Here is a 92,635-nt window from a genome sequence, read left to right as displayed (position 1 = left end):
ACAATATCTGGACTGGCTCCAGTGAAGATAGCACGCTGCCAGGTAATCTGACTCATCATACGATGGGTCTTTTTTTGTTTGGAATTTCTTTGTTGCTATAAGTATCGGGTATCAGGAATGCATAGCATACCGTAGGTATAAAATATATAGGTTTAAGGAAAGCTGTATTGTGAAATCCCAAGGAAGCAGCATTGAAAAAAATTGGGAACATTCAACTAATATAGCAATTCCATGCTATAATAGAACATATCATTTTTATTGAACATGATTTAAAAGAATAAAAACTGATGGTATTATGAAAAGACAGGTGATGAATATGAGTCAGAAAGTGTTATTAGGTTTATCAGGTGGGGTAGATTCTGCTGTTGCGGCATATCTGCTGAAGGAGCAGGGATATGATGTGACCTGTGCGTTTATGCGGAACTGGGATTCCTTTGCAAATAATGATATCATGGGAAATCCTACGATTCAGGATGATGTATGTCCGCAGGAACAGGATTATCTGGATGCCAAGGCGGTTGCGGATAAGCTGGGGCTTCCATTGCTTCGCGTGGATTTTGTAAAGGAATACTGGGATCATGTATTCACGTATTTTCTGGAGGAATATCGGAAAGGAAGAACACCAAATCCGGATATTTTGTGTAATAAGTATATAAAGTTCGATGCCTTTATGGACTATGCAAGAAGGCTTGGCTTTGATACCCTGGCAACGGGTCATTATGCTCAGGTGGATCATAGCGCTGAGGAATCCCGCATGCTTAGGGGTGCTGACAATAATAAAGATCAGACATATTTTCTCTGTCAGGTTTCGCAGGATGCACTGCGGCACTCCATGTTTCCCATCGGACATATGGAAAAGCAAGAGGTGCGCGAAATTGCAGAGCGCATGGAGTTGAACAGTGTTGCAGAGAAAAAGGATTCTACAGGTATCTGCTTTATCGGAGAACGCAATTTCAAGGAATTTTTAAAGAACTATTTGCCGAGCCGGGATGGAGATATTATGGATATTGAAACACTGGAGGTCGTTGGAAGACACAGTGGTGTGTTGTACTATACGATCGGACAGCGAAAGGGTCTTGGCATTGGAGGCAATCGCGGACCGTGGTTTGTGGTTGGCAAGGATGTACAAAAAAACATTTTGTATGTGACAAACGGGAGTGAAAGTGACTGGCTGCATTCCGATAGCTGCATTGTATCCGGTGTCAACTGGTTCTCCTCTGAAAGGCCGCAGGGGGATTATGTTTGTACGGCGAAATTTAGGTACCGGCAGCCGGATAATGATGTTATCCTGCGCTTCATAGATGAAACCACTGTGTTTTTGCGCTATCCGCAAATGGTCAGCTCTGTGACAGCAGGCCAGGAAGCGGTATTTTATCAGAAGGAAGAATGCCTGGGCGGGGGAGTGATTGAGGATGTATTCAAGGAAGGGATCAGCTTGCAGCACCGTATCGCAGGGAGAGTCAATAATGGAAACTAAACCAGCTGTTTACAGCTTATCCATTGGGCGTATGCTTGCCCTGCTTGTGCATTATTTTGCAGGCTATCTGTATGTATACCGTATCGTTGCGACAAAAATTACGCTTGCCGTTCAACCTGGGGCAACGATTCTGCTGCCATGGGTGCAGCTGCTGATTTACGTATTTACTGCCGGTGTAGCCATCTTGCTTGCGTGGCCGGTTCTACGGGATTCCTGGATGAAATTTCGCAGGAATACAGGGGCGAATCTGAAAATGAGTGCCTATCTGATTGTGGTCATTCTGGCTGTAAATATGCTGCTGTCTTTGCTGATTGGACTTTTGACGCAGACTGGAAACAGCGTCAATCAGGAAGAGATTCGCAATGCCAGTACAGTGTTACCACTGATGACAATTTTGTCAACGTGTGTATTTGCGCCGATTATTGAGGAAACGGTGTTTCGTGCAGGGGCTTTTTCCTGCCTGCGAAGCAGAATCGGATTTTGGACAGCTGCAATCATCAGCAGTATCCTGTTTGGGTCCATCCATATCGTGGATTCACTTCTTGCAGGAAATCTGGTGGATGTCAGCTATCTGCTTGTATATGCCGGAATCGGAATGGTTCTGGCCTACGGATATGAAAAAAGCTCTTCCTGTCTGGTACCCGGTATGGTACATGCAGGAAATAATATCATATCCATGCTTTTTATGCTTTTATAAGAATAACTGAGGTAAGTGAATGGATGAAGAAGAAATCATATTGAAAGCAAAGCATCTGCATACAATTTTTCGCAATGATACCAATGGATATACCGTTGCGAAATTTGTAACCTATGATGCAAATGAAGAAGATTTTACAGCAACCGGATATTTCAGTGAGCTGAATGAGGATGTGCTGTACAAGCTGCATGGGGATTATGTGGATCATCCCCGCTATGGAATGCAGTTTCAGGTTGCGGCCTATGAGAAAATGATGCCGAACGATGAAAGTACACTGATCCGTTATTTTTCCAGCTCTCTGTTTCCCGGAATAGGAGCGCAGACAGCGAAGTCCATCGTAGAAGCGCTTGGAGAGGATGCCATCGAAATCATAAAAGAAAATCCGGAGACTTTGAAACAGATTACAACGTTAAACGCAAGAAAGCGTGCCTCCATCATTCAGGGAATCATGGAGCATGAAGAGGCAGATGACTCTGTTGTTTTCTTTACGCGAATGGGAATCAGTGTCAAAACCATCATGAAGATGGAGGCTGCCTATGGCGAAGCGATGATTTCCATGGTTAAGGAAAACCCATACCGTCTGATTGAGGAAATCGACGGGATCGGCTTTAAAACTGCGGATAAGCTGGCAAAGGAGCTGGCGTTTGCGGAGGATCATCCCTACCGCATCAAGGCTGTCATATTATCCTGTGTGCTGGATTTATGTATGGCAAGCGGGGATACCTATACAACGCTGGAACAGATACAGAAACGGTTCTGTAAGGAATTTGATGCATCTGTGGAGATTGCTCCCTATCTGGAGGAGCTGGAGCTGGATCGCCTGATCATGATTGAGGATGGCCGCATATATCATCATACACAATATGATGCGCAAAACGGCATTGCTTCCTTTCTCGCAGGCTTTCCTTATCGTGAGTCAGAAGAGGAAGTTTCATTTGATGTAAAGGATATCGGGATTATGGAACAAAAATTTCATATCCGCTATGAAGATAAACAGAAGGAGGCGATTACCGCCTTTTTCAAAGAGCCCTTTCTGATACTGACAGGAGGACCGGGAACCGGAAAAACGACGATTGTAAAGGGTATCCTGGATTTATATCAGCGCTACTATCCATCCGATACAATAGCGCTGTGTGCTCCGACCGGACGGGCAGCCAAACGGCTGAGTGAGCTGAGCTCAACGGCGGCAACGACGATTCACTCCCTGCTGAAGTGGGATTTGGAAACGAACACCTTTCTGGTGAACGATAAGGACCCGATTCAGGCTGATTTACTGATTATTGACGAATTTTCCATGGTGGATCAGTGGCTGTTCTATCACCTGTTGAGAGCCTGCCGCATGGTGAAAAGAATTGTTGTGATTGGAGATGAGGATCAGCTGCCCAGTGTCGGCTGCGGGTGTGTTTTGAAGGATTTGATTGAGAGCGCCTGTTTTCCGCTGGTACGTCTGAATAAGATTTTCCGTCAGAGTGAGGGAAGTGATGTCGTGACGCTGGCACACCAGATTCGGGAGGGCTCGGCTGATATTCTGGACCATGCAAAGGATATCGCATTTTTCCCCTGTCAGAATTATGAGGTTCGGGATCTGATTCTGAGTGTGGTATCCAATGCACTGGACAAGGGCTATGATCCAAAGGAAATACAGGTGCTGGCGCCGATGTATGGCGGTGTTGCCGGTATTGATGCTTTGAACAATGCCCTACAGAAAATGATGAATCCATCCGATTCATATAAAAAAGAGCTGAAGGTAGGCTATCGTCTGTTCCGTGAGCATGACAAGATTCTGCAGCTGAAGAATCAGCCGGAGGATGAGGTGTACAACGGAGATATCGGAGAAATCATCGAAATCAGCTACCGCGATGACAACGTGCATCAGAAAAACTGCATCACGGCGGATTTTGACGGTGTTCTTGTTGAATACAGCGGGGAACAGATTTACAATATCACGCATGCCTATGCGACCTCCATCCACAAGGCACAGGGCAGTGAATATGCAATTGTCATTATGCCGATAGTAAAGGATTATCGCTATATGCTGCAGAAGCGTTTGATTTACACCGGTGTTACCAGAGCAAAGCGAAGTCTGGTGCTGCTCGGTGATAAGGAGGTGTTCCTGCATGCGCTGCACGTGGAGGACCGCCATGTGCGTAGGAGTACACTGCAGGAAAAAATAAAAGAAATGATGGGATAACAGACAGGACAGTATCCATACTATCAGTGATAGGAGTGATACTATGAACAAGTGTGTTGTCGCAGGCCTGATGGGCCTGGCTGTCGGTATGTATATCGGTTACAGTCAGGAAGAGGGCATTGAGGATCTTTGCCGTGAATCCAGAAGGAAAAAGAAAAAAGTTATGAAAAAAATGCATAAGACCTACGATCACCTGTGTGATTGTATGGATCTGGATTAACCCCGTCGCGGGTTTTTCTTTTATGAAAGTATCGCATGTTCTGGATTCACTGGCACGTGGCTGCCGGAAGCTGCTTGTTCCTCTCGCCGCTTTTCTGTTGCTGGTTTTACTGTTGAAGCAGCTGCAGCTGTATGATTGGATTGTTGATATTTATAAAAGCTGTCTGCCGGTCCTGATGGGGATTGTCATTGCCTTTCTGCTGCAGCCTCTGATAGACCGCTTGCAGCAGCATGTTTCTCAAAAGCTTGCCGTCATGCTCGTATATATTGGAATTGCGCTTGTTCTTGCTGTCTTTGTTATCGGAATGATTCCCATTATTTATAAGCAGGTTATGGATTTTGCAGAAGTGGTGCCGGTGTGGATGAGACATCTGGAGGGATTTCTGGATCGCTATCACATCGCTATCGGTAATTTGGAGACTTTGAAGGAGAAATATTTGCAGGAGGGCTATATTATCGTTATCGATTCTTTGCGTAATACGATGCATACTGCTACGAATTATGGAATTGCATACATCACCGCATTTTTCATATCCATTGATTTGGATTTCTGGAAGCGTACAGCAAAAAAGGTGATTCCCAACCTGCATCAATTTTCCACCTTTTATCTAACAATGAGTAATATTGTATACCAGTATCTGGTTGGAACCTTTCTCGATATCCTGTTTATTGTTGTCACGGTGGGTATCACGCTTTATATCTTTACCTTTCCCAATGCATTGCTGTATGCAGTCATTCTTGCATTACTGAACCTGTTTCCCTATGTGGGGGCGACGTTCGGTCTGATTCTGATTGCTATTGTCGGTGCCCTGAGCTATCCGGTTTTTCCGTTTCTGGCCTTTGCTATCGTATGGACGATACAGCAGATTGAATCCAATTTCATTCAACCGATGATTTTCAACCGTACGATGCATGTGCGTCCAATCCTAACCTTTGTTTTTATCTTTCTATCCGAAGCTCTCTTTGGGGTTGTCGGTGTTATTTTATCACCGATATTTGCGGCAATTGCACAGATTGCCTTTCGCAGCTGGCTGCATTCCAAGACCAGCGATAAGATTGGAGAATGGGAGGATATCTGGCAGGATTTTGATGAGGCGATGCAGGAGGAGAATTATGATTAAATTATGCTTAAATTATGATAAAAGATTTGCACTGTCTTTTGGATTTTGTTATAATGATAACGTTCATCAGGACGATGAAAAAGAGGAGTACATTCGGATAACCATTCAAGAGAGGAAGCGGCAGGTGTGAGCTTTCATGGTGAAGAATGGAAGCTGCTTTGGAGTTCTGCGCGTATCTGGCGTTAAAAGAGTAAGTGAGTGTGCCTGTGGAATTCTGTACATGGGTGAACTGGGATGGTACCGCGTATACTATACGTTCCTGGATTCGGGAGCGTTTTTTTATGCTTATAAGGAGGATGCAAATATGAAACAGTTGACAGGAAGTCAGATTCGTCAGATGTTTCTGGACTACTTTAAAAGTCAGGGACATATGATTGAGCCAGGAGCAAGCCTGGTTCCTCACAACGATCCAACGCTGCTTTGGATCAATGCCGGAGTTGCGGCTTTGAAAAAGTATTTTGACGGAAGTGAAAAGCCGAAGAACAATCGGATTGCGAATGCACAGAAGTCCATTCGTACCAATGATATCGAGAATGTAGGAAAGACGGCACGTCACCATACCTTCTTTGAAATGCTTGGGAATTTCTCTATCGGAGATTATTTCAAGGAGGAGGCAATTCCTTTTGCATGGGAGTTTTTAACTAGTCCGAAATGGATTGGTTTTCCAAAGGAGAAGCTATATGTTTCCGTGTATACGGATGATGCGGATGCTTACCGGATCTGGACCGAGGTGTGTAAGGTGGATCCTTCCCACATTTTGAAGACAGATGATAATTTCTGGGAGATTGGAGAAGGTCCGGGCGGACCGGACAGTGAAATCTTCTATGACCGCGGTGAGGCATATGATCCGGAGGGTCTTGGAGAACGTCTGTTCTTCGAAGAGCTGGAGAATGATCGCTACATCGAGGTATGGAATGTCGTGTTCTCACAGTTTGACTGTAAGCCGGAGCTTGACCGTAAGGATTACAAGGAGCTGCCGCAGAAAAACATTGATACCGGTATGGGACTGGAACGTCTTGTTGCGCTGGTACAGGGTGGAGAAACCAATTTTGATACAGACTTGTTTCTGCCAATCATTCATGCGACAGAAGCGTATACCGATGCGCGTTATGCAGATGCCCAACATAAAATGGCATTCCGCGTGATTGCCGATCACATCCGAACCGTAAGCTTTGCGCTGGCAGATGGGGCGCTGTTCTCCAATGAGGGCAGAGGCTATGTATTGCGCCGTGTTCTGCGCCGTGCAGTACGGTTTGCGAAGAAGCTGAACATTCAGGGAGCATTTATGTATAAGCTGGTTCCTGTCGTTTATGATATCATGAAGGATTTCTATCCGTACATGGAGGAAAAGCTGGATTATATTGCGCGTCTTGTAAAGGCTGAGGAGGAGCGCTTCCATGCAACACTGGCAGATGGGGAAAGACTGCTGTTACAGGTAATGGAAGAAAAGAAGGAAAGCCGTGTCATTGACGGCAAGACTGCGTTTAAGCTGTATGATACCTATGGGTTCCCGTTGGAGCTGACTGTGGAAATCGCGGAGGAAAGCGGCTATACAGTGGACAAGGACGGCTTTGACGCCGAGATGCAGCAGCAAAGAGAGCGTGCCCGTGCTGCCCGCGGAGATGCGGAGTCCATGGGAAGCCAGTCCATTGATCTGATGGAGTTCACGCAGGAGAGCAGCTTCATCGGCTACGATGTGCGCCATACCTCTGCGAAGGTGATTGCACTGTTTCAGGACGGTGTGAAGGTGGATGCCATCAGTGATGAAGGCGATGCGGTGTTTGATACAACGGTCTTCTATGCGGAAAGCGGCGGTCAGGTTGGTGACAGCGGTACGATATGCGCAGAAGGTGTACAGGCTGTCGTGGATACGACAATCAAGGCTCCGCATAAGCAGCATTTGTCCCATGTCATCATTAAGGAAGGCGAGCTGCGTGTAGGGGATGCAGTAAAGCTGCAGGTGGATGAGAAAAAGCGCGATATCATTACGAGCAATCACTCCTGTACGCATCTTTTACAGAGTGCTTTGAAGCAGATCGTGGGTAGTCATATCCAGCAGGCCGGCAGCTTTGTCAGTGAGGAATATCTGCGCTTTGACTTTACGCATTTTGAAAAGGTGAACGAGGAACAGCTGAAGGAAATCGAGCGCCTGGTAAACCGGTATATCAGTGGACATTATGCGGTCAGCAAGGTGGAAATGCCGATTGAGGAAGCAAAGAAAAGCGGAGCGACCGCACTGTTTGATGAAAAATACGGAGATGTTGTCCGCGTTGTCAGCATGGGAGATGTTTCCAAGGAATTCTGCGGCGGCTGTCATGTGAATAACACACAGGAAATCGGTGTCTGCAAGATCATCAGTGAGGAGAGCATCGGCTCCGGTATTCGCCGTATCACGGCCAAGACAGGGTATGATGCCTATGCGGAATTCGCGAAGGAGGATGACACGCTGCATGCGGTTGCGTCCGATCTGAAGCTGAAGGGGATTTCCAAGGTGGAAGAAAAGGTTGCATCTGTTTTGGAGGAAAATGTACAGCTGAAGAAGGAGCTTGCGGCGTTGCAGGCATCCATGTTTGCCTTGAAGGCGAATGATCTTGTCAATCATATGCAGGAGCTGAATGGACGCCAGGTGCTGATTGAGCGCATGGATGGTGCGGATGCAAAAGCGATGAAGGATATTGTTTCCAATATTCGCTCCCAGAGAGAAAACTGCGTTGTTTTCCTTGCGAGTGTCCATGGCGATAAGGTCACCTTTGTTGCCGGTGCGGATAAGGCTGCTGTAAGTGGCGGTATCAAGTGCGGTGATCTTGTCCGTGAAGCGGCTCTTGTCTGTGATGGAAAGGGCGGCGGACGTCCGGATATGGCGCAATCCGGCGGTAAAGATGCTTCCAAGGTGGAGGAAGCACTGCATTTAATCAAAAATATGCTGTCATAAGGCTTTCAATTTTGTATAAAGTAGGATAAAATAAAGGAAGAAAACAAAAGGAGGTAATACTATGAGAGATATCACGGAAACCATGTCTTTTAAATCCGACGATTTAAAAAGAGACAATATCAAGCATGTATTACGCTTAGTCAAAGAGGCATTGGACGAGAGAGGGTATAATTCGGTGAATCAGCTGGCAGGCTATCTTATCAGCAACGACCCGGCATATATTTCATCTCACAACAATGCACGTACGATCATTCAGAGTGTGGAACGCTATGAGATCATAGAAGAGCTGGTAAGAGCTTACCTGGAAGAAGATAAGTGATGCGCATACTGGGTCTGGATCTTGGCAGTAAAACACTGGGCGTCAGTGTGAGTGATGCACTGGGCATGATCGCACGCCCGGTGGAAACCATCCGTTTTGAGAGTGATGATTATGAAGCCGCATGCGAGCAGGTACAACCATACATAAAGGAGTTTCAGGTGAAAACCGCGGTGCTCGGTCTGCCGAAGCACATGAACGGTGATGTAGGCATACGGGGAGAGATTTCCCTGATGTTTAAGGAAAAGCTGGAAGCTCTCGGACTTGAAGTGGTATTGTGGGATGAGCGCCTGACAACGGTGGCGGCGGAGAAGATTTTAATCTCTGCGGATGTATCGCGCAAGAAACGTAAAAAAATCATTGATCAGATGGCGGCAGTACAAATTCTGCAAAGCTATCTTGACAGTAAAAACTAGGGGCTTGCAAGAGCCCCTTTATAGGAGGAAAAAGCGATGTTAGATTCAAGCAGTCTGTATGTGACAGATGAAAACGGAAACGAAAAGCGGATGGAAATTCTGTTTACCTTTGAGGATGACAACCACGCTAAGAAATATGTGGTATTCATGGATCCTGAGGAAGAGGAGGGAGAAGTGTTTGCTTCCGCCTATGATGATGATGGGAATCTTATTCCGGTAGAAAGCGATGCGGAATGGCAGATGATTGAAGAAGTGATAGGAGCCTTCCAGGAAGATGAAGAAGCAGTTGAAGAATAAGAAGGTGCTGATTGCCCTCGTCAGTGTGTGCATTGTACTTGCGGCAGCACTTACCGTATTTATATACTATAAGACCGGATTGAAGGCGGTGGCCTCCAGGGAAACGCCAACCTCTTTCCAGGTACAGCCGGGAGAAACCAGTGAGGTGGTATTGGATAAGCTGCAAACGCAGGAGCTGATTCGTAATAAAACCGTTGCCAAGCTGTATATGAAATTCCATGGACTCAGCGATATCAAGGCCGGTAATTTCAAGCTGGATGCAAGGTGGGACACTCCGAAAATACTGGAAACGCTGAATGACAGCAAGCAGGCGAATGCGGATGATATCAAAATCACCTTTAAGGAAGGTATGTGGGCAAAGGATGTGGCTGCTCTGATTGAAAAGCAGACAGGCGTCAAGGCCAAGGAACTGCTCACACTGTGGAACGATGACGCCTATCTGAACACGCTGCTGAAAAAATATTCATTTTTAAGCAAGGATATTTTGAATGCACAGTATAAGGTGAAGCTTGAGGGTTATCTGTATCCGGAGACCTACAGCTTCCATAAGGATGCGACAGCTAAGCAGATAACGGAAACCTTCCTGGATCAGTTCCAGAAAGCGATTGCCCCGTATGCGGCTGATATCAAAAAGAGCGGCATGAGCATGCAGGAGGTTATCACATTTGCTTCCATCGTACAATACGAGGCAAGCACGAAGGAAGATATGGAAATGATTGCCGGTGTTTTCCAGAATCGTCTGAAGCAGGGAATGACCCTGGACAGCAGCGTTACGGTTTGTTATGCACTGTATGATGATATGACATCCGGTGAGGACTGCGAGGTCAATACGCACATTGACTCTCCATACAATACATATAAAAATGCCGGGCTGCCGATTGGACCGATTCTGAATCCGGGGGCGATGGCAATCCAGGCTGTGCTTCATCCAAAAGCGAATGATTACCTGTATTTTGTAGCAGATATCTATGGGGACGGTAAGGTGTACTATGCAAGAACGCTGGATGAGCAGGAAGCGAATATTGATAAGTATAATCTGCGTAAGTAGGTGAAGACCATGAAGAAAACCATACTGATCGGTATTGCGGGAGGAAGTGCTTCCGGTAAGACCTCCATTTCCGCACAGCTGAAGGAGCATTATGAGGATACAAATTCTGTTGTGATTATCCGTCAGGACGATTATTACAAGGATCAAAGTGAGAAGACGATGGAGGAGCGTGTCAAGACGAATTACGACCATCCCTTCGCCTTTGATAATGAGCTGCTCGTGGCGCAGCTGCAACGACTTCTGCAGCGTCAGCCCATCTGTAAGCCTACGTATGATTTTGTACATCATACCAGAAGTGAGGTCATTGAGGAAATCGAACCGAGTGATGTTGTCGTTATTGAAGGACTGTTTGTACTGGAGAATGAAGATCTGCGTAATCTGTGCGATATCAAGATCTTTGTGGATACCGATGCGGATATCCGCTTTATCCGCAGACTGCTGCGGGATGTGAACGAGCGGGGAAGAACGCTGGAGTCAGTGGTGGAGCAGTATACCTCCACTGTCCGTGATATGCACAATCTGTTTATTGAGCCGAGTAAGCGCTATGCGGATGTAATTATCCCCGAGGGCGGCCACAACGTGGTTGCCATTGATTTGCTGATTACGAAAATCAGTAGTATTATTTCAGAAAACGTGGTATAATAGCGGACGAATAGGAGTTGAAACCATGGCTGATGAGAAATTTTTAGTAACCAAGGAAGGCTTGGACGAGCTGCTTAAGGAACAGGATAATCTGATTCATGTCGTACGTGATGAAGTCATCCGTGAGCTGCAGGAAGCCCGTGCACAGGGTGACCTTAGCGAGAATGCGGATTATGATGCTGCCCGTGACCGTCAGGCGCGTGTAGAAGCAAGAATCCGCGATCTGGAGGCTATGATTGCGAATGCAGAAATCATTTCCGAGGATAAGAAGGCAGCGACCAAGAAAACCGTATCACTGGGTTCTACGGTTACCATTCTGGACATGTCTACCAATGAAGAGGAAACCTACAATATCGTTGGTTCCATTGAGGCAGACCCGCTGAATGGAAAGCTTTCCAATATCACACCGCTGGCAACATCATTGATGGATCACAAAATCGGTGATGTTGTTGAGATTGAAACAGCGGAGGAGCCTTACCAGGTAAAAGTCATCGATTTGAAATAGAGGAAGAGAACAGAAAAAATTCTGTTCTTTTTTTAGGAGTTTTCGTGCTGAATTTCGTATAGATAAGTGGAGGTGTTTGTCTATATGAAAAAAGTACTGATTGTATGTTGTTTGCTTCTGCTCTTTTACGGGCGTTATGAACCGGTGAATCTCACCACGACACAGCGTAAAACAAAACAGATTGAGGTGAAGGGTGAGGTGAAGCATCCCGGTGTGTATACGGTGGATATTCATGCGGATACCGGGGAGGTTTTGAAAAAAGCAGGCGGATTGAAGAAGGGGGCGGATGTGTCCGGAATCAATCAGACACAGGATTTGAGTGATCACAGTGTTCTGGTTATTGGGAAGCAGCAGGAGCAAAAGAAGATTTCCATCAACAGCGCTACGGAAAAGGAGCTGCAGACGCTTACGGGAATCGGACCAAGCATGGCACAGCGTATTATTGCATATCGTTCGCAGCAGCCCTTTCAAACCATCGAGGATATCATGAAGGTGAAGGGCATTAAGGAAAAGCTGTTTGCGAAAATAAAGGAACAGATCACGCTATGAAAAACAGTTGGCTGCTGTGCGGATGGTGCTGTCTGCTTCTGCTGTGGGCACACTGGATTTCCATCTGGTTTTCTCTGGCGCTGATGCTGGGGTTGCTATGGTATTATCGCAGCCATTACCGCATACATCCGCTGTTTGTTTTGCTTTTGCTCCTGCTGCAGGGGCGGATGCTGCTGCTTCTGCGGGAACCGGAAACGCCGGTGGATACCGTATTGCAGATCAGGGAAATCAAGGCAGGCTATGCAATTGCTCATACACAGGGGCAGGATGTCATGGTCTATGGGCTAAAGCATGCAAATTTCAATGATATCGTACAGGTAAAGGGTACCTATGCTCCAGTTACATCTCTGCATAATTTTCATCGCTTTTATTTTCCTGACTGGCTGAAGAGGCGTGGAATACGCTATCAGATACAGGCACAATGCTATCAGCTTCTGCAGGAGGGAAGCGGAGTGCGCCATACCCTCTATGCACATGTACAGGGGATAGCGGACAGGAAGCAGCGCAGCTGGCTCAATATGCTGCTCTATGGTATTCATGAGGAGGATGTATCCTATTTTCTGACCTCCAGCGGATTACATATCGCAACACTTGCGGCATGCCTACAAAAGCTTCTGCTTATGATCTGTTCGCAAGCCAATGCATCTGTGATTACATTGCTGCTTTTGGGACTATGCGGACATGTCACCGTGTTTTCTTCCTCTTTGATTCGCATACTGCTGTTTCGCCTTGTTTCGCTATGCTGTCACAGCAGGAATCCGCAGGATCGGCTGGGTATCAGTATGGCAGCTGTTCTTTTGCTGTTTCCCTATATGGCATGGGAGCTGGCGTTTCTTATGCCATTGGGCTTTCGCATGCTCGCACTTTTCAATGTCAGAAAGCGAAGCAGGCGTCTCACCGGCTTGCTGCTGCTTATTCCGATGCAATTTCTCTTTTTTCAGTCCTGCAATCCTCTGCAGCTGCTGCTGTTTCCCGTTTTCCGCTATGTCTATGCGTTTTTGTATGCGGGTTGTCTGCTGAGTGTGCCATGTTCCTTTGGTGCATTGTTTGCGTTTACAACACGGCTTGCCGACCTGCTGGATGCACTTCAGCAGTGCGGGATAACGCTGTACTATACTCCACAGCTGCTCTGGCTCTTTCTATGGGGAAAGGGAGCTGTGTGCTATATCAGCTATGCACAGAAAAAGCCGCTGGCTGTTTTGTGTCTTCTATTTTTGTATGCGCCCTTTTCTTCGTGGTTTGATCCCTTTGGGGAGGTGCTGATGATCGATGTGGGACAGGGGGACTGTACCCTGATAACTCTGCCGTTTCATCAGGGGGCTGTTATGATTGATATCATGGGAAGCCGCTACCGCAATATTCCCAAAGAGGTGGTTGTCCCGATTGTAAAAGCAAAAGGCTATCAGAGACTGGATGCCCTGATACTCACGCATGATGACTTCGATCATAGTGGTGGTAAGGAGGAGCTGCTCAAGGAGCTGAATGTAACACGAATCATCGATCATAAGGATAAGGCAGAGCCGATCAAAGGACTGCCGCTGATGTTTTTACTCAGAGACTATAAGGGAAAGGATAGCAATGATAACAGCATTGTCACCTATATGCAGACAGATCGGCTGAAGGCGCTGTTTATGGGGGATGCCGGCACAGAGGCAGAGGCGGCCCTTTTACAACGCTATGACCTTGCGGTTGATGTATTGAAGGTCGGTCATCATGGCAGTGATACCTCCAGCTCCCTTTCCTTTCTGCATGAACTGCAGCCGCAGCTGGCGCTGGTGTCTGCCGGAAGAAACAACCGCTATCATCATCCCAGTACAACGATCATGCAGCGTCTGAGGCAGGAGAATATCCCTGCGCTGGTGAGTGCCCGGGACGGTGCAGTTTCTATTCGCTTCAGCCGCTATTTCAGTTATTATGTAAGCGCAGAGGGGGCAATCGGTATTCTGCACGGATTGTGGGAATGAGCAAAGCATGAGACAGAATAGGAAAAAACTTACATAAGGTGGACAAGGGCTGTTATGAAGGAAAATATACAGGAAGTTATGTCGAAAAGTCATGGTAATCTATGTGTGTTTCGTTTATAATATTCTCTAGGTGATGAGAATGAATTATGTGTTATACGGAGAAGAACAATATCTGCTGCAGGAATCACTGACAAGGATCGTCAGGAGTCATGTTCCGGATGCCAATGATTTGAACAAACTTGTTTATGATGCGGATACGACGGATTTGGATGTGATTCTGGAGGACGCGATGACGATTCCGTTTTTCTCAGACTGCAAGATCATTCTTGTCTATCATGCGAATTTTCTAAGTGCGGCAAATGAGCATGCAGTGGATACTGCAGCGCTGGAGCGTTATCTGGACGATCCGCTGGAGTCGACAGTACTGGTGCTGATCGGTGATTTTGAAAAGCTGGACGCCAGAAAGAAAATCGTAAAAAAGGTGCAGAAAACATGCAAGGTGCTGCAATATCGAAAGCTGGATGAGCAGGGAAAGCAAAGCTATGTGCAGGAACAGGTGAAAAAGCGTTCTCTTCAGATAGAGCCCTCTGCCATGCAGGCGCTGCTGCGTCGCTTACCGCTGGATATTCGCACCATACAGATGGAAATGGAAAAGCTGGAGCTGTATGGCGGCGTGATCAGCAGTGATGTGGTGGAAAGGCTGGTGACCCGACCGCTGGAGGAGGATGTCTTTCAGCTGGTCAATGCAGTGGTGGACCGCGACCTTCGAAAATCCTTTCATATGTGGCAGGATCTGTGTGTGTTGAACAAGGATGCCATATACCTGATCGCCCTGCTGGCCGCACAGTTTCGATTTCTGTATGAGGTGAAGGCGCTGATGCTGCATGGGAAAGGGAAGGATGCCATCAAGGATGAGCTGAAGGCGCATCCCTATCGTGTACAGCTGGCGATGAAGACGGCGCAGCGGCTGGGTATCGGTTATCTGATGCATATTCTGGAACAGCTGGCAACGCTGGATCAGAATCTGAAGGCCGGGCGTCTGGATAAAAAGCTGGGCTTTGAAATGTTTTTGCTGGGAATACAAGGAGTGCGACAATGAAATCACTAAAGGAATTATACAGGATCGGTCCGGGGCCGTCCTCATCACATACGCTGGGGCCGCAGCGCGCCGCCAGCTTGTTTAAGGAGCGTTATCCAAACGCACATCATTATGAGGTGAAGCTGTTTGGATCACTGGCGCTGACAGGAAAAGGGCATTTAACCGATTACATCATCATCGAAACGATGAAGCCGAAGGAATGCGTGGTGCTTTTTAAGAATCGCAGGGAGTTGAAGCATCCCAATACGATGCAGCTGTCAGCCTATGATGAAGCGGACCGGCTGCTTGGAGAATGGACGGTCTATTCCATAGGTGGCGGTGCTATTCAGATTGAGGGTGAAAAAAGCAAGGAAGGCGCGGATGTCTATCCACACCATCTGATGAAGGATATCGAAGCTTATTGCGAGACGCACTCCATGACGCTTTGGGAGTATGTGAATCACTTCGAACCGCTGGATGATTATATGGATACCATCCTGCAGCAGATGATGGCGACGGTTGACGGCGGTCTAGCCAGGGAAGGAGTGCTTCCGGGGGATCTGAAGCTGAAGCGTATCGCAAAGGAGTTAAAGCAGAAGGCGGATATGGCAAAAAGTGCCGCTGAGCGGGAAAAACTGCTGCTGTGTGCCTATGCCTACAGTGCAAGTGAGGAAAATGCATCGGGAAGTATGACAGTCACCGCTCCAACGCTGGGAAGCAGTGGTATTCTGCCGGCTCTGGTATGCTATTATCACCGCATTCTGGGAGTGTCCAGAGAACAGCTTCGCAACGGTTTGAAGGTAGCGGGTCTGTTTGGAAATCTGATTAAGGAAAATGCCACGATTTCCGGTGCACAGGGCGGCTGTCAGGCGGAAATCGGTGCGGCGGTGGCCATGGGTGCCGCTATGGTTTCCTATCTTCGCGGACAGACGATGCGCCAGATCGAGTATGCAGCAGAAATAGGAATTGAACACCATCTGGGTCTTACCTGTGATCCGGTAGGCGGTTATGTTATGATTCCCTGCATTGAACGGAATGCTGTCGGTGTGCTGCGGGCCATGGATGCCGCAGTGTTAGCGGAGGGCATCAGCGATTTAAGAGAGCATAAGGTCAGCTTTGACATGGTGGTCAACACCATGAATTATACCGGCAGAAAAATCCCAATCGAGCTCAGGGAAACATCACTGGGCGGACTGGCAAGGGTTGTGCCATTGAAATAAGAAAGAAGGATTGTTTTTATGAAGGGTCTGATTGTATACTCCTCGCTCAGCGGGAATACAAAAAAAATTGCAGAAGCAATCGCAGAGGTCGCCGAGGACAGCGAGCTGATTTCCATCAGGGAATTTCAGTCTTCGATGCTAGCGAATTTTGATCTGTTTTACATCGGATACTGGGTGGATAAGGGAGATTGTGATGCTGCCGCTTTACGTCTGCTTGCTCAGCTGAAGGATAAACGAATCGTTTTGTTCGGAACGCTGGGTGCTGCAGAGCAAACAGAGTATTATAACAGGGTGAAGCAGCAGGTGGAGTCACATGCCGTACACAGTCACATACTCGGGCATTTTCTGTGTCAGGGTGCTGTCGGTGAAGCGGTGATTGCACGCTATCAAAGCATGCTTGCTGAGCATCCTCAGGATGAGCATATAAAACAGCAGCTTGCCAATTATGAAAACGGAAAGTCCCATCCGGATGAACAGGATCTTGCCAATGCCAGAGCTTTTGCGAAATCCATTGGCTGAGATACCATACACAAAGGGCTTCTATGTCTACATCCTGCGCTGTCAGGATGATTCACTATACACCGGATGGACAACGCATCTTCGTCATCGCTTCCATCAGCATGCGATCGGAAAGGGGGCACGCTATACCCGTGCCCGCCGACCCCTGGAGCTGTACTACTTTGAAAGCCATGCCGACAAGCAGGCTGCCATGCGTAGAGAATATCAGATCAAGCAGCTCAGCAGATCGGAAAAACTAAAACTGAAATATCGCAGCGAGGATGTTTGACCGCATTGCTTGCTGCATTTTTCATTTGATGATCTATTATCAGTCGGGGAAAGAGTAGTAAAGCAGGCATATTCGAAAAAGTGCTGCAGCAAGGAAAACTCCTCCATGGTTGGGCATTCTCAATGGTGTGTAAGAACAGCTTTCTTAATTGATCCTGCACAAGACATAGCTTCTTTTGACTGTCGGATATGAAAAAAAAGATGCAAATACATTCTTGGATGGAATGCCCTTGCATCTTTTAAGCTTTATAAGCCGGTAAGGAGTGCCCTTGGTGTGATTTTTTGTTTAAGACCTGTGCGCACTTGGCAGATCACATCACGAATACGATGGCAATGAAATGCAGAATACTTGCCAGATTGATACAGACATGCCAGACGGAATGAAAGTATTTTTTTTGTGGCTTTCCATAAAAGAAGGCGCCAATCGTATACATAACACCTCCGCCGACAATCAATACGAGAAACAGAGGACTTGCCTTTGACAGCAGCGTCGGCAGAAAGAAGATAGCCGTCCAGCCCATAATCATATAGATGGTCATGGAAAGCTTGGGATAGCTTTTTGAGCTGATGGCCTTTAACAGCACACCGCCAAGCACTGCACTCCATTCGATTGCCAGTATCAGATAACCCTGCCATCCGCCAATCAGCGTCAGTGCAATCGGTGTATAGCTTCCTGCTATTGCAAAGTATATACAGATGTGATCCAGCTTGCGAAAAACATATTTATGTGTGGTACCAAACGGCATGCAATGATACAATGTGGATACCAGAAACATCAGAAACAGACATAGAATGAACACCGACACACCGGCCGCCAGTTCGCTCCCTGATTTGTTATAGGAATATACGGCTGCTGCCGGAAGAGAGCATATACATAAAAACGCCATGATCCCGTGAGTCACACAGTTGGCGACCTCTTCTCCAAAGCCCAGTCGGAACATATCCCGCATGGATTTTTCCTCCATGAGTATCACCTCCGTAAATCTTATGCCTGTGGTCAGTATAATACAATCCCAAACGGAATGCAATGCTTTTTCCTGAATAAGGTTCATTTTGTGATGATAACTTAATAATGTGGTAATCAATACCGCGTAGTGGAATATTGATATTTCGAACTGCAATATGCATGTGGTATGAATAAAAGTTAAAAAAGACTGAATTCTTCACAAGTTTTAATGCGAACAGTATAAACTTATGCTATAATAACCATTGGTATTTGCTGTTGCTTACGGCAAATGAATGGAGGCATCTATGTTTTTAAAACGTATTGAACTGCAGGGCTTCAAGTCCTTTGCGGATAAATCCATCATCACCTTTGATTCCGATGTGATTGGAATTGTCGGTCCGAATGGATGCGGGAAAAGCAATATCAATGACGCAATCCGCTGGGTGCTCGGTGAACAGAGTGTGAAGTCACTGCGTGGAAATAATATGAGTGATGTCATTTTCAGCGGCTCTACAGCACGCAAGGCAGTCAATATGGCGGAGGTTACGCTGGTGTTTGATAATTCCCGTCATATCATGAATGTCGAATTTGAGGAGGTAGAGGTGACCCGCCGTCTGCACAGGACGAGCGGGGAAGGGGAGTATTTCATAAACAAGGCTCCCTGCCGTTTAAAGGATATCGTCAATCTGGTAATGGATACCGGTCTAGGCAGAGATTCTCTTTCCATTATATCACAGGGAAATATTTCTGCGTTTGCCGATGCGAAGCCGGAGGATCGTCGTGCTTTGTTTGAAGAGGCGGCAGGAGTTGCGAAATATAAAAAGCGCAAGAATGAATCGCTGTCAAAGCTGAACCGGACACAGGATAATCTGAGTCGTCTGGAGGATATCATCATGGAGCTGGAGCGACAGGTGAATCCGCTGAAGCGTCAGGCGAAAAAGGCAGAGGTCTATCTGGAAAAGAAAAAGCAGCTGGAGGTTATTGAGGTCAGCGTGCTGGTGGATGAAATCGAGAAGCTGAGCGAGCAGATCGACATGCTGAAAAAAAAGGCGTTTGATCTGGACAGCCAAAAGGCCATGCATGAAACCACCATCCAGGTCGAGGATGTAAAAAACAGCGAGCTGCGTAACGAAATGTATCAGCTGGACCGCGAGGTGAACAAGCTGCAGGAGCAGTATGCCAAGCTGAGCGAGGAATCCAGAATGCTGGAAACCCGGAAAATTGAAATGGATGAAAAACGAAAGTATGCGCTGGAGTTTGCGAGCAATGCCGAAAAAGCCAAAGAGCTGAAGGCAATGATGGAAGAGGCGCATTATGAATATGAAGACCGTTCGAAGCGATTAAAAAATCTGGAAACGGATATTGCTTTGCAAAAGGAGGCAGCGGCCAAGCTGGAGCATGATGTATCCTACTGCACGCAGGAGAATGCGCAGGCAACCTCGATTCTGAACCGTCTGGAAAACCGCAGGGCGGTACTGGAAAATCTGGCAAAGCAGCCGTTTAATCATCAGCAGGCAGTAAAATCCGTATTGGATGCCGGTCTGAATGGAATTCTGGGTGTGGTATCTCAGCTGTTTAAACCGCTGATGAATTATGAAACAGCAATTTCCAACGCGCTTGGCGGTGCGCTGTATCATATCGTGACCGTGGATGAGGAAGCAGCACGGCATGCCATCACCTTTTTGAAAAAGAATCAGTCCGGACGTGCAACCTTTCTTCCGCTGCCGGTTATGAAGCCGCGCTATATGCAGAAGGAGCACCGTATGCTGGCGGAAAACAGTGTCGGTTTTCTGGGCGTTGCCAGCGAATTTGTAGAAAATGACACGCAGTTTGATACCCTGCGGGATGCATTGTTCGGCAATGTTGTTATTACGGATAATCTGATCCATGCGAATGCGATCGCCAAGCTGCTGCGTTTTCAGTATAAAATCGTTACGCTGGAAGGCGATATCGTCAACCGCGGAGGAAGCATGACCGGTGGTAAGGGAAGAAACAATTCCACACCGTTAACGATACAGAAGGAATTGAATCAGGTGCTGCAGAGTCTCGAAGGTCAGCAGATGAAGGTGGAGGGATTGAAAAATCAGCTCTATGCGCTGCAGGCTAAAAAGGAGCAAAACAGTGCAAATCTGGTACAGATGCAGATTTCCAGTGCACAGCTGGATCCGATTGTAAAAGCCAAATGGGCAAAATATGATCGCTTGAAAAGCGATTATGAGCAGATTGCACCAAAGGAGGATCTGGATAAAGCCGAGCTGATGGAGGATGATATCGTCGTTAAGCTGAGCAATGTGCATTCCCGCATTGACGAGGTCAGCTCCTCAATGAAAAGCAAGCGGGAGCGCCGTATGAAGGCCGGCAGCGAAGTGGAACGCAAGGATGCCCAGATTCGCCAGCTGCGAAGGGATCTTAATATATTGCAAAATGAACAGCGCGAGGTGGAGGTGGCACAGGCGAAGGCGGAAACAAAGCTGGAAACCACGCTGGAACGTTTAAGCTCCACCTATGAGATGACCTTTGAATATGCGCAGAGTCAGAAGGCGGAGATCGATATCGTGGAGGCACGCAAGCAGGTTGTGATTCTTCGTCAGGAAATCTCCTCCTTGGGGAATGTAAATCTGGATGCACCGCAGGAATACAAGGAGGTCAGTGAGCGTTTTGAATTCTTAAGCAGACAGCGGGATGACCTGATGGCTGCCAAGGATAAGATTTTGGAGGCCATTGATGAAATGGATGATATCATGGTCAAGCAGTTTCAGGAGATGTTTGATAAGATCAACGCACAGCTCAATGATGTCTTCCGTGCGCTGTTTGGAGGCGGTAAGGCACGCTTGTTCATGGTGGACCCGGAGGATGTGCTGAATACCGGTATTGATATCGATGTGCAGCCGCCTGGAAAAACCGTACAGAATATCCGTCTGTTCAGCGGTGGAGAAAAGAGTCTGATCGCCATCTGTGTCCTGTTCTCCATTCTGAAGGCAAGAACGATGCCGCTTTGTATTTTTGATGAGGTCGAGGCTGCGCTGGATCAGGCAAATGTGGAGCGCTTTGCGAAATACATTGCACAGTTTCGCGGGGAGAGTCAGTTTATCGTCGTGACACACCGTCCGGGAACCATGGCGCAGTGTGATGCCCTGTATGGGGTAACTATGCAGCAAAACGGTGTTTCCCAGCTGCTGAAGGTGAAGCTGCAGGATGCAATCAACATGATTGATAAGGAAGAGGTGAAGGCATAATGGGTATTTTTTCAAAATTAAAGCAGACATTTTCATCCAAAAAGGATGGAGATCGCTATCTGAGCGGTCTGGATAAATCAAAAAAGTCGTTTTCAGAACGCATTCGGAAGCTGGCACTTGGCTTTACCGGTGTCAATGAGGAGTTTCTGGAGGATTTGATGGTCGTACTGCTGGAAGCGGATATCGGCATTAAAACAGCACAGAAAATCGTGGATGAGGTCGAAAGCCGTGCGATGGATCAGAAGCTGAAGAGCTTTGATGAAATCAGTGAGTGTCTGATTGAGGTTATGCATGAGCTGTATGCCAGTGTTGAGGACGAGGATTTCCATAAAAATGAAGATGGTCCGACGGTCATTTTGATGGTCGGCGTCAACGGCAGCGGGAAAACGACAACGACGGCAAAGCTGACAAAGCTGTTTCAATCAGAGGGCAGCAGCGTTGTACTTGCGGCAGCGGATACCTTCCGTGCCGGCGCGATTGACCAGCTGGCAAAATGGGCGGACCGTCTGGGTGTGACCTGCATTAAGGGAAGAGAAGGCGGCGATCCGAGTGCTGCACTGGTGGATGCCTGCCGCTATGCGAAGGAGCATGGCATGGATTATCTGATCGGGGATACCGCAGGACGTTTGCAGAACAAAGCAAATCTGATGCAGGAGCTGAGCAAGATGCGCAGAGTTATCGAACGGGAAATTCCGGGAGCACCGCATGAGGTGTGGCTGGTGCTGGATGCCACAACCGGACAAAACGGAATTTCACAGGCACAGATTTTTCTGGAAACAACGAAGGTAAGCGGTATTATCCTGACCAAGATGGATGGTACGGCAAAGGGGGGCATCGTCATTGCGATACGCGATCTTTTGGGACTGCCGGTAAAATACATCGGACTCGGTGAGAAGGAGGACGATCTGCGCCCGTTTGATATTGATTCCTATCTGTACGGTCTGTGCGAGGATATTTTACAGCATGATTGATCAGATGGAACGGATGAATGCGCTTCTGGATGCCTATGAACAATTGCTGACAGAGAAGCAGCGGGAAATCCTGAATCTGTATTACAAGGAGGATTTGTCGTTTTCCGAGATTGCGGAGAATCTGCACATCAGCCGTGCGGCTGTCAACGATCATATCAAGCGCAGCACGCATATTCTTGCGGAATACGAAAAAAAGCTGCATCTTGTGCAAAATTATGAAACAAGAAGCAGGATTTATGATAAAATGAAAACAGTCGGAAACGATGCGATACGAAAACTGGTAGAACAGCTAGAAAATTTAGAATGACTTTAGGAGGATAACATGTCAAAAATTATTTCAGTGAACGCAGGGAGTTCATCATTAAAGTTTCAGTTATTTGAAATGCCGAGCGAGGAGGTTCTGACAAGCGGAATCGTTGAGAAAATCGGATTTGAGGATGCCATCTTTACCATCAAGGTGAACGGAGAAAAAATTAAGAAGGTACTGCCGATTCCAGATCACACAAAGGCAGTCAGTATGCTGCTGGAAGCGCTGGTGGAGTATAAGATTGTAAACAGTCTGGATGAAATCACCGGTGCGGGACACCGTGCTGTACACGGCGGGGAAATTTTTAAGGAAAGTGTACCGGTAACGGAAGACGTTGTAGAAAAATTTGCTTCCTTAAACGATTTGGCACCGCTGCATAACCCGGCAGGTCTTGTCGGATACAATGCATTTAAAAATAATCTGCCTAACTGCAAGCACGTCTTTGTGTTTGATACGGCATTCCATTCCACAATGCCGAAGGAATCCTATATCTATGCATTGCCGATGAAGTATTATGATGAATACAAGATTCGCCGCTACGGCTTTCACGGAACAAGCCATAAGTATGTGTCCCTGCGCTGCGCAGAGCTGATGAACAAAAAGGTGGAGGATACGAAAATCATTACGTGTCATCTGGGAAACGGAGCAAGCATTACAGCAGTTGACGGTGGTAAATCCATCAACACCTCCATGGGCTTCACACCGCTTGCGGGTGTTATGATGGGGACACGCTGCGGTGACATCGATCCTGCAATCGTAACATACATTATGAAAAAGACCGGTGCAACTCCGGATGAAATGGATGATATCATGAACAAGCAGTCCGGTATGCTTGGTGTCAGCGGCATCAGCTCCGATGCACGTGACATCGAGGATGGCTGTAAGGAAGGGAATCCGGCAGCACTTCTGACAGCAGAGGTATATGTAAACCGTGTCATCAATGTTGTCGGCGGCTACTACGCACAGCTTGGTGGTGCGGATGCGATCGTCTTTACCGGAGGAATCGGTGAAAACGACACCAACATGCGTAAAATGATCTGTGACCGTCTGTCAGCGGCATTCGGTATCCAGCTGGATGAAGAATTGAATGGAAAGACAAGAGGCAAGGAAGTCCTGCTGTCCACTGCGGAAAGTAAGGTAGCGGTATGGCTGATTCCGACAAATGAGGAACTCATGATTGCCCGTGATACATACCGTCTGATTGCGTAATTATGAATACCGACATTTTATTTGAGCTTGTCGAACAGTATGATATCATCACGATTTACCGCCATGTGTCTCCCGATGCGGATGCCCTTGGTGCACAGTTTGGACTGAAGCAGTGGATACAGGAAACATATCCGCAAAAGCAGGTGTATGCGCTGGGCAGGGATGCCGGCAGCAAGCAGTCCCTGTTTCCGCAGATGGACGTTGTCCCTGATGAAACCGTCGCTGCCTCTCTTGCCATCATTCTGGATACGGCAAACGGTGCCCGTGTGGATGATGATCGCTGGAGTAAGGCGGCACGTACCCTGAAAATCGATCACCACATCGTCGTAGAGAGCTTTGCGGATGTGGAGGTTGTCGAGGACTTGTTCGGGGCAACGTGTGAAATGCTGGCCTATATGTTTGAACAGAAGCAGCTGCGGCTGTCAGCAACCTGTGCACAATATCTGTACGGCGGCATTATTGCGGATACCCTTCGCTTTTCCATTGCGACCATAAAGCCGAGAACGCTGCGTACGGCAGCCTATCTGCTGGAAATGGGCGTGGATGTAAAAAAAGCCAACGAGGATAATTTCTCCACCTCCTATCGGCTCTATCGCTTTGAAAACTATATCCGCAGCAATGTTTCCCTGCTGGAGGGACATGTTGCCTATATGATCATTAACCGCGAGGACTATGAGCGTTTTCAGCTTACCTTTAACGAAGCAAAGGAAAAGGTGTTTGTGCTTGGCGGCGTGGATGAATTCGAAGCATGGGCGCTGTTCACGGAAAAAGAACGGGATGAAAACGGCAGACGTATTTACAATGGCAGTCTTCGTTCCAAGAACCGCACGATCAATGATATCGCAAACCGGTATCAGGGCGGCGGACATCGCTTTGCCTGCGGAGTAAAGGGTTTGTATGAGGAAACGATACAGGAGCTGCTGCAGGAGCTTTGTGAGCGTGTAAACGAATAGAAAACAGGCAGTGTACGAGGGTATGCTGCTTTTTCTTATTTGCTTTTGGAAAGTTGACTATAAGAGGTTGTGAAGATGGTGCAGGCTATGGTAAAATTTAAGACAAAGAAAGAGGGATTGGATGGATACGATATTTTCATATGAATTGCGAAGAGAGCAGCCGCTCAGTACAGAAGAAAAACAGAGGATTCGTGTGATTCTGGACGCATACCGCATCCCAGAGGAACAGCTCTCTTCATGGAACGGGGATTCCTGCTCTTTGCCGTTGTTTCGCTGCTTTGAAGTGCCACTGCTGTATAGCGAGCATATTCGAATAGCAGACAGTGAAACAGCATATACAGCGGCAGCCCACTGGTGCTGTATGCTGGATGCCCTGCAGGAGGCATTGTCCGGTGTTGTTATATCCGCAGTGATGCAGGAGGCGGTTGTGCACGATGCAGAGAATGGCTTTCTGATTCCCTCTATGGACAGGGAAGCGTTTCTGCGATGCAAAAGGCAGGAGCGTGTGGAAGCTGCTTTGGACAGTCCGCAGTCGGAAGAACCAGTTTTGTTCACAGAGCAGGCACCTCTATATGCAACCAGGCTGTATCTTAAGCCTCTTTTACAACAGAAAATTGAACAGCAGGTTGCTGCATTTGAAGCCAGACTGCAAATCCTTCTGCCTGCCTGCTATCGTGATTTTTTGATTCGCTACAACGGAGGTGCTGCAACGGATACATATTTCTATATGGAGAATGCAGGGGAAACCGTATATTGTCTGGATCAGTTTTACGGCTTTCATGAGGGGGATACAGGCTTTCCTGCTATGTCAAGGTGCCTATGGTTTACAGAACTGCTGGAACAGGGCTATCTTTGTATTGCAGGGGATGCCTTTGGCAACCATATCGTGCTGCGTATTCGTGAAAATGGCTATGGCGGGGTTTTCTTTTACGCGCACGACAATATTCCCCGTTTTCATGCATTGAGCAGTGATTTCTTTCATTTTATGATGCAGGTGCAATCGCATATTGATGTACTCCAGCCATCGGCTGCACTCACACAGGTATATATTTGCAGGCTGGAGGATGACAGTCAGGATGCACGTGTACAAAAGCGCCCGCTGGATGTATTTCTGGAGGGGGAGATGGCAGCGGATAAGGCAGAAAGTGTGCAACAACTCATGGAAGAGGCAGAGCCGCGTATAGAGGGCTTCCTGCATTTTGACACCTTTGCATTCCGCCTTGCTGTAATAGAGGAGCTGATGTATGTGCAGAAGCTTCTTCCTTCCTTTGAGCTTTATGACAAACTGTATGAACTGCATGTGGATCCGGAAGGGGATTTCCGTTATCACGGTCCCTTGCTGTATGCGCTTCGTTATTTCAAGGAGCTAAGGATACCCGTGGCATTGGCAGAGCATGTGGAATCTCTGACACTGGATGGAGGAAATGAGATTTATGGACAGATCATGCTGGAGTGGGACGGCGAGTATTCCCTGTTTGATATCGCGGACGTGAAGGAGCGTGAGCTGAAGCAGTTTGGAAATCTGAAGCAGGTCGCTGTAAACGGGCTCGCGGAGCCTGCCTTTGTACGCAGTCTGCGTATGCAGGGAATTCGCGTAACCGATCGCTTTGACGAGCAGGATTATGCTTGTGAAAAGCTGCAGCACCTTCTGACAAACTGGGAAACCTGCTGTGTTTATGCTGAGCGAAGTGATGCGGCAGCACAGCTGCTTGCTGCCCTTCGCTATTGCATGGGAGGTTACTATAAAGAGCTGTTTCATCCATCCCTGCAGCACTGGGAACAGCTGCACGAGCCCGGTGTGGCGAAAGATACGCTTTTAGAGCTTGCGAAACAGCTGCAGACGCTCGGACTCACCCTTATGCGGTATGAGCCATGTATAGAGGGCTGCTGTCTGCTGGTCACAAGAAATATTACGGCCTGCATTGCTCTTTTGAAAAAAGAATCTAGGTATACACTTGTTCAGCATTGCGGTGTATGGAGCATCAAGGAAACGAATCAGCCAACCTTGACACGGACGCAATCCGATACAGATACGGGGGTTTCCCAAAGACAGGAGGAAGACGGACAGATATGCAGACCGCAGCCAGAAATGAGAAAGCAGATGAGTCGTATGCAAAAGCGGGTGCTGTTTGCCGTCTGTGCTGTTGTGCTGGGAGGTATTGTCCTTTTCATCATCAATTCCATTCTTGTATCCAATCAGGAAATGATATGGGATGAAAATTTGAATTACGATTATCAGGTGGTATGCAAGGGCAATGACGGGAATTGTCAGCTGCGCAGCAGTGATGGAGCCCTGTATTTCACGCAACCTTTTCAGGAAAGCGAGCCGACCTATTCTTCACTGCTTGCCGTAAGAGAATATAATAACAGGAGCTATGACCGCATCTATGATGTTACGCAGAGGAAATTTCTCCACGGAGATTTTCTGCATGTGCGTATTGTAGAGCTGAAGGAGGACGGGGAGCCTATGGAATACAGGGGATTGCTTGCGACAAAGGATAAGAAAAATTATATGCTCTACAGTGAAAAGCATAAAAACGGCATCAGGGTGAAGCCGGATACCTATGGTTCTGTGGGCTACGGCCCCTTTGATGTTGATACAGGAGTTGAATGGAATGACTGAGAAAGGAGGACGCGCTCATGTCCATACTTGGGATTGATCTGGGCACAACCAATTCACTGGCCTGTGTATGGAAAGGGAAGGAAGCGATATTGATACCGAATGCATTTGGAAGCTATCTGACACCCTCTGTTGTCAGCTTTCTGGAAAACGGAGAGGTGCTGGTTGGGGAGGGGGCTAAGCAGCGGCTGCATACGCATCCTTCACTGACCTTTGCGGAGTTCAAACGCTGCATGGGAACGGATACGGTGTATACGGTCCATGGAAAAACGTATTATCCGCAGGATTTAAGCGCCATGGTGATTCGCAAGCTGGTGGAGGATGCCAGTGTATTCTTGAATGAGAGGATTGAGGAGGCAATCATCAGTGTTCCGGCCTATTTCAATGATGATCAGCGCTGGGCAACCAAAATTGCCGGACAGCTTGCCGGTATCCGCGTGGAGCGTATCATCAATGAACCCAGTGCGGCAGCCTTATCCCAGCACATCCAGCAAACGGAAGAGGATATGCTTGCGCTCGTTGTGGATTTCGGTGGAGGAACACTGGACATTTCCATTGTCGAGGCTTTTGATAATGTCGTGGAAATACGGGCCATCAGCGGGGATAACCATCTGGGCGGCAGTGATTTTGATGAAGCAATCATGGATTGCTTTCTTGAAGAAAACGGGTTGCAGAGAAAGGAGCTGCTCCCGCAGGAGCTGGCACTTTTGAAAACCGGGGTGGAAAGGGCCAAGATGCTGCTGAGTGTCCGTAAGGAATACAGCCTGCAGCTTTTCCTGCATCAGAAAAACTGCTGTATGGAATTAAACCGCGGAAAAATGACAGCTATCTGTATGCCTCTTTTACAGCGCATGCAAAAACCGCTGGAGCGGGTGCTGAAGGATTCTGAGATATCCCTGCAGGAGCTGCAGAAGGTCATTCTGGTTGGCGGCAGCTGTCATATGCCGGTTGTTATACAGTATCTAAAGTTTTTGCTGAAGCGGGATGTAGAACTGGTGCATGAGCCGGATCAGGCTATTGCAATCGGCTGTGGGACAGCGGGAGGCATCAAGGAGCGCTGCTCGGATATACGGGATGTATTCTTGAGTGATATCTGTCCATTCACACTCGGTTTGGCTGTTTACGATGATGGAGCGAGGGATTATGTGATGGAACCGATCATTGAACGCAACACGGCCTTACCCTGCAGTGTAAACCGCATGTTTTCCTATCGCAGCACAAGCGGAGAGCTGCAAACATCGATCCTGCAGGGGGAGCACCGCAAAGCGGCAGCCAATCTGGTCGTGCGGACAGTGCGTATAAAAGTACCTAAGACAAGCGAAGAATATCAGCCGATTTCCGTCCGGTTTACCTATGATATCAACGGACTTCTGGAGGTGGAAACAAATACCTTCCATGAAGAGAGCGCAAGTCGTGTCGTGATACAGAACCGCATGAACCGGATGAGCGAGGAGGAGGTTCATCAGCGCCTGCGGGAGCTGCAGGCATATAAGCTGCCATCACAGGAAAAAGAGGTATACCGGCACTTGCTGGAACGCGGAGAGCGCATGTATTCTGAAAGCATCGGAGAGAAACGTATGCGGATTGCCGCCCTGCTGGAGGAATTCGAAGCAGCGCTGCAGCAGGAACAGCCACAGCATATTCGTGAGGTCTTTCGAAGGGTGAAGTCTGCCCTTGATGAGTGGGAAGTGGATGCTGTGAGCTTCTTCAGTTAGGAGAGCGTATGGAACTGGAACAGATTAAAGGGTTGTTGGACCTTGCGAATCTAGAGGATATTACCGCAATAAAAAAAGCCTATGCGAAGCAGGTAAAGCTGCATCATCCGGAGGAGGAACCCCAGGTATTTCAGCAGCTGCAGACAGCCTATCGTGAAGCTGTGCAGTATGCGCAGGCACAGCACGCAGGACATGCCATCAAAATGAACGTGCTGCAGGAGAAAGCAGAAGAATCAAATGACGAATCGTTTGAGGCTGTGTCTGCGGGATCCGTGTCTTCCTGTGAGGGGCTGGTACAGGCAGCACCAAAAACGACAGATGAGCGGATCGAAGAGCTGCTGCAGGCACTGCAAAGCGGCAACACGCTCGCAGTAAAGAAACAGCTGCAAACGGCACAGCGGCTTGCGTTGTTGCAGGATACAGCATTTCTAACTGCGCTGAGTGATGGACTGCAGAATCAAGTGAATCTACTTTCCTATGCGATGCGGCAAACGCTTATCCAGGCGTTTCATCTGGATGCCGGACAGCTGCAGCCGGCACAGCAGGAGCTGTTAAGCAGTATCCGGCAGGGGATACCGGATTTTCAGTCGTATCGTTATTCCTGCAAAAGAGATACGGCATATTTGCTGGAAACATGGCGCGCGCTTTGTCATAGTAGAGTGGAAGATAGCGAAGCTTGGCTGGAATTTCTGAACCACAAACACTGGACAAAGGATACCGTGGATGAGCTGACAGCGGAAAAAATTCTGGCACTGGAAATGAAAAAATGCTATGCGCACAGCAGTGCAGTGGCGGGGAAGATCTATTCCTTTCTGCATATCCGAGATCATCTCGCACAGGACCCCGCACAAACCTATGCAAAGCTGAAGCAGCTGTTGAGTAAGGATGCCTCCTTTACACAGCAGAATTTCATTAGCTGGAGGAACCATGTACAGAAGCAGGCACTGCAATTCTTTGAGCTCTCCCATGAAGACAAGGAAGCTGAGGTATGGGAAGAATGGCTGCATAAGCAAAGCTTGGATAAAACGGATCTGTATCTGCTGGAAAGGCTATCTTATTATGCAAAACATCACCATTATAAAAAAGAGATAAGAAATCTTCTGTTTTCTTATTTTGAGCTGGAAACAGCGGAAACACCGGCAAAGCAGAGTCTGCGTAAAGCAATTCTGGAGGAACCGCCGGCATATCGCAGAAAAAAACGGATGCTTCTGCTGCTTGCACTGCTTGCTGCTTTATCTGCTGTACTCATACCGACCCTATTAGGTCGGGCACAGGAACAGCGGGAAGCGGAGGACAGAAAACGGGAGGAGCTGCGAAATATACAGCAGGAAATGCTGGAGGAATCACAGCGGAAATCGCAGGAGCAGCTGGAAGCATTACAAAAGAAAATCGAAGCTGGCAATCAGTGAGCTGAAAGTAAAGGGCCGCTGCAAACAACGCCCATGCTGCGGATAATTATAAGGAATCATCACCGTGACTGAGGTCATGGTTTTCTTTACGCAAGCTTCCAAAAGAAATTGAGAACAAGATGTGCCTGTGGCTAGCATTGGACACGAACGCCGTAAAACTTCAGAAACCATGGTCACGCCCGTATTAAGAAACATGAAAATATGATAAAATAAAGAAAGAGACGAGGTGTTGAGAATGAGTGTCCACTTACATGTGCGAAGCTGCTATACCCTGCTGCAGAGCACCCTGACGATTCCCAAAATCGTTGCGGCTGCCAAGCGCTGCGGCTATACAGCGGTCGCATTGACAGACAAGCATGTCATGCACGGTGCCATGGCATTTTACCATGCATGTAAAAAAGAAGATATCAAGCCGATTTTCGGAATGGAAGTGGACGTGCTGGAGCAGGAGGAGCTGTATGGCTTTGTCGTTCTTGCGAAAAATGATGCCGGCTATCAGAATCTGCTGAAGCTGTCCACCTGGCTGAATACCGGAGAGGAAAGACGCGTACCGGATTTGGATACGCTCGCCTATTATGCAAAGGACTGCATTGTTTTGACAAACGGCGATCAGAATCAGATGGAAACTCTTATCGTAAAGGAGGAGCTGGATCTTCTGCGCCACTGGCTGAAGCTGTGCAGGAAGCAGTTTGCCGATTTTTATGTATCCATAGCACGCAATGATTCCGGCCTGATGGAAAAGAAAAATCCGGTCTTAAAGCAGCTGTGCGAGGAGCTGGATATTCCCTGTACGGCATTGTCCCGCGTTTATTTCGAACGGGAAGAGGATGAGGAGAGCTATAAGACGCTGTGTGCCATCAATCAGGGCGTATCGCTCCATGATAAAATGCTGAATTACAGTCCGCGCCGTTATTTCCGCAGCCCGCAGGAAATGCAGGAGCTGTATGAGGAGGCGGAGCTGCAGATGAGTGATCGTATTGCAGCACAGTGTCAGGTGGAGATGCAGCTGCCAAAGGCTGTGCTTCCGAAATTTCAAAACAAGTACGGCGTAAGCAGTGAGGAATTCTTGCGCAGTCTTTGTCAGAAGGGACTGCAGAAGCGTATGCAATACCAGCCGATTTCATCCGTATACCAGCAGCGTCTGGACTATGAGCTGGATGTTATTATCCGCATGCAGTATGCCGATTATTTTTTGATTGTCTGGGACTTCATCCGGTTTGCGAAAACACAGCATATTTATATCGGTCCCGGACGAGGAAGTGCTGCCGGCTCCCTGGTAGCTTACTGTCTTGGTATCACGCATGTGGATCCGATTCGCTATCATCTGCTGTTTGAACGATTTCTGAATCCGGAACGTATTTCCATGCCGGATATCGATACGGACTTTCCGGATAACCGCCGTGATGAGGTGATTCATTATGTGGAGCAGCTGTATGGTAAGCACAGGGTATCCCATATCATCACCTTTAATACACTGGCTGCGAAGCAGGTGCTGCGGGATGTGGGAAAGGCGATGGAAATCAATCCCCGTCAGATTGACCGCCTGTGCAAGCTGGTTCCTAATGTAATCAAGGTGACACTGGACTATGCATATCAAAATGATGCGCGCTTCAAGGAGCTGATCAACAGTGGAGAAACGATGCGCCGCCTGTATGCGACTGCCCGAAAGCTGGAGGGACTGCCGCGTCATGCCTCTCTGCATGCGGCAGGTATCGTGTTTTCCGATGAAGCCATTGAGCAGGTGTGTCCGCTGATTGATGTGGATGAGGGTGTTTGCGCCACACAGTTTACAATGGAATATCTGGAGGAGCTCGGTCTGATCAAAATGGATTTTCTGGGATTGAGGAACCTCACCATCATCGATGAAATCGTACAGCATATCAATGCGACAGCGGATAAACAACTGGATATCATGCGGATACCGCTGGATGATGCCAAGACCTATGCGCTGATACGCGCGGTGGATACGGTGGGAGTCTTCCAGCTGGAGAGCGAGGGGATGAAAAATCTGATACGGAAAATGCAGCCGGACTGCTTTGAGGACATTGTCGCAACGATTGCATTGTTTCGTCCCGGTCCGATGGAAAACATTCCGGAATATCTGGATCGCAGAGAGCATCCGGAAAAGGTCGATTATATCCATCCCAGCCTGCAGCCGATCTTACAGAATACCTATGGTATCATGATCTATCAGGAACAGATCATGCAGGTTGCACAGACAATGGCCGGCTTCACCCTTGGTAAGGCGGATAATCTGCGCAAGGCCATCAGCAAGAAAAAGGGAAAGGAGCTGCGCAGAATGCAGGAGGAATTCATACAGGGGGCACTGCATAAGGGCTATGATGAGGCTCTGGCACAGAAGGTGTATGCCCTGATTATGAAATTTGCGAATTACGGCTTCAACCGTTCCCATTCCGTGGCCTATGGCATGATTGCCTATCAGCTGGCGTATCTGAAAGCGAATGCACCGCTGTATTTCTTTAACAGCCTGTTGAACAGTGTGATCGGTTCGGAGACAAAGACAAGTGAATATGTATTTGAGGCACGTAAGCGGCATATCAAGATTCTGCTGCCGGATGTCAATCGTTCGTACAATCAATATGGAATCGAGGACAATGCGCTGCGCTTTCCGTTTGTCGGCATTAAGGGGATCGGCAGTGCGGTGTCATCACTGATTGTCGAGGAACGAAATAAAAAGGGCGAATTCCGTGATTTCTTCGACTTCACCGCACGTATGAATGGGAATAAAATCGGTAGAAAAACCATTGAAATCCTGATTAATGCAGGGGCGCTGGACTGCTTTAAGGTCGGGCGTGCGAGTCTGATGGCATCACTGGAGGATGCACTTCGCTATGCGGATCTTGTGAAAATCGAGGATGTGGATCAGGTGCTGTTTGACTTTGATCTGGTATCCAAGCCTGCTATGACGATGATGAGGGATAATGCAGCGATTCGCGCGGAAAAGGAAAAGGAGGCCATCGGCTTCTATCTGTCGCGGCATCCGATTGCAGATGTACGCAGCCGCATGGGAAAGGAGCTTCCGATTTTGATTTCACTGCCCAAGTACAAGGGACGCTATGTGAAATTTGTTTGTCTGGTGGATCGCTGCCGTCAGTACCGTACAAAAAACGGCGATATGATGATGTTCGTCATCGGCAGTGATGAAACAGGGAAATTTGATCTTGTATGTATGCCGAATATATACCGCCAGCATGCGGATGATCTGGTCAAGGGGAATTATCTGTATGTGGAGGGAATCGTGGACAAGGAAACCAGCTGTCTGGTCAAGAAGCTGACAAGGATAGAAAAGGAATGAAGGAGCAGGAGTGTGCATATGGTAACCATTGATACAGTAGAGGAAGCGGATATTGCAGGACTGGCACAGCTGGAGGCGTGCTGCTTTCCAAAGGAGGAGGCGGCGGATGAAGCGGCGCTGCGCAGACGTGCCAAGGCTTTTCCGGAAAGCTTTCTGGTCATGAAAAAGGACGGCGTCATCATCGGCATGATCAATGGCTGTGTAAGCAATCAGCAGGTGATCTGTGATGCGATGTATGAGGATGAAAGCCTGCATGATCCCTATGGCGCCTATCAAACGGTCTTCGGTCTGGATGTGCATCCCGCTCATCAGCATCAGGGGTATGCAGGGGAGCTGATGCAAGCTTTGATTGAGACAGCGAAGAAGGAGCGAAGAACGGGTATGGTTTTGACCTGCAAAAAGCATTTGATAGGCTTTTACGAGCAGTTCGGCTATCGTAATATGGGAGTGAGTGCTTCTGTTCACGGCGGTGCAGAATGGTATGATATGCTGCTGTGCTTTGCGTGATACGGACCGAACAGGCATCATGGAGTTGCTTACTGCTGCAGGAAGTGCAGCTGTAATCACAACATAAAGGGGAAGGTGCGCTTTGCGTTTAAGAATTGCAGATATTGGTAGAGGTAAAGGGGAAAACAAAACTGCCGTATGACAGTGATCTCATACAGAACGGAGCGCTCTCTAGGGTATCCTTGATGAACCTGTTATTTTGAGGCGCATATAATGAATGCATGGTTACTGTTCACCGATAGAATAAAAGGTGTCAAGAGGAAAAAGCAAATAAACAAAAAAAATAATATGACATTAAAAGCAGTTTTAATGATGTTAATAAAAAGAGAGTAAAAAATGACTTGCAGCGAATATAACGATTGCTCAGAGCCTGCCAAAGCCTGATAGAAGGCTTTTAAGCAACAACGTTGATATGCAATACATATTATGATAAAAAGCTTTGAAGAAAGTTATCCACAGTAGTCGTATAAAATCATATGATATAATATCTTCAGAGAAAAGGAAGATATCAATATGATGACAAAGGATAGGATTACATTAAACAACATTTTACTGCATAAGGAACATTTTGATCATAAACTGATAGGGATCGTAGAATATCTCGAACATCAAAATGTACATTTGAACACGGAATATAAGAGAATCGTGGTCAGTAACCGGAACCTCGTAAAAAAGAATCAAGATGTGCAGGCAAAACTGAAGGATATGAAGGCGATCCAATATAATCTGAATCAAAAATTGAAAGAAAAAGATGAAGAGGCCAGTAATATCATCAAAGATTTTGAAGAAGAGATCAAAAAGCAGGAGAAGATTATAAAAGGCGAACTCCAGCATTCTTATAACGAAAACAATAAACTACATACTGAAAATGAAAAATTACGAAGAGAGATAGAAAAGCTGAGAAAAGAAAATAACCGATATAAAAGGATGAGCAAGAAAAACTCCTGTAATTCCAGTATTCCCCCATCAAAGGATGAATACAGAAAAGTCGCAAATTCAAGGACAAAGACTGGATTGAAAAAAGGTGGACAGAAAGGACATACGGTACATCGTATCAGCTTGAAAGATACTGCAGATAAGATCATATATAGAATCGTAAGACAAGCACCTGTAGGAGCAGAGGCTATTTTAAATGCGGAGAACGAGCTCCTATACTATAGAACACAGGAAATCGATGCAAGACTGAAAACGGAGATTACGGAAACAAGATATATAACAGCAGTACAAGGACAGGTGCTTCCGGAAAAAGAAATGCGCAGGTATCGAATCAGCAGTGTGTCCTATCATGATGATTTCAAAGCGATGATACTGTATCTGAACAGCAAAGGGACGATTCCGTTGAACAGACTGTGTACGATGATCAATGAAATGAGTATGGGGAAGATAAATCTCAGTGCATCAGTCATCGTGAAATGGGAAGAAGTATTTCAACAAAAAAGTATAAACTATCAAAATGAGATTCTAAAAGAATTGCGAAAAGAAAGAATCCTGCATGTAGACGAAACAGGATGGAAAATCAATGGAACGCGTGCATGGTTACATGTGATCGTAAGTGAACAAAGAGCATTTTTTATTGTCACAGAGAAGCGGAAAGATACGGAGAAAGGACCGCTGGGAATACTGAATGATTATGAAGGATGTCTGATCCATGATCATTATAAGGCATATTATGATTTGAAAAGCTGCGACCATGGAGAATGTAATGCACATATTCTGAGATATTTAAAAGAAGGAGCAGAACTGGATAAGAATGAAGCGTGTGCAAAAATGATGGAACTGATTCAGAACATGATCCATGAAAAGAAAGAACTGGTTAGACATAGAATCATGAAGATGGATGAAAAACAGATCAGCTCATACGAAGAAAGATATATGGAGATCCTGAATGATGAGTTAGAAAAGTATGCTTCAGAGCATCCAAAAAAAGTAGCAGCCAAATATGTACCGGGATATATAAAATTGATGAAACGGATGGTGGAGTATAAAGAAGAACATCTGAGATTCATCAAGGATTTTACTGTTCCTTCTGATAATAATATAGCAGAGAGACAGATGCGGCCGACAAAAGCAAAGAAGAAGATCAGCGGACAGAGTCTCAGTCTAGAAACAGCTAATTATTTTGCGGCAATACATACAGTAGTGCAAACGTGTTCCTTACAGAAGAAAAATACACTGGAAGATATCAAAGCCATCCTTCAATCATAAGAGGGATGGCTTTGATTTTTTATGAGTATCGGTGAATAGTAACCAATGCATGTTTGCATCATGTAAAAAAATGAAAAAAGTGTTGCGTTAAAAAGCTGTTTATGGTAACATAACCATGTTGTATGTCCTCCCGGATTTACAACCGCTCAGAACAGGGTTTAAGTATGGAAATCATCACCTTGCATGGCGAGTCTTAAATTATTTAGAAGGAGGTGCGATTTATGTACGCAATCATTGAAACAGGCGGAAAACAGATCCGTGTAGAAGAGGGTTCCACAATCTTCGTAGAAAAGCTGGACGTTCAGGAAGGCGAAGCTGTTGTATTTGACAAGGTAGTCGCTTACTGCAACCGTTCTCTTCGTGTTGGTACTCCATATGTAAAGGGAGTTAAGGTCAACGCAAAGGTTGAAAAGCAGGGAAAAGCAAAGAAGATCATCGTCTACAAATACAAGGCTAAAAAAGGTAGCTCACACCGCAAGCAGGGACACCGTCAGCCTTACACAAAACTGACAATCGAATCAATCGAGGCTTAATGTATGGTAAGAGTCCATGTAAAGCGGCATCAGGGTATTATACAGGAAGTGGAAATCAGAGATCATGCAGGCTATGCAGATGCCGGTCAGGATCTGGTATGTGCCGGAGTGAGTTCCATAGCTGTAGGAATGATGAATGCTTTAGATGAGATGGTGCCTGAAGCATGCGACTTCGTTTTGAAGGAAGCATACATCAAAATTGAAACGATCCTGCCAGATGCTACAGCAGGTATCCTGTTACAGGGAATGTACTATCAGCTGTCAACCATGCAGGAAAGCTATGCAGACTATATTACAATAAACGATCAGGAGGTGTGATTATGAAATTTGTATTAGATATTCAGCTGTTCGCATCCAAAAAGGGTGTTGGTTCTACAAAGAACGGCCGTGACTCCGAATCCAAACGTCTTGGAGCAAAACTGGCTGATGGACAGTTCTGCCATGCAGGAAGTATCATTTACCGCCAGCGTGGTACGAAAATTCACCCGGGAACAAACGTTGGAAAAGGTGGAGATGACACGTTATTCGCAAAAGTGAATGGTGTTGTAAAATACGAACGTTTAGGTAAAGACAAGAAAAAAGTGTCCGTTTACCCACAGGCGTAATGAAAAAATCCCCGGTATGGGGATTTTATTTTTGAGCAGGATAACAGAAGGAGACAAGGAGGTGCCTGAATGTTTATAGATCGTGTAAAAGTACATGTGAAGGCTGGAAAAGGCGGAGATGGAATCGTTGCTTTCCGGCGTGAAAAATATGTTGCCTACGGTGGTCCCAGCGGCGGAGACGGCGGGGCTGGCGGTGATGTCGTTTTTATGGTCGATGAAGGAAAGACAACACTGCTGGATCTGCGCTACAACCGCAAGATGGCTGCAGAGCCGGGCGGGAACGGAAAGACAAAGAAAATGCATGGTGCCGATGGGGCAGACTGCATTATCAAGGTGCCGCAGGGTACGCTTGTAAAGGATGAGAAAACCGGAAGAATTCTGGCGGATCTCACACGCAAGGGACAAAAGGAAATCATCGCCAAGGGCGGAAAGGGCGGCCGCGGCAATTTCCACTTTAAATCCAGTAAAAACACGGCACCTCAGTACAGTGAGCTGGGCGCACCGGGGGAAGAACGTGATATTATGGTCGAGCTGAAGGTGCTGGCGGATGTCGGACTGGTTGGCTTCCCATCTGTTGGGAAATCCACATTGCTGTCCGTTGTATCCAAGGCGAAGCCGGAAATCGCGGAATACCACTTTACAACGATGGCTCCGAATCTGGGGATGGTGCAGGTTCCGGATGGCAGAAGCTTTGTCATGGCGGATCTGCCCGGACTGATTGAAGGAGCGAGTGAAGGAAAGGGGCTTGGACACCAGTTTCTTCGTCATATCGAACGCTGCCGTGTTATCATCCACGTTGTGGATATGGGAGCGAATGACGGCCGCGATCCTGTTGCGGACTATAAAACCATCAATGATGAGCTAAAGCAGTATGAATACCGTCTGATGGAGCGTCCGCAGATCGTTCTTGCGAATAAGATGGATCTGGATGGAGCACAGGAAAACCTGAAGCGCTTCAGAAAGGCCTATCCCGAGGTTGAGGTATTTGAGACCACAACGATTATTGCAGAGGGTCTGGAGCCGGTTCTCTATCGCGCAGCCGATCTGCTGGAAACAACACCGCAGTTTCCGTTATATAACGATGATGCCAGTGATGAAGAGGCGGAAGGTGTGCTTTACAAATTTGAACCTGAGCAGCCTGCCTTTGAGGTACACAACATGGGAAATGGCAACTGGGAGCTGAGTGGGGAAGAGCTGGAACGCAGCTTTAAGATGAGCAAGATGGATAATGAAGAGGACTTCATGCGATTTGCCCGCAAAATGCGGAAAATGGGAATTGATGAAGCACTGCGCAAAGCCGGCTGTAAGGACGGCGATGTCGTAACCATCTGTGATATTCAGTTTGAATTTGTCGAGTAACGTCATACCGACATTCCCCTTCATGAAACATGGGTTGGCTTCATGGCAAAAAAGCAAAGGCGCAGAAACACACGATTAAAGCGAGGTTCCTGTGCCTTTTTCTTTGCTTTTGCTTATCCCACCCAAACATGCATCGTTTTGTACAGGCGGATGATAGCACACCTGCGGGCGGTGATGCTCAATTCCGAAATAAAAGAAGACCTGACAAGTTATCAACGCTCTGTCGGGTCTTTTTCTATAGGATAAGCCTTTTCACGCTGTGTTAAATATTTCAAAACATGAAACATGCTATGTGAAGCTAGCTGAAATCACCGAGCAGCTCATGATGGAACTCATCCAGCAATTCGTTGATCTGTATCAGAGAATACTGCTTGCTGATGCCGAAAATCAATATCGCATCCCGCTGCTGCTTGGCATACAGATGGTTATGATGTGCCACGGTCAACAGACGGTTGGTTTCCTCTAGATTCAGCTTCATAGCTATAGCAAGCTGCAGAATCTTATCTCGACCGGCCTGCTTGCTCCCCTGAAATATCTGATAGGCATAGGTTCTTGGAATCTGGGCATCCCGAATGATATCGGACTTCTCCAAATCCTTTTCCAACAGGATTTCATTGATGTAATCCACAAAGGATACATCACGGATTTCTTTTAAAATACGATCTTTCTCCAGCGCGCCGGCCTTCTTCAGGATATCTTCCAAATCCTTCGTTTTCTGTTTCTGCATACAATCACCAGATATTATGATATAATCAAATCACGATTATTGCAAGCTAAAGGAGAATTTATGCGTCTGGATTTATTAGAGGATATATGTACATTGTCCGAAACGGAAGAAAAAACAGTGCAGCTGGTGAAAAACTGTCTGGATCAGAAATTTTACATTAAGAAGATAATGCGGGACTGTGCGGAGCTGCAGATTTACCGTCAGCTGATGCAGCATCCCCATCCCGGCATTCCGATGCTGTATGAAGCGACGCGCAGAGGGGAAACGTGCATCCTTGTAGAGGAATTCATCAATGGAACGACACTGGAGTACGTGCTGAGTGAGCGATCACTTGATGATGCGGCTATTCATCATATCATGCAGCAGCTGCTGTCTGCGGTTGAGCATCTTCACAGTCTGCAGCCGCCGGTTATTCATCGGGATATCAAGCCGGGAAATATCATGGTGCTGGAGCATCTGGAGATACGGCTGATTGATTTTGAAATTGCACGGGTTTTCAAGCAGGATAAAAATCGCGATACTCGTGTGATGGGGAGTGCCGGTTATGCTTCACCGGAGCAGTACGGGTTTCATCAAAGTGACTGCCGCAGTGATATATACGCCATCGGAGCGGTCTTAAAAACGATGGTACAAAAGGATGTAACGGCAAAGGATATCCACAGTCCGTTTCAGCACATCATTGAAACCTGTATGCAGCTGGATCCAGATAAACGCTATCAAAGTGTTGGCGAGCTGCAAAAGGCGCTTGGATATTGCGAGGAGAAGTCTCTGCCGCACGCTTCCGTTTCTGTCTTACTGACGCAGCTGCCGGGTATACGAAGGGATTCCGCTGCAAAGCGGCTGCTGTTTCTTGCATATTACGGGCTTTGTATAATTCTGGGAGCATCGATGACCGTGACCCCTCCGCCATCCCCGTATTCACTGATCTGTCAGAGAATCGCCTTTGGTTTATGCCTGGCGATCATCCCGGCAATTACGGTAAATGCAGGGAATGTTCGGGAGCTGCTTCCGCTTCAGGATCATGGACGGACATCCATACGCTTCTTCAAAGGTGCGATTCTGTGGTTTCTCTGTGCGTTTATCATAATCAGTCTGCTGGTGATTCTGGCAGCCATACTGGAAAGTCTGCTGTAAGCATACCAAAGCTTTCCGGTTTTTTTATATAATTCTGTTCGTGATAAAGAGGGAAGCGTGCAAATGAGATTAGAAGTATATGATGATGTTGCTATGCTGTTTCACAGTGATGAAAAGGATATCCTGCTTGTTCAGCACATGATAGAAAACCTGTTCTTTGTGAAAAAGGTCGTTCGTGCAAAGCTGGATCTTTCTTTGTATCAGCTGCTGCAGAGCCATCCGTATGAACATCTTGCCAATGTGATTGATTTCAGCTACAGTCATGAAAAGACAATTCTGATAGAGGAGTTTGTAAATGGATGTACACTGGAATATAAGCTCAGTCAAAGAAGGCTGCCGGTTGAGAAGTGCATCGGGATCATGCTCCAGCTGTTTGCGGTTGTGGGGCATCTGCATGCACAGACACCACCGATCATTCATCGGGATATCAAGCCGGATAACATTCTGATCGATAAGGGACATGTGGTGCTGATCGATTTTGAGATTGCGAAGCTGATGACAACGCGCAAGGATGTTCTACGTACCGGAAGTGTCGGCTATGCAGCGCCGGAGCAGTATTACGGCTTATCCGATCAACAAAGTGATATTTATTCCATGGGAATTCTGCTGAAGGAATTGTGTGCACATACGGCATGGAGGAATAACGAAGCGGATATCTTTCTCACCATCATACGGAAAAGCACAGCTAAAAGACAGGAGGAACGCTACCTGACGATATCGCAGATGCAGAATGATTTTATCATAACATGCCGAAGCTGCAGCTCTACAGCAAAGTATGCTGAAAGCATACCAATGCAAACAGAACAGAAGGTATAATAAAATCATTCCAAAATACAGGATGAGAAAACTGGAGGGACCTATGAAAAAATTAAAGAAATGGCAGATTGTACTTATCGTAATTCTTGCGCTCGGTGTCATTGGAGTACTAGCAGGCGGAGGAGATGAGGAAAAGAAAAACGGCGAGCCGGCAGCAGAGAAAACCGACAACAAAAAGAAAGAAGACAAAAAGAAGGAGCCGAAAGAGAAAACCTATGGTATCAAGGATACGCTGAAGGTAGGCGATGTGGAATACACAGTGAACGGCATTGAAACTACGGATACGATTGGCGATGAGTATCTGAATCAGAAAGCACAGGAAACCTATCTAATTGTTTCGGTTACCGTGAAAAACAACGGAGATGATGCTTTGAGTGTACTGGACAGCTTCTTTAAGCTGAAAAAGGGAGACAAGACCTACAATACAGATTCTACAGCTATTATGTATCTGGGAGATGAAAGCATTTTTGCCAAGGAAATCAATCCGGATGCTTCTTTAAAGGGTAAAATCGTGTTCGATGTAACCAAGGCGACGATTGATGATAAAAATCTGCAGCTGCAGGTACAGACCGGAGCATGGGGCACGGAAAAGGGGCTGATCAATCTTCATTAGACAGATATCGGCTCAGGCAAAAAGAACTGTCGCATATGCGACGGTTTTTCTTTTCCCCGCTGGTTGTTTGGCTGGCTTTTTTTTATGGGATACGGTATGATTAAGGTATATTCGGGAGGTAGATGTTATGCGATTGGTATCATGGAATGTAAATGGAATCCGCGCCTGTATGCAAAAGGGCTTTATGGATTTCTTTAAGGAAATAGATGCAGATGTATTCTGTATTCAGGAAACGAAGATGCAGCCCGGACAGCTGGAAATCGAAACACCGGGCTACTATCAGTATATGAACAGTGCAGAGAAAAAGGGGTATAGCGGAACCATGGTGTTTTCCAAGCAGAAGCCGCTCTCCGTGACGTATGGTCTTGGAATTGAGGAGCACGATCATGAAGGGCGGGTCATTACCTGTGAGTACGAGGATTTTTATCTGGTTTGTGTATATACCCCTAATTCCAAGGACGGCTTACTGCGTTTGGATTACCGCATGGTCTGGGAGGATGCGTTTCGTGCCTATCTGCACAAGCTGAACGAAACAAAAAGTGTGCTGGTGTGCGGTGATTTGAATGTCGCACATAAGGAAATCGATTTAAAGAATCCAAAGACAAACCGCAGAAATGCAGGCTTCACGGATGAGGAACGCGGTAAGATGAGTGTTTTGCTGGAAAGCGGCTTTATCGATTCCTTTCGATATCTGTATCCGGAGCAGGAGGGGATTTATTCCTGGTGGAGCTATCGGTTCAAAGCCCGTGAAAAGAATGCAGGGTGGCGGATTGACTATTTCCTGGTTTCCGAGGATGCGAAGGAGGCTATTCGGGAAGCAAGGATTCACACGGATATCTATGGCAGTGATCACTGCCCGGTATCTCTTGAATTTGATAAGAAGGCTGTCTAGGACAGCCTTTTACATTCCCTGTTGAAAAGGAGGCTGCAAACCACAGGATACACTCTGGCGGCTGCCTCTTTTTTTCATATATACAGGCTGTACTTTTATCTGGATCTGGGTGTGCATGGATTCGCTGAACGCTTTTGTAGTTGTAAAATACGGAAGATTATGTTATGATAATTATAAGAAAAATAAGAATTATAAGAAAAGAGGGAAACTATGGATTTCTCAAATAAACTATATGTTTATGTGGATGCTGCAGCTTTGCAGGATCCGCAGGCGGAGCATTTCATGGAGGTACTGACAAAGCAGTATCGTCAGATAATTTTGTTTGTGGAGAATGTTTGGGAGGAGGAAACACTGAAGCAGCTTCCTGCCTATGGATATATCTGCCGCACCGTTTATGGGCCGGATTTGCAAAGCGTTCTGGAAAAGGACCGTGCAAGGCGTTCTCCGGATAAGACCAAGCATATTCTTTTTATCACAAGGTCAGCACAGACACTGCATGAAATCAGTGTGCTTTGTCTTGAGAAGATGGGACTGGAGCAGATCCTTTTGGAAAAGCTGCAAAATGAGAAAAAGCGCAGAACGGTGATTGCCGGTATCTGCATGGGCTGTGTTGTATATTTTGCTGTATACTTTATCATGCTGGATAAGCTGCCGCTATGGATGCGGGATGGAGGAATCGCGTTTCTGCTGTGTCTGCTTCCGGCGGAGCTGCTGATTTTGACGCTTCTATACGGTTTGTGCAAACGGGTGATTCCCTTTGATACCATCTTTGAATTTTTTGATATGTTCGGATGAAGGCGGTACATAGTGATTCTCTATTTTATAGGAATAATAGAACCGAAAATAAGAGGAAACAGATACTGTGAAGCAGAAAACGTGACATAAAAGATAACATAAATGATTGTATAAAAGATAAGATATAAGGAAGAGAAAGGCTCTGGACGACATGCTTTCTGACGGTTGTTTTCTGCTTCATAAGGGGGCTTAACACAGCAGGAGCTGTGGACAGCCGTTTGAAAGGCAGACTGTATATTGCAGCCTTGCTGCCTTGTTTTGCTAATAGAAAACGGAAATACCGGATGGTTCTGTATCAGCAGGTTAGCGCCTCTGTTACATCTGAGCGTGCAGAATTCCCGGAGTCTATGAATACACTGCTTTAAAAGGTGAAATTACACCTCTTTTCCTCCCTTATTTCCGATGATTTTTCAAAACAGGGTAAGCACACAATGGATTTCCACTGTTTTTATTTGTCCAGTCATGATAAAATAAGTGCGGTGATGAAAATGATAGCATTTATTAAGGGAATCATTCACAGCTACAGCAATGATTCTTTGATTATTGAAAACAATGGCATCGGCTACCGGGTCTATGTTGCCAATCCGATGGCAGTCCGGCTTAATGCCGAAGTGATTTTATATACCTATCAGCACGTACGCGAGGATGCGATCACGCTGTTCGGGTTTACCACGATGGAGGAGCATGATCTGTTTCTGCAGCTGATCAGTGTCAAGGGTGTCGGTCCGAAGACGGCCCTGGGAATGCTGGGCGTTTGTCCTGCCAGGAACATGATTGCGGCAATCGAAAGCAATGATGTAAAAACATTGAAGGGACTGCCGGGCATCGGTGCGAAAACCGCCAGTCAGATTGTTCTGGATCTGAAGGGGAAGCTCGTGGAAGAGGTTACGGAGCTGGAAGTTAAGGAAAATGAACAGCTGCTGGATGCGTTGGAAGCATTGAAGGCACTGGGCTATAAGAATGCGGAGCTGAACAGTATCAAGAAGGAGTTGGGTACTCTGGAAGCGATGACGAGCGACCAGTATATCCGAAAGGGGCTTGGCATTCTGGCGAAGAGAAAAGGAGTCTAGCAAATGGAGAGAATTTTATCAAATGAATCGCAGAGTTTGGATGAGGAAGCATCCCTGCGCCCCCAGAGTCTGCGTGAATATATCGGACAGCGACAGCTGAAGGAAAACCTGTCGGTGTTTATTGAGGCCGCAAAGCAGCGAAATGAAGCGCTTGATCATGTTTTGCTGTACGGCCCTCCCGGACTGGGAAAAACAACCCTGTCCTATATACTGGCGAATGAAATGGGGGGCAGTATTAAGACGACGAGCGGCCCCTCGATTGAAAAGGGCGGGGATCTGGCAGCCATACTGTCAACACTGGAGCCCGGGGATGTTTTGTTTATTGATGAAATCCATCGTCTGCCGAAGCAGGTTGAGGAAATTTTGTATCCTGCCATGGAGGATTATTGTATCGATATCGTTGTCGGCAAGGACAGCGCAACCACCAGAAGTATACGGCTGGAGCTGCCGCCCTTCACGCTTGTCGGGGCTACGACACGTGCGGGCGATCTGACAGCGCCGCTGCGTGATCGTTTCGGTATCGTTTCCCAGCTGGAATTTTATGAGCTTGCGGAGCTGCAGCAGATCATTTCCAGAACCTCCCGTGTCATGGATACGGAAATCGAGGAGGAGGCCGTGCTGGAGATTGCTTTGCGCTCCCGCGGCACACCGCGAATCGCGAACCGCTTGTTTCGCCGTGTGCGTGATTTTGCGACCGTTATGAATGACGGCATCATCAGTAAGCAGATTGCGGAAATGGCACTGGATAAATTAAAGGTCGACCATCTGGGATTAGATAATGTCGACCATAAGTATCTGAAGGGGATCATTGAGCGCTTCAAGGGAGGACCGGTTGGTCTGGAAGCGCTGGCCAGCAGCATCGGAGAAGAAACGATGACGCTGGAGGATGTGTATGAGCCGTATCTTCTGCAAATCGGCTTTATCAACCGCACACCGCGCGGACGTGTTGTAACAGAGAAGGCCTATCGCCATCTCGGCTATGATCTGCGGGAGGGGCTGTTTCTGCACACAGACTGATTTATCCCTTGTGCGTACGCGAGAATGCAATGACGGCAGCTGCGTTATAAACCAGTGCCTTACTGAGATTTTCAAGCAGTGCAGGCAGTGAGAAGCCGCTCAGCAGCAGGGACAGCAGAAAGAATACGGCAGCAACAGGAAGCGCATGAAACAGCGCTTTTTTATTTACGCCAATGCCCAGCAATGCACCGCCGGCTCCATAGGCAATGATACCGCCGATCCAGTTCAAAATGTGAAAAGTCGAAGTCGATACTGCATGAAAATAGTATAAAGCAGCAAATACAAGAGAGAATAACAATGTGAGCGCAAGCAGCACGGCTACGGAGCGCACATAGGTCTGTAGTTTGAATTTCATAAGTGGTCACCTCAGTCTACTGTATGAAATTTACGTACAAACTATGCAGGAAAGGATGGTTTAATGCAGGAATATATAAATCTGATGGTGAAGTGCTTTATCGTATATTTTGTGATAATTTTTGCCCTTCGCATCATGGGGAAACGGGAAGTCGGTGAGCTTTCTGTCTTTGATATCGTGATTTACCTTGTTATGAGTGAGCTGCTGGCAATCTCCATTACGGATACGCATGAAAGCATTCTGAAGTCACTTGTTCCAATCTTCACGCTGGCTTTTTTACAAATTGTGATTTCCTGGGTGCTTTTGAAAAGCAAAAAGACCAGAGATATCTTTGACGGTAAGAATGCGATTCTGATTCATAACGGACATATCAATCAGAGCATCATGAAAAGGGAGCGCTACAACATTGACGATCTCATGTCTCAGATTCGCAGCAAGGATTTGTGTACACCGGATGAGGTTGCCTTTGCAGTGCTGGAGAACAACGGACAGCTCTCCATTCTGCCGAAAAACAAATGCAAGGTGAAGCACCCCGATCCTCTCATCAGCGATGGAACAATCAACAAAAAGGCGCTGCAGGATTTGTCACGGGATGAGGAATGGCTGAAAAACGCCCTGAAGAGAGAGGGCGTGGAGAGTGTGGATGATGTGTTTCTGTGCATTTATCAAAACAACGGCATGTTTGTCATCAAGAAGGAAATGAATTCCAAGGATACCTTCTTTTAATTGTTCTTGAAGGCGATGAACAGGCGGACAGCGTGCATGGTGGTTGTAATGAGCATCCCGGCTGTCAGTGCAATGGGCAAAGAGGCCTCCATGCAGGTTCTGGTCAGAAACAGCACACATAAGATCCGTACCAGAGAGCCGCTCAGGGTGTCTGCGACGGTCTGCTTGCTTAAGGATAAGGCATGGAGCATGCTGGACAGGGGAGGCTGCAGGGAATACAAAGCAAACGGGATGGCCAGCTGCTTGAGCAGCAGGGCACCGTGGGTGTTGTGATAAAACAGGTAAAGCAGCTGCTCCGGAAACAGATAGCAGATCACACTGCAGCCCAGACCGACCAGAAAGCAGCAGCCGATGATCATCGAAAACAGACGGCGTGCATGATCGTAGTACCCTCTGGAATAGGAATAGGTAAAGGATGGCAGCAGAAAGTTGCTCAGTGTTACGGTGATAAAGCTTGGCATGGTAATGATGGGCAGTACATAGCCGTTGAGCTGTCCATAGGCGCCTACCATGGCGGCGGATGCTGCCGTGCCAAGCCCCAATACCATGACAATCGGCTCCATGAAATAGGTAAGGGAGCCGATGAGACGGCTGCCTGTCATAGGTATGGATACCGTCAGCACCTCATCAAACTGTCGGCGGTTTAGATCGCTGAACAAACGCGGAATCCTGGAAAGGGTTCTTTTTTGTCTGCGCAGGGAGATGAGCATAAACAGTGCGCTGCACGCCTCACCAACGCTGACAGACAGCATTGCGATACGGGCCATGGTGATTGCGTCGGTAAAGGGATGCAGATAGAAAACCACAAACAGAAACAGGATGCGGCTGCCTTCTTCAAACAGCTGGGAGGAGGTTGCCTGCACGTGATGCTGCAGACCGAACAGATATCCCTTCAGGATACCGGACAGCGATACCAGTGGAATCAGCGGTATAATGGCATACAGGACGGGCAGAATTTCCTTCTGCTTGAGGATGCGGGTAGCCAGAAAGGGAAGCACGAGCAGAAAGGTCAAAATGATAACGGCATTATTCAACAGGGAAAGAATCACACTGACCTTCAGCGGCTGATGGGGATGGTCGCTTTGCGCAATCACCTTGGATAAGGCCCCGGGGATTCCCATCTGCGCCAGGGTGATGAAAAAGACCATGGTCGGTGCTGCCAGGGTATAATAGTTCATAGCCGAGGGGCTCAGGGTTCTGGCAAGCATGATGCGCACGATGAAAGAAAGGGCCTTGGCAATCACGGATACAATTACCAGAATCACAGTAGACTGCAGTACGGTTTTCTTCAAATAAATCACTCCAATCCAGCTTGCAGATCATGAAAAAAATTGGCGATGTAATGATTTTAAAAGACAAAGTGCGGATTCGGGATAAAAAAATACATTGCTTTCATTCATAATTGAAGCTATAATAATGTTTATGATATTAAGGAGGAGCTTATGAGTGGTCAAAGTGAAATCGAAGATAAATACATAAAACTTGCTATTGCTTTGAAAACAAATCAGTTGAAACGAGAAGAGTTATCTTCCTTGACATATCAGCATGTAGAAAGCTCGTTGAAGGAGCATTGGCGCTTTCGCAAGCCCGGAAGCATCCATGAGGCGGTAGAGGATATCCAGCAGCTCAGCGCAAGCGATGTGGTGGCCTATTTGTCTACGCAGGCCGTGATTATGGGCTCCCGTATGAACCTCAACGACTTTGATGATTTATTTGGAGGAGATAAACAATGAAGAAATCACGTCTCGTGGTCTTTGTGATAACCGTGTTGACCATACTGACACTGATTGTGACCTGCACACCGTCCGTTCGCAAGAATATGAAGCTGGGGCTGGATTTACAGGGTGGCTTTGAAATCCTGTATGAAGTGAGTCCACTGGAGGGCAAAAAGCTTCCTTCCATGACGGCTGTCGCAAAATCAGTGGAAAAACGTGTCGATGTTCTGGGTGTCAATGAACCGGAAATCACAGTGGAAGGCGACAACCGTATCCGTGTGCAGCTCGCCGGTGTTAAAAATGCCGATCAGGCAAGAAGGGTCATCTCTTCAACCGCCAATCTGACATTCCGCGATGTGAATGACAACCTGCTGATGGATTCCACCGTTTTGCAGGAAGGCGGAGCCAGTGTGATGTACGACAATTACGGCAAGCCGATCGTCAGCCTGAAGCTGTCTGATCAGAAGAAATTTTATGAAGTTACACAGAAGGTTTCCCAGATGGGAAGCGGCAATAATCTGATGGTTGCCTGGCTGGATTTTGATTCGGATACCGATTCCTATGCCAAGGAAAAGAACCAGGAAAATCCAAAATTCATCTCTGCCGCCACTGTTAGTGAGGGAATCAATTCCACTAGTGCGCAGATTAGCGGAAGCTTCACCAAGGAGGAGGCAACCGAGCTGAAGGATCTGATCAACTCCGGTTCGCTGCCTGTGAAAATGAGTGAGAAATACAGCAATGCGGTGACTGCCGATTACGGTATCAACGCCTTCAGTGAAACCATGCTGGCTGGCGGTATCGGTATCGCACTGATCATGCTGTTCATGATTCTGTACTACCGTCTACCGGGTCTGATTTCCGCAGTCACACTGGCAACCTATGTCTTTATCGTGTTCCTCATCTATAATGCCATGGGCGCAGTCTTTACCCTGTCGGGTATTGCGGCCCTCGTGCTTGGTGTCGGTATGGCGGCCGATTCCAACATTCTGACATTTGAGCGTATCAAGGACGCGCTGTATTCCGGACGTAGTGTAAAGACCGCCTTTTATGAGGGAAGCTCCAAGTCCTTTATTACGATTTTCGATGCGCAGGTCACAACCTTTATCTGTGCGCTGATTCTGTATATGATGGGTACGGGAAGTGTGAAGGGCTTTGCGACCATGCTGATCGTATCTACGATTTCCACCATCATCCTGATTGTCTTCGTCACAAAATTCCTGCTTTCTCTTCTGGTTGGCAGCGGTTGGCTGAATGACAAGCTGAGCTGGTTCGGCGTGAAGAAGGCTCATGTTCCGGATGTGAGCAAGGGGCAGGAGCGCTTCTATTTCGGCTTCTTTAAGAATTTTGATTTTGTTAAAAATGCAAAATACTTTATCATCGCTTCTGTGACGGTGCTTGTCATCGGTGTGGGATGTATGGCATTTCAGGGCATGAAGGGCAATGGCATTCTGAACTGGGGCATTGATTTCACCAGCGGAACCAAGCTGACGGTACAAAGCGATACGGCGATTTCCAGGGATAAGCTGAACGATCAGCTGAAGAGTCTTGGAATCAATGCAAGCAGTATTAAAATCAACGGTGAAAAGGATAATGTGGCAAATATCTTTGTGAAGGATGCCATTGATGAACATAAGATGGATACCGTAAAGGCGGGATTGAAGAAAACCTATCAGCACGATGTCAATGACAACGTGGTAACTCCGGTGATCGGGCAGGAGCTGGTGCGCAGTGCAATTCTGATCTCCATTCTGGCATGGATCGGCGTTCTGATTTATATTTCCATCCGCTTCAAGTGGGATTATGCAATCAGCGGTATTGTCGGACTGATTCATGATGTCTTCTTCGTGCTTGCGGCCTGTGCGATTTTCCGTCTGGAGGTTAATACGGAAATCATCGCCGTGCTGCTGACGGTGATCGGATATTCCATTAACAACTCGATTGTCGTCTTTGACCGTATCCGTGATGAGATGAAGGGGCGCAAGCTTGCGACAACGACAAAAGCGGAATATCGTGAAATCGTAAATGAAGCGCTGCAGAGAACGGCGACAAGATCCATTCTCTCCACGCTGACAACGATTCTGCCGGTTGTGTGCCTGCTGTTCTTCGGAAGCAGTGCCATCCGTATCTTCTGTCTGGCGCTGTTCATCGGTATCGCCTGTGGTGCGGGGAGCTCCCTGTTTGTCGCAGCGCAGCTGTGGTATCAGATCCGTATCCATCAGAATCCGAAAAAGCATGTAAAAAAGAAACGCAAAAAGAAAAAGGATGAACTGGAGGAAATGATCATTCCGGGCATGAACGACTATTAAAACAACGGAGATATCTGTGACAGCAGATATCTCTTTTGCTTTCTTAAGGCAAAAGAGGAGAAAGTGTGGTATGATATTTCACGGTGATAAATATGCAGATACATAAATTACAGAGCGAACGCTCGCAACAGATACAGGAAATGCATCATGTGAGTGCCTTGTGCGCTAAGGTGCTGGCCTCCAGGGGGTTAAAGGATGAACAGATAGCTGAGCTTTTGCAGAAGCCGCAGCTGGCAGACCCGTTTACGGCAAACGGAATGCAGGAGGTTGCAAAGCGCATCTATCAGGCGAAGCAGAATAAGGAGCGAGTTATGGTATGCGGAGATTATGATGCGGACGGTATTTGCTCCACAGCGATTCTTGTGGATGCGTTGCGCCGCTATGGCATACAGGCCGGTTTTTATATACCGAACCGCTTTGCAGAGGGCTACGGTCTGCAGAAGCATACGGTGGAGCTGGCACATGAAAAGGGATACAGCCTGCTGATCACCGTTGATAACGGCGTGAAGGCACTGGATGCGCTCACGGAGGCAAGAAACAGAGGGGTGGATGTAATCGTTACGGATCATCATGCCATGGATGAGGAATTCCCCTGTCTGTATCTGCTGCATCCGTTTCTGATGGGGGAACGCTTTGAAACATTGTCCGGAGCCGGCGTTGCGCTGGAGATTTCCCGTGCACTGCTGGGGGAGGTAAAGGAGCATGTGGTGCTGGCCTGTGTTGCCGCCATTGCCGATGTGATGCCGCTGCGTCAGGAAACAAGGGCAATTGTGCAGCTCGGACTGCAATACCTCCGTCAGGGCATCTGTCAGCCGATTCAGCTGCTGGCCAATGACCGTTATCCGAAATGGGATGAAACGCTGATCGCCTTTCAGATCGTGCCAAAGCTGAATACGACGGGACGGCTTGCGGATATTGCAAATGCCAACAATACCGTGCGGTATCTGCTGAGTACGAATCTGGAGCAGCTGCAGCATATGGCAAAGCAGATACGGGAGCTGAATGATCGCCGGAAAACGATGAGCGATGACATGGTCAAGGTGGCACGCACGCTGGTACGCCCGGAATATCGGTTTCAGCTGCTGTTTCATGACTCCTTTCATGAAGGTATGGCCGGGCTTGTGGCAGGTAAGCTCAGTGAGGAGCTGCAGCTTCCCGTCATGGTCGCCGCTCAGCGAGAGCAGATGTTTAAGGGCAGTATCCGCTCACTGGATCTGCTGGATCTGACGACCTTTTTTGATGCCTGCCGGCCTTCGCTTTCCGCTTATGGCGGTCACAAGGCGGCTGCCGGTATCGGTTTTCCTTATGAGAATAAACAAATCGTGCAGGACTATGTCAATACCCGCATGGAGGGGATTCACTTCCAACAGGAAAAAAGCTATGATGTGATTCCCATCCGTGTTCAGGAGGCTACACTGGCAGAGGTGGAGAGCCTGTCTGTGCTGGGACCTTTTGGCTGCGGCTTTGAAGAACCGCTGTTTTATCTGGAGGAAGCAAGCGTGCAGGGCTGCCGGTTGCTGGGCAACCGGGAGCATGCGAAATGGATACTGAGTGACAGCCTTGAAGCAATGTATTTTCGCTGCGGCAACGCATATGAACGCCTGCATGAGAAAAACAATGTAAATTTTATTGGAAATCTTCGAATAAATTCCTTTATGGGAAGAAAAAAAGTGAATATTTTTGTAACAGAGGCGTATTAGCTAATGCTTTTTCAGAAAGAATTTGATATAATACATGCATAAGTGCTAGGAGGCTACACACATGAATTTTAAAGATTATATTGCCAGTATTCCTGATTTTCCTCAGGAAGGGGTTTTGTTTCGTGATATAACACCGCTGATGGCGGATGGGAAGGCGTTTCAGGAGGCCTGTGATAAGGTGATTGACTTTGCCAGATCCGTGAAAGCCGACGTCATTGTCGGTCCGGAATCCCGCGGCTTTATCTTCGGCTGTCCGGTCGCCTATGAGCTGGGAATCGGATTTGTACCGGTACGCAAGCCGGGCAAGCTGCCAAGAGAAACCGTAAGCGTATCCTATGATCTGGAATACGGAAGCAATGAGCTGCATGTTCACAGGGACGGCATCAAAAAAGGACAGCGGGTGCTGATCGTGGATGATCTTCTGGCTACCGGCGGTACCGTGGATGCGACCATTCAAATCGTACAGGAGCTGGGCGGAGAGGTTGCCGGCTGTGCGTTCCTGATTGAGCTTGCGGGCTTGAAGGGCCGGGAGCATTTAAAGGATTTTAATGTATTTTCCTTAATGTCTTACGAATAATAAAAACAAAGGGGAGCTTCCCCTTTTCTTGAATGCGGGTGATACTATGGTAAGTAAGAATGTCGTGACCTTTGATGAAATGATGGTTGAGGTCAGAAAATATATCAAAAAAGAAGAAAATATCGATCTGATCACAAGAGCATATCTGTGTGCGGAGAAAAATCATACGGGGCAGTACCGCAAAAGCGGGGAGCCGTATATTATTCATGCGATACAGGTCGGCTACATACTGACGATGCTTCGTACAGGACCAAAGACGATTGCGGCAGGCTTTCTGCATGATGTGGTGGAGGACTGTGACGTTACCATTCAGGAAATGAGTGATATGTTCGGAGAGGAAGTCGCCTCTCTGGTAGAGTCGGTCACAAAAATTGGTGCCCTGAAATTCAAGGATGAAAAAGAATATCTCGCCAGCAATCATCGTAAGATATTTATTGCTATGGCAAAGGATGTTAGAGTTATACTGATCAAGCTGGCAGACCGCCTTCACAATATGCGCACACTGCAGTATATGCGTCCGGAAAAGCAGAAGAAAATAGCTTCTGAAACTCTGGAGGTCTATGCGCCGATTGCACACCGTCTCGGTATTAGTGATATCAAGAACGAGCTGGAGGATCTGTGCTTTCAGTATTTGAACAAGGAAAAATATTATGAGATTGCAAAGCTGGTAGAAAAGCGCAAGACAGAGCGTGATGAGCAGGTGCAGCGCATGATTGCCGATATCAGCTCTCTGCTGGATGCCCATCATATCGGCTATCGCATTTTTGGAAGAAGCAAGCACTTGTACAGCATCTATAAGAAAATGATGACGAAAAACAAGCGGTTTGAGGAAATTCTCGACCTGCTGGCGATCCGTATTATCACGGATACCGATACTGCCTGCTATGAAACACTGGGCTATATCCATGCAAAGTACCGACCGATTCCGGGACGCTTCAAGGACTATATCGCCATGCCGAAGGTGAATATGTACCAGTCCTTGCATACGACGATCGTTGCGGAGGATGGCAATATCTTCGAGGTGCAGATTCGTACCGAAGCGATGGATGCCGTGGCAGAGCAGGGTATTGCGGCGCACTGGCGCTATAAGGAAAACATCAATGGCGGACGCGAGGTGCATCAGAAGGAAATCGAGGAACAGCTGCACTGGTTTAAGGATTTCAGTGTCATGAGCGATGAGGTCAATGATGATGCCATGGAATACATGAATCTCTTGCAGAAGGATATTTTTGAAGCAAATGTGTATGTCATGACACCGAAGGGCAAGGTGATTGCGCTGCCCAATGGCTCCACTCCGATCGATTTTGCCTATCGCGTGCATACTGAGGTCGGACATCATACCGTAGGAGCGACCATCAACGGTGTTCTCATGCCGTTGAATACGAAGCTGAAAACCGGGGATGTTGTCAACATCCGTACCTCCAAGCAGTCGCCGGGTCCAAGTGAAGACTGGATCAAGGTCGTGAAATCGGCGCACGCCAGAAACAAAATCCGTTCCTTTTTCCAGAAGCAGGAAAGCGAACGCCGCAGCATGGATATCAAAAAGGGTGAGGAGCTGCTTGTCGAGGAGCTGAAACGGCGGAATCTGGATGCGGATACGTATACCGAGCAGAAAAAGCTGGAAAGCATTGCCGGCTCCCTAAGCTTTAATTCCTATCAGGATTTGATGTACGCAATCGGTGTGAAGCAGGTGTCGCTGCCATCGGTCATCGACCGTCTGGTGAAGCATAAGACCAGTGTTCCGCTGGATAATGAAGAGCTGGCAAAGATGTTTAACCGTCAGGAACGCAAGAAGAAGCCGTCCGCTACCGGCATCCGCATTGCCGGTATCGAGTCGATGAAAATCAGTCTTGCGGCATGCTGTGCACCGGTTCCGGGGGATGAAATTATCGGTTATATTACCAAGGGGGCAGGTGTTAAGGTACACCGTGCCGACTGCCCGAATATTATAAACGAAAAGCAGCGGCTGATTCCGGTGGAATGGGATGAGAATATCGAGCAGAAGACCTATGAGGTCAAGCTGATCGTCAAATCCACGGATCGCAATTTCCTGCTGAGTGATATTGTGACGGTCGTGTCTCAGTGCAAGGCCGGTCTGCAGCATGTGGATTCCACAGTGGAGGAGGACCGGATATCCGCGACGACGAAAATGACGGTGGTCGTAGAAAATTCCGAGCATCTACGCAGTCTGATGGCGAATCTGCAAAAGGTGAACAGTGTGAAGTCCGTCGAACGAGTGATACAGTAAGACCTTCCTAGAAGGTCTTTTTGAAAGGGAGGATGAGGCTATGCTGCACATACGACAGGCAAGAGAAGCGGACAAGCCGGCAATCGAGGCGATGTATGAAAGAAGGGTGCGTTATAATGATGCGCACGGCATCCATCAGTGGAATCCGGATGAGGTGAGCTGGGAGGCGTTTTCCAAGCTGTATACAATTGCGGATTATTATGTAGGAACCGTAAAAGAGAAGGTGGTATGCGGTTTGTTCATCGTGGATGAGGATGCCCTGTACTGGTCGGACATGGAAAAGGGGACATCGCTGTATCTGCATAAAATCTGTGTGGACCCCGCTTACAGCGGAAATGGGTATGCGGATGCCATGATTCAATATTTTATTGAAAAGGGACGCAGGGAAGGCTATCCCGACGTGCGTCTGGATGTGCGCGAGCATAAGGATAAGCTTCGAAGGATGTATGAGCGAAACGGATTTCAGCTGTACAAAACAGGGCGATTTCATCCCGACTTTACAACAGCTTTATATATCTATCCGTTTGAAAAGGCCGTATAGCTTTCTATGCCGGTATCATAGCAACTGGTGTAATTGCTGAATTTGAATTTGAAGAGGAGACTATGATGATAGCTATAATAGGTGCAAGTACGTTTTCGGTGGTAATTATCTTATCTGTTCTTTTGATATGTGGACTGCCATTGGGCGAATTAACAATGGGAGGACGATATAAGGTTTTTCCGCAAAAGCTCAGAATCGTGTTAGTGCTTCAGTTAGCACTGCAAATGTTTTTTGTAATCATAATTTTGCAAATGGGAGGGATCGTTCCTTTATGGTTTTCCCGGAATATAACAAAAATAATTTGTGTTATTATGGCGGCATATCTTTCGTTAAATACCGTTATGAATTGTATTTCAAAAAGTAAGAAAGAAAAAGTTGTTATGACACCGCTTTCGCTGATTTCAGCAATTTGCTTTTGGGTTACTGCGCTGTAAAAAACAGTGTTATTAGAATTTGCGGAGGGAAACTCATGAAGAAAGTGATAGAGATGGTAGTTTGCTGTATGCTGATCGTAACATTAGTCGGATGCAAAAACGCTGTGACAACAAATGTAAAGATTGATTATGGAACATCTGCAATCTACACAAAAGAAGATATGGATTCTGCAATAGATACTATAAAAGAAACCTTCAAATCGTTTGAGGGATGTGAGCTGTATACTCTTTCATATTCATCCGATGATGTTTGTAGGGATGAAGAAAATATTGCATGGATGAACGATTTAGAGAGAGCTAATGATAATAAGCAGATTTTTACACAATGTATTATGTTTGATAGCAGCTTTCGCTCTCCGAAAAAAGGTGGCGGGGCTTGGGAACCTAACGAGGAATATACATGGTCTTGGTGGTTAGCTCGGAGTGAAGGTGGGGAATGGAAACTAATGACTTACGGATATTAAAGAGCGACTATTTCAGCTTATCTAGCAGAATGATAAGTTGCAGAGATGAAAAACACGAAAATTATCAAAGCATCAGATAGGAATTCAATATTGACAGAGCAGCATTTCTTCATAACAGAGGAAGAAAAGTGTGTATGAAAAAATATGTGCAACAGGCATAAAAGAGATACCTTGTCCGTTATTGAAGAAAACGAAAATCAGGTCCCGAATAAGGGAAAGGCTTGGGCAGAGAATTGCTTACATACGCAATAGATAAATATTTCAGTGAATGATCTGGAGTAAATGAACAAACCCCTCTTGCAAAAGGGTTTTATGAATATATGGGATGTAAAATATGGAAAAGGACTGGTGTGATGAACAAGGCAATTCATACCCACTTCTAAATATGAAATTGATTGATGAATTCAGTGAAGAAGTGAGAAAAACAGGAATTCATAAAGAGGTTAAGAAATGAAGTATACGATTAGAGAATTAAGCTCAAATGAGTATAAGATACTGGAAGATTTTTTATATGAAGCAATATTCCTTCCAGAGGGTGTGGATTCGCCATCGAGAGATATTATAAAGCAACCTGAATTGCAGCTGTACATCAGTGAGTTTGGCAAAGAAGATGATAATGCTTTCGTTGCAGAAATTGATGGAAAAGTTGTTGGTGCAGTCTGGACTCGCATAATGAATGATTACGGACATATTGATGATCGGACTCCTTCTTTTGCAATTTCCCTATACAAGGAATATCGAGGTCTTGGAATCGGAACAGAGATGATGAGACAAATGCTTGTAGTTTTACAGGAGAAAGGGTATAGAAAGGCTTCTCTTGCTGTTCAGCAAGCAAACTATGCAGTCAGAATGTATCAACGGGTTGGTTTTGAAATTGTGGATAAGAATGAAGAAGAATATATTATGGTTTGCAATTTGAAGTAATCAAATTTCTCAAAATTCATTTATCTTATTCAGATGGGGGAATAGAGCTACTATATAGCGAAAGAGGTGTGGCTGTGAACATATTGATTCTTTATTATTCCGGTGTAGGTAGCACAAAAATGGTTGCTACAAAAATATTCCATGAATTGCAAGGCTCGCATGAAGCTACTCTAGCTTCTATCGAAGATTTGTCAACGGATATAACCATAGCTGAGTATGATAGTCTGGTGATAGGTTTCCCCACCATTCACGCTGCTCCTGCATACCCATACTTACCTTTATCAAACAGATGGAGCAACTTGAAAACTCTATTCAGGCTTTCCTTTTTACAACCTGTGGATTATATCGGCAAACACGTTAAGGATATTCGCAAAACAGTGCGAGAAGAAAAACATGATTACGATTCTAAGTAGAAGTTATCGCTGTGCTGCTACGGATGGGGTTTTACTTGCACCCGCTATACATATATGGTCATGCCATGAAAAACGATTAGACAAAAAAGTGGAGAATGATGTCAGCGTTTTTTTCAGGCGTTGTAATGATCCGGTAGTTGCTGATATTCCGCGTTTTAAAATATATAGTATATTGAACTACCCCAATAAATTTTTCGGACAGCGGTTTTCTCCTCCAATATACACTCATAAACAGCATTGCGTTTTATGCGGGAAATAGGTGCATTCACCATTGCCCTAAAAAGGCGCTGTCATTGTCCAAAAAGCGTCCTCCATTAAAAACACTGAACGATGGATGTAATTGGACGGAATAAACTTTCGTATGTGAGTTGCATAGACCAATCCAGTGTATGTAATTGGAGTAGTGGTGATAGAAAATAAAAGGAGACTGTATGAGCAGAAAAAAAGTCACAACAAAAGAAGATATCATAACGGTTATCGATATATTGGAAAATGCAGAAATAACATATTGGATTGACGGCGGCTGGGGTGTTGATATACTGGCTGGAAAGCAAACAAGAGATCATAGAGATATTGATATTAATTTTGATTCCCGATATACAGAAAAACTGTTGCATATTCTTTTTGAATACGGATATGAAATAGATACGGATTGGAAACCTGTAAGAATGGAGCTGTACAGTGAAAAATACGAATATTTGGATATACACCCATTCGTTTTGCATGAGGACGGTACCGCAAAGCAGGCGTCATTGGAGGGGGACTGGTATCAGTTTGATAAAGACCTTTTTGGCAGCTCTGTTTTTGAAGGTAGAACAATTCCCTGTATATCTGTAAAGGGACAAAAGCTCTTTTATTCAGGCTATGAATTAAGAGATAAGGACAGGCATGATATTTTGATTCTTGAACGCATGACGGAATAGGGTATCGCACCGCAAATTGCATTTTGTATGATGAGTGAGGCTTTGAAGTCATCATACGGTAGATCCTTTTGATATTGTATATTCCGGAAACACATGATGCTTCTATTATGACACAAACAGAAGAAAAAACCTCTCTTGTCATCTGAGGGGTCTTTTCACTATGAATGAAAAGCGGGCATTGCCAGGAAGATAACACCTGTCTGTAATCCTGATAACCGAAAAAATTCAGCGCTTCCTTTTTCTATACAGCATCACCTCACAGCGAAGACTGTTCCACATGCGGAAGTATTCAGTTATATAATGCCTGCATTTTTCCTTTTCTGCGGTTTTCTGCATCACATAGTCATCAAAGAATTTCCGTACCATAAAGCTGGCTCTGCGCACATGAAAACAGCTGGTCACAACAATGACGTGCTTCCATGCATGTGCATCACATAGCGTTTTTGCATACAGTAGATTCTCATAAGTGTTTTTCGCCTGACGTTCCAGAAGAAGCGCTGCGCTTGGAATGCTGCATCTGATTGCATATGCCGCCATGATATCCGCTTCCGTGTAAGTGTTTCGCACACTGCCGCCACTGATCAGAATACAGCGGACCCGCTTTTCTTTATACAATGTAATTGCCGCATCCATCCGTGTTTTCTGCACACGGGACAAACTGCCGTCCTCCTCTGCCGGACTGCCAAGGACAATCGCCACATCGTATACTCGATCACTCTGTGGCCTTGGCGGGGCAGGGAAATAATGATACAGAATAAGATTTACTGCAACCACAAGCAGCACAAGTGTAAGCAGACCTGTCATGATGAGATGTACATGGGACTGTGCAGCTCGCTGTCCATGACTTCCTTTCGTTTGGATAACGGGAAGGCACAGGCGTATGCGGCAGTTGTCCGCAGAAAAATTTCCCGATGCTCCTTTGGAATCTGATGAAAGGCGGAAGCGATCGCGATTTCCTTTTGCTTCAGCTCACGCAAATACGCCCTTCCGGTATCATTGAATGCCAGAATCCGCAGAAAGGTACAGGGGGGAAGGCTGTCGATTTCCTGCTTATCCGTATGGGTCAGAATATGGGTAAGACTTCGCTGGATACTGCTGCGTGGATAACGCTGTGTGATGCATGCCTGTAGAAAGGAACCGTAGTCCATGTGCTTGCGGGCATTGCCTTGCAGCATATGCTCCATACCCTCATCCACCAGAAAGCGCTTCTTCAATTCCTCTGCCGGTGTGCTTAGCAGCAGCGTCTGCAAATAAGGATAATAGTCCTCCATGAAAACCCCTTCCTGCAAATCCTCTGCCATGGGTGTTGTATGGCTGATCGGCTTTTTCTCCTTAACGGCTCTGCGTATGGCAGTCGCAGAGCTGATGGCATGCTGAATGTCCTCATCATGGTAACCATTGGTTCGCTGTATGGCGATAGGCTGAATTGCGCTGTCCTTCAGTGCACGAAGATACGCCATTCCCAGAATATCATTACTGGCAACACGTCCATGCACCATTTCCAGCGTCTTTGCCATAGAAATACCGTTTTTTCTCTGCTTCTGATAGTGCTCGTAAGAGGTATCCGCCAGCCGGTGAAGCTGCTGCATGTCAGTTGTTTCACTGCCGAAGACCAGCGTATTGATGCCGGCCAGCTGTAGCAGCGCCACTGCCTGCCTTGCGAAGATGTCCGAACGCTGCACAACATAGGGGTAGGGAAGCTCAATCACCAGATCGCATCCCGCCTGGATCGCCGCCTTTGCACGTGTCCATTTATCAACGATGGCGCATTCACCCCGCTGTACGAAATTTCCGGACATGACCGCAAGCAGGGCATCACAGCCGGAAACTCTGCGTGCCTGCTCGATATGATAGCGATGTCCGTTATGAAACGGATTGTATTCCGTTACAATTCCACAGCTTCGCATGGTATCACCTCCTGCTGTCTTTCAGTATACCATAGCGATTGTTGTATGACTACTGCCAGCTTCTGCTTTTGACACATTTACGGCTTTGTCAAAATGCTGCGGGCAATGCTGTTGAAATTGACACAAGTATGATACAATGCAGGTATAAGGAAGTGAGCACAATGACGACAACATTACAGGAATACAGCTTTATCAGCGATGCGGATGCTTTAGAGATATCCGTGCTGCGCTGCACGCCTGCAGGCAGGCCCCGGGCAATCATCCAGCTGGTACACGGCATGGCGGAGCACAAGGAGCGGTATATGGATTTTATGCAGTATCTTGGAGAGCTGGGATATCTGTGTGTGCTGCATGATCATCGCGGTCATGGCAAAAGTATTCGCGGGGAAGATGATCTGGGCTATATGGGCACAACGAAAGCTGCGGCACTGATAGAAGATATCCGGCAGCTGAATGCGCAGCTGCACAGGGAGTATCCGTCCTTGAAGATTTATATGTTTGGACACAGCATGGGCTCACTGGCGGTACGAGCCTATCTGAAACGCTACGATGATACCATTGATGCACTGATTGTCTGCGGCAGTCCCAGCAAAAATCCGGCTGCCGGAGCCGGAAAGCTGCTGTGCAAGCTTATGAAGTGCATGAAGGGTGCACACTATCGCAGCCCGCTTATACAGAAGATGGCATTCGGCAATCATTGTGATGGCTTTGCAGAGGAGGGCAGCGACAATGTATGGCTGTGCTCGGACATGGAGGTTGTGCGTGCCTATGACCGGGATCCGCTTTGCGGGTATACCTTTACCCTCAACGGATTTGAAAACCTCTTTTCCCTGATGCAGGATGTCTATGAACGCAAAAACTGGACGCTGCGCAACAGGACACTGCCGATTCGCTTTATCGCAGGCAGTGAGGATCCCTGTATCATCAGTCGCGGGAAGTTTCAGGAGGCAGCCGGACTTCTGCGTGAAGTCGGCTACAGCGATGTCAGTGCCAGACTGTTTGACGGCATGCGTCATGAAATACTGAATGAACCGGATCATCTGCTTGTATATGAGGATGTTTCTGCATTTCTTTTAAAGGTGGAAGAAAAAAATACGTAAAATCCAGGAAATGAAAAGAAAAATGAAAAAAATACTTTTCATTCCTCCTGTTTTGTGGTTTAATATATAAGCTAGCCTATGGAAGAGAAGATGGTGTTGACTTTGTCGCAGATTTTCCTTATAATAGGATAGGTCAGACAACGAGGTGATTCTTTTGAAATGGTCCAGAATGGAACTGCTGCAGGCGAAGGATGCAACGATCGAATTTGACGAAATGATCCGATTTGAGCCCGAGGTATTTTCTAAGATGCATCAGATCAGAGGATTGCAGGATGTTACGGTATCAGGGAATGTTCATTACGATGCTTCCAGTGAACGCGTATTTGCGGATCTGGATATTGAAGGCGTGATGATAGTACCGTGTTCTATAACCCTTGAGGATGTAGAATATGATTTCCATACAAAATCTTTAGAAGTGTTCTCCTTCGAAAAGACAGATGACGAAGATGTACACGAAGTTAAAGGTGATGTCGTAGAGTTATTGCCGGTGATCTTTCAATTGATAGTGATGGAGGTTCCCCTGAAAATTGTGAAGGAAGGACTGACACAGTATCCTAAAGGTGACGGTTGGGAAGTTGTCAAAGAGGAAGATTACATAAAAGAAAAAAGCAAAGAAATCGATCCTCGTTTAGCAAAGTTGAAAGAATTCAAATTGGAAGATTAAGTAGGAGGTGCTAACATGGCTGTTCAACAGAGACGTAATTCAAAAACAAGAAAAGCAAAACGTAGAACTCATTATAAATTAGCTGCACCGACATTAGTAAAATGTCCGGCTTGCGGTGAGTACAAGGTGCCGCACAAAATGTGTTCTTGTGGTGAATACAACGGAAAAACCATCGTAGAAAAATAGAGTAAAGGCCGTACATGCGGCTTTTTTTCTGCCTTTTGGAAAAAAGGTTGATGTTTGACCTGTTTCGTGGTATATTATGTACAGATACTTCAACCGGAGTGGGTCAAGCCCACTCCTTCATTATGTTTGTAAAGGAGAATGTTATGGATCAAATACAAAAACTGAAAGAACTGATCACTCCGCTTGTGGCAGAAGACGGTATAGAGCTGTATGATGTTGCCTGGCATACCGAAGGCAGCATGCGCATTCTGCAGGTGTCGATTATGCATAAGGACGGCAGTATGGACATTGATACCTGTGCCGCACAGTCTGAAAAAATCAGCACAATGCTGGATGAAATGGATATGATTGCCAGTGAATATTTTCTGGAGGTCTGTTCTCCCGGTGCAGAGCGGGAATTGAAAAGTGAAGAACAGATCAGGGATGCCATCGGCGAATTTGTATATGTGAAGCTAAAGAATCCAAGGGCTGGCATGGATGAGATAAAAGGAACCCTGACAGCATTTGAAAACAATACGGTTTATCTGGATTACATGGCAAAGGCCGTGAAGAAGAAGGCGGAAATCGAGATGGATAACATCGCACTTATCCGTCTGTCTGTGAAAATTTAGAAAGGATGCGAATAAGAAATGAAATTAAAAGATTTTATGGCTGCGATGCAGGCAATCGAAACCGATAGAAAGCTTTCCAAGGAAGTCGTTGTGGATGCCCTGCAGGAAGCTCTGGCAAAGGCATTCCGTAAGCATATCGAAATACCGGATGCGCTGGTACGCGTGGATGTCAACGAAAAATCCGGTGATATCAAGGTCTATCAGCAGCGTCTGATTGTTGAAAACGTAGAGGATGACGAGCTGGAAATCTCCTTGGAGGACGCAAAGCGCGTCAATCAGGAGCTGGAGCTCGGCGGTGTTGTGGAAGAGGAAGTCAGTATAGCCGATCTGGGACGCGCAGCTGTTATTCTGGCAAAGAATGTCATGAAGCAGAAAATCCGCGAGGCAGAAAAGCTTGTGGTGTATGAGGAATACTGCGATAAGGTGGAGGAAATGGTCATGGGGACGATTGAATCTGTCGAGGAGAAATTCTGTGTTGTCAATATCGGTAAGACTCTTGCTTTGATGCCGAAAAATCAGCAGATACCCAATGAGCGCTACCGTGAGGGTGAAATGATCCGTGTGGTAATCACAGAGGTAAACAAGGAAACCAAGGGTGCACAGGTACTGGTATCCCGCGGGGATGCGACACTGGTAAAGCGTCTGTTTGAAAAAGAGGTTCCGGAAATCTTCCAGGGTATTATTGAAATCAAGGCGATCGCGCGGGAAGCGGGAGAGCGTACGAAAATGGCAGTCTATTCGCACAATGAAAACATCGATCCGATCGGTGCCTGCATCGGTCCAAGAGGACAGCGCGTACAGGTTATCATCGATGAGCTGGGCGGAGAGAAAATCGATATCTTTGAATGGAGCGAGGATGTGACGGAGCTGATTAAAAATGCACTGTCTCCGGCTGAGGTTCTGGCGGTTATCCCGAGTGAGGAGCGTAAGGGCGGACTGCTCGTTGTCGTACCGGATAATCAGTTATCCCTGGCTATCGGTAAGCGCGGAAAGAACGCACGGCTGGCTGTAAAGCTGACCGGAAACAAAATCGATATCAAGGCGGAAACCGATGTGGACGCAGCAGGTATCAACTGGAAGGAAATCGCAATGAAGCAGCGCGAGGAATTCCTGGCACGTCAGCAGGAGGCCAAGCTTGCTGCACAGATGGAGCGCTTTGAAGAAAACGCACAGCCGCAGGATGCACTCAGTCTGGATGATGCAGGCGTAAGCTTCCAGGAGGCTGTAACGGAAGAGGCTGTCAGTGAATCGGTTGTGGAAGAAAGCAGTGAACCTGTGGAAGCCACAGCGTCAACAGCTGTTGAGGAAGCAAGTGTGTCTGCCCCTGTTGAAGAGGTGGTTGAGGAAGCACAGCCGCAGGAAGAAACCGACCTGGAAAAGGCTGCCCGCATTGCCAGAGAAAAGCAGAAGCAGGAGGGTCTGAACCTGAAGGAAAAACAGGAATACCGTTCCAAATTCGAAACACTGGCAGATGCATCAGCGAAGCAGGATGATAAGGCCGCTGCAAAACCACGCTATAAGAAATACGACAAATACGAGGAAAAAGAGGAGCGCCGTAAGCCAACCTTTGACCTGAACAAGAAGGATTATGAAATGAAGCCGATCTATTCCGAGGAGGAGCTTGCGGAAATCGAACGTGAAGAGCGTGAGATTGAAGAGAGCGACTGGATACATGATGAAATCGACTTCGATGAATATGATAAATATTACGAAGAATAAGATGTAAGGAGGTAGATGCGACATGAAGAAAATACCGATGCGTAAATGTGTGGCTACCAATGAAAGTCTTCCGAAAAAAGAGCTGATCCGTATTGTCCGTACACCGGAGGGAACAATTGAAATAGATGAAACCGGAAAACGCAACGGCCGCGGAGCTTATCTGAAACGCAGTGTAGAGGCGCTGGAGGCTGCGATGAAGAGAAAATCACTGGTACGTTCTCTGGAATGTGAAATACCTGAGGAAATCTACGATAAGCTGAAGGAGATGTTTAGCAAATGAAGGATGTGACGGGCATACTGGGACTGGCGGCACGTGCAAGAAAAACGGCTACCGGAGAAATCGTCTACACGCAGCTTCGTGCCCGTCATGTCCATCTGCTGATTCTGGCAGAGGATATCGGTGACAATGCGAAAAAGAAGCTGAACGATAAATGCAGCTTTTACAAGGTTCCCTGTGTTTACATGGATGGAGCATTGATGAATATGGCGATCGGCGATCGCAACAGAAAAGCAATCGCAATTCTTGACAAGGGATTTGCAGAGAAGATTGCAGCTTGCTTGAAAGGCTAGGTGATTATATGGCAAGACAACAGCATAGAAGAGGAAATAACAATCGGAAGGGGAATAACAACAACCGATCAAGAAACACAAACACGAATTTTACACCGAAGAAGGAACGTGTAGAAGTAAAGGAAATCACATACAACGGACCACTGAGTGTAGGAGAGCTGGCAGAAAAGCTGAACCGCAATGCGAGTGAGGTTATCAAGCTGCTGTTCATGATGGGAACAATGGTTACCATCAACTCCACGCTGGACGATGAGACAATTGAGCTTGTCTGCATGGAATGGAATGTAGATGTGCACAAGGAAATTATTATAGAAGAAAGTGATTTTGAAGAACAGATGGAGGAGGCAGAGGATGAAGCCCTTCTGGAAAATCGTCCTCCGGTCGTTACCATCATGGGACATGTTGATCATGGTAAAACAACGTTACTGGATACCATCCGTAAGACACATGTTACAGAAGGCGAGTTTGGTGGTATTACCCAGCATATCGGTGCCTATCAGGTAAATGTAAAGGGAAAGCGGGTTACCTTCCTGGATACACCGGGACATGAGGCCTTTACCGCAATGCGTGCCCGGGGTGCCAAGGTTACCGATTTGGTTATTATCGTTGTCGCTGCCGATGACGGTGTAATGCCGCAGACCAAGGAGGCCGTTGACCATGCCAAGGCTGCAGGTGTACCGGTTATCGTTGCAGTCAACAAAATTGACAAGGCCGGTGCGAACCGTGAACGCATTGTTTCCGAAATGAGTGAGCTTGGTCTGATGCCGGAGGAATGGGGCGGAGATACGATTTACGCGGATATCTCTGCAAAATTCGGAACCGGTGTCAGTGATCTGCTGGAAACCATTCTGGTCGTATCCGAGGTATACAATTTCCGTGCCAATCCAAACAAGCTGGCAACCGGAACGGTTATCGAGGCGAAGCTGGATAAGGGGCGCGGTCCTGTTACCACGCTGCTCGTACAGGGTGGTACCCTGCATACCGGGGATGCAGTCGTTGTTGGTACGGCCTTTGGTAAGGTGCGAAAGATGACGGATGATCACGGTCGTGAAATCAAGAAGGCTCTGCCTTCCACACCGGTGGAAATTATCGGTTTGAACGATGTGCCGATTGCCGGAGATATCTTCAAGGCATTCGATCATGAAAAGAAAGCCCGTCAGATTGCGGAAACGCGTCTGAACAACAAGATCGCTTCCGAACGGAATGCGACAGGCGCTGCGATGTCTTTGGATGATCTGGCTCGTCAGATTGAAGAAGGAGAAGTACAGGAGGTCAACCTGATTATCAAGGCCGATGTACAGGGTAGTGCGGAAGCAGTTCGTGCAAGCATGGAAAAAATCGACGTACAGGGCGTACGTGTCAATGTCATTCGTTCTCAGGCGGGGGCAATAACAGAATCCGATATTCTGCTGGCAAGTGCATCCCATGCCGTAATTTACGGCTTCAACGTACGTCCTAACGCGCTGGTACGTAAAAAAGCAGAAGAGGAAGGAATTGAAATCCGTCTGCACAATATTATTTATAAGGCATTGGAAGAAATGGAAAATGCCATGAAAGGTATGCTGGCTCCTGTTTATGAAGAGGTTGTCATCGGACAGGCTGAGGTGCGTCAGATTTACAAGGTCTCCAAAGTGGGAACGATTGCCGGGTGTATGGTTACCGATGGCTGTCTGCGCAAGGAATGCGGTGTTCGTCTGATTCGTGAGGGCGTGGTTATCTACACCGGCAAGCTGGGATCATTGAAACGTTTCCAGAATGATGCCAAGGAAGTAACCAGCGGCTATGAATGCGGTCTGACAATCGAGAACTTCAACGATATCAAGGTGGATGATGTTATTGAGGCGTATGAAGATCAGCAGGTTGAGCCAGAATAAACATAAGGTGATAACATGACATTAAAGGCTGAAAAAATAGCGGGAATTATTCAGAAGGAAATTTCGGAGATTATCCAGTTTTCTCTCAAGGATCCCAAAATCGGATTTATTACGATTACCGATGTTACGGTGACCAATGATTTATCCATTGCGAAGATTTATGTTTCTTTCCTGGGGCAGAAGCCAAGAGAGGAAGCCGGTATGAAGGCACTGGATCGCAGCAGGGGCTACCTGCGCAGCGAGCTCGCCAAGCGGATGACGATCCGTAAGGTACCGGAGCTGATTTTCAAGCTGGATGACTCTTTGGAACGCGGAAATAAAATCGAGCGCATCATCAGTGAAATCAATAAGTAAATGAAAACGAAGCCGCAAGGATCAAAACTCCTGCAGCTTCGTTTTTTTGTGCAGCTGCCACTGACTGTATACAGGAAGCTACCTGTAGGGTGCTTTGCCCATTTTTTTATGCCGCATCACACTCCTGCATAGAGGGATGAACAGATACTTTAGGAGCGTACAACACGGTGATGAATGGATACAGCTTCGAAATGTAGCAATCGTGACAAGACATTGTGCTTAGGATCATTTCCAGTGAAACGTAATGAGGTGGGTGATTCCAGAAGAGCTTCCATTTGGAAGAGGATGCCACATCATCAGGACAAAAAATCAATTACATGCGTATAAGCCAATGCAATTGATTCTTTCTAATTTCCTGTTTTTTCTGATGACAGCCTGTTATGAACAGGTTATTCAAGACAGCAGTTAAAGGCATGTTATGTTTCTTTTGACTGCAGGTTCTGGTAATAGAAAATCGCAAGCTGGGTACGGTCACGCAGCTGCAGCTTTTCCAGCAGGCTGCTGAGATAGTTGCGGACTGTCCCTTCGCTGAGGAACAGCGTCTGTGCCAGCTCTTTGTTGTTGAGCCCCTTGGCAACCAGCTGAATGAAATGCAGCTCCCGCTCATTCAAATCATAGCTGCACAGCGTTTCCTTTGTATGCTGCTTCAGCAAATCGGGAAGCTTGGCGATGATTTCCGTATTGAAAACATTCTGTCCCATATACACTGCCTCCAAAGCCGGAATGATGGAATCGAAGTTCTGCTTAAGGATATAGCCCTTGACTCCCAGCTTTAAGGCGCGAATGATATAGTCATCATCGGAGAATGTTGTTAGAAACAGAATGCGGGCATCCGGAAAGCTGTGTAGAATTGCTTCACTGGCATCCACGCCGTTCATCCCCTCCATACGGATATCCATCAACAGGACATCAGGGTTGGTTTCCCTGTACAGCTGCAATGCTTCCCGGCCGCTGCAGCCGATACCCGCAATGGTTTGTCCCTGTGCCTCCAATATGGTTTTTAAAGAGCTGCATACAAGTTTGTCATCATCAACGATCAGTATTCTCATGGTTTATCCTCCTTCGGCAGTGTGATATAAATTTGAAAGCCGGCTGTGTGTGTGATGTTCAAATAGCCGTGCATATCCGCTACACGCTCCTGCATGTTGCTTAAGCCCATGCCTCTGGTCTGCCAGGGAACACTGCTGTGCCTGGTGCCGTTATCACGTAGAATCAATTGATAAAAGGCCGGCTGTTCGCGTACGGTAATGCTGTATTTTGTCGCATTGGAATGCTTCATTGTATTGTTCATGCTCTCCTTTACTATGGCAAGGATATGATAGATTGTCTGCTGAGACAGGGGATGCAGCACATCGTATTCCAGCGTACCATCACAAAAGCTGTAGTCCTTGAGCAGGCGCTGCAGTGTCACCTGCAAATCCAGTGCATCATCGTGCAGGTCATGTACACTGCTTCGTACGTTATCCATTCCCTGAGAAAGGGTATCTCGTAAATTCTGAAGCGGCTCCTTCAGCTTATCTTCCTTTTGAATTGCCTGTATAGCGCCAATCTGCAACAAAGCGCTGCTAAGCAGATGTCCCACATGATCATGAATTTCTCTGGCGATACGGTTTCTTTCATCCAAAATGGCGATTCGGATTTCCTGTTCCTGCTGGACAAGAAGATGCCTGTTTTTATTGGACAGAATATCTGCCAGCTCCTTTGTCGCATCGCGCTGCCGCATGAAGGAAAGCTTAATTTCCTCATTTTCCTCCCACTGCTGCCGAAGGGATATGGCGAATATAGAAAAAATGGCAATGGCACTGCATAAATACAGATTTTCCATACGCAGATGAAAGAGAATCGGAAGCAGATACAGGAGGATGGTGTAAGAAAAATGCTGTCGTCTGATACAGTATAGCAGCAGCGGCAGATAGTACAGAAAGCTTTGCTGCAGGGTGGCGAGCAATGCAAACAGAATCATTGCATACGGCGTCCATGTTCGCCTTGTGTACAGATAGGATATAGAGGCCAGTATCACTGCTGAAAGCAGAGCCAGCAGGCGGTACAGCTGATGGTCATAAAAAAAGCTGAAGCAGCAGCCGATACATAAAAATAACAGATAATTTATAAGCTGTTTCATGGCTTCTCCTCCTGTTCTGTCTCTATTTTACCATTGTTTTGGGACAGATACAATTTGTCATGCATGAATATGACATCTGTCATATCCGAATGTGAAGATATACACTACCGAAAATTTACCGGATTCCCTATAATATAGACAAGGACAAGGAGGGAGCATCATGATTATTGAAGTAAACAATCTGGTGAAACGATACAAGGAGCTGATTGCGCTGGATCATTTCCGGCTGGAGGTTGAGGAAGGTGAAATTCTGGGACTTCTGGGACCGAACGGAAGCGGAAAAACAACGGCAATCAACTGTATGCTGGCTCTGTTAACATATGACAAGGGAGACATCCGCATTTTCGGAAAGCAGATGAAAGCGGACAGCTACGATTTGAAACAGCAAATCGGTGTGGTTCCGCAAAACGTAGCAGTTTTTCATGAGCTGAGCGTCGAGGACAACATCAATTACTTTTGCGGTCTGTATGTCAGTGATAAGGCAAAGCGTAAAACACTTGTGGATGAGGCAATACGTTTTGTTTCATTGGAGGAATTTCGTAAATTCCGACCGGGTAAGCTGAGCGGCGGTTTACTGAGAAGGTTGAATATCGCCTGTGGAATTGCACATCAGCCAAAGCTCATTTTCATGGATGAGCCGACGGTCGCAGTCGATCCACAGAGCCGTAATGCGATACTGGAGGGCATACGGCGCCTGAATGCGCAGGGGGCAACCATTGTGTATACCTCTCATTATATGGAAGAGGTTGAAGAAATTTGCAGTCGCATCATCATCATCGACAAGGGAAAAACCATTGCGGCTGGCTCCAAGGAGGAGCTGAAGGCCGGCATTATGATGAAGGAAAAGATCGAAGTGGAGCAGGTGAAGCTGCAGGAACAGCAGGTACAGGATATTCAGGATATCGCAAATGTGTTCTCCGTACAGTACAATGCCAATGTTCTGCAGGTTAAGTTTACTGAAGGAAAACGCAATCTGGCCAATCTGCTGGATTACTTCACACAGGAGAATATCACCTATGGCAAGGTGTATTCCCAGCAGCCGACCTTAAATGATGTCTTCCTGGAAATCACAGGAAAACAGCTGCGGGATTAAGGAGGGGTGAATATGCTGCATTTACTGAAATACAGGTTTCGCCTGATGATTCGAAACAGAGTACTGCTGTTTTGGACATTGATATTTCCCATGCTGCTGACAACCTTCTTTGGAATGGTATTGAAGGATGCCTATACGGTGGATACCTTTCAAACGGTTCCAATCGCTGTCGTCGAGCAAAAGGATTTGTTACAGCTTAAAGCCGTTCTCAAGGATGTCAGGCAGGGGGATACTGCTTTGTTCAAGGTGAGCTATGTTGGTGAGGAACAGGCAAAGCAGCTGTTGAAGGAGGATAAGGTCAGCGCGGTTGTAAAGCTGCAGGATCCGATTGCAATCACTGTGAATCAAAACGGTCTGGATCAGACAATCACAAAAACCTTCTTTGATGAATACAGCCAGAAAATCCATCTGGTGGAGGAGGCGATGCAGCAATATCCCGATGGCTCCGCTGTATCTGCACTGTTCACACAGACAGCCTCTCATGTGAAGGAAGCGAACACAGATCATACAGATCTGTCCTCCGTCTTCTTCTATACTGTCCTGGCAATGAACGCCATGTTTGGCGGATACTGGGCAATCAATTCCATGTATGAGCTGCAGGCGAATCAAAGCGAACGTGCAGCACGCCTGGCAGTATCACCATTGCACAAGGGAAAGGCACTGCTTGCGGATTTTATGATTGATATAGCGATTCAAATTGTCTTTCTGCTCATCCAGTTTGCCTATATGTATTTCATTCTGGACGTATCCTTTGGATCACAGCTTGGCTATGTCTTCCTCATGATGGTGCTGGGAGCCTTTGCCGGAAATGCTTTTGGCATTCTGATTGGCAGTATCACTAGCAAGATACCTCCGGATGGCAAGACGGGGATCATGACCTCTATCACACTGATCTGCAGTGCGCTTGCCGGTATGATGGCGGTACAGCTGAAATATTATGTACAGGAATATGCTCCGTTTTTAACCTATATCAATCCGGTGAATATGATTACGGATGGGCTGTATTCCCTGTACTACTATGGTGTAGGCGAGCGCTATTTCTTTAATCTGGCATTGCTTGCAGGATTTACGATGGTATGCTATCTGATCAGCTTCCGTGCACTCAGCAGGAAGAGCTATCACAGTCTGGGGGTGCGTTAAATGAGTGTCTTAAAGGTTTATTATAAAATTATGAAATCACATTGGCTGACGCTGATGATCTATATGTCCATCTTCTTCACCGTCTTCTTTGTGTTTGGCATGTCTGCATCTGAGCGCAGTGATATTAAGATGTATGAGGGATCAAAGCCGAATATCGCCGTTCTTGACCGGGATGGCAGCAGTCTGAGTGAAGGCCTGTTAACCTATCTCGGCACACAGGCGAATATCAAGCATAAAAATGTATCGAACAGCGATGCACAGGATGCACTGTTCTATGCAGATGTGTCCGCTATCATAACGATTCCTGAGGGCTTTGAAGAGGAGTTCGCATCCGGGAAGGAAGCGGTTTCCATGAACCAGCGCCCGGACGATGTGAACGGTGTACTGCTTCAGCAGACAATCAATAAATATCTGGATACCATGCATGCGTATGAAAAGCTTTATCCGAAGCAGGGAATTTCTGAGCTGCATACACGCGTACAGAAAAATCTGAATACTACAGCTGAGGTGAAAATGTCAGATTCTGAAGAGGTTGCCACCTCCTCCATGCTGCGTGGTGCATATTTCAATTATGCTTCCTATATTATGCTTGTCATCACCATACTGCTGATCGGTTTAACGATGCATTCCTTTTTCAACGCGGAGATCACCAAGCGGAATCTGATTGCTCCGGTATCACAAAATCGTATGAACCTGCAGTTGGTGTTCTGTAATCTGTCTGTAGGTATCGCGTTGTGGGGACTTATAATGCTGATGATTCTCGGGATGGTATGGGACTCCATGATGACGCTGGGAGGCTTGCTGGAGGTTGTCAATGCGTTTGTATTCATGCTGATGTGTGTTTCCATGTCCTTTATGTTCTGTGTGATATCCACAAAAAGCAAGCATCCGGACGATATGCTGAACGGCATCAGCAATATTGTCGGTTTAGGCTCCAGCTTTCTGTGCGGTGCCTTTGTACCACTGAGTATGATTGGAGAGAATATCCTCGTGATATCCCGTTTTCTGCCGAGCTACTGGTATGTGAAGCTGAATGATTCGCTGACCTCGGCAGTTCATGTAGGAGATGCGCTGCTGCAGGAAGCCTTTATGACCTATGGAATTCTGCTGCTGTTTGCTGCTGCCTTCCTATGTATCGCACTGGTGATTATGAAAAGCCGCCGTACGCAGGATGCACTGGAGGATACCAGTATGCAGCCATAATAAAAAGAGGAGGAGCCTTAGCGGGCTCTTCCTCTCTTATTTCCAAAAGAGGGAATCCAAAAGATTGTGACTTATCAATCCATACATGATTTCCTTTTTTTTATATCCGCCAAAAGATCTATGAGGAAGGTTCATTTCATCCGCTCTGTTCTGACGTTTGCTATTTCCCAACCTTAAGCAGCCGTTCCTTTAGCTTGAAGCGGTTTCCAAAGCGGAAAAAGAAATCCATGACAAACGGTATAGCTGCCATACCGGCACCGGTCAATACAAACTGCATATAGCTCAGTCGTACCAGAGAGAAAATGCCTGGTAAAAAGACGATGCATGCAACAAAGAGTGCGGTCATGCTGGAGAAAATCAGCAGACGCTTTCTGGTAAACGGCGTACACACCCGATACAGAACGATCAGGGAGCTGGTACCTGTCAGTAATACACACATGGTGGACATAGCCGCCGGCGTCATTTGAAAAAACAAAGAGGATATATTGACATAAAGGATACTGAGTACGACACACAGCGCTCCGGGAAGGGCACGCCCCAGCACATTGATCAGAAAATTCCCCTCCACGCGGGCATGATTGGCTTCCAGTGCCAGGAAGAAGGAAGGAATACCAATTGTACAGGAGGATATCAGTGTAAGCTGAATCGGCTCAAACGGATAGCGGCTCATGAAGAAAAGGGTTAAAATACTGAGGATGGTTGAAAATGTCGTTTTCACAAGAAACAGGGAAGCGGCACGCTGAATATTGTTGATGACTCTTCGGCCCTCGTCCACGATATGCGGCATACTCGCAAAATTGTTGTCCAGTAAAACCAGATTGGCGATGTTCTTTGCTGCCTCGCTTCCCTGTGCAACAGAGATGCTGCAATCCGCTTCCTTTAAGGCCATGACATCATTGACACCGTCTCCTATCATTGCCGTAATATGCCCCTGTTCCTTTAGAGCGCGAATCATCAGCTTTTTCTGCATCGGTGAAACACGACCGAAAACGGTATAGTCTTTCACTGCTTCCGGAATATCCTCATCCTTTAAGGTGCTGGCATCCACATAGCGCTCATAATTTTTCAGATTAGCCTTATGTGCGATTTCATGAACCGTGCGTGGATCATCCCCGCTGATAACCTTGACATCAACCCCCTGCGACAGAAAGTAATCCAGGGTTTGCGGTGCCTCCAACCGGATGGGATCACTCAGCAGAATCAAAGCGATCACTGTATTGTTCTTGGCAGGCTCCTGTTCCATAGCTTCCTTGCTGTGTGCCAGTACCAGCACCCTGTTTCCAAGACTGGCCTGTTTATCAATTTCAGCCTGCAGCTCTGCATTTTCACTGCCGTTGACAAATTCATAGGCACCCATGATATAGGTTCCGCGATTTTCAAAGCTTACGGCACTCAGCTTTCTTGCACTGGAGAAGGGAAGGGTATGTAATACGCGAAATGCTTCATATTCCTGCGGTGTATGCCTGCGAATCGCCTGAGCAGTTGCATTGTCATCCTGCAGAGCATCCATCATATTTGCAAGAATCAAAAGGATTTCCTTCTCGTCTGCGTTCAGTGCCTGGATACGCTCCACCTGCATATTGCCTTCCGTTATGGTTCCTGTCTTATCCAGACACAGGGTATCCACGCGTGCCAGTGTTTCAATGCAGTACAGCTCCTGCACCAGCGTTTTGCGCTTCGCCAGATTGATGGAGCCAACCGCCAGTGCAACGCTTGTCAGTAAAACAAGGCCCTCCGGTATCATTCCCAGCAATGCCGCAACCGTAGATACGATCGCCTGCGGCAGAGTGCTCTCAGTCAGAAAAAACTGCTTTGAAAACAGCAGAATGCCAACGGGAATAATGATAATACCGATGGTTTTAATTATGAAGTTAATGGAATCCCGCAGCTGTGATTTATGCTTTTTAAATGTTTTTGCATCCTTCATAATCGTAGCGGCATAATTATCCTTGCCGACATGCTGTACCTGTACCTTGGCCTGTCCGCTGACGACAAAGCTGCCGGAATACAGGGTATCGTGCGTATGCTTGACGATGATATCCGATTCTCCTGTAACCAGGGATTCGTTAACCTCCAGACGTCCCTCAACAACCATAGCGTCGGCGCATACCTGAGAGCCGGTGGAAAGGCATAGAATATCATCCAGAACGATATCATCCATATGCAGTTCCATTTCTTTTCCGTTGCGCAATACCTTCAAATAGGGCTGCGTAATCAAAGACAGCTTGTCCAATACACGCTTGGCTCGAATCTCCTGAAGGATACCGATGACCAGGTTGGAAATTACAACCCCCAGAAAAAGCAGATTTTTAAAGGAGCCGATAAAAATAATCAATCCTGCCAGAATAGCATTGATCAGATTAAACAGGGTTAAAACATTGTCCCGGAATATTTCCTCATAGCTTTTGGTAATACGCTCATCCTGTGTATTGACACAGCCTGCATCAATACGCTCCTGAACCTGAGAATCGCTGAGACCCTGTGCTGGATCAATCCATTCTCGTTTGTCGTCATTGCTGTGCATGAAATCACCTCGTATATGTATATTATAGCAAATCCTAATGACTTTGGGCCTTACGCTTTTGTAATTTTGTCGTATTTCTTTCTTAAATATTTCTAAATTCAGCATATGCTTTCGTTAGTATATGTCGAAGCAACACGGATATGAAAGAAATAAGGCAGTGAAAGCCGTTTCTGGAAGTAGCATAGCATATGTTATCATATGAAGCATGTTGATCAAGCCATTTGGAACCAGTTGATACAAAACGGTGAGGCGTATTTGCTTTCTTATAAAAGCATTGTATTCGGCAGGAATTATATTCGAAAACGGCCTGCCTTTATTTGTATAAACGTATCACTGGTATTGACGATTTCATTCGAGTAGTAAAGCCTTCTACAAACGGAAAGCAGGATTGCATACAAATGGAGCACATGGTATACTTGTCAGGGTAAGAATTGTGGAGGTAGGTATGAGTATTGTTACGGTAGAAAATGTTTCGCACAGCTTCGGTGGAAGACAGATTCTGGAGAATGTATCCTTTCGTTTGCTGAGCGGTGAGCATGTTGGTCTTGTCGGAGCCAACGGAGAAGGGAAATCAACCTTTCTGAATATACTGACGGGAAAGCTGGTTCCGGAGGAAGGGCGTGTTGCCTGGTGCCGCAGAATCACACGAGGCTATCTGGATCAGCATACGGTTCTGGAGAAGGGAAAGTCGATTCGCCAAGTATTGCAGGATGCATTTTCCCATCTGTTTGAGCTGGAAGCGGAAATGCTGCAGAAATATGAAGAGATGGGAGATTGCAGTGAGGAGTGTATGAATGAGCTTTTGCAGGATGTCGGGGAAATTCAGGACATACTGGAGCACAGCGGTTTCTATATGATTGATGCCAGAATACAGGAGGTCGCACAGGGACTTGGATTACTGGATATCGGTCTGGAAAAGGATGTTACCATGTTGAGTGGAGGGCAGCGCTCCAAGGTGCTGTTATGCAAGCTGCTGCTGGAAAATCCGATGATTCTGATTCTGGATGAGCCGACCAACTATCTGGATGAGGGACATATTGCATGGCTGAAGAACTTTCTGATTTCCTATGAGCATGCATTTATTCTGGTGTCGCATGATATTCCGTTCTTGAACAGCGTTGTCAACATTATTTATCATGTTGAAAACTGTGAGCTGACACGGTATGTCGGAGATTACGATTATTTTCTAGAACAGCATGCGTTAAAGAAACGCCAGCTGGAGGCGGCATATGTAAAACAGCAGAAGGAAATCGCCGATCTGGAGGATTTCATCGCCCGCAACAAGGCGCGTGTTGCAACGCGTAACATGGCTCATTCCCGCCAGAAGAAGCTGGATAAGATGGATCGTATCGAAAAGGTAAAGGAAAAAGTGAAGCCCAGCTTTTCCTTTTTATCGGACCGCGCACCGGGGCGTGTGATTTTCGACGCAAGGGAACTGGTGATCGGCTATGAGGAACCGCTGACAAAAGCAATGCATCTGGTGCTGGAGCGCAATATGCGGGTGGCGATAAAAGGTGTTAACGGTCTTGGTAAGACAACACTGCTGAAAACGCTGATGGGCAGAATTCCAGGCGTCAGCGGAAGCGTTGAGGTTGACCCGTATGCATCCATCGGCTTTTTCGAGCAGGAGGAAGCCGGAGAATCCATGAGTGCACTGGATTATTTCTGGAAAGAGTATCCGGCGATGACAAACGGTGAGGTACGTGCGGCTCTGGCAAAGTGCGGACTGACGACAGATCATATCGAATCCGGAATGTGTGTGCTTTCCGGAGGAGAACAGGCAAAGGTTCGTCTTTGCGTGCTGATGAATCGTGAGCATAACGTTTTAGTGCTGGATGAGCCTACCAACCATCTGGATGTGGATGCCAAGGAGGAGCTGAAGCGGGCATTGAAGGCCTACAAGGGAACGATCCTTCTGGTTTCCCATGACCCGGATTTCTATGGCGATATTGTGGATGAGGTCTGGAATCTGGAGGAATGGACGACAAAAATTCTGTAAAGCATTCGATGATGTGTATTCTCTGGTGCTATAATGTAAGGAAAAGAACCCGTCAGGCGGCAGGTTCTTTTTTGAATAAACGTTTAAAGACAGGAGAACTTGATCTATTCCGCAGCGGTATGCTTCAGCTTTTCCTTTAAGTCGGGATAGGCTTCACATTCCAGAATACATATGACGGCAGCATCAATCTGCGCGTTGGACAAGGTATCCACCCATCCATCATCGATTCCATACTTATGGATAATCTGTGCTTTTAATAAGGCTTTCTTGCCTTGGTCAAGACCCTCATCCTTTCCCTGTCTTTTGGCTTCCGCAGTTTGCTCTCTCAGATTTGCCTGTACTGCACGATTCGCAAACTCCACCGATTCCGCCCAGCTGAATAACGGGCCATCTTCACGCATTGCATTATATTTTCCCATAGCCACATTCACCATCCTTCTCTTCATGTTTAGTATAGCATCATCCGGATTATATGCAAGCACATAACAGAAGGTTTCAAATTCTGTCAGGTTTTCCATACCCCCGACCTCCTTCACACGCTGCCTGATCATCGGTAAAAACACAATTGCGCGATGCAGAGTATTGTTTGGTTCTTCCTGATTGTCTTCATCCTTTACCGTATAGTGACGAATCATGCGGCCTCCTGCTTTAGGCATCGAATTCATAAAGATAATCTGATAAAACGGCTTCAGCTTTGTGTAATCATCCCCCTGCTTCAGCTGTCTTCCGACCAGTCGGTAGCCATACTGCTGAAAACGCAGCTGTTCCTCCTTCGTATACCCGGATACCTGCATCTCCAAATCATAAAGGTGACCGGTTTCATCCTCCAATACAACATCCAAAACCGCTCGTTTTCCGAAAAAGACTTCCGGCAGCAGCTCCGGATTCAGCACCTGGGTTCTTTGAACCTTCAATCCATAAATTTCTTCAATAATTCTGCTTCTCAGCAATTTAGAGCCTGCATCCTCTCCAATCAGCATATACTTGAAAAAAACATCATTGTGAAAGGGAATCGGATACTCCCTTTTCATCTCTTTTTGCATATGTACAATTCTCCTTTTTTTATATACACTCTTATATACGTATCGAACATGCAAAACTCCTAAAATTTTTACAAATATTTTTATTTTTTTTATAATTGATTTTGTAAACATGAGCAAAAAAGCGCTTGTTGGCTGTTGAGGGTTTACGGAATTTGGAATGTGTCAAGGTGGTTAACCGATATCCGAATCAGGTATACAAACACATAAGCGTAACAGGAGTGCAGATAATGATGGCTTTTCCATATTGCAATGATGAATTGTTATGCTGGAATTTGCTGCAATCATAAAATCTATATATGTTGAGAAATAGGTATAAAGGTTACGTGCTATTGTATTATAATGAAAAATATGCTATATATAAGATGTAGAGTGGCAGTTAAATCAGACGGGACATATAGTAATAGATATTTACTGTGAAAAGTATCCATATGAAAATTCAGTGAAGCATGTATAAAATTTATATGTATTGAAAATGCGACAGACTTCAATACAAATATTCAAACTCGATTCCATTCCCCGCATTTTGCGCGCGGATGCAAACAGTACATGAAAGCTGATTCAAATTACTTGTTTTATCTTGAAATTGAATGTTCTTTCATCTTTCGTATATCCCCCTGCTGCAGCAGGCCGGCTTTGTTTATCTAATCAGGCATGAATAGCAACTGGAAGGAAGGTGAATGTATGTCTCAGATTTCAAAGGAAACAAAGGAATTGAACAAAACATGGGTTTCCAAACAACAGGATTTACACAAAACATACAGCAGCTATATCATCGGTGGTGGTGTACTCGTTGTTATTGTTCTTCTGATACTGCTTGCAATTATGTACCTTTGAATCTCTGCTGTATCGGCTAATAATGCGGACACAGGATATGAAAACGCATTTGCATGCTTATTCTGTTCGTTTCACATTTTGTCATTGTGACCTGCTGCAGACATAAGAAAAGAAATCTTTCTCTGTATTCCCTGTAGAAAACAAAGGTAAGATTTCTTTTTAACGAAAGATTTGTGATATACTTTTCAGGATAGCTGCAGGAGGAATAAAACATGAGAAATAAGAAAAGAGTCTTATCTGGCGGTGTTGTCGTGCTGACGGTTTTTCTGGTGTTAGGTGTATGCAAACCTGATATCGATAAATTCTGCCGTCAGAATCGAAGCATCACGGCTTTTTTTGCCAGTAAGGGTGTCGATTCGTTTGGAGAGTATCTTGGAGGCTTCATGTTTGATGCTGCAGCATTGGGTGTATGTGCTGTATTGGTTCTTTTTATTGCTCGTCATATCGGCACTCGTTTTCATAGCCTTCAGGATCGGAGGAAGAAGTAGCAAACCGATACGATTGTGAAGCCTCAGGCTGCCGGCTTACCCTGCGCATAGGTGTGAATCAGCAGACCGATGACAACGATACTGCAGCCGATCAGCTTGCGCATGGAAAACAGATCCAGCAGAAAATAATCCAGCAGCATACCGCTGGCAAGCTGTGCAACAAATACAATCAGTGTCAGCTGCAGGGGAGGAATGCGGGTTACGATACGATTTAGAATAATAATATTGATGACACCGATGACACCGCCCATAAGCAGGATAGCGTTCCCGTTTTTCATCAGCTGCGGGAGTGCGGGGGAAATATGCGGGGCAAACAGCAACAGAAAAGCCAGACTCGCCAGCAACCCGCTCGCATAATTGAAAAAGCTGCTGGATAATGCTCCGATTTTTTCCGCCAACAAGGCATTTACACTGCGACTCAATACGATACTGACTCCTGCCAGCAATGCAAAGAAAATGGAACAGATATATCTCATTCCAGCATCACCCCGATTCCTATTAAAATAATGAGCAGAGATACCAGCTTTATCGGCTGCAGTTTCTGTTTTTTTGTGCCAAGCGCACCGCTTTGTTCCAGAATGATCGAAGTCAGCATCTGTCCACATAATCCCAATGCACTAATCATAGAAGCTCCCAAAATCGTAATGGTCAGATTGTTGAAAAAGACAGTGAATACCCCGATTACACCACCCAGATATAAAAAACGGGAAGCATGGGGAAGGTCTCGAAGCGAAATGTGTTTTACTTTTAAAACGATATACATCGTCAATAACCCGCAGGCATGGATTAGAACCGTTGCGGTATACAGATCGATCAGATCAGAAAGCTGTCCGTTAAATACCATCATGACACTGACCACAATACCACTGAGTATTGCCATACTGATTGCCATATTATCACCTCGTATAGTAGAATACAGGTTTTTCTTGAACACGCATAGGACATATGTCATAATGAGAGAAGAAAGCAGATGATTAAGGAAAGGCGATACACATTGCATACCTTTTTAAAAACGGACGGAGGAAGCGTATGGAAAAAACGGCAGCCGCTTATATTCGGAAATATCGACTCGATCAGATTCTGGAGGAACGGCATATATCCATGCTGGAATTAAAAACATGGAAGCGGCGGGATATCCTTCTGCATGCAGATACCGAGCTGCATCATCTTTTGTTTCTGGTGGAGGGAAAGGCAAAGACCAGCTATATCAGTGCAAACGGACAAACGGTCCTGCACTCCTTCCTGTATCCGCTCAGTATTCTTGGTGAGGTGGAGCTTTGGAAGCAGATGCCTGTGCTGAATGAAGTGACGGCATTGAGTGAAGTAATAACACTGCAGTTGCCATTAGCTCGCTGTGAACAGTCACTCAGACAGGATGTCCGCTTTCTGCAGTATCTGGTATCAGAGCTGTCGGAAAAGCTGAAAAACAGCAATCGCAACGCATCCATCTCGCTTTCCTATCCGGTTGAAAACCGTTTGGCATCATATCTCATGGCAGTATGTGAGCGGGATGTTTTTCAGGAGGATCATGGTGAGGTTAGCAGTTTGATTGGATGCAGCTACCGGCAGCTACAGCGCTGTCTGTCACAGTTTTGTGAACAGGGGCTCATATGTAAATGTGAAAAAGGCGTTTATCGAATCAATAACCGTAAACAGCTGCAAACGCTGGGGCAGGACATCTATGGAGGAATTACATCATGAGTGTGGATATTAAAATTGTAAACAGGGGAATTTTCAAAAAGAAACTCAGTATGCATGATTTTCTGGAAACCGGTCTGCAGGCAGGCGTCATGGACAGCACCTGGCGGATGCAGCCGCTGGAGGCGGAATTGGCAGATGACTTTATCCTGTATGACCCTTCGTGTATCGCAAGAGGTATACAGGTGGTCTGGAAGCAGCCGTATGAGGTGGAGCTGTATCTGCTGCTGCCGACCTGCCATCAGGAAATCGAAGCCTTTTATGCCCTGATTCAGCACCTCTGCAAACGTTGGAAGACGAGTGCCTTTGAACAGGATGGGGAAACACAGGAGCTGCGAAGCATTGCAGGTATTAAGCAGCATCTCACCACATTCAGTGACAAGTGTCTGGGTTCCTTTCTGAAGGAGCATGCGGATGGCTGTTTCTTTTCCGCTATGCACCCACTTTGGTTTGAACAGCAGGATCATGAGGAGATGCACGACGACTTCGGAGCATGGCTGCATAACCATCAGAAGCAGGATGTTTATTATGCAGTACCACGCGTCTACCAGAAGGAGGATGGATTTTTCGGTGTATATACAATAACCTCCACCGTTGACAGTCTGTTGCCAAACAAGCCGGAGGCACCCTTTGGGATGAAGGATCCGGTAAGTGGAGAGGACATACAAATTGATACTTGGTATGCGGCCTTTTATGATTTGGAAGAGGAGACCTTTCTGGGACAGCTTCCATATGAAGCATTTGTAAAGGAAATTCATTTATCGGAATGTGAACGCTATGATGCTAAAATGCGGAAGCTGCCGGGTATGCGTGCCGCACATCAAAGAGAACTGATTCAGCAATATGGTGTGGACATCTGATGGCGCTAGAGGCAAAAAAGAACGCTGTAGTATTCTATAATCAATGGACGATGCTTCCTGCAAAGAAGATTCATGAAGGTGTTCAACATATACATGGCTAAGTATAAAAAAATGCAGCCCATGCGGATGCCAGGTTCTTTCTCGATTGCGGGTAAATATAAAACAGGGAGACTTCAACTTCTATTGATAAATACAATAGTGTTGAAGTCTCCCTTTTGCAAAAACCCTAAAATAAGAAAGAACCGTATGCCGGTCTGCATTTTTCTTATTGGATCACAGCCAGGATATTTTGTTTTCCGTACCGTTTTTAATTTTTACGATATTTGCCCTGTGCCGGTAGATCACCAGTATTGTCAACAGCCAGCTGGCCGCGACAATCTCCACGCTGATATGCAGCTGCATAACCGTGATATAGATACTGCTGGTAAGTGCAGCGCACATGCTGGACAGCGATACCATCTTACCTGCGTACAGCACAACCAGAAATACTGCGAACGGCACGATCAGATACCACGCACTCTGGAAGGTAAAAATGGATGTTGATAACAGAAATCCAAACATTGTCGCAACGGCTTTCCCACCGCGGAACCCTGCAAATACCGGATAACAGTGACCAAATGCCGCCGCAAAGCCTGCCCATATGCTCGCCTCCAGATCAAAGCAGGAAACGACACCGACAGCAACAACAACCTTTACTACATCACAGACAATGACTGAAATTCCGGCTTTTTTTCCTAACACACGTCCTGCATTGGTGCCGCCCAGATTGCCGCTTCCGAAATTGCGGACGTCTGTCTTATAGAAAAGCTTTCCGATGACGAGGGCAAACGGGATGGACCCCAGCAGATACCCCAGCCCCAGATACCAGATCCAGTTGATATTCATAGCTTCACCTCATTCATATTCGTCTATATTTTACCACCTTACCCACATAAGGAAAAGAAAAAAGAAACAATTCTTCTTATTTTCATGTTTTTAGTATATAATAATTAGGCCGTATTGCGGATTTTAAAAGAAATTTAATTGCAGGAAGGTTTTAAATTTGATACACTGAACAAAGCGGGCTGTTGATGAGATCAACGACAGCGAAATAGAAAGAGGTGATGGTATGGCAGAAAATGCATATGATGGAAGCAGTATACAGATTCTTGACGGCCTTGATGCTGTACGAAAACGACCGGGTATGTATATCGGCTCCACAGATTCCAGAGGCTTGCACCATCTGGTTTGGGAGATCGTAGACAACTCGATTGACGAGGCATTGAACGGTCATGGGGATACAATCCGCATAACGATAGAAAAAGACAACGTGATCTGCGTGGAGGATGAAGGACGGGGTATGCCGGTGGATATGCATGCCAGCGGTGTTCCCACTGTGCAGGTCATTTATACGGTACTGCATGCCGGTGGTAAATTCAGCACGAAGGGCGGCTATAAGACCAGCGGCGGTCTGCACGGTGTTGGTGCCAGCGTGGTAAATGCGCTGAGTGAATGGGTGGAGGTTACGGTTCATCGTGACGGTAAAATCTATCGCATGAGCTTTTCCGACGGGGGACGCGAGGTATCCAAGCTGGAGGTTATCGGTAAAACGAACAAAACCGGAAGCAAGGTACGCTTTAAGGCGGATAAAACAATGTTTTCAACGACGAAGTATTCCTTTCACCAGATTGCAGAGCGCGCCCAGGAGGATGCCTTCTTACTGGAGGGCTTAAAGCTTGTCGTACGCGATGAGCGCGAAGGGAAGGAACGCGAGGAGGTTTATCATTATGAGCAGGGACTGGTTGCCTTCATGGAATATCTTCATGAGGATAAGCAGGTCTTCCATAAACCGGTTGCTTTCAGCGGAATGAGCAATGATATCAAGGTGGACTGTGCCTTCCAGTATACGGACGAATATCAGGAGAATATTTTTTCCTTTGTCAACATCGTTCGTACCAAGGATGGCGGAACGCACGAAACCGGAGCGAAGAATGCCTTTACCAAGGTGTTTAACGAATACGCAAGGAAAAACGGCTTACTGAAGGAAAAGGATAAAAACTTTGAGGGAAGCGATGTCCGGGAAGGGCTGACGATCATCCTGTCACTGGGGGTGCCGGAAAATCTCTTGCAGTTTGAAGGACAGACCAAGGGCAAGCTGGGAACGGCAGAGGCGAAGGCAGCGGTGGACAGTATCGTTAGTGAAAAGCTGAGCTTTTTCCTGGAGGAAAACAAGGAGCTTGCCATCACACTAATCAAGAAGATGCAGCGTGCTTCGACGGCACGCGAGGCTGCCCGCAAGGCGCGTGAGGATGCCCGTAAGGGGAAAACCAGAGGAAAAACCGAGAAGATCCTATCCGGAAAGCTGGCGAGCGCACAGAGCAAGGATGCCAGAAAAAAAGAGCTGTATCTGGTCGAGGGGGATTCTGCCGGAGGCAGTGCCAAGCAGGGAAGAGACAGCAAATACCAGGCGATTCTTCCACTGCGCGGTAAGGTGCTGAATACCGAAAAGGCAAGCATCACCAATATCGAAAAAAATGAAGAGCTGAATACCATCATTCATGCGCTGGGAGCCGGTGTGGGTGCGAATTTTCACGCAGAGGATTCCAATTACCATAAGGTCATCATCATGACCGATGCCGATACGGATGGTGCACATATTCAGATTCTGCTGCTGACGTTCTTCTACCGTTACATGCGGGAGCTGATTGAACAGGGCATGGTGTATATCGCACTGCCGCCGCTGTACAAGCTGCAAAAGGGCAAGGAAATCCAGTATGCATGGACCGATGAGGAGCTGGATGAGCTGCGCAAAACCTTCCCGAAGGGCTTCAGTCTGCAGCGCTACAAGGGACTTGGTGAAATGAATGCGGATCAGCTGTGGGATACGACCATGTGTCCGGAAACCCGTACACTGATTCAGGTAACGATTGACGATGCGGTTGTGGCTGAGAAGCGCGTATCTGTTTTAATGGGGGATAAGGCCAATCTGCGCCGTGACTGGATCGAGGAAAACGTATCCTTTACACTGGAAGATGATTATGAAGTGGAGGCAAGACGATGAAGAAAAAAGAACTGCCTGCTGTTGAGCATCACAGCAGTGTCATTTCCTCTCCGCTGGAAGATATCATGGGGGATCGCTTCGGGCGATACTCAAAATATATTATTCAGGATCGTGCGCTGCCGGATGCAAGAGATGGTCTGAAGCCGGTGCAGCGAAGAATTTTGTATGCGATGTATGAGGATGGCAACACCTGGGACAAGGGGTATCGGAAATCTGCGAAGACGGTCGGTCTTGTCATCGGTAACTATCACCCGCACGGGGATTCCTCAGTCTATGATGCAATGGTGCGTATGTCACAGGAATGGAAGATTCGCACACCGCAGATCGACATGCAGGGAAATAACGGATCGATTGATGATGATCCCGCCGCAGCCATGCGTTACACAGAGGCAAGACTAGGGAGGATCAGTGAGCATCTGTTAAAGGATATTGAAAAGGAAACCGTGCTGTGGGCACCGAACTTCGATGATACGGCAATGGAGCCGACCGTGCTTCCTGCCCGTTATCCCAACCTGCTGGTTAACGGCATTACGGGTATTGCTGCCGGATATGCGACCAATATTCCGCCGCATAATCTGAGCGAGGCAATCGATGCGGCTGTGTATCGTATCCAGCATGCGGACTGCAGTCTGGATGAGCTGATGGAATACATACAGGGACCGGATTTTCCAACCGGAGGAATCGTACAGGGAATTGAAGGAATCCGGGAAGCCTTTGAAACCGGAAAGGGCCGCATCATCATCCGCGGTAAGGCAAGCATCGAACAGAAGAAAACTGTACAGCAGATCGTCATTACAGAAATTCCGTATGAAGTGATCAAGAGCAACATGGTCAAAAAAATTGATGATATCCGTCTGAACAAAAAAATCGAGGGGATTCTCGATGTGCGGGATGAGAGTGACCGCAACGGGTTGCGTGTCGTTGTGGATATGAAAAAGGATGCCAATGCCCAGGTGATTCTGAATTATCTGTATAAAAATACCGATCTGCAGGTTTCCTATAATTATAATGTTGTGGCGATCGTTGACAAGCGTCCGGTTCAAATGGGTCTGGCTCCGATGCTGGATGCCTTTATTGAGCATCGCCGTGAGGTGATCGAGCGCAGAAGCCGCTTCGATTTGAAAAAGAAGGAAGACCGCTGCCATATTCTGGAGGGTCTGATCAAGGCGGTATCCGTTCTGGATGAAATCATTGCATTGATTCGTGCCAGCAAGGACAAGGCGGATTCCAAGCGCCGCATCATGGATGCCTTTGCCTTCAGCGATGCACAGGCAGAGGCAATCGTTACCATGCGGCTGTATCGTCTGTCTTCCACGGATATTACGCAGCTGCGTGAGGAATATGCCGCACTGCTGAATGAAATAGAGGAGCTGCACGATATTCTGGAGAATCCAAAAATGCTGAAAAAGGTCATGATTCGTGAGTTGAATGAGGTGAAAAAGGCCTTTAAGACACCGCGTTTGACAAGTATTGAGCATGAAATTGAAGAAATCGTTATCGACAAGCTTGCGATGATCAACAGTGAACAGGTGATGTTCACCATTTCCCGTGACGGCTATTTCAAGCGGGTATCCATGCGCAGCTACGGTGCCAGCAGAGACGATATGACCGGCTTAAAGGAAGGCGATCATCTGGTCGGCTATGGGGAAGTGAATACGCTGGATCATGTATTGTTTTTTACAACACAGGGTACCTATGGCTATACGCCGGTATATGAGGTCGAGGAATCCCGCTGGAAGGAAATCGGAAGTCATATCAACTCCACGATTCGCATCAGCGGAGAAGAAAAAATCACGGATGCCTTTGTCCTGCGCAGCTTTGCGACGAATGCCTACATGATTTCCGTAACGAAAAACGGTCTTGTGAAAAAGACGGCAGTACGGGAATATGAAGTATCACGGAACAACAAAACCATGAGCAATATGAAGCTGCTGGATGGGGACGCGGTCGTGAAAACGATGATCGCCTATGCTTATGATGAAATTCTGATTGCATCGAAAAACGGCTTTGTGAGCCGGTATCCGGTATCCCTCATTCCGGAAACCTCTCCACGCTCCAAGGGTGTGAAGGCAATGAATCTGGTCCTGGATGAAATTGTCAGTGCCTGCATTTCTCACGGGGATGCTTCCCAGCTGATCGTCTTTACGGATCAGTGTCAAATGAAGCGCATCAAGCTGAGCGATGTTGATGTGACCGGACGTCCGACCAAGGGCAGCATGATCTGTAAAAAGGTGAAATCCAAGCCTTATCAGATTGCGCATATTGCACTTCATGACCTGAATGATGAGCTTGTCATCATCAATGAGGAAACGCAGAAGATTCTTGCGAAGGATATCAGTCTGATGAGCAAAGACGCCACCTTCTCCTCGCCGTTGCATACCACACAGGATTACTATTTCCTGCGGACACTTGCAGCTGTCGAGCAGCGTGAGCTGCCTGCAATACAGGGGGAAAAACAGGAGTTTGAAGAAATCGAACTGTTTGAAGACTAATTCATAGAAAAAGCCGGGGCGCTATGCTTCGGCTTTTGTCTGTTTTTAGAAGCTTCAACACGCTTCCTTTCAAAGGGCTTGTCTGTTTGAAGTCATTATGTGGTTTATGTTTGTATCAATAAAGAACCATTGCATCATTGGTATGCGAAAAAGCAGATAAAAAAGCAACCATTTTCATACAGATGATTGCTTTTTCACACTGTTTCTTTATGTAATCAGAACTGTTTGCGCTTTGATGCTGCAGGAATTTTCAGCTGATCCCGGTATTTGGCAATGGTTCTCCGAGATATTTCCAGGCCATCCTCCTTCAACAGATCACACAGCTTCTGGTCACTGTACGGCTTCTTTTTATCCTCCTGATCAATCAGCGAGCGCAGGCGCAGATGAACCTCGTTTGCACTCGTGTCCTCATTCACTCTGGCAGGAAAGAAAAACTTCAGGGGAATGATCTGCTGTTCAAATAAGATGGATTTGCCGGATACAGCACGGGATATGGTGGATTCGTGCAGGCTCAGCTTAGCCGCGATATCCTTCATGTTCAAGGGCTTCAGCTGTCCATGCTGCAAAAAGAAATCCTGCTGGACAACGGCAATGACCTCCATGATGCGCTCGATGGTGGAATTGCGCTTTTCAATACTGCTCAGCAGAGCCTCCGCCTGCTTTTGCTGCTGGCTCAGATATTTTGCTGTGTCCGCATCTGCATCCTTTACAGGAGCTTGCAAGCGCAGTCCATAGGTTTTGCGAAACATCTGTATGTGGATTTCATTCTCCTCCACAACGATCTGCATGTCCGGATTTACATAGGCGCTGCTCGTTGCATAGCGTGCCCCCGGCTTTGGGTCAAGTGAGCGGATCAGGGAAATCGCCTGCAGCACATCCTCCAGAGGTATCTGCAGCGCCTCTGCTATCGCAGGAAGCTTGTTCTCGCTAACCTCCTTCAAATAGAAGTTTACAATCATGATGGCAATCTGGGAGTAGGGAATGTCCTCAAAGCACAGCTGAATCAGCAGGCATTCCTGAAGGCTTCTGGCACAGACTCCGGCCGGCTCAAAGGTCTGTATCTCATTGATCGTATCCTCGATGTCATCCAGGCTGTACTGTGGAAGCATTCGCTGGATATCTTCATCCTTCAGCTGCAGATAGCCGTTTCCATCCAGTGAATTGATGATAAACTCTGCAAGCTCCTTATGAAGCGGATGCAGGCATGTGGCAATCTGCTCCTGCAGTACATCCGCAAGGGTCTGCTCATTTGTCACAAAATTCAAAAGCAGGTCAAAATCCTGCTGGGAATGGGATGCGGCCCCGGTTTCATAGGCATCATCAAATTCCAGCAGCGGATTTTTCTCCAGCTCCTCTTCAATCCAGGATTCCAGCTCCTGATTGTTCATTTCCAGTATTTTCAGATCCTGCTGCTGCCGAATGGATAGCTTCTGCTGCTGTGTAAGATTTTGCAGGACACGTGTTTCCAGTTTCATTTTACATCACCATTTTTATTATACATGAAATTGAAAGAGTTTTCATCTGGGAAATTTAGGTTTCTCACACAGGAATCACGAAAAGGTATGGTATAATGAACAGCATGTAAGGAGGGAAGATATGCAGATTGATACTTTACAAAGGAAAATCGATGAAACACAGGCTGTATGCAGAAGCTTAAAGCAGCGCTCCTCTTCCTATGCAATGCAGCGAGGTGTTCTGATTCTGATTGCTCTGTTTGCCCTGTTTCGCGGATATTATTATGAGCAGCTGTTTTATGCGCTCTGTGTGCTTTCACTGGGACTGTTTCTATATATCGCCGCAAAGCACAGGGCGTTGAAACAGAGGGTAGAAGATCATGAGGTTATGATGGAGGTACTGCAGGATGTACTGCGGCGCAAGAACAATGGGTGGAAAGCATTTCAGGATACCGGTTCTGAATTTCTGCATGAGGAGAATACGCAGGCATATGATCTGGATCTGTTTGGGGACGCGAGCCTGTATCAGTATCTCTGTGTGGCAAAAACCGTATACGGAAGAGAACGACTGGCAGAGCTTCTCAGTGCACAGCAGCAGTCCCGCAAAGCGATGCAAAGCCGCAGTGCTGCCGTACAGGAATGCGCCCGAAAGACGACATTCACCTTTACCCTGACACAGCTTTTAAAGCTGTATGAGCGTCATGGACAGCGAAAAAAACGTTCAACCATGGAACATATCCTAAGCTATATGGAAGAAGAACAGGTACAATATCCACGCATTGTGCGTATGCTGTGTGCTCTTGTATCCGCACTCACACTTATGATACTGCTTCTTTTTCTGTCAGGTATCATCCACTATGGCCCCGTTCTCATACTGGCTACCGTTTCTCTGTGTCTTTCGCTTTTGTTTTTTATGAAGCATGCCCAACAGCTGTCCGGCGTAGCACCACTGGCATATCTGATTGAAGATTATGAGCGAATCTTTCATCTGATTGAGGAGACTGCCTTTCAAAGTGATGCTCTTTGCAGGATTCGTTCGGATGTGGAGGAAGCTTGCGCCGCCATAAAAAAACTGCGCCGCATACTGATGCTGGTACAGCTGCGCTCCAACAGTATCCTGTTTTTCCTCGTCAACGCCTTTGGTTTGCTTGATTTCCAATGTGTGATTGCTCTGCAGGACTGGAGACAGCGCTATGGCAGAACCCTGCGCATCTGGCTGCAGGATATCGGAGAGCTGGAAAGCTACCTATCTCTTGCACAGCTGAATCTGGCGAAGGAAGCAGTCTGTATTGCGGACAGTACACCCAAACCTCCTTATCTGCATGCGGTAAATATTGTGCATCCGCTGCTGGAGGAAGGAAGTGCTGTTGCAAATTCTATAACAATCGATAACGGTACCTATATCATAACCGGCTCCAATATGTCAGGAAAAACCACCTTTTTACGAACGCTGGGCATCAATCTTGTGCTGATGCATGCAGGCGCCGGAGTCTGTGCCGATTCCTTTTGTGCCGGCAGCATGAACCTGTTTACCTCGATGCGTGTGCATGATAATGTAAGCGAGGGAATATCGACCTTTTATGCGGAAATTCTGCGCATTCAGCAAATGAATGAGGCAAGCAGAAAGCAGGAGCCGATGCTGGTTTTGATCGATGAGATTTTTAAGGGTACAAACAGCGCGGATCGCATTTACTGTGCAACAAGTGCCATTCGTCATCTGCATCAGCCGTGGATCATCACCCTGATCTCCACGCATGATTTTGAATTGTGCGAGCTGAGCGGCGACCCGGCCATACGGGCAGTGAATTATCATTTCTCGGAATATTATGAGAAGGATCGCATCTGTTTTGATTATCGGCTGAAAGAAGGAAAATGCACAACAACGAATGCCAGAGAGCTGATGCGTCTGGCCGGATTCAAG

Annotated in this window: 86 protein-coding genes and 2 other annotated features (1 of these 88 cut by a window edge); of the genes, 72 read left to right on the top strand and 14 right to left on the bottom strand. The window is 46.7% G+C overall.

Features of this window, described 5'->3' with window-relative positions; genetic code table 11:
• Positions 1–316 precede the first annotated feature (316 nt).
• The 18 genes from mnmA (at position 317) to ACESPQ_RS15845 (ending at position 17,459) form a co-directional block, all read left to right on the top strand.
• Positions 317–1,477 (top strand): tRNA 2-thiouridine(34) synthase MnmA, encoded by a 1,161-nt coding sequence (gene mnmA / locus ACESPQ_RS15930; RefSeq protein ID WP_044907398.1) that lies wholly within the window; start codon positions 317–319, stop codon positions 1,475–1,477.
• A complete protein-coding gene (locus ACESPQ_RS15925) occupies positions 1,467–2,174 on the top strand; it encodes a CPBP family intramembrane glutamic endopeptidase (protein WP_002609274.1) in 708 nt (235 codons plus the stop codon). Before mnmA ends, ACESPQ_RS15925 begins: the two co-directional genes overlap by 11 nt.
• A 19-nt stretch (positions 2,175–2,193) precedes the next feature.
• A complete protein-coding gene (locus tag ACESPQ_RS15920) occupies positions 2,194–4,365 on the top strand; it encodes an ATP-dependent RecD-like DNA helicase (protein ID WP_257379643.1) in 2,172 nt (723 codons plus the stop codon).
• Between the two features lie 43 nt (positions 4,366–4,408).
• Positions 4,409–4,585: a hypothetical protein gene (locus tag ACESPQ_RS15915; protein WP_002609272.1), complete on the top strand. Its 177-nt coding sequence runs from the start codon at positions 4,409–4,411 to the stop codon at positions 4,583–4,585.
• A gap of 22 nt (positions 4,586–4,607) precedes the next feature.
• Entirely contained in the window at positions 4,608–5,705 is a 1,098-nt protein-coding gene (locus ACESPQ_RS15910) for an AI-2E family transporter (protein WP_118003062.1), read from the top strand.
• A 65-nt stretch (positions 5,706–5,770) separates the two neighbouring features.
• Positions 5,771–5,969, top strand: a binding site (T-box leader).
• Positions 5,970–6,009: 40 nt separating this feature from the next.
• The gene (alaS, locus tag ACESPQ_RS15905; protein WP_181392527.1) at positions 6,010–8,637 is read left to right on the top strand and encodes an alanine--tRNA ligase; all 2,628 of its coding nucleotides are present in this window, start codon (positions 6,010–6,012) and stop codon (positions 8,635–8,637) included.
• A gap of 61 nt (positions 8,638–8,698) precedes the next feature.
• Positions 8,699–8,956: an IreB family regulatory phosphoprotein gene (locus ACESPQ_RS15900; RefSeq protein ID WP_002609268.1), complete on the top strand. Its 258-nt coding sequence runs from the start codon at positions 8,699–8,701 to the stop codon at positions 8,954–8,956.
• Entirely contained in the window at positions 8,956–9,369 is a 414-nt protein-coding gene (ruvX, locus tag ACESPQ_RS15895; RefSeq protein ID WP_002609267.1) for a Holliday junction resolvase RuvX, read from the top strand. Before ACESPQ_RS15900 ends, ruvX begins: the two co-directional genes overlap by 1 nt.
• Before the next feature lie 36 nt (positions 9,370–9,405).
• Entirely contained in the window at positions 9,406–9,666 is a 261-nt protein-coding gene (locus tag ACESPQ_RS15890) for a DUF1292 domain-containing protein (protein ID WP_002609266.1), read from the top strand.
• On the top strand, positions 9,644–10,714 hold the full coding sequence (mltG, locus tag ACESPQ_RS15885; protein ID WP_257379644.1) for an endolytic transglycosylase MltG: 1,071 nt from the start codon (positions 9,644–9,646) through the stop codon (positions 10,712–10,714). Before ACESPQ_RS15890 ends, mltG begins: the two co-directional genes overlap by 23 nt.
• Positions 10,715–10,723: 9 nt before the next feature.
• The gene (gene udk, locus ACESPQ_RS15880) at positions 10,724–11,356 is read left to right on the top strand and encodes a uridine kinase (RefSeq protein ID WP_009270296.1); all 633 of its coding nucleotides are present in this window, start codon (positions 10,724–10,726) and stop codon (positions 11,354–11,356) included.
• A 25-nt stretch (positions 11,357–11,381) separates the two neighbouring features.
• A complete protein-coding gene (greA, locus tag ACESPQ_RS15875) occupies positions 11,382–11,861 on the top strand; it encodes a transcription elongation factor GreA (protein WP_002609263.1) in 480 nt (159 codons plus the stop codon).
• Positions 11,862–11,945: 84 nt separating this feature from the next.
• Complete coding sequence (locus ACESPQ_RS15870) at positions 11,946–12,410, top strand: helix-hairpin-helix domain-containing protein (RefSeq protein WP_002609262.1); 465 nt, start codon at positions 11,946–11,948, stop codon at positions 12,408–12,410.
• Positions 12,407–14,374, top strand: coding sequence for a ComEC/Rec2 family competence protein (locus ACESPQ_RS15865; RefSeq protein WP_022300501.1), 1,968 nt, complete (start codon positions 12,407–12,409; stop codon positions 14,372–14,374). Before ACESPQ_RS15870 ends, ACESPQ_RS15865 begins: the two co-directional genes overlap by 4 nt.
• Before the next feature lie 139 nt (positions 14,375–14,513).
• Positions 14,514–15,473: a DNA polymerase III subunit delta gene (gene holA / locus ACESPQ_RS15860; protein WP_022300500.1), complete on the top strand. Its 960-nt coding sequence runs from the start codon at positions 14,514–14,516 to the stop codon at positions 15,471–15,473.
• Positions 15,470–16,672, top strand: a complete 1,203-nt coding sequence (locus tag ACESPQ_RS15855; protein ID WP_022300499.1) for an L-serine ammonia-lyase, iron-sulfur-dependent, subunit alpha — start codon at positions 15,470–15,472, stop codon at positions 16,670–16,672. Before holA ends, ACESPQ_RS15855 begins: the two co-directional genes overlap by 4 nt.
• A gap of 18 nt (positions 16,673–16,690) precedes the next feature.
• The gene (bilS, locus tag ACESPQ_RS15850; RefSeq protein WP_002609258.1) at positions 16,691–17,191 is read left to right on the top strand and encodes a flavodoxin family protein BilS; all 501 of its coding nucleotides are present in this window, start codon (positions 16,691–16,693) and stop codon (positions 17,189–17,191) included.
• A complete protein-coding gene (locus ACESPQ_RS15845; RefSeq protein ID WP_008817119.1) occupies positions 17,160–17,459 on the top strand; it encodes a GIY-YIG nuclease family protein in 300 nt (99 codons plus the stop codon). Before bilS ends, ACESPQ_RS15845 begins: the two co-directional genes overlap by 32 nt.
• A gap of 310 nt (positions 17,460–17,769) precedes the next feature.
• On the opposite strand, the gene ACESPQ_RS15840 is transcribed toward ACESPQ_RS15845, so the two are convergent.
• The gene (locus ACESPQ_RS15840; RefSeq protein WP_022300498.1) at positions 17,770–18,423 is read right to left on the bottom strand and encodes a PAQR family membrane homeostasis protein TrhA; all 654 of its coding nucleotides are present in this window, start codon (positions 18,421–18,423) and stop codon (positions 17,770–17,772) included.
• Positions 18,424–18,709: 286 nt separating this feature from the next.
• Between ACESPQ_RS15840 and ACESPQ_RS15835 the strand changes: the two genes are divergently transcribed.
• The 15 genes from ACESPQ_RS15835 (at position 18,710) to obgE (ending at position 39,349) form a co-directional block, all read left to right on the top strand.
• The gene (locus ACESPQ_RS15835; protein ID WP_118003068.1) at positions 18,710–21,640 is read left to right on the top strand and encodes a chromosome segregation protein SMC; all 2,931 of its coding nucleotides are present in this window, start codon (positions 18,710–18,712) and stop codon (positions 21,638–21,640) included.
• Positions 21,640–22,611: a signal recognition particle-docking protein FtsY gene (gene ftsY / locus ACESPQ_RS15830; protein WP_008817123.1), complete on the top strand. Its 972-nt coding sequence runs from the start codon at positions 21,640–21,642 to the stop codon at positions 22,609–22,611. Before ACESPQ_RS15835 ends, ftsY begins: the two co-directional genes overlap by 1 nt.
• Entirely contained in the window at positions 22,604–22,918 is a 315-nt protein-coding gene (gene ylxM / locus ACESPQ_RS15825) for a YlxM family DNA-binding protein (RefSeq protein WP_008817124.1), read from the top strand. Before ftsY ends, ylxM begins: the two co-directional genes overlap by 8 nt.
• A gap of 15 nt (positions 22,919–22,933) precedes the next feature.
• Entirely contained in the window at positions 22,934–24,127 is a 1,194-nt protein-coding gene (locus ACESPQ_RS15820) for an acetate/propionate family kinase (protein ID WP_065531590.1), read from the top strand.
• 2 nt (positions 24,128–24,129) lie between these two features.
• Positions 24,130–25,080: a DHH family phosphoesterase gene (locus tag ACESPQ_RS15815; RefSeq protein WP_044907371.1), complete on the top strand. Its 951-nt coding sequence runs from the start codon at positions 24,130–24,132 to the stop codon at positions 25,078–25,080.
• A 121-nt stretch (positions 25,081–25,201) separates the two neighbouring features.
• Positions 25,202–27,703, top strand: a complete 2,502-nt coding sequence (locus tag ACESPQ_RS15810) for an SMI1/KNR4 family protein (RefSeq protein ID WP_373144545.1) — start codon at positions 25,202–25,204, stop codon at positions 27,701–27,703.
• Positions 27,704–27,720: 17 nt separating this feature from the next.
• Positions 27,721–29,415, top strand: coding sequence for an Hsp70 family protein (locus ACESPQ_RS15805; protein WP_257379647.1), 1,695 nt, complete (start codon positions 27,721–27,723; stop codon positions 29,413–29,415).
• Between the two features lie 8 nt (positions 29,416–29,423).
• Positions 29,424–30,824 carry a hypothetical protein gene (locus tag ACESPQ_RS15800; RefSeq protein ID WP_257379648.1) on the top strand — a complete coding sequence of 467 codons (1,401 nt, stop codon included), beginning with the start codon at positions 29,424–29,426 and terminating at the stop codon, positions 30,822–30,824.
• 235 nt (positions 30,825–31,059) lie between these two features.
• Complete coding sequence (dnaE, locus tag ACESPQ_RS15795; RefSeq protein ID WP_109769971.1) at positions 31,060–34,140, top strand: DNA polymerase III subunit alpha; 3,081 nt, start codon at positions 31,060–31,062, stop codon at positions 34,138–34,140.
• An 18-nt stretch (positions 34,141–34,158) separates the two neighbouring features.
• Positions 34,159–34,647, top strand: a complete 489-nt coding sequence (locus ACESPQ_RS15790; RefSeq protein ID WP_002609246.1) for a GNAT family N-acetyltransferase — start codon at positions 34,159–34,161, stop codon at positions 34,645–34,647.
• A 513-nt stretch (positions 34,648–35,160) separates the two neighbouring features.
• A complete protein-coding gene (locus tag ACESPQ_RS15785; RefSeq protein WP_257379669.1) occupies positions 35,161–36,852 on the top strand; it encodes an IS66 family transposase in 1,692 nt (563 codons plus the stop codon).
• Positions 36,853–36,982: 130 nt separating this feature from the next.
• Positions 36,983–37,056, top strand: a sequence feature (ribosomal protein L21 leader region).
• Positions 37,057–37,073: 17 nt separating this feature from the next.
• Positions 37,074–37,385, top strand: coding sequence for a 50S ribosomal protein L21 (gene rplU, locus ACESPQ_RS15780; protein WP_002609244.1), 312 nt, complete (start codon positions 37,074–37,076; stop codon positions 37,383–37,385).
• A gap of 3 nt (positions 37,386–37,388) precedes the next feature.
• Complete coding sequence (locus ACESPQ_RS15775) at positions 37,389–37,703, top strand: ribosomal-processing cysteine protease Prp (RefSeq protein ID WP_002609243.1); 315 nt, start codon at positions 37,389–37,391, stop codon at positions 37,701–37,703.
• 2 nt (positions 37,704–37,705) lie between these two features.
• The gene (rpmA, locus tag ACESPQ_RS15770) at positions 37,706–37,990 is read left to right on the top strand and encodes a 50S ribosomal protein L27 (protein ID WP_002609242.1); all 285 of its coding nucleotides are present in this window, start codon (positions 37,706–37,708) and stop codon (positions 37,988–37,990) included.
• A gap of 69 nt (positions 37,991–38,059) precedes the next feature.
• The gene (gene obgE / locus ACESPQ_RS15765; RefSeq protein WP_257335548.1) at positions 38,060–39,349 is read left to right on the top strand and encodes a GTPase ObgE; all 1,290 of its coding nucleotides are present in this window, start codon (positions 38,060–38,062) and stop codon (positions 39,347–39,349) included.
• 298 nt (positions 39,350–39,647) lie between these two features.
• Here obgE and ACESPQ_RS15760 read toward each other — a convergent pair whose 3' ends face one another.
• Positions 39,648–40,076, bottom strand: coding sequence for a hypothetical protein (locus ACESPQ_RS15760; protein ID WP_008817134.1), 429 nt, complete (start codon positions 40,074–40,076; stop codon positions 39,648–39,650).
• Between the two features lie 60 nt (positions 40,077–40,136).
• Between ACESPQ_RS15760 and ACESPQ_RS15755 the strand changes: the two genes are divergently transcribed.
• From ACESPQ_RS15755 to ruvB, 7 genes are all read left to right on the top strand, one after another.
• Positions 40,137–41,210: a serine/threonine protein kinase gene (locus ACESPQ_RS15755; protein ID WP_002609239.1), complete on the top strand. Its 1,074-nt coding sequence runs from the start codon at positions 40,137–40,139 to the stop codon at positions 41,208–41,210.
• A 63-nt stretch (positions 41,211–41,273) separates the two neighbouring features.
• Positions 41,274–42,026: a serine/threonine protein kinase gene (locus tag ACESPQ_RS15750; protein WP_022300489.1), complete on the top strand. Its 753-nt coding sequence runs from the start codon at positions 41,274–41,276 to the stop codon at positions 42,024–42,026.
• Positions 42,027–42,069: 43 nt separating this feature from the next.
• Positions 42,070–42,639, top strand: coding sequence for a DUF4352 domain-containing protein (locus tag ACESPQ_RS15745; protein ID WP_002609237.1), 570 nt, complete (start codon positions 42,070–42,072; stop codon positions 42,637–42,639).
• A 127-nt stretch (positions 42,640–42,766) separates the two neighbouring features.
• Positions 42,767–43,531, top strand: a complete 765-nt coding sequence (locus ACESPQ_RS15740) for an exodeoxyribonuclease III (protein WP_002609236.1) — start codon at positions 42,767–42,769, stop codon at positions 43,529–43,531.
• A gap of 210 nt (positions 43,532–43,741) precedes the next feature.
• A complete protein-coding gene (locus tag ACESPQ_RS15735) occupies positions 43,742–44,326 on the top strand; it encodes a hypothetical protein (protein ID WP_373144544.1) in 585 nt (194 codons plus the stop codon).
• 488 nt (positions 44,327–44,814) lie between these two features.
• On the top strand, positions 44,815–45,396 hold the full coding sequence (ruvA, locus tag ACESPQ_RS15730; protein ID WP_002609234.1) for a Holliday junction branch migration protein RuvA: 582 nt from the start codon (positions 44,815–44,817) through the stop codon (positions 45,394–45,396).
• A gap of 3 nt (positions 45,397–45,399) precedes the next feature.
• Positions 45,400–46,413, top strand: a complete 1,014-nt coding sequence (gene ruvB / locus ACESPQ_RS15725; protein WP_022300487.1) for a Holliday junction branch migration DNA helicase RuvB — start codon at positions 45,400–45,402, stop codon at positions 46,411–46,413.
• A gap of 1 nt (position 46,414) precedes the next feature.
• On the opposite strand, the gene ACESPQ_RS15720 is transcribed toward ruvB, so the two are convergent.
• Entirely contained in the window at positions 46,415–46,768 is a 354-nt protein-coding gene (locus tag ACESPQ_RS15720; protein ID WP_022300486.1) for a DUF3792 family protein, read from the bottom strand.
• Positions 46,769–46,831: 63 nt separating this feature from the next.
• Between ACESPQ_RS15720 and ACESPQ_RS15715 the strand changes: the two genes are divergently transcribed.
• The gene (locus tag ACESPQ_RS15715) at positions 46,832–47,494 is read left to right on the top strand and encodes a DUF421 domain-containing protein (protein WP_022300485.1); all 663 of its coding nucleotides are present in this window, start codon (positions 46,832–46,834) and stop codon (positions 47,492–47,494) included.
• Here the strand turns inward: ACESPQ_RS15715 and ACESPQ_RS15710 are convergent.
• Positions 47,491–48,795, bottom strand: coding sequence for an oligosaccharide flippase family protein (locus ACESPQ_RS15710; protein WP_224727199.1), 1,305 nt, complete (start codon positions 48,793–48,795; stop codon positions 47,491–47,493). The genes ACESPQ_RS15715 and ACESPQ_RS15710 overlap by 4 nt on opposite strands.
• A gap of 141 nt (positions 48,796–48,936) precedes the next feature.
• Between ACESPQ_RS15710 and ACESPQ_RS15705 the strand changes: the two genes are divergently transcribed.
• From ACESPQ_RS15705 to ACESPQ_RS15655, 11 genes are all read left to right on the top strand, one after another.
• Positions 48,937–49,227, top strand: coding sequence for a post-transcriptional regulator (locus tag ACESPQ_RS15705; protein ID WP_002609229.1), 291 nt, complete (start codon positions 48,937–48,939; stop codon positions 49,225–49,227).
• Positions 49,224–51,515, top strand: a complete 2,292-nt coding sequence (gene secD, locus ACESPQ_RS15700) for a protein translocase subunit SecD (RefSeq protein WP_257379273.1) — start codon at positions 49,224–49,226, stop codon at positions 51,513–51,515. The genes ACESPQ_RS15705 and secD overlap by 4 nt, the downstream gene beginning before the upstream one ends.
• Before the next feature lie 92 nt (positions 51,516–51,607).
• A complete protein-coding gene (locus ACESPQ_RS15695; RefSeq protein ID WP_002609227.1) occupies positions 51,608–53,215 on the top strand; it encodes a single-stranded-DNA-specific exonuclease RecJ in 1,608 nt (535 codons plus the stop codon).
• 61 nt (positions 53,216–53,276) lie between these two features.
• Positions 53,277–53,792, top strand: coding sequence for an adenine phosphoribosyltransferase (locus ACESPQ_RS15690; protein WP_002609226.1), 516 nt, complete (start codon positions 53,277–53,279; stop codon positions 53,790–53,792).
• 46 nt (positions 53,793–53,838) lie between these two features.
• A complete protein-coding gene (locus ACESPQ_RS15685) occupies positions 53,839–56,040 on the top strand; it encodes a RelA/SpoT family protein (protein WP_009587392.1) in 2,202 nt (733 codons plus the stop codon).
• Between the two features lie 40 nt (positions 56,041–56,080).
• Complete coding sequence (locus tag ACESPQ_RS15680) at positions 56,081–56,581, top strand: GNAT family N-acetyltransferase (RefSeq protein WP_118002639.1); 501 nt, start codon at positions 56,081–56,083, stop codon at positions 56,579–56,581.
• Between the two features lie 62 nt (positions 56,582–56,643).
• A complete protein-coding gene (locus tag ACESPQ_RS15675) occupies positions 56,644–57,015 on the top strand; it encodes a hypothetical protein (RefSeq protein WP_233105556.1) in 372 nt (123 codons plus the stop codon).
• A gap of 35 nt (positions 57,016–57,050) precedes the next feature.
• Positions 57,051–57,479, top strand: a complete 429-nt coding sequence (locus ACESPQ_RS15670; RefSeq protein ID WP_009270369.1) for a hypothetical protein — start codon at positions 57,051–57,053, stop codon at positions 57,477–57,479.
• 450 nt (positions 57,480–57,929) lie between these two features.
• A complete protein-coding gene (locus ACESPQ_RS15665; RefSeq protein ID WP_109769979.1) occupies positions 57,930–58,403 on the top strand; it encodes a GNAT family N-acetyltransferase in 474 nt (157 codons plus the stop codon).
• A gap of 74 nt (positions 58,404–58,477) precedes the next feature.
• On the top strand, positions 58,478–58,816 hold the full coding sequence (locus ACESPQ_RS15660) for a flavodoxin family protein (protein ID WP_257379270.1): 339 nt from the start codon (positions 58,478–58,480) through the stop codon (positions 58,814–58,816).
• Between the two features lie 431 nt (positions 58,817–59,247).
• Entirely contained in the window at positions 59,248–59,739 is a 492-nt protein-coding gene (locus ACESPQ_RS15655) for a nucleotidyltransferase domain-containing protein (RefSeq protein WP_109769980.1), read from the top strand.
• A 225-nt stretch (positions 59,740–59,964) separates the two neighbouring features.
• Here ACESPQ_RS15655 and ACESPQ_RS15650 read toward each other — a convergent pair whose 3' ends face one another.
• Together ACESPQ_RS15650 and ACESPQ_RS15645 are read right to left on the bottom strand one after the other, a co-directional pair.
• Positions 59,965–60,543, bottom strand: coding sequence for a YdcF family protein (locus ACESPQ_RS15650; protein WP_257335559.1), 579 nt, complete (start codon positions 60,541–60,543; stop codon positions 59,965–59,967).
• Positions 60,540–61,646 (bottom strand): nucleotidyltransferase family protein, encoded by a 1,107-nt coding sequence (locus tag ACESPQ_RS15645; RefSeq protein ID WP_002609217.1) that lies wholly within the window; start codon positions 61,644–61,646, stop codon positions 60,540–60,542. The genes ACESPQ_RS15650 and ACESPQ_RS15645 overlap by 4 nt, the downstream gene beginning before the upstream one ends.
• 161 nt (positions 61,647–61,807) lie before the next feature.
• Between ACESPQ_RS15645 and ACESPQ_RS15640 the strand changes: the two genes are divergently transcribed.
• The 9 genes from ACESPQ_RS15640 (at position 61,808) to rbfA (ending at position 68,724) form a co-directional block, all read left to right on the top strand.
• Positions 61,808–62,746 carry an alpha/beta fold hydrolase gene (locus ACESPQ_RS15640; protein WP_002609216.1) on the top strand — a complete coding sequence of 313 codons (939 nt, stop codon included), beginning with the start codon at positions 61,808–61,810 and terminating at the stop codon, positions 62,744–62,746.
• 169 nt (positions 62,747–62,915) lie between these two features.
• The gene (locus ACESPQ_RS15635) at positions 62,916–63,410 is read left to right on the top strand and encodes a YceD family protein (protein ID WP_257337535.1); all 495 of its coding nucleotides are present in this window, start codon (positions 62,916–62,918) and stop codon (positions 63,408–63,410) included.
• Between the two features lie 15 nt (positions 63,411–63,425).
• On the top strand, positions 63,426–63,596 hold the full coding sequence (gene rpmF / locus ACESPQ_RS15630; RefSeq protein ID WP_002609214.1) for a 50S ribosomal protein L32: 171 nt from the start codon (positions 63,426–63,428) through the stop codon (positions 63,594–63,596).
• Positions 63,597–63,739: 143 nt separating this feature from the next.
• Positions 63,740–64,207, top strand: a complete 468-nt coding sequence (rimP, locus tag ACESPQ_RS15625) for a ribosome maturation factor RimP (RefSeq protein ID WP_038274563.1) — start codon at positions 63,740–63,742, stop codon at positions 64,205–64,207.
• An 18-nt stretch (positions 64,208–64,225) separates the two neighbouring features.
• Positions 64,226–65,926, top strand: coding sequence for a transcription termination factor NusA (gene nusA / locus ACESPQ_RS15620; protein ID WP_002609212.1), 1,701 nt, complete (start codon positions 64,226–64,228; stop codon positions 65,924–65,926).
• Between the two features lie 22 nt (positions 65,927–65,948).
• Entirely contained in the window at positions 65,949–66,206 is a 258-nt protein-coding gene (rnpM, locus tag ACESPQ_RS15615; protein ID WP_002609211.1) for an RNase P modulator RnpM, read from the top strand.
• Complete coding sequence (locus ACESPQ_RS15610) at positions 66,203–66,496, top strand: L7Ae/L30e/S12e/Gadd45 family ribosomal protein (RefSeq protein WP_002609210.1); 294 nt, start codon at positions 66,203–66,205, stop codon at positions 66,494–66,496. The genes rnpM and ACESPQ_RS15610 overlap by 4 nt, the downstream gene beginning before the upstream one ends.
• Positions 66,497–66,504: 8 nt before the next feature.
• Entirely contained in the window at positions 66,505–68,370 is a 1,866-nt protein-coding gene (gene infB, locus ACESPQ_RS15605) for a translation initiation factor IF-2 (RefSeq protein ID WP_002609209.1), read from the top strand.
• A 15-nt stretch (positions 68,371–68,385) separates the two neighbouring features.
• The gene (gene rbfA, locus ACESPQ_RS15600) at positions 68,386–68,724 is read left to right on the top strand and encodes a 30S ribosome-binding factor RbfA (protein ID WP_002609208.1); all 339 of its coding nucleotides are present in this window, start codon (positions 68,386–68,388) and stop codon (positions 68,722–68,724) included.
• A gap of 416 nt (positions 68,725–69,140) precedes the next feature.
• Here the strand turns inward: rbfA and ACESPQ_RS15595 are convergent, their stop codons facing one another.
• Both ACESPQ_RS15595 and ACESPQ_RS15590 read right to left on the bottom strand, forming a co-directional pair.
• Complete coding sequence (locus tag ACESPQ_RS15595) at positions 69,141–69,773, bottom strand: response regulator transcription factor (protein ID WP_002609207.1); 633 nt, start codon at positions 69,771–69,773, stop codon at positions 69,141–69,143.
• Positions 69,770–70,846 (bottom strand): sensor histidine kinase, encoded by a 1,077-nt coding sequence (locus ACESPQ_RS15590; protein ID WP_109769986.1) that lies wholly within the window; start codon positions 70,844–70,846, stop codon positions 69,770–69,772. The genes ACESPQ_RS15595 and ACESPQ_RS15590 overlap by 4 nt, the downstream gene beginning before the upstream one ends.
• Before the next feature lie 160 nt (positions 70,847–71,006).
• Between ACESPQ_RS15590 and ACESPQ_RS15585 the strand changes: the two genes are divergently transcribed.
• Genes ACESPQ_RS15585 through ACESPQ_RS15575 form a run of 3 tightly spaced genes read left to right on the top strand, consistent with a single transcriptional unit; the run spans position 71,007 to position 74,282 of the window.
• On the top strand, positions 71,007–71,939 hold the full coding sequence (locus tag ACESPQ_RS15585; RefSeq protein WP_009270376.1) for an ABC transporter ATP-binding protein: 933 nt from the start codon (positions 71,007–71,009) through the stop codon (positions 71,937–71,939).
• A gap of 12 nt (positions 71,940–71,951) precedes the next feature.
• A complete protein-coding gene (locus ACESPQ_RS15580; RefSeq protein ID WP_002609204.1) occupies positions 71,952–73,079 on the top strand; it encodes an ABC transporter permease in 1,128 nt (375 codons plus the stop codon).
• Positions 73,080–74,282, top strand: coding sequence for an ABC transporter permease (locus tag ACESPQ_RS15575; protein WP_257272337.1), 1,203 nt, complete (start codon positions 73,080–73,082; stop codon positions 74,280–74,282). It begins immediately after the preceding gene.
• A 160-nt stretch (positions 74,283–74,442) separates the two neighbouring features.
• On the opposite strand, the gene ACESPQ_RS15570 is transcribed toward ACESPQ_RS15575, so the two are convergent.
• Positions 74,443–76,806, bottom strand: a complete 2,364-nt coding sequence (locus ACESPQ_RS15570; RefSeq protein WP_257335563.1) for an HAD-IC family P-type ATPase — start codon at positions 76,804–76,806, stop codon at positions 74,443–74,445.
• 445 nt (positions 76,807–77,251) lie between these two features.
• Between ACESPQ_RS15570 and ACESPQ_RS15565 the strand changes: the two genes are divergently transcribed.
• Positions 77,252–78,805 (top strand): ABC-F family ATP-binding cassette domain-containing protein, encoded by a 1,554-nt coding sequence (locus ACESPQ_RS15565; protein ID WP_008727761.1) that lies wholly within the window; start codon positions 77,252–77,254, stop codon positions 78,803–78,805.
• Between the two features lie 104 nt (positions 78,806–78,909).
• Here the strand turns inward: ACESPQ_RS15565 and ACESPQ_RS15560 are convergent, their stop codons facing one another.
• Positions 78,910–79,848, bottom strand: a complete 939-nt coding sequence (locus ACESPQ_RS15560) for a PD-(D/E)XK nuclease family transposase (protein ID WP_002609200.1) — start codon at positions 79,846–79,848, stop codon at positions 78,910–78,912.
• Positions 79,849–80,529: 681 nt separating this feature from the next.
• Between ACESPQ_RS15560 and ACESPQ_RS15555 the strand changes: the two genes are divergently transcribed.
• Both ACESPQ_RS15555 and ACESPQ_RS15550 read left to right on the top strand, forming a co-directional pair.
• Complete coding sequence (locus tag ACESPQ_RS15555) at positions 80,530–80,682, top strand: hypothetical protein (protein ID WP_002609199.1); 153 nt, start codon at positions 80,530–80,532, stop codon at positions 80,680–80,682.
• 212 nt (positions 80,683–80,894) lie between these two features.
• Complete coding sequence (locus tag ACESPQ_RS15550; RefSeq protein WP_002609198.1) at positions 80,895–81,170, top strand: hypothetical protein; 276 nt, start codon at positions 80,895–80,897, stop codon at positions 81,168–81,170.
• Between the two features lie 23 nt (positions 81,171–81,193).
• On the opposite strand, the gene ACESPQ_RS15545 is transcribed toward ACESPQ_RS15550, so the two are convergent.
• Together ACESPQ_RS15545 and ACESPQ_RS15540 are read right to left on the bottom strand one after the other, a co-directional pair.
• A complete protein-coding gene (locus ACESPQ_RS15545; RefSeq protein WP_002609197.1) occupies positions 81,194–81,646 on the bottom strand; it encodes a DMT family transporter in 453 nt (150 codons plus the stop codon).
• A complete protein-coding gene (locus ACESPQ_RS15540; RefSeq protein WP_002609196.1) occupies positions 81,643–82,062 on the bottom strand; it encodes a DMT family transporter in 420 nt (139 codons plus the stop codon). The genes ACESPQ_RS15545 and ACESPQ_RS15540 overlap by 4 nt, the downstream gene beginning before the upstream one ends.
• Before the next feature lie 137 nt (positions 82,063–82,199).
• Here ACESPQ_RS15540 and ACESPQ_RS15535 point away from each other — a divergent pair, with 137 nt between their 5' ends.
• Entirely contained in the window at positions 82,200–82,871 is a 672-nt protein-coding gene (locus tag ACESPQ_RS15535; protein ID WP_257379268.1) for a cyclic nucleotide-binding domain-containing protein, read from the top strand.
• Positions 82,868–83,728, top strand: a complete 861-nt coding sequence (locus tag ACESPQ_RS15530; RefSeq protein WP_257379267.1) for a DUF4299 domain-containing protein — start codon at positions 82,868–82,870, stop codon at positions 83,726–83,728. Before ACESPQ_RS15535 ends, ACESPQ_RS15530 begins: the two co-directional genes overlap by 4 nt.
• Positions 83,729–84,001: 273 nt before the next feature.
• On the opposite strand, the gene plsY is transcribed toward ACESPQ_RS15530, so the two are convergent.
• Complete coding sequence (gene plsY, locus ACESPQ_RS15525; RefSeq protein WP_002609193.1) at positions 84,002–84,613, bottom strand: glycerol-3-phosphate 1-O-acyltransferase PlsY; 612 nt, start codon at positions 84,611–84,613, stop codon at positions 84,002–84,004.
• A gap of 223 nt (positions 84,614–84,836) precedes the next feature.
• On the opposite strand from plsY, the gene parE reads away from it, so the two are divergent.
• Positions 84,837–86,768: a DNA topoisomerase IV subunit B gene (gene parE, locus ACESPQ_RS15520; protein WP_257379266.1), complete on the top strand. Its 1,932-nt coding sequence runs from the start codon at positions 84,837–84,839 to the stop codon at positions 86,766–86,768.
• Complete coding sequence (gene parC, locus ACESPQ_RS15515; protein WP_257337519.1) at positions 86,765–89,260, top strand: DNA topoisomerase IV subunit A; 2,496 nt, start codon at positions 86,765–86,767, stop codon at positions 89,258–89,260. Before parE ends, parC begins: the two co-directional genes overlap by 4 nt.
• A 215-nt stretch (positions 89,261–89,475) precedes the next feature.
• On the opposite strand, the gene rpoN is transcribed toward parC, so the two are convergent.
• Complete coding sequence (rpoN, locus tag ACESPQ_RS15510) at positions 89,476–90,735, bottom strand: RNA polymerase factor sigma-54 (RefSeq protein ID WP_002609190.1); 1,260 nt, start codon at positions 90,733–90,735, stop codon at positions 89,476–89,478.
• A 121-nt stretch (positions 90,736–90,856) separates the two neighbouring features.
• Between rpoN and ACESPQ_RS15505 the strand changes: the two genes are divergently transcribed.
• Positions 90,857–92,635, top strand: partial view of a MutS-related protein gene (locus ACESPQ_RS15505; RefSeq protein WP_257335566.1) — the 5' portion only. Its footprint extends 12 nt past the window's final position; the window shows 1,779 of its 1,791 coding nt (coding positions 1–1,779); it begins with the start codon at positions 90,857–90,859; its stop codon lies off the right edge, out of view.

Source organism: Clostridium sp. HGF2, assembly GCF_964240115.1.
Taxonomy (GTDB): domain Bacteria; phylum Bacillota_I; class Bacilli_A; order Erysipelotrichales; family Erysipelotrichaceae; genus Clostridium_AQ; species Clostridium_AQ innocuum.
This window is presented reverse-complemented; position numbering and strand designations above follow the sequence as displayed.

What these genes read in the sequence shown, in the direction of transcription:
- secD (WP_257379273.1), top strand. Translation starts at nt 49,224, where the DNA reads ATGAAGAAATCACGTCTCGTGGTCTTTGTGATAACCGTGTTGACCATA.
- ACESPQ_RS15755 (WP_002609239.1), top strand. Translation starts at nt 40,137, where the DNA reads ATGCGTCTGGATTTATTAGAGGATATATGTACATTGTCCGAAACGGAA.
- rpoN (WP_002609190.1), bottom strand. Translation starts at nt 90,735, where the DNA reads ATGAAACTGGAAACACGTGTCCTGCAAAATCTTACACAGCAGCAGAAG.
- ACESPQ_RS15890 (WP_002609266.1), top strand. Translation starts at nt 9,406, where the DNA reads ATGTTAGATTCAAGCAGTCTGTATGTGACAGATGAAAACGGAAACGAA.
- ACESPQ_RS15635 (WP_257337535.1), top strand. Translation starts at nt 62,916, where the DNA reads ATGGAACTGCTGCAGGCGAAGGATGCAACGATCGAATTTGACGAAATG.
- ACESPQ_RS15815 (WP_044907371.1), top strand. Translation starts at nt 24,130, where the DNA reads ATGAATACCGACATTTTATTTGAGCTTGTCGAACAGTATGATATCATC.
- ACESPQ_RS15835 (WP_118003068.1), top strand. Translation starts at nt 18,710, where the DNA reads ATGTTTTTAAAACGTATTGAACTGCAGGGCTTCAAGTCCTTTGCGGAT.
- ACESPQ_RS15565 (WP_008727761.1), top strand. Translation starts at nt 77,252, where the DNA reads ATGAGTATTGTTACGGTAGAAAATGTTTCGCACAGCTTCGGTGGAAGA.
- ACESPQ_RS15750 (WP_022300489.1), top strand. Translation starts at nt 41,274, where the DNA reads ATGAGATTAGAAGTATATGATGATGTTGCTATGCTGTTTCACAGTGAT.
- rplU (WP_002609244.1), top strand. Translation starts at nt 37,074, where the DNA reads ATGTACGCAATCATTGAAACAGGCGGAAAACAGATCCGTGTAGAAGAG.
- ACESPQ_RS15670 (WP_009270369.1), top strand. Translation starts at nt 57,051, where the DNA reads ATGAAGAAAGTGATAGAGATGGTAGTTTGCTGTATGCTGATCGTAACA.
- bilS (WP_002609258.1), top strand. Translation starts at nt 16,691, where the DNA reads ATGAAGGGTCTGATTGTATACTCCTCGCTCAGCGGGAATACAAAAAAA.
- ACESPQ_RS15665 (WP_109769979.1), top strand. Translation starts at nt 57,930, where the DNA reads ATGAAGTATACGATTAGAGAATTAAGCTCAAATGAGTATAAGATACTG.
- ACESPQ_RS15810 (WP_373144545.1), top strand. Translation starts at nt 25,202, where the DNA reads ATGGATACGATATTTTCATATGAATTGCGAAGAGAGCAGCCGCTCAGT.
- ACESPQ_RS15910 (WP_118003062.1), top strand. Translation starts at nt 4,608, where the DNA reads ATGAAAGTATCGCATGTTCTGGATTCACTGGCACGTGGCTGCCGGAAG.
- ftsY (WP_008817123.1), top strand. Translation starts at nt 21,640, where the DNA reads ATGGGTATTTTTTCAAAATTAAAGCAGACATTTTCATCCAAAAAGGAT.
- obgE (WP_257335548.1), top strand. Translation starts at nt 38,060, where the DNA reads ATGTTTATAGATCGTGTAAAAGTACATGTGAAGGCTGGAAAAGGCGGA.
- ruvX (WP_002609267.1), top strand. Translation starts at nt 8,956, where the DNA reads ATGCGCATACTGGGTCTGGATCTTGGCAGTAAAACACTGGGCGTCAGT.
- ACESPQ_RS15590 (WP_109769986.1), bottom strand. Translation starts at nt 70,846, where the DNA reads ATGAAACAGCTTATAAATTATCTGTTATTTTTATGTATCGGCTGCTGC.
- ACESPQ_RS15785 (WP_257379669.1), top strand. Translation starts at nt 35,161, where the DNA reads ATGATGACAAAGGATAGGATTACATTAAACAACATTTTACTGCATAAG.
- ACESPQ_RS15535 (WP_257379268.1), top strand. Translation starts at nt 82,200, where the DNA reads ATGGAAAAAACGGCAGCCGCTTATATTCGGAAATATCGACTCGATCAG.
- infB (WP_002609209.1), top strand. Translation starts at nt 66,505, where the DNA reads ATGGCAAGACAACAGCATAGAAGAGGAAATAACAATCGGAAGGGGAAT.
- ACESPQ_RS15640 (WP_002609216.1), top strand. Translation starts at nt 61,808, where the DNA reads ATGACGACAACATTACAGGAATACAGCTTTATCAGCGATGCGGATGCT.
- ACESPQ_RS15540 (WP_002609196.1), bottom strand. Translation starts at nt 82,062, where the DNA reads ATGGCAATCAGTATGGCAATACTCAGTGGTATTGTGGTCAGTGTCATG.
- ACESPQ_RS15650 (WP_257335559.1), bottom strand. Translation starts at nt 60,543, where the DNA reads ATGACAGGTCTGCTTACACTTGTGCTGCTTGTGGTTGCAGTAAATCTT.
- parC (WP_257337519.1), top strand. Translation starts at nt 86,765, where the DNA reads ATGAAGAAAAAAGAACTGCCTGCTGTTGAGCATCACAGCAGTGTCATT.
- ACESPQ_RS15775 (WP_002609243.1), top strand. Translation starts at nt 37,389, where the DNA reads ATGGTAAGAGTCCATGTAAAGCGGCATCAGGGTATTATACAGGAAGTG.
- ruvB (WP_022300487.1), top strand. Translation starts at nt 45,400, where the DNA reads ATGGAGAGAATTTTATCAAATGAATCGCAGAGTTTGGATGAGGAAGCA.
- ACESPQ_RS15690 (WP_002609226.1), top strand. Translation starts at nt 53,277, where the DNA reads ATGAATTTTAAAGATTATATTGCCAGTATTCCTGATTTTCCTCAGGAA.
- ACESPQ_RS15705 (WP_002609229.1), top strand. Translation starts at nt 48,937, where the DNA reads ATGAGTGGTCAAAGTGAAATCGAAGATAAATACATAAAACTTGCTATT.
- ACESPQ_RS15685 (WP_009587392.1), top strand. Translation starts at nt 53,839, where the DNA reads ATGGTAAGTAAGAATGTCGTGACCTTTGATGAAATGATGGTTGAGGTC.
- ACESPQ_RS15530 (WP_257379267.1), top strand. Translation starts at nt 82,868, where the DNA reads ATGAGTGTGGATATTAAAATTGTAAACAGGGGAATTTTCAAAAAGAAA.
- udk (WP_009270296.1), top strand. Translation starts at nt 10,724, where the DNA reads ATGAAGAAAACCATACTGATCGGTATTGCGGGAGGAAGTGCTTCCGGT.
- ACESPQ_RS15840 (WP_022300498.1), bottom strand. Translation starts at nt 18,423, where the DNA reads ATGGAGGAAAAATCCATGCGGGATATGTTCCGACTGGGCTTTGGAGAA.
- ACESPQ_RS15790 (WP_002609246.1), top strand. Translation starts at nt 34,159, where the DNA reads ATGGTAACCATTGATACAGTAGAGGAAGCGGATATTGCAGGACTGGCA.
- ACESPQ_RS15800 (WP_257379648.1), top strand. Translation starts at nt 29,424, where the DNA reads ATGGAACTGGAACAGATTAAAGGGTTGTTGGACCTTGCGAATCTAGAG.
- ACESPQ_RS15740 (WP_002609236.1), top strand. Translation starts at nt 42,767, where the DNA reads ATGCGATTGGTATCATGGAATGTAAATGGAATCCGCGCCTGTATGCAA.
- ACESPQ_RS15695 (WP_002609227.1), top strand. Translation starts at nt 51,608, where the DNA reads ATGCAGATACATAAATTACAGAGCGAACGCTCGCAACAGATACAGGAA.
- ACESPQ_RS15585 (WP_009270376.1), top strand. Translation starts at nt 71,007, where the DNA reads ATGATTATTGAAGTAAACAATCTGGTGAAACGATACAAGGAGCTGATT.
- rimP (WP_038274563.1), top strand. Translation starts at nt 63,740, where the DNA reads ATGGATCAAATACAAAAACTGAAAGAACTGATCACTCCGCTTGTGGCA.
- ACESPQ_RS15570 (WP_257335563.1), bottom strand. Translation starts at nt 76,806, where the DNA reads ATGCACAGCAATGACGACAAACGAGAATGGATTGATCCAGCACAGGGT.
- ylxM (WP_008817124.1), top strand. Translation starts at nt 22,604, where the DNA reads ATGATTGATCAGATGGAACGGATGAATGCGCTTCTGGATGCCTATGAA.
- rbfA (WP_002609208.1), top strand. Translation starts at nt 68,386, where the DNA reads ATGACATTAAAGGCTGAAAAAATAGCGGGAATTATTCAGAAGGAAATT.
- ACESPQ_RS15720 (WP_022300486.1), bottom strand. Translation starts at nt 46,768, where the DNA reads ATGAAATTCAAACTACAGACCTATGTGCGCTCCGTAGCCGTGCTGCTT.
- dnaE (WP_109769971.1), top strand. Translation starts at nt 31,060, where the DNA reads ATGAGTGTCCACTTACATGTGCGAAGCTGCTATACCCTGCTGCAGAGC.
- ACESPQ_RS15655 (WP_109769980.1), top strand. Translation starts at nt 59,248, where the DNA reads ATGAGCAGAAAAAAAGTCACAACAAAAGAAGATATCATAACGGTTATC.
- ACESPQ_RS15555 (WP_002609199.1), top strand. Translation starts at nt 80,530, where the DNA reads ATGTCTCAGATTTCAAAGGAAACAAAGGAATTGAACAAAACATGGGTT.
- nusA (WP_002609212.1), top strand. Translation starts at nt 64,226, where the DNA reads ATGAAATTAAAAGATTTTATGGCTGCGATGCAGGCAATCGAAACCGAT.
- rnpM (WP_002609211.1), top strand. Translation starts at nt 65,949, where the DNA reads ATGAAGAAAATACCGATGCGTAAATGTGTGGCTACCAATGAAAGTCTT.
- ACESPQ_RS15560 (WP_002609200.1), bottom strand. Translation starts at nt 79,848, where the DNA reads ATGCAAAAAGAGATGAAAAGGGAGTATCCGATTCCCTTTCACAATGAT.
- ACESPQ_RS15735 (WP_373144544.1), top strand. Translation starts at nt 43,742, where the DNA reads ATGGATTTCTCAAATAAACTATATGTTTATGTGGATGCTGCAGCTTTG.
- ACESPQ_RS15865 (WP_022300501.1), top strand. Translation starts at nt 12,407, where the DNA reads ATGAAAAACAGTTGGCTGCTGTGCGGATGGTGCTGTCTGCTTCTGCTG.
- ACESPQ_RS15820 (WP_065531590.1), top strand. Translation starts at nt 22,934, where the DNA reads ATGTCAAAAATTATTTCAGTGAACGCAGGGAGTTCATCATTAAAGTTT.
- ACESPQ_RS15925 (WP_002609274.1), top strand. Translation starts at nt 1,467, where the DNA reads ATGGAAACTAAACCAGCTGTTTACAGCTTATCCATTGGGCGTATGCTT.
- ACESPQ_RS15645 (WP_002609217.1), bottom strand. Translation starts at nt 61,646, where the DNA reads ATGCGAAGCTGTGGAATTGTAACGGAATACAATCCGTTTCATAACGGA.
- ACESPQ_RS15550 (WP_002609198.1), top strand. Translation starts at nt 80,895, where the DNA reads ATGAGAAATAAGAAAAGAGTCTTATCTGGCGGTGTTGTCGTGCTGACG.
- ACESPQ_RS15580 (WP_002609204.1), top strand. Translation starts at nt 71,952, where the DNA reads ATGCTGCATTTACTGAAATACAGGTTTCGCCTGATGATTCGAAACAGA.
- ACESPQ_RS15545 (WP_002609197.1), bottom strand. Translation starts at nt 81,646, where the DNA reads ATGAGATATATCTGTTCCATTTTCTTTGCATTGCTGGCAGGAGTCAGT.
- ACESPQ_RS15920 (WP_257379643.1), top strand. Translation starts at nt 2,194, where the DNA reads ATGGATGAAGAAGAAATCATATTGAAAGCAAAGCATCTGCATACAATT.
- ACESPQ_RS15870 (WP_002609262.1), top strand. Translation starts at nt 11,946, where the DNA reads ATGAAAAAAGTACTGATTGTATGTTGTTTGCTTCTGCTCTTTTACGGG.
- ACESPQ_RS15680 (WP_118002639.1), top strand. Translation starts at nt 56,081, where the DNA reads ATGCTGCACATACGACAGGCAAGAGAAGCGGACAAGCCGGCAATCGAG.
- alaS (WP_181392527.1), top strand. Translation starts at nt 6,010, where the DNA reads ATGAAACAGTTGACAGGAAGTCAGATTCGTCAGATGTTTCTGGACTAC.
- ACESPQ_RS15805 (WP_257379647.1), top strand. Translation starts at nt 27,721, where the DNA reads ATGTCCATACTTGGGATTGATCTGGGCACAACCAATTCACTGGCCTGT.
- ACESPQ_RS15900 (WP_002609268.1), top strand. Translation starts at nt 8,699, where the DNA reads ATGAGAGATATCACGGAAACCATGTCTTTTAAATCCGACGATTTAAAA.
- mltG (WP_257379644.1), top strand. Translation starts at nt 9,644, where the DNA reads ATGAAGAAGCAGTTGAAGAATAAGAAGGTGCTGATTGCCCTCGTCAGT.
- ruvA (WP_002609234.1), top strand. Translation starts at nt 44,815, where the DNA reads ATGATAGCATTTATTAAGGGAATCATTCACAGCTACAGCAATGATTCT.
- ACESPQ_RS15760 (WP_008817134.1), bottom strand. Translation starts at nt 40,076, where the DNA reads ATGCAGAAACAGAAAACGAAGGATTTGGAAGATATCCTGAAGAAGGCC.
- ACESPQ_RS15745 (WP_002609237.1), top strand. Translation starts at nt 42,070, where the DNA reads ATGAAAAAATTAAAGAAATGGCAGATTGTACTTATCGTAATTCTTGCG.
- rpmA (WP_002609242.1), top strand. Translation starts at nt 37,706, where the DNA reads ATGAAATTTGTATTAGATATTCAGCTGTTCGCATCCAAAAAGGGTGTT.
- ACESPQ_RS15675 (WP_233105556.1), top strand. Translation starts at nt 56,644, where the DNA reads ATGATGATAGCTATAATAGGTGCAAGTACGTTTTCGGTGGTAATTATC.
- ACESPQ_RS15915 (WP_002609272.1), top strand. Translation starts at nt 4,409, where the DNA reads ATGAACAAGTGTGTTGTCGCAGGCCTGATGGGCCTGGCTGTCGGTATG.
- holA (WP_022300500.1), top strand. Translation starts at nt 14,514, where the DNA reads ATGAATTATGTGTTATACGGAGAAGAACAATATCTGCTGCAGGAATCA.
- ACESPQ_RS15595 (WP_002609207.1), bottom strand. Translation starts at nt 69,773, where the DNA reads ATGAGAATACTGATCGTTGATGATGACAAACTTGTATGCAGCTCTTTA.
- mnmA (WP_044907398.1), top strand. Translation starts at nt 317, where the DNA reads ATGAGTCAGAAAGTGTTATTAGGTTTATCAGGTGGGGTAGATTCTGCT.
- greA (WP_002609263.1), top strand. Translation starts at nt 11,382, where the DNA reads ATGGCTGATGAGAAATTTTTAGTAACCAAGGAAGGCTTGGACGAGCTG.
- rpmF (WP_002609214.1), top strand. Translation starts at nt 63,426, where the DNA reads ATGGCTGTTCAACAGAGACGTAATTCAAAAACAAGAAAAGCAAAACGT.
- plsY (WP_002609193.1), bottom strand. Translation starts at nt 84,613, where the DNA reads ATGAATATCAACTGGATCTGGTATCTGGGGCTGGGGTATCTGCTGGGG.
- parE (WP_257379266.1), top strand. Translation starts at nt 84,837, where the DNA reads ATGGCAGAAAATGCATATGATGGAAGCAGTATACAGATTCTTGACGGC.
- ACESPQ_RS15845 (WP_008817119.1), top strand. Translation starts at nt 17,160, where the DNA reads ATGCCAGAGCTTTTGCGAAATCCATTGGCTGAGATACCATACACAAAG.
- ACESPQ_RS15715 (WP_022300485.1), top strand. Translation starts at nt 46,832, where the DNA reads ATGCAGGAATATATAAATCTGATGGTGAAGTGCTTTATCGTATATTTT.
- ACESPQ_RS15855 (WP_022300499.1), top strand. Translation starts at nt 15,470, where the DNA reads ATGAAATCACTAAAGGAATTATACAGGATCGGTCCGGGGCCGTCCTCA.
- ACESPQ_RS15610 (WP_002609210.1), top strand. Translation starts at nt 66,203, where the DNA reads ATGAAGGATGTGACGGGCATACTGGGACTGGCGGCACGTGCAAGAAAA.
- ACESPQ_RS15575 (WP_257272337.1), top strand. Translation starts at nt 73,080, where the DNA reads ATGAGTGTCTTAAAGGTTTATTATAAAATTATGAAATCACATTGGCTG.